We start from the raw sequence: 99,388 nt of genomic DNA on the forward strand, positions 1-99,388 counted from the left end.
CCCAGGCTTTTGAGGAAGGTGAAGGTGGTGTTGAGTGCCAGATGGCCCAATACCGCCGGTTGCTGCACGAAAGCGGCCCCGGTGCGCAAGGGCTTCAGCTGCAATCCGCCCCGGATGCCGAGTACCGCCAGGCCCGCAATAGCGACCAGCTGCACGGCAATGGTAGCTGCTAGCTTATAGCGGTTAGCGGTTGGCTGCTGGAAATTGGATTGCCCATCGTTCGTTTGCAGCTTGTGGCTGGTAGCTTGTCGCTTCCCGTCAGGCATCGGGTAGAAGTACCAGAGCGCGGCCAGCAGCACGCCGAGGGGCAGCAGCAGCCACCAGTAACTGAGCAGCAGCTGGCCCGCCTGCCGCTGCACATCGGCCCCGATGGTACTCAGCTCGTTGCTCGTGCGCCGGCCGATGAAGCGGAAATATTCCCAGTCCACCAGGTTCAGCACCAGCCCGAAGCTGTTAAGCAGCAGGTACACCGCCCATACCAGCCGCTGCCAGCCCCGGCCCCGGCTGGGTACCAGGCCCAGCAGCAGCCATGGAATATTGAGCAGCAGCAGGGCCGACAAATCGAACCGGAAGCCGTGCCAGAAGGCCAGCGCCACCTGTCCCGCCGAAGCCTCCCGGAACACGGCGTAGTTCAGCCCGAAAAAGCCCAGCCGCAGCAGCACATAGGCCCCCAGCAGCAGCGCAAAACGACGAATCAGCAGACGAAGAAACTCGGTGGGCATGGGCAGGTTAGGGAGCTGTTAGCTATTGGCTATTAGCTATTGGCTGTTAGCTTTCGTTTTAGATAACGGCTTTTTATAGTAACAGAAACTTCGCGCTCCGACCCTACAGCGGCGCCAGCGTCACGGCTTGGCCGTCGGGCAAATTCTTGATTTGCTCGTAGAAGCCCGCCAGCCAGTCGAGGCGCTTAGCCACTGGCACGGCCTTGGAGGCCGGGGCCGTGCGGCCGTTGGTGGCCAAGCACAGCGGCGGGTACAAATTCAGCAGTTGCCCCGGCTGCAGCACGCCGCCGGCCTGCTGAAAAGTGCGCAGTGGCTCCAGGCCCAGCGCATCCATCGGGAACTTCTCGGCTCCGAACAGGAAGTGCTTGAAATCTACATCGAGGTCAGCCAGCTCGCCGGTTTCCGTGTCGAGCAGCAACACGGCATCACCGCGCAGCAGAAACTGGTTGCCCACGCAGTCCTGCCCGAACGGGATGTCGGACTTGCGCAGCTCGCCATACGTGCGCCACAGCGCCCGCTCGCCCTGCCAAACCTGGGCTAGCGCGTGCCAGCTGGGAGCCGCCACGCAGCCCCGGATGTGCAGCCCGCCGAAGTAGGCCACCACGCCATTCTGGGCCCTTAGAAACGCCTGCAAATACGTTGGCAGCCGCGCCAGTGTCACCAAGTCCGTCAGCTCGCTACCGGTATAAATAATTCCTTTCATGTTGATTGCAGATGCTGTTCTTATTTCCCAAGGCTAAAGCCCTGGGCTACGCAGCGTTTTTGTTCAGCGGCCGCGCTAACTAGCCCAAGGCTTCAGCCTTGGGAAACCGGGCCTACAGAAAAGCCTTTCCCGCGCGGGGCGGGAAAGGCTTTTCAAGGCAACAGGCAGTGAAATTATACCGACAGGAACGTGCTTTCCTCGAACAGTACATTCTCGTTGAGTACCTGGTTGACGTCGGTCAGTTCCAGGCCCCAGGCGTCGGCTACGCCCTTGTACACCACCTTGCCATTCACCACGTTCAGACCCATACGCAGGTCTTCGTTGAGCAGGCAGGCCATACGCCAGCCCTGGCTGGCCAGCTTGAGGGCGTAGGGCAGCGTGGCATTGGTGAGGGCCAGCGTAGACGTGTAAGGCACGGCACCCGGCATGTTGGCCACGCAGTAGTGCACGATGTCGTCGATGATGAAGGTCGGGTCTTCGTGGGTGGTGGGCTTGCAGGTTTCGATGCAGCCACCCTGGTCCACGGCCACGTCCACGAGCACAGTGCCCGGCTTCATGGTCTTCAGCATGTCGCGCGTGATGAGGTGCGGGGCCTTAGCACCCGGAATCAGCACGGCCCCGATGATGAGGTCGGCCGTTTTCACGGCGGCGCGGATGTTGTACTCGTTGGAGTACTGCGTCGTCACGTTCTTGGGCATGAAATCATCCAGCTCCCGCAGGCGGTTGAGGTTGATATCCATGATGGTTACTTGGGCGCCGAGGCCGGCCGCAATTTTGGCCGCCTGGGTGCCCACGATACCAGCGCCGAGCACCAGCACTTCGGCCGGCTTCACGCCGGGTACGCCGCCGAGCAGAATGCCACGGCCTTTCAGGGGTTTCTCCAGGTACTTGGCGCCTTCCTGCGGGGCCATGCGGCCGGCCACCTCGCTCATCGGAATGAGCAGGGGCAGCGCGCGGTTCGACGATTCCACGGTTTCGTAAGCCAGGCACACCGCCTTGCGCTCAATCATGGCGTGGGTCAGGGCCTCGCCCGAGGCGAAGTGGAAGTAGGTGAACAGCAGCTGGTTCTCCTTGATGAGGGGGTACTCCGAGGCAATCGGCTCCTTCACCTTGATAATCATCTCGGCCTTCGCGTACACATCCTCAATGGTGGGCAGCATGTTGGCGCCGGCCTGCTCATACTCCTCATCCGAGAAGCCGCTGCCTTCGCCGGCCGTAGCCTGCACGTACACCTCGTGGCCGTACTTCACAAATTCGGTCGCACCGGCGGGCGTCAGGCCCACCCGGTTTTCGTTGTTTTTGATTTCTTTTGGAACACCAATCAGCATGGCTTGCAGCAGGAAAAAGCGGGTGGGTAAAATGGGTGGGTTAACGGGGGGCAAAGATAGACAAGGAAGGAGTTAGAAGCTAGAAGTTAGAAGTGAGAGGTGAGAAATGAGAGATAAGAAAAAGAACGTCATTCTGAGCGAAGCCGGCGGCGAAGCCAAAGAATCTCGCGTGTCACAGTAATCCTACTATCAGGAGTTAGTACTGCACGCGAGATTCTTCGACTTCGCCTCCGGCTTCGCTCAGAATGACGTTCATTCACTATTCACTTAAACGGTACCGACGTACCGCTTTCCTTCAGCATGCTGCCGACGTTGAGGTCCTTCACGATGTCGGCCGTGAGCGTAAGCTTGGCGTCGCCGTTCAGGTCGTTGCTGGTGATGACGACGGACTCCTGCTGCTGGCCCAGGCGGCGCTGGTTGTACACCAGCTCCACCACGGCCGTCTCGCCGGGCTTAATGGGCGAGGGCACGTTCTTGTAGCCCACGCAGTAGCACTGCGACGTAATGGCGCTCAGCACCAGATCCTGCTTGCCGGTATTGGTGACCTGAAAGCGGGCCGTGAGCGTCTGGCCGGCCTCCATTTTGCCGAAATCGTGGCGGGTGCGGTCCAGCTTCAGGCGCGGCGACTGGGCCAGTTGGGCCGGCGTTAGTTTCGAGCGCATCTGCTCCTTGTTCAGTACGTTGCCTTTAATGGTGAGCACCTCGCTGGGCGTGCTGGCATTGCTGACCACCGTAACGGTTTTGTTGAACACGCCGGGTCGGCCGGCGCTGCTGTACACGGCCTTCACCATGCCGCTTTTGCCGGGCATGATGGGCGTTTTGGTCCAGTCGGGCGTGGTGCAGCCGCAGCTGGCCTGCACGTTGGCAATAACGATGGGCTGGTTGCCCGTGTTCTTAAACCGGAACTCGTGGGCGGCCATTACGCCCTCCGGAATGGAGCCAAAATCGTGCTGCTCCCCCTCGAAGGTGAGCACGCCCTGGGCGCGAACGGCCGCAACGGTAGTGAAAAGCGCAAGGAGCAGGAAAACGAGCTGTTTCATGGCGGAGAAGCGTTAGAAGCCGGCAGTAACAGGGCTAGTTAGTATTCTCGGTGAAGACAAAATGCCCTGCTTGCAGCTTATCCCAAAGATACTCAACGAAACCCGGCCGCCGGCGCATCGGCAGCAAATCCGTACTTTTGTAGGCCTGTTTTCCGGTAAGCAGGTCCCCACCCCGTTCGCCACTACCGGTTTTCATCCCACTCGCCACCCGTCTATGCCTACTACCGACACCGCCCCCGCTATGCCCGCCCGCGTTGATTCGCTTACCAAGGAAGATTTTCTGCACGATTACCGCCTGGGCTGGGAAAGCCGCCACGCCTCGCTGGCCGGCCGCAAGGAGGTGTTCATGGGCAAGGCCAAATTCGGCATCTTCGGCGACGGCAAGGAATTGCCCCAGCTGGCCATGGCCCGCGCCTTCCGGGCCGGCGACTGGCGCGCCGGCTACTACCGCGACCAGACCTTTATGCTGGCCATTGGCGAGCTGACGCTGCAGCAGTATTTCGCCCAGCTGTACGCCCACCCCGATGTGGAGGCCGAGCCCGCCACCGCCGGCCGCGCCATGAACGGCCACTTCGGCACCCGCTTTCTGGATGAGGACGGCAACTTCCGTCCCTCGGCCGAAATGAAAAACTCCTCGGCCGACATCTCGCCCACCGGCGGCCAGATGCCGCGCCTGGTGGGCCTGGCCTACGCCTCCAAGCTCTACCGCCAGAACCCCGAGCTGCACCAGTTTTCAGACTTCTCAGTGAATGGCGACGAGGTGGCGTTCGGCACCATCGGCAACGCCAGCACCTCGGAGGGCATGTTCTTCGAGGCCATCAACGCGGCGGGCGTACTCCAAATTCCGATGCTCATCAGCGTCTGGGACGACCACTACGGCATTTCGGTGCCCGCCGAGTACCAGACGACCAAGCAGAATATTTCGGAAATCCTGAAAGGTTTCCAGCGCGAAGGCGAGGGCCAGGAAGGCTTCGAGATTTACCGCGTAAACGGCTGGGACTACCTGGCCCTGCTGAAAACCTACGAGCAGGCCGCCGAAGTCTGCCGCGAGCAGCACGTGCCCACCCTGGTACACGTGCAGGAAGTCACGCAGCCCCAGGGCCACAGCACCTCCGGCTCGCACGAGCGCTACAAGAATGCCGAGCGCCTGAGCTGGGAGCAGGAGCACGACTGCCTGCGCAAAATGCGCGAGTGGCTGCTGGCCGACGGCCACGCTTCGGCCGAGGAACTGGACGCCATCGAAAAAGCGGCTCAGCAGCTTGTGAAGGAGGCCCGCACCGCTGCCTGGCAGGAATTTTTCAACCCCATCAAGCAGGAGCGCGACGAGGTGGTGGAGCTTCTGAACAAGCTGGTGGCCGAAACCGGCACCGAAAACCAACTCCACGAACTGGTGGAAACCCTGCAGCACAACACCACGCCCATCCGCGCCGATTTGGTGCGCACGGTGCGCCGGGCTTTGCGCCAAGTGCGCGGCCAGCGTAGCGCCGGCCGCCGCGAGCTGCAGAACTGGCTGGAGCAGGCGCTGGCCGAAAATGCCGACCGCTACAACTCCTACCTGTTCAGCCAGAGTGAGGAAGCCGTGGGCAACATTACGGAGGTAGCCGTGGAGTACGCCGCCGACGCTGCCTCGGTGGACGGCCGCGAGGTGCTGCAGGCCTGCTTCACGGCCAACTTCGAGCGCGATGCGCGCATTTTCGCCATCGGCGAGGATGTAGGCCGCATCGGCGACGTGAACCAGGCGTTTGCGGGTTTGCAGGACAAGTTTGGCGAGCTGCGCGTGACCGACACCGGTATCCGCGAGTGTACCATTATCGGGCAGGGCGTGGGGGCGGCCATGCGCGGGCTCAAGCCCATCACCGAAATTCAGTACCTCGACTACCTGCTTTATGGTATTCAGCCGCTCTCTGATGACGTGGCCTGCCTGCAGTACCGCACCAAAGGCGGCCAGAAGGCCCCGCTGATTGTGCGCACCCGCGGCCACCGCCTCGAAGGCATCTGGCACTCGGGCTCGCCCATCCAGATGATTCTGGGCGCCATCCGCGGCATCCACCTCTGCGTGCCCCGCGACATGACCCAGGCTGCTGGCTTCTACAACACATTGCTGCGGAGCGATGAGCCGGCCATCGTGATTGAGTGCCTCAACGGTTACCGTCTCAAGGAGAAAATGCCCCAGAACCCCGGCGACTTCACCCTGCCGCTGGGCCGCCCCGAAACCCTGCTGCGCGGCGCCGACCTCACCATCGTCACCTACGGCTCGATGTGCCGCATCGTGCTCGACGCCGCCCAGCAGCTGGCCGAAGTGGGCATTGCGGTGGAAGTAATCGACGTGCAGACGCTGCTGCCCTTCGACACCGACCACCTGATTGTGGACAGCATCCAGCGCACCAACCGCGTGCTGTTTGCCGACGAAGACGTGCCCGGTGGCGGCACCGCCTACATGCTGCAGCAGGTACTCGACGACCAGCAGGCCTACCGCTTCCTCGACTCGCAGCCCCGCTGCCTCGCTGCCCAGGCCCACCGCCCACCCTACGGCTCCGATGGCGACTACTTCAGCAAGCCCAACGCCGAAGACGTGTTCGACACCGTGTACGAGATCATGCAGGAGGCCGACCCCAAGCGATTCCCGGCCATCTACTAAGCGGCAACTCGCAAAAAAGCGCCCGCCCCATGCAACAGCTGGTGCGGGCGCTCTGCGAACAGCCAGTAGAGCAACGAAGCTGGTTATCGTGGAATGGTTATGGGGGTAGTAAGCACTTCGTTGCTGCGGTGCAGAGCCCGGTCCTGAATGCTGATTTTAAAGCGGAGGACTGTTCCGGGAGGCGGCGAACCAATCGGGGAAAAAGGGATGAAGTAATATATTTCGCCCCGCAACGGAGCCGCCCGGTCGCCTTGGGTGGCAGGCGTTAGGATCGGATAACGGCCATTAAAGCCGTTTACCACGTCGCCCGGTGGGGTGTAGTCCAAATAGGTGCCATCGGTCTGGCGGATCTGGGCCTGGCAGAAGTAGTTCAGGGTATTGGGATTAGGCGTTTTATCGGGCAGGCGCGGGTTGTAGGGGGGGAGCGTATCGTTCAGTCCCAGGCCCAAATCCCCATCCCCATCACGGTAGCTAATCGTTATATTGATGCTGTCGATGGGACTGCCTTTCTGAATGATTGATTGTATGCTGATGCGCTCAAACTCAATTTCCGGCGTGTCGGAATAGTTGGGGGGGGTGATGCAGCCCGGCACCGACAGGCCCAGCAGGCCCAGCAGCACTATAAATCCCAGCGTCTGGAAAAGTGGCGTACGAGATGAGAGCATAGGAAAACGAGCTTAAAGAGAAGGGCCGAAACTGCCGGCCGCCGACAATGGAAAGGTAGCTTAAAGATACCGTATCTGAACGAATGAGCAGTTGCCTGCATTGTTCAACATCTGGCTAACCGCTGGCTATAAAAATGAGTTTCCGCACCCAGTACCTGCATGCCCTGCCCAGCCTGACGGCCGCCACTGTTCCGGCTGCTGCCCTGACCCTTTTTCGCTACCAGGCCACCCATTGCCCCCCTTACGCCGCCTATCTGGCGGCCCTGGGCCGCAACCCAGCCACTGTGGAAAGTCTGGAGCAGATTCCGTTTCTGCCCATCGAATTCTTCAAAACCCACGAGGTGCGCACGGACACTGCCAACTGGCAGCCAGCCGAAACTTTTTTGAGCAGCGGCACTACGCTGCAACAGCGCAGCCAGCACCACGTGCGCGAGCCCGAACTGTACCGCCAGCATGCCCAGCGTATTTTTGAGCACTATTATGGCCCGCTGACGGGCTGGACAATACTGGCGCTGTTGCCCTCGTACCTAGAGCAGGGCGGCTCGTCGCTGGTGGCTATGGTCGAGCATTTCGCGCAGGCGTCGGGGCAGCCACAGCCCGCCTTCTTCCTGCACAACCACGCCGCGCTATTGGCTGCACTGGCTGAAGCCAAAGAGCAGCCAAACCGCAAAGTGCTCTTAATCGGCGTCAGTTACGCGCTGCTCGATTTCGTGGAGGCACACGCCGGTCGTCCCGAACTGCTAAACCTGACGGTGCTGGAAACCGGGGGCATGAAGGGCCGCCGCCGCGAGATGATTCGGGAGGAGCTGCACGCCGAGTTACAGCGCGGTTTTGGCTCGGCCGGTATCCACTCCGAATACGGTATGACCGAAATGCTGGGCCAGGCCTACAGCTTCGGCGACGGCCGGTTCTGGGCCCCGCCGCAGCTGCAAATCCTGCTCCGCGACCCCTCCGACCCGTTTTCCGTGTCGGCCACCCGGGCCAGCGGCGCGCTCAACGTCATCGACCTGGCCAACATCGACAGCTGCGCTTTCATCGAAACCAAAGACCTGGCCCGCCGCCACCCCGACGGCTCGTTCGAAGTCCTCGGCCGGCTGGATAATTCCGATATCCGGGGCTGCAATCAACTGGTGTAGTCTGAGGGGTTAGGAGAGAGGCATAGTAAAAAAAAGGCGGTCATTCTGAGCGAAGGCGCAGCCGTAGTCGAAGAATGACCGCCTTTTTTACCCCATCATCTCATCACCTACTTCCCTGCAAACGCTTTAGCGTCGGCCTCCGTAATCGTGGCGTCGCTCATAATCACGAGGCGCTCGACCACGTTGCGCAGCTCACGGATATTGCCGCGCCAGTCGAGGCCTTGCAGGTAGGTGAGGGCCGCGTCGTCGATTTTCTTGGGCTTGTTGCCGTAGTCCTGGGCAATGTCTTTGAGAAACTTATCGATGAGCAGGGGTACATCGTCGCGGCGTTCGTTGAGCGAGGGCACCGGGATGAGGATAACCGAGAGGCGGTGGTAGAGGTCTTCGCGGAAACTGCGCTCGGCAATTTCCTGCAGTAAATCTTTGTTGGTAGCCGCCAGCACGCGCACATTCACCGAAATTTCCTTCTCGCCGCCCACGCGGGTAATTTTGTTCTCCTGCAGCGCCCGCAACACTTTGGCCTGGGCCGAGAGGCTCATGTCGCCGATTTCGTCCAGAAAGAGGGTGCCGCCGTCGGCCTGCTCGAACTTGCCGATGCGCTGCTTGATGGCCGACGTGAACGAGCCCTTCTCGTGGCCGAATAGCTCCGACTCAATTAGCTCCGATGGAATGGCGGCGCAGTTTACCTCTACCATGGGGCCGCCGCTGCGCTGGCTCAGCTCGTGTAGCTGTCGGGCCACCATCTCCTTGCCCGCACCATTGGGGCCGGTTATCAGCACCCGCGCATCGGTGGGGGCCACCTTCTCGATGGCCTTGCGCACGGCCTGCAACCCGGCCGATTCGCCAATCATTTCCGAGCTTTTGGCCAGCTTCTTCTTGAGCGTTTTGTTCTCGGAGGATAGCTTGGTGGTTTCGGTGGCCAGCTGCACGTGGTCGAGGGCGTTGCGCACCGTTACGAGCAGGCGGTTGAGGTCTGGTGGCTTCTGAATGAAGTCATAGGCGCCCTTTTTCGTGGCCTCCACGGCCATTTCGACGTTGCCGTGGGCCGATACCATGATGAAGGTGGAATGCGGCGCCAGCACCCGGGCGCGCTCCAGCACTTCGAGGCCGTCCATCTTGGGCATTTTCACGTCGCAGAGCACTACATCGTACTTCTCCTGAATGAGCATGTCGAGGCCCGTGGGGCCGTCGGCGGCTTCATCCACCTTGTAGCTTTCGTATTCGAGGATTTCCTTGAGCGTGTGCCGGATGGCTTTTTCGTCGTCGATTATCAGCAGGCGGGGCATATTGCGTAGCTTTTAGCTGACAGCTGTTAGCTGTTAGCTTTCGTTGGGTGGAGTAGGAAAGATAGGGTCTTTGAACGGAAGCTGTCAGCTAACAGCTAAAAGCTAGCAGCCAAATCGAAAAACAAAGAGGCCGCCGCAACAACAGTTGCGGCGGCCCTTCGAGGTGGCGTGATGAGTCTGTAAGCCGGGTTTTGTCCGCCTACCCGAGGGCAAGCGGCCCCACCATTTATCTAGGCCAGTCGTTGCCGAAAGGCTCCATCAACCTACCCGCCAGCGCCGGACGAGCCGCCCGGTGCCAGCCCCTGGAAGCGGGGCCGACGTGCTGGCTTATTTGGTCTTTCAACCCCTGAGGTTTACCCAGCCGACTTGGTCACCCAGCCGCTGGTGCGCTCTTACCGCACCTTTTCACCCTTACCGGCTGCCCGAAGGCAACGTAGGCGGTATTTTCTGTGGCACTGGCTGTCCGACGCGGCTTTACGCTACGCCGTCCTTCCCGTTAGGAAGCAGGGTGCTCTGCGTTGCCCGGACTTTCCTCGTCGCGGTTCTTGCGTTCCGCGCCGCGGTGGGGCGACCCATCACGGGAGCAAAGGTAGGAATTAAACTATTGGTATAATAACGCCATCTACTTCTTCTACTTGTATATGTTGTTGTCTTATTATGATATTAAACTCTCTAGCAGTTCTTGTCTCCATATTCTCAATTAAAAAAGAAATAGATGAATCAATATATTTATTTACTAATTCAATATTCTGAATTGTTAATTGACTGATATTCTTAGGTAGATCACCATTGTATTTTTTATTGAGAATAAAAGAAAATTCGTTTTTTCTCACAATCGCATGCTGCATGGATTCTGTAATATTTGCATGTATGAAATCGTTTCTGAGATTTACTAATTTGAGAAGATTTTTAAAGCTTTCATTTGAAGAGTCTAAAGTTTTTACTTTAAAACCGTCACAATAAAAAGGAGCTAATCTAAATTTTATATCTATTTGTTCTCTACTCAGTCTGTCGTTTATTCTTGACTCTCTTAACGCTTTGTTTAAATAAATTTCATACAATAAGTTTAAGAGCCCCTCAAAAGATGACATGAAGGAGCTAAAACTAGCTTTGCATAAAGTAGAGATTAGGCTTAATGTATCATTTTTCTCTTGTATATTATCTATTTCTGCGTATAGTTTGAACGGGTTCTCTATAAATCTCTCTTTTTTTAATTTTAAATTTTCTTCCTCATCTTTCTTGTACTTAACAACTTGCTTGTTTATGAGATTGATTAGGTCATTGGTGGCCTTTTTGGCGTTTGATACATCTGCACCTTGTCTTGTAGAGCAATTTGCCATCCAAGTAGAAGATTCCCAGTCAGATATTAGAAATATGAAATTATCAAATATTATCTCAAATGTCCACTGGATTCTCTCGGCATCTAATGGCTTGTATTTGGGTGATCCAAAAAGATCATATAGCAAACAAAATACAATATAGCTACTTGTTTCTTCGATGGCAATAAAAAAGTCTCCCTCTAAGTTACCATCTTTATCAAGTCTTCTTTCGAAATTGGGTTCAGATTCTGAATTCTTTAGATCTGTTATTTTCATGATTTCATATATATAAAGAGTTTACTTCACCGCCACCCACACGTTGTCCTTCGGAAAACTATCCGGCACGAGCGTGGCGCCGAGCTTCATCTGCTGCGCGGCTTTGGTGGTGGGCACGGGTACGGTAACGGTTTTGGCGCCCGATTCCCAGACGGCTATGGTGCGGTGGACTTTGGCGGTGGAGTTGTCGGCGAAGGTAATGGTGAGGTCGACGGGGACGGGCTTGGTGCCTTTGGATTCCACCACTACATCGTAGCCGGTGGCCGTTTTGGTGACCTGCTGGATGGCTAGGTCGGGGTAGCCGCCGTCGAAAAACCAGCGCTGCCAGAACCAGTCGAGGTTGCGGCCCGCTCCGGCGTTCATAGCGTTGAAGAAGTCGTGGGGCATGGGGTGCTTACCCTGCCAGTTGCGGATGTAAGTATGCAGGGCCTTCGTGAACAACTCGTCGCCGAGCAAATCCTGCACATAGAGGTAGCCCAGGCCGGGTTTGGGGTAGGAGTTGAGGTAGAACGCCGTGCCCGTCTGCTGGGTGCTGAGCGTCATGATGGGTAGGTCGGCCTCGGTGTCGGCGCCGGCGGCATAGGGGGCAATGCCGTAGTTATCGTCGAGTTTGGGGTCAATCATGCCCGAGATAATCCACTCGCCCATGGTGGCCCAGCCCTCATCCATCCAGCCGTATTTGGTTTCGTTGGTTCCCAGATAGAAGGGGAACATCGTGTGGAAGATTTCGTGGACTGTGAGCGTGATGCCGTCCTCGCGGGTTTCGGTGGGGTTGTCGTTCACCATCATCGGGTACTCCATCTGGTCGAGGCCGTCGAAAATGGTTTCGTGGGAGTAGGGGTAGGGCCACTTCGGGAAGGTGTAGCTCATGGCCTCCACCGTTTTGCGGGCGAAGTCGATTACCTCGGCGTAGTCCTTGTGCTGGGGGTTGTACACGGCATCCACCCGCGTGCGGCGCTTAGTGGCCGGGTCCACTACCAGGCTGCTACTCTGCCACACGTAATGGTCGGTAGTGGCAAACACGAAATCCGTTACGTTTTTAGCCTCGAAGTGCCAGGTGTTTTCGGGCTTTTGAGTGGCCGTGATGTTGCCGGCTTTCAGATCGGCCTCGGTGATGATGCTCGTGATGCGGTCCTGGGTTTCGGCCTGGCGCAGACGCTGGGCGTACTTTTTGGTGAGCACCTGGTCGGCGTTGGTCAGGTCGCCGGTGGCCCACACTACGAAATTCTTGGGCACAGTAATGTCTACCGAGAAATTGGCGAAGTCGTTGTAGAACTCCTGGGAGCCGAGGTAGGGGTTGCGGTTCCAGCCGTCGATGTCGTCGTAGACAGCCACGCGGGGGAAGAAGTAAGCCACGAAATCGGCGTTGGGCTCGACCTGGCCGGTGCGCATGTGCGAGCCGGCATTCAGCGTGTAGGCAAAGTCCACCGTCATTTGGGCCGTATGGCCGGGGGCAATGGCCTTGCGGGCCGGCACTACCAAGTTAGTGAAGCTGGGCCGCAGGTCGGCGGCCGGCACGGCCTGGCCGTTGAGCGTGAAGTTGGTGAGTTGCATGCCTTCGCCCACGTCCTCGGGGCTCATGCCGCTGGCCCGGGGCGCGCCCTTCTGGTACAGATTGGGGTAGAGCTTGAACCACACCTGCCGCAGCGAATCGGGGCTAGCATTGCGGTAGGCAATAGCGGCCGTGCCGCTCACCCGCCGCGTGGCCGGATCAAAACGAACCTTGATTTTGTAGTCGGCCGAGTTCTGCCAGTACTTGGGTCCCGGCAGCCCGTTTTCGGCCCGGGTACCCTTGTCGTAGGTAGCCCGAATGGTACGCGACACTGGCAGCTGCTGGGCCGGCAGCGTGAGGGGTAGTAGTAGGAGGGAAGCGGCGAGGAGCGCGGGGAATTTCATGCGGGGAAGTAAGTTGTGGCCGCAAGGTAGAGAGTTGCCGGGAGAGCAGGGAACAAAAAAACCTGTCATCCTGAGCACAGCGAAGGACCTTATCACGTTAAAACGAACCGCTGTTGCAGTTGCTTTGGCGTGATAAGGTCCTTCGCTGCGCTCAGCATGACAGGCAGGTTTCCCTTTACGCTTACTTCAACCGCACCAGCGTGGCGCCGTAGCCAAACTTCTCCTTCATCGAATCCTCGAAAAACTTAATGTCGCGGTTGCGGCTCAGCAGCTTGTGCAGCTCCTTGCGCAGCGTGCCGTTGCCCGAGCCGTGGATGTAGATGATTTCGTGCATGTTGGTGGCCAGCGCCCGGCTCAGCGTGTCCTCAAAAGCTTCGAGCTGAAGCTTGAGGATAGCCGAGTTGCTCAAGCCCTCGGTGCCGCCCTCAGGCTGCAGGGCCTCCAAGTGCAGGTCTACCTCGTGCGACGGCGCTACCAGGGCTTTGGCGGGCTCAGGTGCGGGGGCCACGGCGGCGGGCTTGGCGGGCGCGTTGCCGGTCAGCTGGGCCTTTAGCTTGTCGGCCAGCTGCTGCTTGTCGGTGGCGGGTTGGGGCTTGGCGGCCGGCGCGTTGGCTGGTTGCTCGGTTTCGGCGGCGGGCAGGGCTACCGGGGCGGCGGACTTCTCGTCGAGCTGGAACAGGTAGGCCTCGCGCTGGAGCACCGGCACGTTGGGCTGGCGGCTGGTATAAAAGCTGGCCGCCCGGAACTGCAGGCGCTTGTTCAGCAGCTCAAACGCATCGGGGCTGTTGAACTGGAACGGCAGCAGCTGCACCAGCAGCGCCGGCCATTGGTCGAAATCCTTGAGGTGCCAGTGGCCCAGCGCCTCGCTGGCCGACTTGGCCTCCAGCTTCTCGGCCTTCAGGGCCCGGTACTGCCCGCTGGCCTTCTCCTCGCCCAGCGTAAAGAGCACGGTGCGGTCGGTGTGGTTGACCAGGTGCAGGGCCAGCAACTCGGGCGACTGGTGGGTGAGGGCCAGGTAGATGCCCTTCTTAACCACCGGTGCCTGGTTTTTGTCGGCTTTGATGGGGGTCGGGCTTTCGCCTGTAGTAGCTGGCTTGGTGGCTGGCGCTTCCGTGGCTACGCCGGCCTTCTTGGCGGCCTGGGCGGCCATAGCAGCACCGCTGCTGGCGGCTTTCTTCTCCGATTCTACGGCGGCAGCGCTCTTGCCGAAGGCCTTGGTTTCCTCGGCCGCTACTACCACAATCTCGCGGCGCAGCACCGGAATGGTGAAATCGTTATCGATGGCTACTTCCACCAGCTCGTCGCTGAGCACGCGGGTAATGATGCCTTCTTCACGCCCGGTCAGCAGGCGTACTCGGTCTCCAATATTCATAAATCACAGCTGTTGCAGATGGTGCAGATGGCGCAGATTCGTTCTGGCATCTCTCCCGGGGGAGGCGTAAAGGTCGCCATTTGCTTACGCAAATTGCGCTGAAACGATGGATGAACGAAAACGCCTGTCATCCGGCGCATGTTGCGTTAAGCACGACACGCACCGGATGACAGGTGGAAGTTAGCCAGGTTCTTTACCAGTACAGCCCGTGCGCTCGAAAGCCGTGGCGCGGGTTCCACTCCAGGGCGGGGGCAGGCAGGTGGAAGATGCTGAGGGCGTAGAATACCTTTTTGAGCACCTTGCTGCGGGTTGGGATGCGGCGCAGGTCTACGTCGAGGCTGAAGTAGAACTGGCGGTAGGAGCGCAGGCCCAGCGCGGCATTGGCTTCCGGGTCGTTGAACACCATTTGCTGGGCGCCGTAGCCCAGGGCTGGCTGCAGCCAGCGCGGCCAGCGGCTGCTGGCGGGCATAAACGCGCCCACGTCGGCAGCCAGCCAGTAGGTCTGGCCGTTGTAGTCTTTGAGAAACTGCTCGCCCAGACCGCGGCCCAGCACGTTAGGGCGCAGGTCGGCGTAGCGGGTAGTCCGGAACGAGAGCTTGGGCATGATGCGCACCTCGTTCCAGACCAGCTGCTGGCCAATCAGGCCGGCCGAGCCAAGGAAGTTGGCCGCCAAGTCGGTGGCTGAAGCGCCGTAGGCCGGGTCGCGGCCATCGAACAACTCGATGGGGCTTTGCAGCAAAAAGCCCACGAAGCCGCCGTACCAGATGGACCGGCGGTCGGGTACGCCGGCCCAGCGCAGCATATCCACCGCGCCCCGGCTCTCGTGGAAGGCCCCCCAGAAGTGCCCGGCCTTGTCGAGCTGCTGCCACTCGGGCAGGTCGTTGAACCAGTGAAAGCGGCTTTTCTCGCCCGTATACCAACCCTCACTCAGCAAATACATCAACGACGAGTACGACACCACCAGCCCGCCGGCCAGTAGTGGCAGCCGCTGGTTGAGCCGCGACGGTGCGGTCGGCGGTAGGCTGTCGGTGGGAGCCGGGAAGCCAGCGGCAACCACTGGCTCCGGCACGGCTGCTTCGGAAGGGGCCCGCGGCACCTGGGCGCGTACCGGCCCGGCGAGTAGCGCACCCAGCAGGCCCACGAACAAAGAGGCGCGACGAGTGAAGGAGGGAGAGGGCAAGTGCAGTAAAAAAAATCTGGTTAAATCTACGCTAAATGCGGCTATTGACTTGGTGAACACCCTTAGGCGGATGTATATTTAATGCCCCTTTGCAGCAGACAGTGACTGTGTATTACCTATTAAGGTTAATGTGGCACCGGGGATCGCAACCGATTTTCAAAAATTCCCACCCCGTTTACTTATGCGAATACTTCAACTCTTTCTGTTTTTTCTGGCTTTCGGAGCTACCGGGCCAGATTGCTGGGCTCAGGTAGTTACTGCGCAGCCCACCTCATTCACGGCCGAGCAAGCCGTTACGCTCACCTTTGATGCCACAAAAGGCAATGGAGCACTAGCCAATTTAAGCGGCGACGTATATGTGCATACCGGCGTTATCACCAACTTAAGTAGCAGCCCCTCCGATTGGAAGTACGTGAAGTTTACCAACTTCAACGCCCCCGATCCGTCGGTAAAGCTCACGCGTAGTGCCACTAACCCCAACATCTACACTATTGCCATCACGCCCAGCGTGCGGGCCTGGTACAACGTGCCGGCCTCCGAGCAGGTTCAGCGCCTGGCCATGGTGTTCCGCAACGCCAACGGCTCCATTGTGGGCCGTGCTACTGGTGGGGGCGACATTTTCGTGGATGTGGCCCAGAACGGGTTCGACCTGCGTTTCACCCAGCCCAGCGGCCCCGGGCCGTTCGTGTTCCCGCTGAATTCGCCCACGCTTGTGAAAGGCACCTCGGCCGTACCCGCCAACCTGGCCCTGCTGCTCAACGGCACCCAGATAGCCACTGCCGCCAATGCCACCGCCATCGAAGCCAACATAACGCTCACGCAGGCCGGTGCCAACACGCTGCGCCTAACCGCTACCCTGGGCAACGCCTCGGCGGCGGCCGAGCTGACACTCCAAACCCGCGAGGCCGTAGTAATAGCCCCGCTGCCCGCCGGCGCCAACCGCAATGGCGTTACGTATATCAACGGTGGTACTTCGGCCATCTTCAGCCTGACGGCGCCCAACAAGAATTTTGTGCACGCCATCGGTGAGTTCAACAACTGGACGGCCAACGCCGCCGGCTATATGAAACGCACCCCCGATGCTACCGGCCAGCCCGACAACTCGGTGAACGGCCGCTGGTGGGTGCAGGTAGATGGCCTGACTGCCGGCCAGGAGTATGCCTACCAGTACCTCGTAGATGGCCAGTTGAAAGTAGCCGACCCCTACACCGAAAAGGTGCTCGACCCCCAGAATGACCGGTTTATTTCGGCCGCTACGTACCCTGGCCTGAAGGCCTACCCAGCCGGCCAGAGCGGCATTGTGTCGGTGCTGCAAAGCAACATGCCAGCCTACGCTTTCCAGAGTACCAACTTCCAGGGTCCTAAGAAAGAAGACATGGTGGTGTACGAGTTGCTGGTGCGCGACTTTCTGGCCAGCCACGACTACAAAACCCTCACCGACACGCTGGCTTATTTGCAGCGCCTGGGCGTGAACGTGATTGAGCTGATGCCCGCCAACGAGTTCGAGGGCAACGAAAGCTGGGGTTACAACTCGTCCTTCTACTTCGCGCCCGACAAGTACTACGGCCCCAAAAACGACCTGAAACGCTTTATCGACGAGTGCCACAAGCGTGGTATTGCCGTGGTGTTCGATATGGTGCTCAACCAGTCGTTTGGCCAGAGCCCGATGGTGCAGCTGTATTTCCAGGACGGCAACCCGGCCCCCGATAACCCTTGGTTCAACCGCACCGCCACCCACCCCTTCAATGTGGGCTACGATTTCAACCACGAAAGCGCTTTCACCCGCTACTTCAGCAAGCAGGTTATCGAGTTCTGGCTGAAAAACTACAACATCGATGGCTACCGCTTCGACCTCAGCAAGGGCTTCACCCAAAAAGTAAGCACCGATGTGAACGGCTGGAACCAGTACGACCAGTCGCGGGTGGACATCTGGAAGGACTACCACAATTTCCAGGTGAGCGTAGCGCCGGCTTCGTATGCTATTCTGGAGCATTTGGGCAGTAATGAAGAGGAGAAAGTACTGTCGGATATGGGCCTGCTGCTGTGGGGCAAAATGACCGATGCCTACAACGAGGCCACGATGGGGTACCACGAGGGTGGCAAGTCCAACTTCAGCGGCGGCTATTACAAGCAGCGTGGCTGGAACCAGCCCAACCTGGTAACCTATATGGAAAGCCACGATGAGGAGCGGCTGATGTACAAGAACCTGACCTTTGGCAATGCTTCGGGTTCGTACTCGGTGAAGAACCTGCCCACCGCCCTCAAGCGCCAGGAAATGGCCGCCGCGTTCTTCTTCACGGTGCCCGGCCCGAAAATGATCTGGCAGTTTGGTGAACTCGGCTACGACAAGTCCATCTTCAGCTGCCCCGATGGTACCGTGCCCATCCCCTACGCCGAAAATGACCAATGCAAGCTGGGCAACAAGCCCGCCCTCTGGACCTACTACCAAGAGGCCGACCGTCGCCACCTCTACGACGTGTACCGCAGCCTGATTGCCTTGAAAGTGCAGGAGCCCGCCTTCAAGAACCCCGCCAGCTTCACCCAGAACCTGAACGGCGCGGTGAAGACCCTGCAGCTCACCGACCCGCGCCTCAACGTGACTATCGTGGGCAACTTCGATGTGACGACGGCCACCGTGATGCCCAACTTTCAGAGCGCCGGCACCTGGTACAACTACCTGACGGGCGAAACCCTGGTCGTAACCGATCCTTCGGCTTCAATTCCGCTGGCACCCGGCCAGTTTGCAGTGTACACCTCGCGCAAGATTGCGGTGCCCACCGGCACGGTGCTCAGCACCCGCCGCGCTAGCACGGCCGCATTCCAGCTCATGGCCCAGCCCAACCCGGCCGGCGTTGCGGCCCAGCTTCGCTACGAACTGCCCCAAGCCGCCACAGTGCAGGTTACGGTGACCAACCTGCTCGGGGCTACGGTACAAACCCTGCCCGCTACCCGCCAACCAGCCGGCTCGCGGAGCTTGGAGCTGCCCCTGCAGAACCTAGCCAACGGTGTGTATCTGGTTCGCCTGCAAGCCGGCACCCAGCAGCAGTCCATCCGGCTGGTGGTAAATCATTGATTTTGAATTGCTGAAGCTGTTTGCAAAGTCGGCAATGGTTACGAAACGGTCATGCTGAGCTTGTCGAAGCATCTCTACCGCTTCGTTGGATGACTGCGACGAAGTGGTAGAGATGCTTCGACAAGCTCAGCATGACCGCCTTTTGACCTTGCAAACAGCTTTGCTAGCTGAGAGCCTTTAGCTATTAGCTTTCGTTCAGAAGAGTCCGTTTTATTACACAAACGCAGGCCCCGCACTCAATAGAGTGCGGGGCCTGCGTTTATTCAGCTAACAGCTAACAGCTAACAGCTAACAGCTAACAGCTAACAGCTTAGGCACCAAGCTCTGCTTCGTGGAAAGCCACCAAATCGTCGATGGGGGAGCGGATGATTTTGCCGACTTCCATGTCGTACTGCTTAGCTACCTGCGTCAGGGCATCGCGGAAGTTGTAGCCCACCGAACCAATGCAGTTGAAGGTGTAGTCCTGAAAGTTGGGGTAGTGCCGGACGATATTCTCGAAGAACGTTTCAAAACCCTGCACCACGATTTCGCGGCAGTAGCTGATGTTGTTGTGGTCGTAGGTGAACTTGGCGAAGCTGGCTAGGAAGCGGTTGGGCAGTGGCTGGTTATAGAGCCGGTCCAGAATATCGTCGCGGGTGAGGTTAAACTCGTCCTGGAAAATTTCCTGCAGCCCCTCGGGCAGCAGCCCGCGCAGATAGTCGCGCAGCAGACGCTTGCCAATGAACGAGCCTGAGCCCTCATCGCCCAAAAAGTAGCCCAGCGAATCGACGTTGTGAATAATCTTCTGTCCGTCATAGAGGCAGGAGTTGGTACCGGTGCCTAAAATGGCGCCGAAACCCGGCTTGCGGCCCAGCAGGGCGCGGGCGGCGGCCAGTAAATCGTGGTCGACGGTAACGGTGGCGTTCGGAAACGTCTGGCGCATGGCGGCGGCCAGCACCTCGGCCTTGGCGCCCGACGATACGCCGGCTCCGTAATAGTGCACCTCGGTTACTTCGGCGCGGGGTAGGTTGTCGGGCAGGTTATGATCGAGCGAGTCGGCCACGGCGGCCGTTTTCATAAAATCGGGGTTGTAGCCCTCGGTATTAAAGTACACGCGGTTACCGGCCTCGTCGAGCTGGCACCAGCTGCTTTTGGTCGAGCCGCCATCGGCAATTAGAATCATGTAGGAGACTGAAAAAATGTGAAAGAATGCGGCAATTGGCAGGTTATCGGCCCCACTGCTTAAAGGCGAAGCACGGAAAACTTTCCGGGAGAAAAAAACGCAAATAGCGCTGATAAACTCAATTCTGCCGGGCTTTCCGGGAGCTGGCTGATAACATAAGACGAATGATGGGCAAATAAGTGGTTATATGTTTGATTGTCAAGGGGTAAAAGTTTAAAATATTTACACCAGTATAATGCTATAATATAATATAAAATGGTAAATTCATGACAAGAAGATTGGTAAGCAACCACTTACTCGCCTCCTTCTTGTATGTTCCATTTCATTCCACTTTTCTCTCTTTCTTATGAAAAAACAATTTACTCTCGCCGCCCTCGGGTTGCTCACGGCCGGCGCTTTTTCGGCCCAGGCTCAGGTTACAGTTGATGGACAGTTGACCGCCGCTGAGCTTACAGCCGGTAATTATATCTTACTGGGAAAAAGCAATTCTTTCACTGGCAACCAGAACGACGGTCGGCCATTTGGTAAGGCCGGGCTGTTAAGCCTGTACGTGGCCAACACGCCCACGAAAGTGTACATGTTTCTGGGTGGTACTGTCGAGGCCGGTGGCAACTCGTTTCAGATTTATCTTGACCTGCCTGGAGCAACGGGAGTGCCTGCCGCCACGTTTTTGCCTGCTGGCGCTGCCGGAACCTCGTTCGAAAAAGTAACGCGCATCAAGCTGGACCAGGCGGCTGATTTAGCGCTGGCGCTGCGAAGCGACGGAGCCGCAGTTGGTGGGGTGCAGAATTACAAAGTTGAGGCGGCCGTATATTCTTCTGCTACGGCCGTGCAGAGCAAGCAGCTTACGGACGCAACCACACTCATTAAGGGAGATGGCACCGCGCTAACTATTCCGGCCACTCTCGCTGCGGCCCCATACGCTGGTCTGGCAGGTTCGCGTATGGCCTACCGGAATACCTCGAATGGCGAAATCGGAACTAACCCCGGCAATACGAATCCTATTACCGGTGCTACCTATGGTGCAGCAGGCTCTTTTGGTTGGGAAATTGAAATAGACCGGGCTGCCTTAGGGGCTACTACCGGCACCCCGACGTTCCGGATTTTCGCCATCCAAAACAATGGTAGCGGCGGATTTGCTTCCGGCGAATTCATTCCTCAGGCAACGGGGGCATTACCCACTGGACTGCAAAATCCGAATCTGGGAGGAGCAGACGCCAATAGCGGTGCAGGCAATGACGTAGATTTTGCTGCCATCCCCGGTACTCAAAGTGCCGGTTTCATCTTAGGAACAAGTGGTACTGTTCTCGGTAACCGTTCGGCCATTGCCAGCGCCCTTAAGTTCGGCGTGTATCCTAACCCCGCTCCGGGCGCGGCCAAGATTTCGTACGTGGTGCCCGGCCAGCAGGAAGTAAGCGTCGATGTATTCAATTCCTTGGGCCAGCGGGTCCGCTCGGTGGCCTCTGGCCGTCAGACTGGCTCCCAGGAATTTCCGCTCAGCGACCTCGCTTCCGGCGCTTACTTCGTGAAGTTGCAGGTAGGCGGGCAGAGCACCAGCCAGAAGCTCATCGTGCAGTAAGCAGGTATCAGCAACTGAAAAAAAGGGCCCGGCAATTGCCGGGCCCTTTTTTTCAGCTATTTTCAGCTAGTACCGTAAGCTGTTGGGTTTGCTTAATCTGAATCTCAAGCACTTCATCAAAAAAAGAGGGCCCGGCAAACTGCCGGGCCCTCTTTTTTTGATGAAGTTAAGAAGTATAATTACTGCTTAACTGCGGTGTAGGTAGCAGGTTTCACGCTGTAGTTTAGCGTTACGGTATACGTACCGGCCTCCGAAATTTTGATGTTGGAACCGCCTTCCTTAAGCGGACCCGCCGTTTTGGTAGCGTCTCCGTCGCTCAATGCGCCTAGGTTGAGGCCCCAGTCGTTGTTAGCGCGGAACTTATAGTACGCTGCGGTCAGGGGCAGCGTAATCGTCCAAACTCTGCGGTCGAAGTCGTAAGTCATGGGCGTTTCGGTACCCCAACCGTTGGTTGTAGCGTCGCCGATGATGGCCCATACATCCTGAGGCAACTCACGGCTTTCGTAAGGCGTAGCTTTAATGCCCGTCAGGTTCGACATCATCAGGCCCGCGTTGTTGAGCAGCATCGACTGCAACCGCACCTCCAGCTCCGAAACCTCACCGGCTGGCCGCTTCAGGTCCGAGTAGATGCTGTTCAGTTCTGATACCGTCAGGGTGCGCGTAGTAGCCGTACCCACCGAAATGGTGCGCGCCGACTTGAAGTTATTGCCCTTGGTATCGAACTCCAGTGTGTAGTTGGGACCGGCCGCGAAACCGTAGTTGGTGGGTGTCCAGGTATAGGTTACGGCGTCCTTATCGGCATTAGCGCGGCTCAACACCGGCGTAGTAGTAGAGGCCTGCAACTGAGGGGCTGCCGTTTGGGTGAGCATTATTTTGTCGCCTTCTTTCTCACAGGAAGTGAGGAACAAAGCGGCAACGAGGCTCAGGCCAGTCAACTTTGTAAATAAATTTTTCATGGGGTAAGCTGAAAAGAGTGAGGAATAGCCATTGGGGCCAACCAGCCGGAACCGAACGAATCGTGCGGGCTCCGGCCAGTTGGACCGGCAAGGTTAGTAGCCTGGATTCTGCTTTAGGTTAGGGTTGGCCGTCAGGTCACTAGTAGGCAGCGGGAACAGCGTCCGAGTCAGCTCAACATCAGTTCCGGCTTGAACACCGCCCTTGAAGGGCCAGTTGTAGCCGCGAGCGTATTTACCGAAGCGGATCAGGTCAGTGCGTCGGTGACCTTCCCAGTACAACTCCCGGCCACGCTCGTTGAGCACCAAGTCGAGGCCGCCCTGGCCCGTCAGATCAGCCGCCGTAATATTGCCCGAGTCGTTGCCGTAGGCCCGCTGGCGCAATGCATTGAAGTAGGTAACGGCCTGGGCCGTGGTGCCTCCCGAACCCCCGCGTACTACCGCTTCTACGTACATCAGGTACGCATCGGCCAGCCGGAACAGTGGGAAATCGGTGTCAGGGAAAACCTTGTCGTTGCCCGCTACGCCCTGCGACGACACGTTCTTGAACTTGGTTACCGCGTATCCGTCGGTGAAAGTAGCCACCTTGTTGATTTCGAGCGACTGGCCATCGGAGAAGAACATAGCGCGCTTATCGGCCTGCGACTCGGGAAATAGATTGACCAGGTTTTTCTTGGTGCGGGTACCGCCCCAGCCGTTGTCAATGCCAAAATCGGTGACCGACATCTTACCACCTACGGAGGCGTGGATGATGAACGTCATGCCACCGTACGTCTTGGTGCGTACACCGTCGAAGCGAACCGGAAGGATGATTTCGGAACGCGCTATGCTGCTGTTATCCGTACGGAACAGGTTCGCGTAGCTGCCGGAAAGCTGGTAGCCGGATTCAATAATCTTGTTCGTGTACGTGATAACCTCGGCGCTGCGGTTGGTGCCGGTGGTGCCGCCGGGAGTGGTGCTCAGGTAAACGGGGGCGTTCTGGTACAGCTTGGCCAGTACCATCCAGGCGGCGGCCTGGTCGGCGCGGCCAAACTCGTTGGTGCGGGCCGGGGCCAAATCGGCTACCGTGGCTTTCAACTCGGATTCAACATAGGCAAACAGCTCGGCCCGCTCGATGCGCCGGGGCTTCTCTGTACCAACCGTCGACGTTTCATCAGCAAACGGTACGTTGCCGAACATGTCCAGCGCATGGTAGTAGCTCATGGCGCGCAGGAAGCGGGCCTCGGCGCGGTACTGCTTGAAGTTGGTCTGCTCGGCCGCCGAAATACCGTACTCGCTGAGCTTGGCATCCGAGGTCTGACGGATGAACTCGTTGCAGAGCGAAATCTGGTAGAAAATCCGGTCATACATCGCCCGCACAAAGCTGTGGGAGGGCGACCATGTGAGGCGGTTGTATTCGGGTACGCCCGGATCACCTTCCCAAGCCAGAATGGCTTCGTCGGTGGTCAGTTCCTGGGCCATCCAGTACTGGCGCAGGTAATTGGAAAAGCCTTCGTCGATGCCGGCAATATCAGGCTGGCCAGCCGGGCCCTGCTGGCCGCTTACGGCCATTGTGGCGTAGAGGCGGGCCAGTACTTCTTTTACCCGGGCCGGGTCGCGGTAAACCGACTCAACGGTTGGCTCATACGACGGCTCTTGGTTCAGCTCGTTGATGCATGAAGAGAACGGAGCCAGACCAAGTACAACCAGCGCAAGGGCAACTGAACGTGAGAACTTGTTTTTCATGGGATCGGGGAATTAAAAGCCGAGGTTCAGGCCGAGCGTGATGGTGCGCGGACGCGGGTAAATGGTGTTGTCGATGCCAAGGGCAGTCTTACCGGTACCAGTCGTGATTTCCGGGTCCAGGCCTTTGTAGTTGGTGGTTACGAACAAGTTCTGAACCGCCAGAGATACCCTTAGGTTCGCCTTATCCTTGTAAATATTGCCGAAATCGTAACCAGCCGTCAGGTTTTCCAACCGCATGAAAGAGGCATTCTCTACGTAGTAGTCCGATTGCAGCCGCTCCGTTGTATTGGTTACGAAACCCGAGGTCAGGAATTCGCGGTTCAAGTTGTTGAGCACCCCATCGGAGCCGGCCTGCGGGAAAGCCGCCTGGGCCCGTACGTTGTTGTACACATAGTTGCCAAGGTTGGCGCGCATAGTGAAAGCCAGGCTGGCTTTGCCGTACGAGAAGTTGGAACCGAAGCCCAGAATGGCTTTCGGAGCCGGCGACTGGTACTGGTACCGGTCGTCGGAGTCGATAGTGCCATTGCCGTTGCGGTCCACGTACACGCCCTCCAGGGGCTTGCCATCGGCGCCGTATACCTGCTGATACACGTAGAAAGCATTGGGCTGATAGCCCACCGAGTTAATCTGAATGGTACCGTTATTACCGCCTTCAATGCCGCCCACATTGTCGCCTAGGTAAGAAGGGTCGGTGGCATTGGTCAGTTTGGTGATTTCCAGTTTGTACAGGTTGGCGTTGGCATTTACCGTCCAGTTGAACTGCGTGCCCCGGACAACATCCACATTGAGTGCCGCCTCCAGGCCGCGGGATTCCAGTGAGCCCACGTTGGTTGTCAGCTTGTTCGACAGGTTCGAGAGAGCTGGTACAAATACGTTGTTGAGCAGGTCATCGGTTTTCCGGTAGTACACATCGAACGTACCGTTGAAGCGGTTGTCGAGGAAACCGTAGTCGATACCCGCGTTGTAGGTCGTCGACGTTTCCCACTTGATGTTGCGGTCGTAAGGCGCCGCGCGCAGCGTATTCGAGAACTCGTCGCCGAACTGGTACTGCGACGTGCTTTCGCTGAACGTATAGCGGGCCAAGTAGGGGTAAATGTCGCCGATGTCCTGCTGGCCGGTCTGGCCGTAGCCCAGGCGCAGCTTCAGCTCCGACACAGCGGTCGAGTTGAGCAGGAAGTCTTCGCCCTTCAGGCGCCAGGCAGCGGCGGCCGAAGGGAAGTAGCCCCACTGCTGGCCTTCGCGGAAGCGCGACGAGCCGTCGGCCCGCATAGTAGCCGTCAGCAGGTACTTATCGCTCAGGTTGTAATTGGCCCGGCCATAGAACGAGAGCAGCACGTACTTTGGGTCGCGGTAGTCGAGGCCGCTGAACAGCGTGGGCGCTGCCGCATACACAGCCTCGTTGGCCAACCGGTCGGCAAATACGTAGTTTTTATCAGCGAAACGCTGGTACGAATGACCAGCCAGCAGATCGAGGCGGCCGGGGCCTACCTCCTTGTTGTAGTTGAGGTAGAATTCGAGCAGTCGGTTGTTCTTATCCTGGCCCGAGAAGTTGTTTAAGCCACCCTGACCGGCCGCTACACCGGCAATGGCTACCCGGTTGAAATCGGAAGCAGCGGTAGAAGGCACCAGAACGCTACCCCGGCCCTGCTGCACATCGTAGCCCAGGTTGAGGTTGGCGCGCAGGCCCGTGAGGAAGGGCAGGGCGTAATCGAGCTGAATGTTGCCGATGCTGCGCTTTACCGTGCTCCGGTCGCGGCGCTGGTTGATGAGACCCAGCGGGTTGCGCGTGGCCAGCGTGTTGAGGTTACCATCTTTCAGCACCTCATTAAAGCCGCCGTACGGGTTGCCCGGCGCGTATATTGGCAGCGTTGGGTTGGCAAATACGGCTGCTCCCACGGCTCCCTGGTTGGAGAAGTTGTTGTCAACCCAGCTGCCCTTCACGTTCACGTTTACCCGCAGGTTGCCATCGAGCAGCACCGGCGAAAGGCCCACCGAGCCAGTGTAGCGCTTCAGGTCGTTTTTGAGAAGCAGGCCCTCCTGATCGAGGTAGCCGCCCGAAACGCGGAAGGGCACGGCGCCCACCGCCCCGGTCAGGCTCACGTTGTTATCCGTAGTAAGCGCTGTCCGGTAGATTTCGCGCTGCCAATCCGTATTTACGGTCTGGTCCTGGCCTAGCAAAGCAATCTGCTGGGCGTTGCCCTGCGCCAGTACCACTTTCCGGAATTCGTCGCCACTCAGTACGTCTACGTACTTCTTGGCCTGCGACACCGAGTTCTGCGACGATACATTCACGCGCAGTTCCTGGCCCTGCACGCCTTTTTTGGTAGTAACGATAATAACACCGTTCGAAGCGCGCGAGCCATAAATGGCCGTCGAAGACGCGTCCTTCAGCACCGAAATGCTTTCGATGTCGTTGGGGTTAATCAGCGACAGCGGATTAGCCGCTCCCGACAGGCCCCGGTTATCAACTGGCACTCCATCGATAACGATGAGCGGGTCGTTGGAGGCCGTCAGCGACGAGCCACCCCGGATGCGGATGGTAGAGCCCGCGCCGGGGGCACCGCCGCTGGTAGTTACCTGCAAACCGGCCACTTTACCCTGAATCAGCTGCTCGGGGTTGGTTACTTGGCCCTTCACGAACTCCTTCTCCGATATCTGCGAAACGGCTCCCGTCAGGTCCTGCCGACGCTGTACGCCGTAGCCTACTACTACAGCCTCATTAAGCAGGGTAGTGTTTTCCGAGAGTGTCAGCGCGCGCACGGTCGTGTTCTGGCCGGCCACAACACTAATGGTCTGGCGCTGGGTAGAGTAGCCTATGAACGAAATAACCAGCGTTTGTGAGCCGGTGGGGGCATTCTGAATCAGGTATGTGCCATCACCATTGGTAGAGCCGCCTACGGAAGAGCCCTCAATCAGGACTGTTACGCCGGGCAGTCCTTCGCCCTTCTCATCGACTACCCGGCCGCTGACCGTGCCAATTCCTTGTGCGTGAACACTGCTGATGCCCGCGCCCGCGCAAAGGAGCGGTAGCACCATTTTCGCCAGATAAGGGTTTTTCATGGAAAAAAAATTAGGGGTTGAAATGGATTTTCCGCCCTCGGGCGGAGTGGGAATTTGCGAATGGTTACTCCTGCATAAACTGGTAGCCGAAGTGGTGGCATTTACGCACCACTAAGCTGAAACAGGCCGTGCATGGGGTCGCCGGAAGGCGTAGAAACAACGCAAGGTAAGCCTCACTTTATCATAAAACTATGCCCCATAGTGGTCAAAACGGTTTAGTTATAATTGCATTTTAAGGCTTCTTGCTGGCCTGTCACTATACTGGGCCCATATGTGGCCCTTAGCTCTAGCAACCTGACCGGGCTGCCAGGTGGTCCTGCTGACTGCGAAAGTGCCAAGTATCAGTTCGTTCACAAGGATGGGGTCAGCAGTATTACAGCCGTCGGTAGCTGTAACAGCAGGTGCTGTATTGCTTGCCAATGGTTAAAAGAAGGCGAATGCAAGCAGGTAAGGGTAATTGCAGCACAAAAAATGCATGCAGGCGTATTATTCAATGTCAATAATGGGTTGTATTAGTGCTGTATTGATAGATAAAGGGTTGGTAGCGCAGGATAAAGGAAAACTGATTGCTCCAAAACTAGCAGAGGTGGCTAATGCAGGAAAAGTTTAGATCAATAGGGTGGTGGTATAGTGAGGGGAATATGGCTGGATTTTATCCGCCTTATTTGCACATAAACCAGTCTTTCATCTGCGACATGCTAATGTAGGGCTCGGCCATAAGCCAGCCCCAAAGTCACTTGGGCCAGTTGTGCTAGGTGAGAACTTACTCACCTAGCACAACTGGCCCGCATCAGCCCTGTGCAAATGGATTTTCCCGGAAAAATGCAGCTTGCCAAAATGTACTAAAACAGGGAATCGGGCCTATACCATCGGGCATAGGTGTGTCCGCTTCTTCACCGGTAGTTTCGGGCGTAGCTTGCGGCCCCAACTGTTCCCGTCCGAATATCGTGTCTGTGCTTCGCTTATTACTTTCTGCGGCAATGCTGTCGTCTGCTTTCCGCGTAGGCGCTCAAACGACCATCCGGGTAGCTGCCGTACCCACCGCCACGCCCACTACTGACCAGCTGTATTTGGCCGGCTCGCTCAACAATTGGGCGCCCGGTAGTCCGGCCCATGCGCTGGCCCGCCAGCCCGACGGCTCCTATGAACTCACGCTGCCTGCCTCCGTTACCGGGCCCGTCGAATTCAAGTTCACCCGCGGCTCCTGGGCCACCGTCGAAACTGATGCGAAGGGCCAGGACGTAGCCAACCGCCGCCAGACGCTAACCGGCGCGCCGGCTACGCTGAAGCTGACCGTAGCGGGCTGGAAGGACCTAAGCGGCTCGGCTCCGGTGCCCTGCCAGAGTACTGCGCTGCAGCCCAACGTGCGCATCATCAGCGAAAGCTTTGCTATGCCTCAGCTGGGCCGCACCCGTCGCGTCTGGGTGTACCTGCCCAACGACTACGCCACGGCGACGGCCCGGCGGTACCCCGTACTCTATATGCACGACGGCCAGAACGTGTTCGATGCCTGCACTAGCTTTTCGGGCGAGTGGAGCGTAGATGAAACCCTGAGCCAACTGCAGGCCCAGGGCCTCGACGCCACCGGCAGCATTGTGGTGGCCATCGATAATGGCGGATCCGAGCGGCTGAACGAGCTGTCGCCCTGGAATAACCCACCATACGGTGGGGGTCAGGGCGACCAGTACGTGGACTTTATGGTCCAGACGCTTAAACCCTACATCGACGCCAACTACCGCACCCTTACGGGCCGCGAGTTTACGGGCGTGGCCGGCAGCAGTATGGGGGGGCTGATTTCGACGTACGCCGCCCTGAAGTACCCGCTGGTATATGGCCGGGTGGGCGTTTTTTCGCCGGCTTTCTGGTTTGCCGAGCAACCCTTGTTTGCCTACTTGCGCCTGCACCCACCGCGGCCCGATACGCGCTTTTACTTCGTGGCCGGCGCCACCGAAAGCGCCACCATGGCCCCACTGATGCGGGCCATGCACGATTCGCTGGCCAAAACGGGCATGCCGGCCGCCAACCTGAGTTACCACTCGGTGCCCGATGGTCAGCACGCCGAATGGTTTTGGAAACGGGAGTTTGCGGCGGCCTACCAATGGCTGATCCAACCGGCTGTGGTAACCAGCAATACTAAACCGATGGCCGGGCTGGCGTTCAGCGCCTATCCTAACCCAACCCGCAACTGCCTCACGCTGCTGCTGCCCGCCGAAGTGCGGGGTAGTGCCCGGCTGGAAATTGTGGATGCCCGTGGCCGGCAGGTGCGGCGCGAAAAGATTCAGTCGGGGGCGGTGCTCGATGTGAGCAGCCTGCCGGCCGGGGTGTATCAGCTGCGCGTAACGGCTGGCGCGCTTGAGGGGCGGCAGGCGCTGGTGAAGGAGTAGCAGGATAGTTGCCAATGGGCAGTAAAAACAGCGTGCGGAGTGCAGCGAAAAGTCTTACGTGCAACGATAACGCCTGAAGCCAGGGCTACATTGGCACGCGAGATTCTTCGGTGCGCTCCGCATGACTGATTTGCTTGACGACTAAAAAAAACGAACTTTTTCTTGCGCAGAAGCTAACCGTGCGTAGCTTTGCGCCGTTCAACGCCCAACTTAACCCTTGGTGATGACCTGTCCGATGATGATGCAAGCTTGGTGGTGGCCCTACGGAAATTCCGGACGGGACAACCTGTGCGTGCGTTAGAATCGACCACTATTCTTCGTAACTGCTCCAGATGTAACCCGGCCGCCCGCCGGGTTTTTTTGTGCCCGGCGCTGGCCTTTCTCCTGCTCACCGCAACCAGCCCGCCCATGCAATCCTACGCCCTCACCACCCGTTTCCAGCGCGTTCTGGCCGATACCGTAACGCCGGTGGGCCTGTATCTGCGCCTGCGCGACCGGTACGACAACTGTCTGCTGCTCGAAAGCTCCGACTACCACGGCCAGCAGAACGCCTTCAGCTACCTCGCTTTCGACCCGCTGGCCCGCTTCGAGCTGCGGGGTACCGAGCTGACGCTACGCCTGCCCGGCGACGTGGTGGAAACCGAAACGCTGGCTTCGCCCCGCCAGGCGCTGGGGCGGCTTCAGGAGTTTGCTGCCGCTTTCCAGACCGAGGACACGGGCCACGACTTCATTACCGGGGGGCTGTTCGGTTACCTGGGCTACGAGGCGGTGCAGGCTTTCGAAGACCTCACGCTCAACCCCGAAAAGCAGCCCGCCGGCCCATTGCCCGACATGCTCTACGGCACTTACCGCCATGTTATTGCCATCAACCACTTCCGCAACGAGCTGTACGTGTTTGAACACACGCTGGCGGGCGAGGAAGTGGATGAGGCCAGCCTTACGCGGCTCATCAACCTGATTCGTAACCCGTCGCTGCCCGATTTCAAGTTTGCCATGGAAGGGCAGGAGCAGAGCAACCAGACCGACGAGCAGTTTCTGGCAGTGCTGGAACAGGGCCAGCAGCATTGCAAGCTGGGCGACGTGTTTCAGATTGTGCTGTCGCGGCGCTTCGAGCAGGGATTTTCGGGCGACGAGTTCAACGTATACCGGGCGTTGCGCTCCATCAACCCTTCGCCCTACCTGTTTTACTTTGACTACGGGGCGTTCAAGATTTTCGGCTCTTCGCCCGAGGCCCAGGTACGTATCCAGGGCCGCGATGCCAGCCTGTTCCCGATTGCCGGCACCTTCCGGCGCACCGGCAACGACATCCAAGACGCCGAACTGGCCCAGCAGCTGGCCGACGACCCCAAGGAAAACGCCGAGCATGTGATGCTGGTAGACCTAGCCCGCAACGACCTGGCCCGCCACGGCGACGCGGTAGAAGTGAAAACGTTCCGCGAAATCCAATTCTACTCGCACGTCATCCACCTGGTAAGCGAGGTGCGGGCCACGCTGACCAAGGGTACTAACTCCCTGCAAGTGGTGGCCGACACGTTTCCGGCGGGCACGCTTTCGGGGGCACCCAAGCACCGCGCCATGCAGCTGATTGATGCGCTCGAACCTACCGCCCGCGGCTACTACGGCGGCGCCATCGGCCATTTGGGCTTCAATGGCGACTTCAACCACGCCATCATGATTCGCTCGTTCCTGAGCACGGGCGGCCGCCTCTACTTCCAGGCCGGGGCCGGTGTAGTAGCGGCCTCCGACATCCACTCCGAGCTCCAGGAAGTGCACCATAAGCTCGCCGCCCTCCGCAAGGCGCTGCAGGAAGCGGAGCGCGTATAGCCCCGGCGGCGGCCCAGGGCTGAAGCCCTGGGCTACGGAGCCACTCCTTATAGACGTAACTCACTAGCCCAGGGCTTCAGCCCTGGGACCATCAGGCCAAACGGCCGAACCCAATGAACATCCTCGTTCTCGACAATTACGACTCCTTTACCTACAACTTGGTGCAGGTACTGCGCGAACTGGGCCACCGCGACAACGTGGCCGTGATTCGCAACGATAAGCTGACCCTCGACGACGTAGCGGCCTACGACGCGGTGCTGTTGTCGCCGGGGCCCGGCCTACCTTCCGAAGCGGGCCTGATGCCGGCAATTATCCGCCGCTACGCGCCTACCAAGCGTATTTTGGGGGTGTGCCTGGGCCATCAGGGGCTGGCTGAGAGCTTCGGCGGCGAGCTGTACAACCTGCCCCAGGTGCTGCACGGCCTCGCCACCGACGCCCACCTGACGGCCCCAGACCGGCTGTTTGACGAGCTGCCCGAAACCTTTAAAGTGGGCCGCTACCACTCCTGGAGCGTCCGGCCCGAAACCATGCCGTCCGAGCTGGAGGTGACGGCCGTGGACGAGAACGGGCAAGTGCTGGCCTTCCGTCACCGCCAGTACGACGTGCGCGGCGTGCAGTTCCACCCCGAATCCATCCTCACCGAGCACGGCCACCAGATGCTACGCAACTGGCTGAAGTGAAAACCCACTTGTCATCCTGCGCAGGTTGCTCGAAGCGCAACCTGCGCAGGATGACAGAGAAAAATATCTGCAAAATCCCATCATCAGCAACATCTGTGCTTCTGTGAAACAACTTCTCACCCAACTCTTCGACCAGCAGCTCCTCACGCACGCCGAGGCCCACGAGGCCATGCTGCGCATCGGGCAGGGCGAAGCCAATGCCGCCGAAATGGCGGCCTTTATGAGCGTGTACCGGATGCGGCCGATTTCGGTGCCCGAGCTGGCCGGCTTCCGCGACGCGCTACTAAGCTTGAGCCGCGACCCCGAGCTTGGAACCCGCGACACAATTGATATCGTGGGTACCGGCGGCGATGGGAAGGACACGCTCAACATCAGTACGCTGGCCTGTTTTGTGGTGGCTGGCGCGGGCTACCACGTCACCAAGCACGGTAATATCGGCGTATCGTCGGTGTGCGGCTCGTCGGATGTGTTGCGCGAGTTGGGGGTTGATCTGGCGGCTGATAACGACGGGCTGAAGCGGCAGTTGGAGCGGGCCGGCATCTGCTTTCTGCACGCGCCCTCGTTTCATCCGGCCATGCGCCACGCCGGGCCGGTGCGCCGCGAGTTGGGCGTGCGCACATTCTTCAATATTTTGGGGCCGCTCGTGAATCCGGCCCGGCCGAAGTTCCAGGTGGCCGGCACTTTCAGCCTGGAGTTGCTGCGCCTTTACCACTACCTGCTTCAGCAAACCGACACCCGCTACGCCGTGGTACACGCCCTCGACGGCTACGACGAGCTCTCGCTGACGGCGGCGGCCAAGCTGGCCACGCCCGAAGGCGAGCGGGTAGTATCGGCTGCCGACTTGGGCCTGAGTGCTACGCGCCCCGAGGAGCTGGCCGGCGGGAGCACCGCCGCCGAATCGGCCCGCCTGTTCGTAGAGGTGCTCGAAGGCCGCGCCACCCGCGCCCAGCGCGACGTGGTAACGGCCAACGCCGCGCTGGCCATCAGCTGCCGCGAACCAAACTTTGGCTTTGCCGAAGCCCTGGCGGCGGCCCGCGAATCCCTGGATTCGGGTAGGGCGAGACGGGCACTTAAGCTATTAGCGGAGAGCTGTTAGCTTTTTCGTTCTCGCTGCCCATAAAACAACTTCTTCCCAATCCACCTTTCTTCTGCTTTCTACTAACTGAAACAGAACGTTAAGCTAACGGCCAACGGCTGTCAGCTAATAACTCAAAAACCATGACCATTCTTGATAACATAATTGCCCATAAGCGCCGCGAAGTAGCCGACCGTCAGAGCTTGGTGCCGGTGAAGCTGCTGGAGCAGAGCCTGTATATGGAGGCCAAGCCGCTGAGTTTGCGCCGCTACCTGCTGCGCGACGATTTGAGCGGCATCATTGCCGAGTTCAAGCGGAAGTCGCCGAGCAAGGGCATCATCAACGCCCACGCGCCGGTCGAGCGCACCACGCTGGGCTATATGCAGGCCGGCGCATCGGCGCTGTCGGTGCTCACGGATACCGAGTTTTTCGGCGGCCGCAACGAGGACCTGACCACGGCCCGGCGCTATAATTTCTGCCCCATTCTGCGCAAAGATTTCGTGGTGGGCGAGTACCAGATTATTGAGGCTAAAAGCCTGGGGGCTGATGCTGTGTTGCTGATTGCGGCCGTGCTCAGCGGCGAGGAAGTGCTGCGCCTGGGCCGGCTGGCCCGTAGCCTGGGAATGGAGGTGCTGCTCGAAATCCATAGCGAGCAGGAGCTCACCGACACGCTACACCCCGACGCCGTGAGCCTGGTAGGCGTGAACAACCGCAACCTGCACGATTTCGCCGTGAGCCTCGACACCTCGGGCGAGCTGGCCCGCCAGATTCCGGACGAGTACGTGAAGGTGACCGAAAGCGGCCTGAACTCGGCTGCCGACATCCGGGCATTGCGCGAGGTCGGCTACCGGGGCTTTCTGATGGGGGAGGCCTTCATGCGCCACGCCCGTCCCGAGCAGGCCTGCGCTGCACTGGTGCAGCAGCTGTAACGATATGGTATCGTCGTCGGAACCTGGAGTTGTGAACTTCGCGGCTGCTACGGCGTTTGGCTTTCCAAACTCCCTCCGTATGTCAATTGCCCCTAATCTTCGCCTGAAAGTCTGCGGTCTGCGGCAGGCCGAAAATATTCAGGAAGTAGCGGGCCTGGAGCCCGATTTCCTGGGCTTTATTTTCTCCCCAAAATCGAAGCGTTTTGTGGGTGAGGAATTGCGGCCGGAGTTGGTACGGAGCTTACCAGCCGGCCTGCGCAAAGTAGGCGTGTTTGTCGATCAAAGCTCGGCCGAGATTATGCAGCAGGTGCGGCGCTACGGCCTCGATTTGGTACAGCTGCACGGCTCCGAACCGCCCACCCAGTGCGCCGCGCTCCGCGCCAACGACGTGGGCGTTATCAAGGCGTTTGCGGTGGCCGACGCCGTGGATTTCGCGGCCCTGGAGCCTTACGCACTGTTTTGTGACTATTTCTTGTTTGATGCGGCCGGGCCCCAGCCGGGCGGCAACGGCACTCGCTTCAACTGGGAACTGCTGCGTCGCTACCACTTGCCGGTACCCTACCTGCTGGCCGGCGGCATTGGCCCGGGCATGGCCGCCGAACTGGCCCAGCTACGGCTGCCGGGCCTCTACGGACTCGATGTGAATAGCGGCTTTGAAACCGCGCCCGGCCTGAAGGACGCCGCCAGGCTGCAGGTTTTTTTTGCCGAACTACAGGCCTGATTTCTGCCGGCCCGGCAGTTACGTAACAATCCACTGCCGCTCCTTACTTCTCCAACCAAAAACGCATGGATAAGCTAACCATTGCTCTCGACTGGACCGTTAACCCCAACCACTCGGGCTTTATTGTGGCCCAGGAGCAGGGCCTGTATGAGGCGGCCGGGCTGGCCGTTACAATCGGCACGCCCGATACGGACAACTATGCGCTGACCCCGGCCAAAAAAGTGGAGCTGGGTCAGGCCGATTTTGCCCTCTGCCCGCTGGAAAGCATCATCAGCTACCGCACCAAAGCCAAGCCCTTCGACGCGCTGGCCGTTGCGGCCTTGCTGACCGAAGACTTAAGTAGCATTGTGACGCTGCGCCGGGATGATATTCGTTCGCCCCGAGACCTCGCAGGCCGGACGTACGCCTCGTACCATGCCCGCTACGAAGACCAGATTGCGCAGCAGATGGTGCGTAACGACGGTGGTCAGGGCGAACTGGTCATCACATACCCGGAAAAGCTCAGTATCTGGAACACGCTGCTGACCGGCCAGGCCGATGCTACCTGGATTTTTGATAACTGGGAAGGCGTAGAAGCAGCACTGAGCGGTGTGGCCCTAAGCAGCTTCCGCTTGGCCGATTACGGTATTCCCTACGGCTACTCGCCGGTTATTATGGTTTCGGAAAAGCGGCTGCGCGAGCGTACCGAGGCCTACCGGAAGTTTCTGGAAGCCACTAAGCAAGGCTTCCTGTATGCCCAAGCCAACCCCGCCGAAACGGCGGCTTTGCTGGAAAAATGGGTGCCGCCGGCCAACCGCCAGCCCGAACTGCTATTACAAAGCCAGCGCTATACCAGCCCGTACTACGGCGCTGCGGCCACCTGGGGCAGAATGGCGCCTGCCAAGGTGCAGACCTACCTGAACTGGCTCTACGAACAGCAGCTGGAAACGCAGCAAGTTTCTTTAGCCGAAATCATATCCAACGAGTTATTGTAGCGACCGACTTGCCAAAGCAACGCCCGGCACCACCCCGATAGCGACTCCACCGCATGACTGCTTTCCATATGAAACCCACCTACCAGCAACCCACCGAGCGCGGCTACTACGGCCAGTTTGGCGGTGCCTTCATCCCCGAAATGCTCTACCCCAACGTGGAGGAGCTGCGCCAGCAATACCTGTCTATCATGGCCGAACCGGCTTTTCAGCAGGAGTACCAGCAGCTGCTGCGCGACTACGTGGGCCGGCCCACGCCGCTGTTTGAGGCCAAGCGGCTGTCGGCGCGCTACAACACCCGCGTGTTTCTCAAGCGTGAAGACCTCTGCCACACCGGCGCCCACAAGGTCAACAACACGGTGGGGCAGATTCTGCTGGCCCGGCGGTTGGGCAAAACCCGCATCATTGCCGAAACCGGCGCCGGCCAGCACGGCGTGGCCACGGCCACCGTATGCGCCCTGATGGGCATGGAGTGCATCGTATACATGGGCGAAGTGGATATGGAGCGCCAGAAGCCCAACGTATACCGCATGCGCCTATTGGGCGCTGAGGTGCGACCCGCCAGCAGCGGCAGCAAAACCCTGAAAGACGCCACCAACGAGGCCATCCGCGACTGGATTTCCAACCCCGTTGACACCCACTACATCATCGGTTCGGTAGTCGGTCCGCACCCGTACCCCGATTTGGTGGCGCGGCTGCAGGCGGTTATCAGCGAGGAAATGCGCAAGCAGTTGCTGGAAAAAACAGGCTCTGAGTTGCCGCAATACGTGGTAGCCTGCGTGGGCGGCGGCTCGAATGCGGCCGGCGCGTTTTACCATTTCCTGGAAGATGCGGAGGTGAAGCTGGTGGCCGTGGAAGCGGCCGGACACGGCGTAAATTCGGGCCATTCGGCGGCTACCTCGGTGCTGGGCAAGCCGGGCATCATTCACGGCGCGCGCACGCTGCTCATGCAGGATGAGGACGGCCAGATTACCGAGCCGTACTCGCTGAGCGCGGGCCTCGACTACCCCGGTATCGGGCCACTGCACGCCTTTCTGGCCGATGCCGGCCGGGCGCAGTTTATCAGCGTTACGGATGACGATGCGCTGAAAGCCGTGGTGGAGTGCAGCCGGCTCGAAGGCATTATTCCGGCCCTCGAAACGGCGCACGCGCTGTATGCCCTGGGCCAGCTCGGCGCCGGCCCCGACGATGTGGTGGTTGTGAACCTCTCGGGCCGCGGGGATAAGGACCTCGAAACGTACATTCAGCAGGACCTGATGTAATATTCTGTCATTCTGAGCATGTCGCTTGATGCGCGACATACTCGGGATGACAGCTCATATCCAACCCATGAACCGAATCCAACAAGCTTTCCAGCAGGATAAAAAACTGCTCAATATCTACTTTACGGCCGGCTACCCGCGCCTCGATGATACGGTGCCTATTCTCCGGGCGCTTGCCGAGGCGGGAGCCGACCTTATCGAAATCGGGATGCCGTTTTCCGATCCGCTGGCCGACGGCCCCGTCATTCAGGCCAGTAGCACGGTGGCCCTGCACAACGGCATGAATATGCGTGTGCTGTTCGGGCAGCTGACCGATATCCGCGCCACAGTGCCCGACACGCCGATTCTGCTCATGGGCTACCTCAACCCGGTAATGCAGTTCGGAGTCGAGAACTTCTGCCGTGAGGCCGCCGCCGCCGGCGTCGATGGCGTCATCCTGCCCGATCTGCCGCTCGACGACTACGTGGCCGAGTACCAGGACATCTTCCGTCGCCACAACCTGCGGCCGGTATTCCTCATCACGCCCCAAACCGCCCCCGAGCGCATCCGCCGCATCGACGAGCTGACCGAATCATTTCTCTACCTCGTGTCGGGCCCCGGCACCACGGGCAGCGGCGCGGTGCAGGCCGAAGGAGTACAGGATGCCTATTTCCAGCGAATTGAGGCCATGAAGCTGCGCAATCCGCGCCTAGTGGGTTTCGGTATTTCAGACAAAAAATCTTTCGACAATGCCTGCCAATACGCCGAAGGAGCCATTATCGGCTCGGCCCTGATTCGGACCCTGGAGGGTGCTGAGGACGCTCCGGCGGCGGCGGCTTCTTTCGTTTCTTCCGTTATCAAGTAGCTGTCATTGTTGCTTAAATCGCAGCACGCTCCGGATAACAGGTGTTTTTTCTTTCCCATCCAATGATTCTTCAACTCGACCCGCAGATTTCCGAGCAAAACCAGCAGGAAATTGAAGCCAAAATAAAGGCCCTCAACTACAAGGCCACGGAGGTAAAAACCCAGCGGGCCCACTACCTCGTGGCTATTGGCAAAGCTGAAATTGACCTCCGAAGCCTCGGCCAGCTGCCCGGTGTGCAGGACATCCACCGCGTATCCGACGACTACAAGCTGGTGAGCCGCAAGTGGCGCGTGCGCCCCACCGTGCTCGACCTCGGCGACGGGGTGCGCATCGGGGAGGGCACGCTCACGCTGGCCGCCGGCCCGTGCAGCATCGAGAGCGAGGCGCAGATGGAAAGCATTCTTCAGCACCTCGTGGACAACGGCGTGCGCATTATGCGCGGTGGCGTGTACAAGCCGCGTTCCTCGCCGTACTCGTTCCGGGGCCTGGGCATGGAGGGGCTGCGGCTGTTCCACCAGATGGCCCGCGCCCGCGGCATCAAAATCATCACCGAAGTAATGCAGGTGTCGCAGGTGGAAGAAATGCACGACTACGTGGACGTGTTTCAGGTGGGCGCCCGCAACACCCAGAACTTCAACCTACTCGATGCGCTGGGCGGGGTTGATAAGCCGGTGATGATCAAGCGCGGCATTTCGGGCACGCTGGAAGAGCTGCTCTCGTCGGCCGAGTACGTGTTTTCGGGCGGCAACGAGAAGCTGATTCTGTGCGAGCGGGGCATCCGGACCTTTGAAACGGCCTCGCGCAATACGCTGGATTTGAACGCGGTGCCGATTCTCAAGGAGAAAACCCATCTGCCCGTCATCGTCGACCCCTCGCACGGCATCGGCCTGCGCGAACATGTGGCCGCCATGGCCCTGGCCGGCGTCATGGCCGGGGCCGATGGTATCATCTACGAAACCCACGAAACGCCCGAAAAAGCCGCTTCCGACGGCGCCCAGACGCTCAACTTCGACGAGTCGGCCCGCCTGATCCGCAACCTGCGCCGCGTGTACGCCTTGCGGCAGGAGCTGGAGTAGAGCACTTGCACTGCCTAAATCCACAAAAAAAATATAAAGTAGCATCAGAAAAATATAGTTCTATATTTGCTGCACCATGTTCAACCTGACCGCCACGCGCTTTATGTCGATTACCGTCTGCAATCTGCAGTATGGTAGTGGGTGGCGTGGCCGGTGTAACAGGTAGGAAAAGTGAACATTCTCCTCCTCTGAACCTCAGTAAGGCCCGCTTCCGACAGGAAACGGGCCTTTTTTATGCTCACTGCCATGCTTCAGCAACACTACGACCAGTACTCGGCCCAGGACCATTTGGTGTGGAAAGTATTGTTTGACCGCCAGACTGCCCTGCTGCACAAGCGGGCCTGCGGGGCGTTCTGGCAGGGCCTGCGCGCGGCCGGCCTGCACCGCAATGCCCTGCCCGATTTTGGCCAGGTAAGCCAGCGCCTGCAGCACGCCACCGGCTGGCAGCTGGTACCGGTTGCCGGAATGCTGAACGATGCCGATTTCTACGGCATGCTGGCCCGGCGCCAATTCCCGGCCACGGTCTGGATCCGGAGCATGGCGCAGTTCGATTTCATCGAAGAGCCCGACCTGTTCCACGGCGTGTTCGGCCACGTACCGCTGCTGATGGACGCGGCCTTTGCCGACTTCCTGCAGTTCCTCGGCCACGTGGCTACGCTGCATTTGCCCGACGCGGCAGCCATGATGCGGCTGGAGCGGCTCTATGGCTTCGCGGTACAATTTGGGTTGGTGCACGAAAGTGGCGAAACCCGCCTGTTCGGGGCCGGACTGCTCTCGTCGTCGGGCGAAATCCACCATTATCTATCTGAGGCCGCCCCGCGCCAGCCCTTTGAGCTGGCCGCCGTGCTCGATACGCCCTACAGCGAGGCGCACCTGCAGGATGGCTACTTCGAGCTCAGCAGCTGGGAGCAGCTCACCGAAAGCGTAGCCGATTTGGCCGCCGTTCTGGCTGCTGCCCCTCAGCCGATGCTGGTGACGGAGTAGGTGGGCAGGATAAAATTCCGGCTTTTCGGCCGGCCCGTTTGCTGTTTAATTCTGGCGTGCTACATTTGCTCCCGATGACCCGCTTCACTTCCCGCTATTATGCTTATGCCTATTACGCCCCGCAAGGGAGCGGAGCGGCGGCGGCGTGCCGGAATCAGGAGTAGCAAATCCTCTTCCAACGTCTTGTCAGGCCTGCTTCCGCTTCGTGCGGGGGCAGGCCTTTTCTTTTTCCCTCTTTTTGTTTGCCAACGATGAACACGCTCCTCGAAACCGCCGCCGCCCAGCCCCTGCTCCGCCAGGAATACGCCAGCTACACAGCCGCCGACCAGCACGTGTGGCAGTTGCTTTTTGATAGGCAGATGGAACTGCTGCCCGGCCGCGCAGCCGATACGTTTCTGGAAGGCGTGCACCGCGTGGGCTTCACCCGCGAGGCCATCCCCGACTTCCGGGAGGTAAACCCGCGCCTATTGGCAATAACGGGCTGGGAACTGGTCGTGGTACCCGGCATCGTAGACGACACCGTGTTTTTTGGGCTGCTGGCCGAGCGCAGGTTTCCGGCCACTACCTGGCTCCGCACCCTGGCCCAGCTCGATTACCTGGAGGAGCCCGACATGTTCCACGACGTGTTCGGCCACGTGCCGTTGCTAACAAACCCCGGTTTCGCGGCGTTCCTGCAGGAGTTGGGCGCGGCGGCCGTGCGGCACAGCCAGGAGCCCGGCGCACTGGAAATGTTCACGCGGCTCTACTGGTTTACCGCCGAGTTCGGCCTGATTCAGCAGCCCGAGGGTTTGCGCATCTACGGGGCCGGCCTGCTCTCGTCGCACGGCGAGGTAAAGTTCAGCCTGGGTGAGCAGCCCACCCGCCTGCCGTTCAGCCTGCAAGGGGTGCTCGATACGCCTTTCGAGAAGGACAAATTCCAGGACCTCTACTTCGGGCTCGACAACATGCAGCAGTTGCCGGAAAGCCTGACGGCGTTAGGTGAGATGATTGAGATGAAATAGCGAGGTAGCGGGCTGACGTTCAATTGGCCCAATTGCGCCATTTACGCCGACAGGCTAAGTGAACGTCAACTCACTACCTCACTACCCACCACTCACCTAATAGCGCCAGCCCAGCCGGCGGTACACGAAGTGCAGGAGCCAGAGCGGGCCGATGAGCAGGAACTGCAGGTCTTTGAGGAATGATGGCTTTTTGCCCTCGACCTTGTGGCCCCAGAACTGCCCGATCCAGGCCAGTATGAACACAATAAGGCATACGGCCCAGAGCGGTAGCGCGGCCTGGGCCTGCACCAGCCGCAAGGCCAGCGCCATGGCCAGCCACACCAGCACCATGCCCATGGCCAGCCGCCCCGACAGCCGCACGTAGTAGCCCACGGCCAGCACCATTACCAGCGTAGCCCAGTTGATCCAGGGGCTAACGGCGCGCAAGCCCGCCGGCACCGGCACCGACCAAAGCAGCCCCAGGATGGCGAACATAATCAGCGGCACGCACACCCAATGCACCAGTTTGTTGGTCGGGTTCTGGTGGCTCTCGGCGTACTCGTCGAGTAGCCGTTGCACGGGCGAAGCGGTGGTATTCATCGGTTGCGGTGAAGGGTGAAAGTAGCAGGTAAAAGGTAACTATTCGTGCGCTTTCACGCTGATAAAGTATTGGTTTGTCTTCACGAAGCCCAAAGAAAAAGGCTGCCCCACCGGGGCAGCCTTTTTCTGGTAAATAAGGGTTGGGTGAAAGCTCGGCTTAACCGAAAAAACCGTGCTATTCCGCAGGCTACTTCAGCTTGAGGTGCGCCTTCAGGTAGGCGACGGAAGCGGCGTGGGCATCTTCGGCCATTGCCTTGCTGTACTTGGGGTTGGAAGGGTTGGCGAAGGCGTGGTCGGCGTCGTAGGCTTTTACGGTGAGGCCCTTTTTGGCCGCCTTCATGTTCTTTTCGAACTCGGTTACCACCTCCTGATTGATCCATTTGTCCTGCTTGGCGAAAACCATCAGCACGTCGGTATTCAGGGTTTTGAGCTTGGCCACATCCTTTTCGGGCATGCCGTAGTACATCACCGCGCCCACCGCCTGCTTGCCGGCCAGCAGGGCCGTTTGCAGGCTCCAGCCGCCGCCGAAGCACCAGCCGATGCTGGCTACCTGAGCGCGGGGCCCGGCGTGCAACAGCGCGCCTTTGATGATGGCCTCAGCCCGGGCGGTTTTCACGGCCTGCATGAGCTTGCCGGCTTCGTCGGCCGTGGCGGCTACTTGCCCGTCGTAGAGGTCGAGGGCAATGACGTTGGTGCCGGGCAGCTCCTTCGCGAAACGGGCGGCTTCCTGCTTGATGTAGTCGTTCAGGCCCCACCACTCGTGAATGACAAACAGGTACTTATCCGAACGGGTGTTACTCTTGATTTCGAAAGCCTTGCTCTTGCCGCCGTCGGTGGTCGTGAACTCAATCATCTCGCCGCCACCGGCGTAGCGGAAAGGAAGGGGTGCGTCGTGGCCGCCCGAGAAATCCTCGTTGGATGCCAGCATGGCGAAGGTTTCGGTGGCGTTAGGGCCGGCGGCCGGCTTGGCGCAGCAGCTCATCGAGGTTTGGGCCGAGGCCACGGAAACCACGCTTAGCAGCGCGGCGCACAGCGTCCAGAACTTTTTCATGGGAGAAATATGGGGGAGGAAAGATACCCCGGTCTTTTCCGTGTAGCTACACGAATAAGCCGGGGCTGCTTTAACCGAAAGCGCGGAAATTAGTTTCAGCCAATTGCTATTCAGCGCCGGTGTGGATGCTGGCTTTTAGCTCGGTAAGCAAAGCATAAAGCCCCACGTAGGTGCGGTTGAGGTAGATGAAGTGCTCGGAACCGCGCGGCTCGCGCTGCTCTCGCAGTTCGGGATCCTGCATCAGACCGTCGCCGAGGGCGTAGAGGGCCTGCATGTAGGTAGGGTCGCCGAAATCGAAAGTAGCTTGGCGGAAAGGGCGGCCCACCAGCTCCAGCGAGGCCTGCATGGTACGCACGTAGAACTCGCGGCGGGCAGGTGCGTCGCCGGTGTGCAGCACACCGCCCTCGGTGAGCAGCGCCGCTAATTTGGCCGGATCAGCCAGGGTTTCGGGGGCGAGCAGGGCTACGAACAGACGGTGCACGTCTTCGGGAATCTCTTTCACGCAGCCAAAATCGAGCACGCCCACGGTGCCACCGTCGTCGGGACGGAGCAGGAAGTTACCGGGGTGCGGATCGGCGTGCACGCGGCGCAGCTCGTTGAGCTGGAACATGTAGAAGTCCCAGAGCGCCTGGCCCAGCTGGTTGCGTACGGCCTGGCTGGGGTTGGTGAGCAGAAACTCGCGCAGGTGCTGGCCGGGCAGCCAGTCCATCGTCAGGATGCGGGCCGACGACAGCTCGGGGTAGTAGCGCGGGAACTGCAGGTGGGCCAGCCCGGCGCAGGCGGCGGCAATTTCCTGGCCCCGGCGTAGCTCCAGGGCGTAGTCGGTTTCCTCAATCAGGCGGGTTTCTACTTCCTGCATGTAGGGCCGTACAGTGGCTTCGTCGAGGCCGAGCACGCGCAACGCCACCGGCTTCACGAGCCGGATATCCGAGCGGATACTGTCGGCCACGCCGGGGTACTGCACCTTCACGGCCAGCTCCAAACCGTCCTTACGGGCGAAATGCACCTGCCCGATGCTGGCGGCCTGCCGGGCCTCCCGGTCGAACTCATCAAACACCTCGAAAGGCGACTTCCCGAAAGCGTCGCGGAAGGCCTTGACCACCAGTGGGCCCGAGAGGGGCGGGGTCTGGTACTGGGCCTGGGCAAACTGGTCGGCGTAGGCGGTGGGCAGCAGATTTTTCTCCATCGCCAGCATCTGGGCCACTTTCAGCACGGAGCCTTTCATCTCGCTGAGCGTGCCGTAGAGCTCGGCCGCGTTGGCGGCGTGCAAGTCGGCCATCGGGCTGTCGGCCCCTACGGCCCGCTTGGCGTAGTGCTTCACGTAGTTGGCCCCCACATGGAGGCCGGTTTTGGCAAACCGTGCCGCCCGCGCCACTTTAGTTGTCGGCAGCGAGGTAAGGGATTTAGGAGGGTTTTCGGGCATCAGGAAGGGCTATAAGGAATAAGGCAGTAGGGGCGGGGCTTGTCCCCGCCCGCCGTTAAACGGTCCGGATTTGAACCGTTCAACGGCGGGCGGGGACAAGCCCCGCCCCTACAGGCACCAGCTAAGCTTACCGCCGCCGACTGTGTAACAGGAAGCGCACGAAATCCACGGCCGAATCGAGGGTGTTGCGGCCCACGAGGTCGAAGCTGAGGGTAACGGCCTTCTCGATGGCGGCGTCGGTGCGCTCAAAGTCCACGGTGTCATCTTTGGCAAAGAAGCCGAGCACGAACAGCAGCTGCTGCCAGAAGAAGCGCGGGTAACCATCCTGAATAAGTTTGCGGCTGGCTACCTCGTCGGTGCGGCGACCTTCGCGCATGATATCGGTCACAAACTCCTCGAAATCCTGACGAAAATCGTCGAGCACGCGGGGCGTGAGGCCGGGCATGCGGTGCAGCGAGCGGCGCAGGCTTTGCAAAGCGTAGCTCCGGTTGCGCTTCAGAATCTCAATCAGGGTATAGTAGAACCCCAGCAGCTTCTCGCGGGCGCCATACTGCTCCCAAACGGGCTCCTTAGCGGCCGTAGCGCGGGCTTCCCGACCGAAATCGGCCCATATTTCGCGGTCGATGGCGTCGAAGTTGGCGTACACCCGGTAGAACTCCTGCTCGGGTAAACCCAGCTTCTGGGTGAGCTTGTACACCGATTGTGGTGGGGAGCCTTTCTTGAGTACGTAATCGAAGTATGCCTGCTTGATGCGGGCCTTGGGCGTGGCCGCTTCGGGCGCGGCAGTAATGGGCTGTTTCATATCGGGGGTATAACAAGGAGCAATACGGTAGGGTTTCGCACATTAACTCTCCGCCCGGTATGCGGTGCGCAAGGTGTCGATGGCCCGCTGCCGGGCGAATTTGTGGTCAACAATAGGAGCGGGGTAGGCGGCGGTGCCGTATTCGGGCACCCACTGCTTCACGTAGGCCAGGTCGGGGTCGTAGCTTTCGAGCTGGCTTTGGGGGCTGTAGACCCGGAACCAGGGTGCGGCCACCACGCCGGTGCCGGCCATCCATTGCCAGTTGCCCACGTTCTGGCTCATATCGTAGTCGAGTAGCTTATCGGCAAAGTACCCGTCGCCCCAGCGCCAGTCGATGAGCAGGTGTTTTACCAGGAAGCCGGCCGCCGTAATGCGGGCGCGGTTGGGCATGTAGCCAGTGGCGTTCAGCTCCCGCATGCCGGCATCGACGAGCGGGTAGCCGGTCTGGCCTGCGCACCAGGCCGCAAACTCGTCTTCGTTGTTGCGGTAGGGCACTTGGCGCAGGCGCGGGTCGAAGCTCTCGGTGGCCGTGCCGGGGTAATGCCAAAGCAGCATCATAAAATAGTCGCGCCACACCAACTCGGCCAGCAGCTTGGGGTTGAGCTCCCGGGCCTGGCGCATCAGCGCGCGCACACTCAGCGTACCGAAGCGCAGGTGCACCGAGCGGCGCGTGCTGCTGTTGACGAGTCCCGGCCGGTCGCGGGTTTTGTGGTAGTCGCGCACCAGGGCCTCGGTGGGTAGCTCGTTGGCCGGCACGAACTGCTCGCACCGCTCAAACCCCATATCGGCCAGCGTAGGTCGGGCCGGCGCATCGGGTAGGGCGCGCAGGTTTTCGGCCCTGAATAATTGGGCCGAAGGGTGCGGCTGCAAGTCCACATCCTGTACCTTTTCCAGCCAGGCTTTGCGGTAAGAACCGAATGTGCGCGCCGGCTTACCCGACTTACCCAGCAACTCGTTTTTGGCAAAAATTACCTGGTCCTTGAAAGCGTGAAACTCCGCTCCATGCTGCCGGGCCAGTGCCGTTATGGCTCCGTCGCGCTCGGCAGCGTAGGGCTCGTAGTCCTCGTTGGTGTAAATGGCAGCTACCTCATGCTGGCTCAGCAGCTGCTCAAAAACCTCCAGCGGCCGTCCGTAAAAGGCCAAAAAGCTACCCCCGGCGGCCTGGGTTTCCTGGCCCAGGCGCTCCACCTGGTCGTAAATGAACGTGACGCGGGCATCCCGCCGGGAGGGCAGCAAATCCAGGATTTCGCGGTCGTAGATAAACAGTGGCACCACCGGGTAGCCGCTTTGCAGGGCCGCTGTCAGGCCCGCGTTGTCGTGCACCCGCAGGTCGCGCCGGTGCCAGAAGAGAACGAATTTCATTGGGAGCTTAAAGGAAGTTCAACCAGCCAATCCGTTATTTCAGATTTCCCATTCCACCATCCACATTCATCACTTGGCCGGTAATGAAGGAGCTGTGGTCGGAAAGCAGAAAGGAAGACATATAAGCCAAATCCTGGGGCTGGCCGATGCGCTGGAGCGGGTGGCGCTTGGCCCCGGCTTCCTGCTTTTCGGGGGTGTTGAGCAACGCGGCGGCCAGCGGCGTGTCGGTAAGCGAGGGCGCCACGCAGTTCACGCGGATATTGCTGGCAGCATACTCGGCGGCCAAAGCGCGCGTCAGGCCTTCTACGGCCGCTTTAGCCGTGGCAATGCTGGCATGGAACGACATCCCCGTATCGGCTGCCACCGTGCTAAACAGCACCACGGAGGCACCGTTGGCCTTCTTCAGGCGCTTCATGCAGGCTTGCAACACCTGCACTGCGCCAAGCACGTTGAGCTGGAAATCGGCCTGGAAATCGGCCAGCGGAATCCGCTCGAAAGGTCGCAACTTGATGGAGCCGGGGCAGTAGACCACGCCATGGAGTACCTCGGGCAAGCCATCGAGAGCCGCGCCCAGCGGCTGCGTTACGTCGAGTTCTATAAAGGTGGTGTTAAGCTCGGCCAGTTCGGGCGACTCGTGGCGGGAGGCGGTGTAGAGGTGGGCGTTGAGCTTGCTTAGCAGCCGGGCCGTGGCCAGGCCAATGCCCGAGGAGGCTCCAATGAGGAGAATATTCTTGTCCGCGAATTCCATGCGTGGGAGGTTAGATGAAGTGTCCGGCCAGAGAACTAGGCCGCGCAGGGAAGGTTTTTGGCTGTAGCCCCTGAAGATGCGGCGAGACTATATGGTGGGTTATCTATATTATATAATTAAAAAGAGAAATAATTTTGTATTTTGATGCCACTCATGCGGAATAGTGGTTAAATCAAAATGCTGACTTGCATGTCACGGCCCTTATACCATTCATATGAAACGTTTTTCCGCTTCCCTGCTGCTACTACTAGTACTTCTGCTCAACCTGGCGGTGCCCAGCATGGCCCAGGAGTTGGTGGGCATCGTGGGCAACGTGATGACGCCCAACAACCAGGCTCTCGAAAAGGCGTCGGTGCTGGTGGTGTACGGGCCGACTCAGACTCGTACCACTACCGCCACCGACGAAGCCGGCAACTTCGCGTTCAAGGGTTTGGTGGTGGGCGGCCCGTACTCGGTACAGGTCAGCCAGACGGGTTTTCAGCCCCAGAAGATTGACAATATCTTTCTGCTGGCGGGCAAAACGGCTAACGGTACGTTTGTGCTCTTCCCCGAGGAAAAAGGCCCGAACCAAAGTCCGAACCGGGACTACCTGACTTATATCCAGCAGTGCCGCATCATTCCACCCGGCGAAGCGGCTACTGCCGCATTGCCGCCAACGGCCCCCACTGTACCAGCCGCCCGCTCGGGGGCCAAGCCCCTGCCCGTGGCTCCCCCGGTTGCCGCCCCGGTTGCCGCCCCGGCCGCTGCTCCGGCGGCCAACTATCCAGCTGCTACGCCACCGGCCGCGGCAGACCGCAATGTAGTGGCGGCCGGTGGGCGGACGCGTTACCAGCCGGGTAGTCGGCGGGCAAGCAGCATTGCGCCACCCCTCGTAGATGGGCACTACGACTTTAAGTCGGGCTACTATATCTACCACACGGGCGCGCCCACTACGCTGCGCCTGTCCAATGGGCAGCAGTTGCGCGGGGTAGGCAGCCAATCCACCGAAAGCCAGCTCCACCAGTTCCTCAACAACCCCCGCCAGCAGGTAGACACCGTAGACCGCACCCGCGGCTGGATCAGTTTCGATCGGGTGTTTTTTATGACTGGCCAGGCCACGCTCACGTCCGAATCGAGGAATCAGTTGAAAAATATTGCGCTGATGATGCAAAGCTATCCGCAGACCCGCCTCAGAATCGGGGGCTATACCGACAGCGTGGGCACCTATCAGATGAACCGCGAACTGAGCGAGGCCCGCGCCCGCACCGCCTGGACTGCGCTGGTAGAAATGGGCGTGAGCCCGTCGCGCCTCGAAGCCCGCGGCTATGGCCCCAATTATCCCATGGCCTCTAACCTGACGCCCGCGGGCCGCGCCATGAACCGCCGGCTGAGCTTGCGGGTAGTTAAGAAGTAGGGTCGGGAGGCGAAAAGCGTTGCCAGTCAATGAGGCAGGGAGTAATTGGTTGGCGGAAGCATCCCGGAAGCTGCACCAATATTTCGCTATTAGCAAAAATTCGCTGGCGTTATCGGCGTCGTTCCGTAGCTTGCGGCATCTTCTTCCGTCAACTTCTCCTGCCGAATGAATATCCGTCGATTACTGGTCGCCAACCGCGGCGAAATTGCCATCCGCGTGCTGCGGGCCGCCACCGAACTGGGCATCCGTACCGTGGCCATCTACACCTATGAAGACCGCTACTCGCTGCACCGCTACAAGGCCGACGAAGCCTACCAGGTAGGCCGCGACGACGACCCGCTCAAGCCCTACCTCGACATTGAGGGCATCATCCGCACAGCCAAGGAAAACCAGGTCGACGCCATTCACCCCGGCTACGGCTTCCTGAGCGAAAACGCCACGCTGGCCCGCCGCTGCCGCGAGGAGGGCATCATCTTCGTTGGGCCCCGGCCCGAGGTGATGGAGGCGCTGGGCGACAAAGTAGCCGCCAAACGCGTGGCTGTGCAGTGCGGCGTGCCCATCATCGAGAGCAGTGAAGCCGACCTGACCGACCTGGAAGTGGCGCTGGTGGAGGCCCACCGCATCGGCTATCCGGTTATGCTGAAAGCGGCCAGCGGCGGCGGTGGCCGCGGTATGCGCGTCATCCGCGACGATGAGGCGCTGGAGCGCGGCTTCTTTGAGGCCCGTAATGAGGCCCTGAAGGCGTTTGGTGACGATACCGTGTTTCTGGAGCGATTCGTGGAGAACCCCAAGCACATTGAGGTGCAGCTGGTAGCCGACAACTACGGCGGCCTCACGCACCTTTACGAGCGCGACTGCTCGGTGCAGCGCCGCTACCAGAAAGTGGTGGAAGTAGCCCCGTCGCTGCACCTGACGCCCGAAATGCGCGAGCAGCTCTATGAGTACGCCCTGCGCCTCGGCCGGGCCGTGAGCTACAACAACGTGGGTACCGTCGAGTTTCTGGTCAACCCCGAGCTCAACCGCATCTACTTCATCGAGGTGAACCCGCGCATCCAGGTCGAGCATACCGTCACGGAGATGATTACGGGCATCGACCTGATTAAAACCCAACTCCACGTGGCGGCCGGCTACCGGCTCACCGACCCCGAAATCAACCTCGGGCCCGATGTGGTGCCGATGAAAAACGGCTATGCCATTCAGTGCCGCATCACCACCGAAAACCCCGAGCAGGATTTCAAGCCCGATTACGGCACCATCACGGCCTACCGCTCGGCGGGTGGCTTCGGCATCCGCCTCGATCAGGGCTCGGTGTACAGCGGCGTGCGGGTGTCGCCGTTCTTCGATTCGCTGCTCGTCAAGGTGTCGACCCAGGCGCCCACCTTGGCCGATGCGGCCCAGAAGATGGCCCGCACGCTCGACGAGTTCCGGATTCGCGGGGTGAGCACCAACATCCAGTTTCTGCAGAACATCATTGCCCACCCGGTTTTCATGGCCGGCGAGGCCACGGTGGACTTTATCAAGGACCACCCCGAACTGTTCCGCTTTCAGCAGCGCCGCGACCGGGCCACCCGCATGCTACGCTTTCTGGGCGACGTAATTGTGAACGGCCACCCCGACGTGGCCGGTAACCTCGACCCCAAAAAGGAGCTGCGCAAGCCCCGCCTGCCCGAATCGGACCTCACGGGCCCGCCACCGGCCGGCACCAAGCAGAAACTGACGGAGCTGGGGCCCGAGGGTTTCTCCAAGTGGCTGCGCGCCGACCCGCAAATCCACTACACCGACACCACGCTGCGCGACGCCCACCAGAGTTTGCTGGCCACCCGCATGCGCACCTTCGACATGCTGAAGGTGGCCGGCCGCTACGCCCACGAGCACCCGCAAACCTTCTCGCTGGAATGCTGGGGCGGGGCCACGTTTGACGTGGCGCTGCGCTTTCTGCACGAAGACCCCTGGGAGCGGCTGGCTAAACTACGGGCTGCCGTGCCCAATATTCTGCTGCAGATGCTGATTCGCGGGGCCAACGGCGTGGGCTACAAGGCCTACCCCGACAACCTGACCGGGCGGTTTGTGCAGCAGGCCGCCGAAACAGGTATCGATGTGTTCCGCATTTTCGACTCGCTGAACTGGATGCCGGGCATGGAAGCCTGCATTGGCTTCGTGCGCACCAAAACCGACCGGCTCGCTGAGGCCAGCATCTGCTACACCGGCGACCTGCTCGACGTGAGCCGCCATCAGAAATACAACCTGGATTACTACCTGCGGCTGGCCCGTCAGATTGAGGATGCCGGGGCGCACATCCTCTGCATCAAGGACATGGCCGGCTTGCTGAAGCCCTACGCGGCCCAGGAGCTGATTACGGCCCTACGAGAAACGGTCAGCCTGCCCATTCACCTGCACACCCACGACACGAGCAGCCTGCAGCCCGCCACCTACCTGAAGGCGGTAGAGGCCGGCGTGAACGTGATTGACGTAGCCCTGGGCTCGTTGTCGGGCCTCACGTCGCAACCCAACTTCAACTCGGTGGTGGAGATGCTGCGCGGCCAGCCCCGGCACCGCGAGTTCAACCAGAAGTCGCTCAACGAGTTTTCGACTTACTGGGAAACCGTGCGCGAGTACTACTACCCGTTCGAGTCGGGCCTGAAGGCGGGCACGTCGGAGGTGTTCCAGCACGAAATTCCGGGCGGGCAGTACTCCAACCTGCGCCCCCAGGCGGCGGCCCTGGGCTTGCTCGACAAGTTCGAAACCGTGAAAACGACCTTCGCCGACGTTAACCAATTGTTCGGCGACATCGTGAAAGTGACGCCCTCCTCGAAAGTAGTGGGCGACATGGCGCTGTTCCTGGTGTCGAATGACCTGACCACCGCCGACGTGCTGGAGAAGGGTGACACGCTCAACTTCCCCGAATCGGTGCGCCAACTGTTTAGGGGCGACATCGGCCAGCCCGAGGGCGGCTGGCCCCAGGATGTGCAGGCCGTAGTGCTGAAAGGGGAGGAGCCCTTCACCGACCGGCCCAACGAGCACCTGGCCCCGATTGATTTCGAGCAGGAGCAGGCCAATTTCAAGGAAAAGTTCGAGGCCGAAGGTAAGTTCACCGATGTGCTCTCGTGGCTGCTATACCCCAAGGTGTTCGAGCAGTACTGGGACTTCCGCCAGCAGTACGGCGACGTGTCGGTGGTGCCGACGCCGGTGTTCTACTACGGCCTGCAGCCGGGCGCCGAAACGCTCATCGAAATTGCCCGTGGCAAGAGCATTATCGTGGGCCTGCAGAGCATCGGGCCGGTGGATGAGGATGGTAACCGCACGCTGTTCTTCACCCTCAACGGCCAGACCCGCAACCTCAAAATCCGCGACCACTCGGTGGAGGTGAAGCGCATTATGAACACTAAAGCCGACAAGATGAACCCCCGCCAGTTGGGTGCGCCCTTGCAGGGTTTGCTGAGCCGGGTGCTGGTGAAAAGCGGCGAGCAGGTGCGCAAAAACACGCCCCTGTTCATCATCGAAGCCATGAAGATGGAAACCACCATTACCGCCCCCGACGATACCACCGTGCAGGCCGTGAACCTGGCCGAAGGCACGTTGGTAAACGCTGACGACCTGGTGCTGACGCTGGGCTAGCCTGGCCCTACCGGAATAAGTGCCGCCACCCGGTTGCCAACTGATTGTTTCGCCACGGCGAAACAATCAGTTGGCAACCGGGTGGCGGCAGTATCTGAATGCGCGGGTAAGCAGGCTGGAAAGGCGGGCAAACTGCGCTAAATCCGCCACAGACTTCTATTTTGCATCATGTATAAAGCTATTGCCCTCGTTCTGCTGCTCGGCTTTTCCGGCGGCGCAGCTGTCGCTCAAAAAAAGCCGGCTAAACGGCCCGTTGCACCCGGCGTGGCGGTCGCTACCGTGGAGCGGGTAGTTCGTACGCTGGCCGCTGACGAGATGCTAGGCCGCGGCTCGGGCCAGCCTGGTGGCGAGAAAGCCGCCGATTTTCTGGTGGCCGAATTTCAGCGGATTGGTCTGAAGCCGCTGCCGGGCCTGTCGGGCTTCTCGCAGTCGTTTCCGGTGTATGAGGCCCGCACAAAGGCCAGGTTGGTTTCGGTGGGCGGAGTGGAGGTGCCGCCCGCGCGGTTCGTGCTCATCTCAGGCCAGCCCCAGCTCCACTGGATGCCCTCCGATGAGCCGGCTATCCGCGTAGTAACCGTTGGCCCCAAAGACAACCTGCTGAAGGAAATCCGGCCGCTGCTTAACCCGCAGGCCAACACCATTGTATTCGTCGATACGGCACAGACGGCGGCGTTTAAGCGCGTGGCCGGCTTTGCGGGGCGCGGCGGACTACGGGCCGATAAGCCGGCGCCATTCTCTACGCTGCTCGTGTTGGGAAGCGCCCCAGCCAGTCCGCTACAGGTTAGCGTGACGGCTACCACCGACATCCGGACCGTAACACTGCGCAACGTGGTGGGTATGCTGCCGGGGCTGGATAAAAACCGGACGAAGGAGCAGGTCGTGTTCGGTGCGCACTACGACCACATCGGCTCGCTTGCTGCCGTAGCCGGCGACTCTATTGCCAACGGGGCCGACGATGACGCCAGCGGCACGGCAGCGGTGGTAGCGCTGGCCGAGTACTTTAAGAAGCAGCGTAGCAACGCCCGCCCGTTGGTGTTCGTGGCCTTTGTGGCCGAAGAAATCGGGGGCTTCGGTGCGCGTTACTTTGCCAGCCAGCTCGACCCCGCGCAGGTAATGGCCATGTTCAACATCGAAATGATTGGCAAGCAGGCCAAGTTCGGCCCCAACTCCGCCTTCATCACAGGATTCGATAAGTCGGATTTTGGCCGGCTGCTTCAGCAGAATGCCCAGGGCATGGACTTCCGGTTCGAGCCCGACCCGTACCCCGAGCAGAACCTGTTCTACCGTTCCGACAACGCCACGCTGGCCCGCCTGGGCGTGCCGGCCCACACCATCAGCACCGACCAGATTCCGACCGACAAGCTCTATCACTCGGTTGATGACGAGCTTGAAAGCCTCAACCTGCCCAACATGACGGGCGTTATCACGGCCATTGCCCGCGCCGCCGCGCCCATCATCAGCGGCCAGCAAACCCCCACCCGCATTGCCGGTGAATAGCTGGCCGCTTCACACAGCACAAAGCCATAACCAACCGCAAGCCCCTGACTCCAGCACGGATGTCAGGGGCTTACTGCTGTAAAAGGCTCGTCCTTCAAACGAGTAGCTTACCTCGTGCTAGCCGCAACGACTGGCCACTTCACCCACTCATTTGCCCAGCCGTGCGCTCAGGCCGGCCCCAACAGTAAAGCCGCCAGCCGCTGGCGTGAGGCCGTGGCCGGCCGTTACATCAAAGCGTAGGCCAGGCAGGGGGCGGTAGTAAAGGCCCGAGGTAAGGCCCGGCAGCCAGCCCTGCTGGCGCTGCCAGGTGGCATACGTTTCGGCCAGAAAGCCGAAGTGCGTGCCCGCGCCAAGCGGGCCATTAAGAGCCAGCGTCGTCAGGTACTCGCCCTGCTTGGTGCCCTCGGCTTTAAAGCCCTGCTGCCGGAACCCGAAGTTGCCTTCGAGCCCGAAACGCTGCCCCAACTGCTGCGACACCAGCAGCCGGCCGCCGGGCTCCAGCTGTTTGCCGGTAAAGCTGGCGTCGCCATTGCGAAGGTTCATATCAAGCAGCACCACTACCTGGGAACGGGCATTCTGCACGCTCGAAGCCAGGAATTTGGCCCCCACATTCAGCGGCGCGAAGCCTACCGGGCCGGCAAAAGGCGTAGCCGGTCCCTCGGTCAGCCGCCGGTTGTTGGCGGGCGGGCGCAGGTAGTTCTGCGTGGCGCGCAACTCAATGTGGTTGAAAAAGCCCACCCGAAGCGTGCTGCCCCATACCTGGCGGCCGGCGAAACGGGTGCTACCACCCGCATCGTAGCGCGTCAGGCCGGTTTCTAACTGAAACTGGCCGGGGTACAGCATGTTGGTGGTAATGGTCTGCCCGGGTCGGTCGGGGCGGATGAGACGCACGAAGGGCGACTCGCCGTTGGGGTTGAATTCAGCATCGGCGGCGGCCGATTGGGCCAGGGTGCGGGCCGGAGCAGCCAATAACAGCAGTGCTCCGGAAGTCAGCAAAGTGGTTTTGCGCATGGCAGCCAAGACGCCCAGTAGCCGGGAATGGTTCCTTGGGATTAACGCTTCGTTACCAATGATTTGTGTTTATTTTATAGAGATTTGTGCTCAGTTGATAAAGTCTGGAGTCAACCGGCCAAATAAAAAAAAGCCCCCACCGCAACCACGGTGGGGACTTCCACATACGCGTCTAAGCTCTAAGCTCTAAGCTCTAAGCTCTAAGCTCTAAGCATCTACTTCTCAGCCTTTATGGCCTCTTCGGCGGCCTGCACGATGGCCTGCTGGTCGGCTGGCTTGCCCTGTTTTACCTTTTCGAGCATGGCTAGGATGGGCTCAGCAACGCCGTACTGCTTGTACTGGATAGCCATTTTCTGGAGCCGCGCCACACCTTCCTGCAGCACCGTCTGGTCGGGGAGGCGGGCCATGAACCCCACGAGGCTTTCCATCATCTGAAACTGGCTTTGGGGGCCGGCCGCATCGAACTGGTCGCGTACGTAGGGCCAGGTGCCGGCGTCGCCGACTTCGGCGTACACGCTGGCAATGGCGGCTGCCACATCGGCTTTAGCACCGGGCTCCAGGGCGTTTGCGCGGGCCAAGGCCTGCTTGGGCTGCACGGCGGCCAAGCCCTCTAGTGCGGCGCCCTGCACGGCATACGACTGGCTGCTGAGCGACTTGGTGAACAGCTTCTCGTCCTTCTTATCGTCAACCATTGCCAGCGCCCGCAGCATGGCCGCCTGGTTATTGGTGTTTTTCTCCTGCGCCAACTGCTTGCGAATAAGCGGCGCGGCGGCTTTGGCTACGCCCTTTTCGTCAAGCTTAAGCGACCCCAGGGCGGCGCGGCGAATAAACTCGTTCTTATCGCTCAGCGCCGCAGATAGCAGCTGCCGGGCGGCCGCATCGGTGGGGGGCAGGGCTGCGGCGGCGGCTACGGCCTCGCGCCGGTCTACGTAGCGGGGAGCCGTGCGGTACTGATAGGCAAACTGGCCGAAGGGCTTGTTATCCTTCTTCTGCCACAGCGTCACCTTGTCGGCATCCACGTTCACGAGTTCGGGCTGGCTGGCGGCGGGCAGGCGGATAATTTCGGTGGCCTTCCGGAGCACCACGTTGTGGCGCGTGGGCTTGCCGTTCTGGTACACATCAATAGCCATCGGCAGTTCAAACACCTGTCCGGGCTGGGTCTGCTTGATGGTGACAACCTGTTCCTTATTGAGCTGGTCGTAGTTGTAGTCGATGGTAACCACCGGGTGGCCCGCGCCGAAGTACCACTGGTTGAAGAACCAGTTCAGGTCGCGGCCCGATACGGCTTCCATGGCCAGGCGCAATTGGTGGGCTTCGCCGTTGCTGAATTTGTTGTCGGTGAGGTATTTCTGCAGGCCCTTGAAAAATACTTCCTCGCCGAGGTGGTTACGCAGCATGTTCAATATCTGGCCGCCCTTCTGGTAGCTCACCAGGTCGAACATGTCCTCCTTGTCGGCATAGTGGAAGCGCACCAGGTTCTTCTGGGCGTCGCGGGGGCTGCGCAGGTAGTTGCGCATGTTCTGGTAGGCGTGGGCATCTCCCGCCTCCTGGCCGTATTTATGCTCGGCCCAGAGCGCCTCCGAGAAGTCGGCAAACGACTCGTTCACCGTCAGATTGCTCCAGCTTTCGGCCGTCACGTAGTCGCCGAACCACTGGTGAAACAGCTCGTGGGCAATAACCGACTCGCCCCGGTCGTACTCGGCATCGAGTGCCTCGCGGGCGTCCTTGTGCAGAAAGTCGCCGTGCAGCGTGGCCGAGGTGTTTTCCATGGCTCCGCTCACGTAGTCGCGCACCACAATCTGCGAGTACTTGTTCCACGGATAAGCCACGCCGAGCTTCTTGGAGAAGAACTCCAGCATTTCGGGCGTGTTGCCGAAAATCTGCTTGGCGAAGGGCGCGTACTTGGGTTCGAGGTAGTAGTTCACCTCTTTGCCCGCCCAGGTGTCCTTCGTAATTTTAAAGTCGCCCACGGCCATCATAAACAGATAAGGCGAGTGGGGCAGGTCCATTTTCCAGGTGTCGGTGCGGGTGCCGTCGGTGTTGCTTTTCTGGCTGGCCAGCGCCCCGTTGCTCAGCGTCACGTACTTTGCGGGCACGGTCATGGCAATTTCCTGGGTCGTTTTCTGGTTGGGCGAGTCGATGGTCGGGAACCACACCGACGAGGCTTCCGTCTCGCCCTGGGTCCAGATCTGCACCGGCTTACCGGCCACGGCGCTGTCGGGGTTGATAAAGTACAAACCCTTGGCATCGGTAATGGCGGCGCTACCCTTCACCTTCAGCTCGTCGGGCTTGGCCACGTACTCGATGTACACGGTGTACTGCTGGTCGACGAGGTAGGTTTTGTCGAGCTTGATGTTGAGTTGGTCGCCGTTGTATTTGAATGTAAGGGCTTTAGCGTTGCCCTGGCTCACCATCGTCACCGAGCCAATATCCATGCCCTTGGCATCCAGGCGCAGCGAGTCGGTGGGGTAGGCGTGGGGCCGCAGCGTAAGCCACTCCTTACCGATAAGCTGGCGCTTGGCGTAATCGAAGCGTACATCAAGCTTGGTGTGTACCAGGTCGTTGATTTTCGGGCGTGAGGCACGATAAGTTGCCAGAGCCACCGTGTCGGGGCTGGCGGGGCCTTGCTGGGCCAGGGCCGGCGTGGCAAATAGTAGCCCGAGAGCCAGCAGGAAGGGTTTGTTCATTGAGGTAAGAAGGAAGGGAAATGAGGCTGCTAGTTGCGAATTTTTTGGCACAGATGCACCACAAATGCCCGGCTGGGCCGGCAGTTTGCATAGATGCCAAAACCGGGTCTGGGGTTGCGTTTGGCCAGTAGCCGGATTGGGGCTTGTGGGGTGAGCGGGTGACTATGGGGTGTGCCAGTGCGGAGCAATTATGTGGTTGTCGCCGGCAAGGGGCAAATAGGCCGCGGGGTAAACTGTGGGTGAATTCCAGCAGAGCATAAAACCGCAACTCAGATTGGCAGGCGCACCACAAACTCGGTGTGGTGCCCTTCCCGCGACTCCACGGTTAGGGTGCCGCCGTGGCCCTGCGTGATGATGTCGTAGCTCAGCGAAAGGCCCAAACCCGTGCCTTCGCCGGTGGGCTTGGTGGTGAAAAAGGGCTGAAACACTTTCCGGCGCACCGCGTCGCTCATGCCCGTGCCGTTATCCCACACGCAGATTTCGGCGTACTGGCCCGTCTGCTGGGTGCTAACGCGCACAACGGGCTGATAGGTTGCTCCGTTAAGCTGCCAGCGCTGCCGCACGGCGTAGAAGGCGTTGGTAAACAGGTTCAGCAGCACCCGGCTCAGGTCGGCGCCCACTGCTTCCACCAGCGGCAGGTCGGGGGCGAAGTCGGTTTGCAGGTCGGCGGTGAAGGCCGGGGCCTTGGCGCGCAGGCCGTGGTACGCCAGGTGCAGGTACTCGTCGCAGAGCGCGTTTAGGTTTACAGCGGCCCGCTCGCCGGTGCTGGTATGGCTGTGCTCCAGCATACCGCGCACGATGCCCGCCGCCCGCTGCCCATGCTGGCTGATTTTGGTTTGATTCTGGCGCAGGTTGGCTAGCACGTCGGTCAGGTCCAGCGTGTCGTTGGGGGGCAGCGCCAGGGCCGCGAGCATCTCCTGGGCCTCGGTGCATAGCTCCGTGCTTACGTCGGAGAAATTGGTGACGAAGTTGAGCGGGTTCTGGATTTCGTGGGCGATACCGGCCGTCAGCTCGCCCAGCGAGGCCATCTTCTCGCGCTGTATCAGCTGGTTTTGGGTGATGCGCAGGGTGGCCAAAGCGGCTTCGGCGCGGTTGCGCTGGCCTACTACCTCACTCGTGCGGGCTGCTACCTGCCGCTCCAGCTGGTCGTTCTGGGAAGCCAGCAGCTGCTGCCGCTCCTGCTCCTGCCGCCGCGTGCGGGCCGATAGCTCCTTCACCTCCCGCAACTTCTGGGCGAGTTGGGTGCCGGTAAGGGCGTAGCGCTGCCCCAGTAGCACCGACAAAATCAGGGGGTTGGTGAGGTAGGAGGCGTTCAGCAGGGCATTGCCCAGCACGTAGTGGGGGGTAAAAACCGGCAGCAGCACGCCCGCCGCGTACAGCGTGCCTCCCGTGAGCATGGCGGTCAGCACGGCCGCCGACCCCAGCTCGTGCCGCCGCCAACCCAGCAGGCTAACCCGGATGGCGTCGGCGTAAATGCACATGGCAAAGGTATAGGTGGTGAAAAACGGGGCCCACCACCCCAAAAAATTCACTGCCATGGCCAGCACAAACATGACCGACAGCAGCCCAAACAAGCGCCCCCGCGGCTCGTTGACCATGGCGTAGATGGTGGCGAGGCCAAAAATAGCCGCTACGGTCGCACAGCAGATTTCGACCACGCTCGCCCGGAAGAGCACGGCCGTGTGGTCGGAGTGAAGCCAGGCCAGCCCGGCCACTATGGCCCCCAGGGCCGCGGGTAGGGCGTAGCCGGCGTAGTACAGGTTGCCCCGCTCCCGGCGCGACCACAGAAACAGCATCAGGTGTACAAAGCCGGCGAAAAACAGCATTCCCGCCCGCCCCGCAAACTGCAGCATATCGAGGCGGCGGTCGGTGAGGTAGCGGGCGGTGGCCAGCGTGGGCGTATGCACCTCCAGGCGCACGGCCGGGGTGCCCTGAAACAGCATGCTCGTGGAGTAGAGAAAGTACAGATTATCGGCCCCGAACGACCAGCGCACCAGCACCGACGTGGGGCCGGCATGGGTGAAGCGCACCGGCACCGGCTCGTGGTTGAGGTAGAGCGTCTGCTCGCCGCCCGGCGCCCCCGGTAGCCGTCCGCGGCGGCTCACCAGCCGGCCATCCAGGTAGATTTCGGTGGCTCCCGTTTGCGAAAGGGCGAAGGCCATCGGGCGCCCGACCCACGCGGCAGGTACCACCAGGCGGTAGCGCCACCAGCCCTGGCCTGCCCGCCGGGCTGCCGGCAATAGAAACAGGCTCCGGGTGGGGTCGAGGGGCTGCCAGGCCGGGCCGCGGGCCGAGTCAGGGCCGGCGCGAAACGACCAGCCCGCCGGCTCCAGCAGCTGTCCGCCCGCCGGTAGCGGCAGCGCCTGCGCGGGCCGGAGCACAAGCAGGTAGCAGAGTAGGCAGAAACAGATGAGAGAGAAGTGCATAGGGCAGTGGCGGGAGCAAGTAGGACGTCATTTCGACCAGCAACAGTCAACAGGCAGGGTGCCAACAACCGCTAATCAGAGAGGTCATCAGTCACCTTACACGGGTGCTTTCGGGCGGTGGTGCTCCCACCAGTAGCCCACTTGGTGCAGCAGCCGGTCGGGCATTTGCTGCAGCGCGTCGGTCCAGGGTAGGCCCCGGCCAAACCGCTCCCGGTCGCGGGCGCGCAGCAGGGCCAGCGCAGCGGGTTCGTGCAGCGGCCAGATGTGGCAGAGCGGGGCCCCGCTGCCGCTGGCGATAATAATGCCGTTGACGGCCCGGCGGGCAGCCTCATTGGCCCCTTCCATTGTGGCCAGGTCGGTGTTGGTGCGCACGTAGTCGGCGGCCAGAAATAGGTTTTCGATGTTGCAGAAGCTCTCCGGCCGCAGGCTCCACGAGTTGGCCGTGTTCACGAGCAGCGGCTCGGTGTTGTGCACCGACACAAACGGGCTGATAATGGGCGGCGGTGTAGGTTGGTGGGTATTGGGCTCGATGTCGGAATCTACGTAGTGGCCCAGCACCATGTCATCGGTCAGCAGGCCGGTGCCATCGGCCCGCACCAAGCTTTTTTTCAGTTGGGTCCATACTTCTGCCACTATTTCGGGCAGAGTACAGTCGGCGGCCGTTTTGCCGTTCAGGCCCGGCTCAAACCAGTTACTCACGTCCACCGAAATCAGGCCCCGCACCTGGCCGTCGCCGTAGCCCGCCAGCGGGTGCCGGGGCCAGAACTGGGGCTGCGAGATACCCGTGATGGCCCAGGGCGAGTCGAGGCAGATGACGTGGCCGGGGGCCAGGGGCACGTCCTGGTTCAGATAAAACTGAATGCCGTTCATCCAATTCAGCGCGCAGGTAGCGGGGTCGGCCAGGGTCTGGATAAAGCCCAGCGTGGCGTCCACGGCCAGCATGTCGGGGCTGATGAGTTGGGCCATGCGCTCGACGGGCACGGCTGCCACGTAGTAATCGGCCTCAATGCGCTCCTCGGCATCTCGTTCCTCGGGGCGCACGTAGGCGGCCGTAATGCGGCGCGTAAGCGGGTCGCACTCGAAGCGGGTAACGTAGCGGTGGTGGTGGTAGCGCACGCCCAGCGTGGTAGTCAGGTGCGCAAGCCAGGGGTTGAGCCACACCTCGTTGGTCGGGCCGTTGAGGATGCGGTCGGCGTGGGCGGTAGGGTCGGCCATGAGCAGCAGCAACTGCAGCAGAATGTCGCCGCCGGTTTTCACGCTCATCAGCTTGGGCTGGGCCGCCACCAGCGAGCGGGTGAGGCCGCCCACGCAGTACAGTTCGTAGGGAAACGGTGCCCCATCCGGCACATTGTCGCGGTGCCGCTGCTGGGTGGTCTGCATGAAATCCCACCAGCTCTGGCGCTCATACACCTGCTGCCGCCGCTCATAGCTGGAAGTCAGAATCTGCCACAGGCTGTGCGCAAACAGCTTCACGTCGCTGTGCGTGAGGCCGGTGTCAGCCTCGCGCAGGTCCAGCAGGATGGTTTCGAGGTCGGCGCGGGTTTTGGGGAAGTTGACGAGCGTAGGTAGCGGTGGCCGGCCAAACCGCGCCAGCAGCACCCGCTCCGAAGCCACTAGGTTGTCGAACACCCCCTGCCGGTTGTGGCCGTACGGAATCCGCTTCATCGTGTCGGTAATGTGGCGGTAGAAACCGGGGAAAAACCGGAAGCCATGCTCGCCGGGCAGGTCGGGGCGGCCGTCGCGGCCGGTGTTGGGCACGTCTACCGAGCGGGCCTTGCCACCCACGTAGCGCGGCTGCCGCTCGTATACATCCACCGAAAAACCGCGCTCGGCCAGTTCGTGGGCAGCACTCATGCCGGCAACGCCCCCGCCCAGCACAGCAACTCTGACGGCGGTAGTAGGAGAGGTAGACATAAAAGAAAGTAAAAGGAAGGTGTAATCTATCAATATAGCTATATTTATTAGTTTTATAATACAATGTATAGATAGTAGCCCGTATCTGCTACCTGAATAGATAAGGGCAAATGGATTCGGCGGTCCAAACGAGGCATCTCGGCCATCACCGGCGAGTGGAAAGAAGCAGGTTCCGTGTTTCTGTTAGCTACTTAGGCGCAATCGGCTCATAAAGAAGAACGCCTTCCACATCTGGCAAGGCTTGCCTGTTTGCGCAGTGAATTAAGCAGGGAAACCGGGTGTAGGGCGGGGTATGGCTCAAGCAGTCGGACCCCGCCCTACAGGTAGCGCGGCAGGTTGCCGAACCGGCTGACGAGCGGCGTTCAGGGACGCCGGATTTTGCCCGCTACCTGAGTCTCCATGTATAAGGTAGGCCACACCGCAGTGATAGGCCTGGGTAGATTGGATCAGGAAAGAATCTGTATTTTCCGGAAGAAAGCCCCCCCGTTTCTGAAAGCATGAGAATCCCGCACCTCCTATTATTCCTGCTGCTGCTGCTGACATCCTTCGGGACTCACGCGGCCCGCGTCGATACGCTGGCCATTCCAAGCGCCGCTATGCAGCGCCCCTACCGGGCGGCCGTGGTAGTGCCGGCCAGCTACGCCAAAAATAAGCAGGCCCGCTACCCAGTACTCTACCTGTTGCACGGCGCCTATGGTCACTTCGCCGACTGGACCAGCAAAACGCCCGACAAAACCCTGCTCCACCGCCTCGCCGACCAGTACAATCTGCTCATTGTGACGCCCGAGGGCGAAACATTCAGCTTCTACCTCAACTCACCGGTGAACCCCGCCAGCCAGTTCGAAACGTACATCACCAAGGAAGTCATCGGCCAAATCGACCGGAGTTACCGCACTGTGGCCCGCAAGGAAGGCCGCGTCATTACGGGCCTCTCCATGGGCGGGCACGGAGCTCTTTACCTCTCGGCGCGGCACCCCGAGCTGTTCGCGGCGGCCGGCAGCATGAGCGGCGCCCTGGATCTGAGCATCACCAACCGCAAGCTCAACCCCCAGGAAGCCCAGCAGCGCCAGAGCCTGTTCAACCCCATCCTCGGCCCCGAAGGCCCCGCGCCCAATGCGTACAGCACGAACTCGGTAGTCAACATGACCGATGCGCTCTACCGCAACGGGTTACCCCTGATCATCGACTGCGGCGTGGACGATTTTCTCATCGACATCAACCGCGAAGTGCACCGCCGCCTCGTCTACAACCACACGCCCCACGACTACACCGAGCGCCCCGGCGCCCACACCTGGGACTACTGGCAGAACGCGCTGCCGTATCACCTGGTATTCTTTCAGAAAGTGCTGGAAGCTGGGGGCGTTGCGGTGAAGTAACTGGTAAACAAGCAATTATTAACCAGGAGGCTGGTTAAAAATACTCCTGCGAAGCCGTTTAGAAAGTCTAAGAAACGTCATGCTTCGACTGCGCGGACGCCAGAAGAGGCATGACGTTCTAGTCATACTTGTCTGTTTTTCAATACGGCTCCTGCCTCAAATACGACCCCCTTCGGTTTCCGCCAGAGAAAAGCAGATACTTCCGGTTCGTTTTCAATCAGCGGCATTTGCACGAATGGTAAGGATATCCTTACTCGTCCTCGTAATCCAGGCCCAGCAGTTGGTTAAGGGCTTGCTGAATTTCGCTGGCGGCATGCATCTGACCGTCTTTGCGGGCTACGCGCAGGCCCTTCTGGTAAACTTTTTCGGCCTCATCGGGCTTTTGCAGGTGCTGCAGCATCTTGCCGGCGTGGTAGTACGTACCTACGTAATCGGGGTGCTGATCAAGCAGCAGCCGGTAGTAGCGCATGGCCGTTTCGGGCTCCGTTTCGCGGTATTCGGTGGCCAGCGCATAGATGGTAAACGCGTCGGAGGGGTCGTCTTCGTAGAAGGCCAGGAGCTGTTGCAAACGGCTGGGCGCGGTTTCCATAGGGCAGGAGTTTTGAGTATCTTCGCCCAAATTTGACACTTTCTTTAGTTTCTTCCATATAAGCAGCCGTAGATGAAGTTTCTCGTTTGCATCAGCAACGTACCCGACACGACCACCAAAATCACCTTCACGCCCGATAACAAGGAGTTCAACAAGGCCGGGGTGCAGTTCGTGATTAATCCCTGGGATGAATATGCCCTCACCCGCGCCATTGAGCTGAAAGAGGCCCAGGGCGGTGGCACCGTTACGGTGCTCAACGTCGGCGAAGCCGATACCGAGCCCAACATCCGCAAGGCCCTGGCCATTGGCGCCGACGACGCTATCCGCGTGAATGCGCACCCGAAGGATGCCTTCTTCGTGGCTAAGCAGATTGCCGCCGTTGCCAAAGAAGGCGGCTACGATGCTATCCTGATGGGTAAGGAAAGCATTGACTACAATGGTTTCCAGGTGCATGGTATGGTGGGCGAGCTGCTCGGCATCCCGACGGTGGCCCCGGCCATGAAGCTCGACATGAGCGGCAACACGGCCACGCTGGAGCGCGAAATTGAGGGTGGTAAGGAGATTGTGGAGGTGAATACGCCTTTCGTAGCTTCGTGCCAGCAGCCCATGTGCGAGCCCCGCATCCCCAACATGCGCGGCATTATGACGGCCCGCACCAAGCCGCTGAAAGTAGTAGAGCCCACCACTGATGCGGCCCGCACCGAGGTGGAAACGTTCGCGCTACCCCCCGCCAAACAGGGCGTCAAGCTTATTGCGGCCGAAAATGCCGGTGAGCTGATCAAGCTGCTTCGTAACGAAGCGAAAGTAATCTAGCTTGAAGAGCTTAGATGTTGGCGCTTGCAGCTTAGCCCATTACGGCGCTTTGCACTGAGTTGTCAACGTAAAAATCTAAGCTCCAGGCACTAACATCTAAGCTTTAACAACAATGTCAGTATTAGTAGTAGTTGAATGTGACGGCGGCGAGGTAAAGAAGTCCTCGCTGGAAGTAGCTTCCTACGCCAGCCAGGTGGCCCAGATGCTGGGTAGCACCGCGACGGCCGTGGCCGTGGGCGAGGCGACCGAAGCCAACCTCGCCAAGCTTGGCGAGCAGGGTATCAGCAAGGTATTGTACGATTCCGAGCCCCGTCTGAAGGATTTCGTGAACGGCGCCTACACCAAGCTTATCGCCGTCGCTGCTTCGAAAGAGGAAGCCAAGGTGATTGTGCTGGCTAACTCCAATATCGGCGCCGCCGTGGGCTCGCGCCTGTCCATCCGTCTCGAAGCCAGCCTCGCTACCAACGTGGTGGAGCTGCCCAAGACTGATGGTGGCAAGTTTGTGGTAAAGCGCGGTGCCTTTTCGGGCAAAGCCTTCGCCGACGTAGAGCTGGCCAGCGACCGGAAAATTATTGCGGTTAAGAAGAACTCGATTGAGGCCCTGCACGAAGCCGGCAAAACGGCTCCGGTAGAGTCGTTCTCGGCCCAGCTGACCGACGCTGATTTCGCCGACGCGCCCAAAGAAGTTATCATGCAGGACCAGGCCGGCGGCGTATTGCTGCCCGAGGCTGATCTGGTGGTATCGGGTGGCCGGGGCATGAAAGGCCCCGAGAACTGGAACCTCATCGAGGACCTGGCGAAGGCGCTCGGCGCTGCCACGGCCTGTTCCAAGCCCGTTTCGGACGTTGACTGGCGCCCTCACCACGAGCACGTGGGCCAGACCGGCATCACGGTGTCGCCGAACCTGTACATTGCCTGCGGTATTTCGGGTGCCATCCAGCATTTGGCCGGCGTTAACTCCAGCAAAGTTATCGTAGTCATCAATAAAGACCCCGAAGCCCCGTTCTTTAAAGCCGCCGATTACGGCATTGTGGGCGACGTTTTCGACGTACTGCCCAAGCTTACCGCGGCTGTTAAGGAATTAAACTAGTGTGCCGAATGTGCTGATGCGCGGAACGCGGGGAATGATTTTACTTTCTCCCATGCCGCCCATCAGCACATTTCCACATTGGGTCTGTTAGCACATTTACCAAGATTCTGCCAGTGAAAAAAATACCGCTCGAAATTCTGGGCCTCTCGTCCAGCCAGTCGCAGTCGGGCTCGTTCGCGCTTATTCTGGGCGAGAAGACCGGCAACCGCCGCCTGCCCATTATCATCGGCATGTTCGAGGCGCAGAGTATTGCCATTCAGATTGAGAAAATCAGCCCCAACCGGCCACTGACGCACGATTTGTTCCGCTCGTTTGCTGAACAGGTGCATGTGGCCGTATTGGAAGTGGTGATTTCCGACCTGAAGGAAGGCGTGTTCTACTCCAAAATTGTGTGCTCCGATGGGGCCAGCACCTTCGAGCTGGATTCGCGGCCTTCCGATGCCATTGCCATTGGCCTGCGCTTCGGAGTGCCCATTTTCACGGTAGAAAGCGTGCTCAGTGAAGCCGGCATCATCCTCTCCGACCTCGACGAAAATGAGGCTGAAGATTCGGACGATGAAGACGACGACGATACTGATACCGATACTGATACCGACGAGCCCCGGGCTACGCCACCGCCCCGCGAGCCCAGCGGGCAGGTGTCGCTCGATGAGCTGACCAAGATGCTGGCTCAGGCCCTGGAGCGTGAGGACTACGAGAAGGCTGCCAAAATCCGCGACGAGTTGAACAAGCGCAACGATTAGCTTTTTTTGAGCTGGTGGCTACCACTCGCTGGTCCTCAGGTTCGATCAGCTGCAATAAATGCCAGAACCCCGCCCGGACTCCGTGTCTGGGTGGGGTTTTGCTTTGCTGCCTACCTTCCCCATCCTAACTGTCCTTTCTTCTCCGGCTCTCATGCAAGATTCCGCCCCCAACTCCCCCGATTTGCGCTACCCCATTGGCCACCCTGTACTGCCCGACGCCTCACTTGAGCAGGGTGCCCGCACGGCCTATATAGCCCATCTGGCCACGCTGCCCGACCTAGTGCGGGCTACCGTGGCCGGCCGCACGCCTGCCCAGCTCGACCAGCCTTACCGCCCCGGCGGCTGGACAATGCGCCAGTTGCTGCACCATCTGCCCGACTCGCACCTGAACGCCTACACCCGCTTCAAACTGGCTCTCACCGAAGACAACCCCACCATCAAATCCTATGATGAGGCTGCCTGGGCCGAGCTACCCGATAGCACGGCCACCCCCCCGGCCGTGTCGCTGGCTCTGCTTGAGGCACTGCACATCCGCTGGGTACGGCTGCTGCGCAACCTCACCGACGAGCAGTGGCAGCGCACGTACTACCATCCCGATTCCGACCGCACCTTCACCCTCGATCAGGCACTGGTGCTCTATTCGTGGCACGGCCGGCATCATTTGGCGCACTTGCGGGGTAATGAGCCGCTGACTTAGTAAACTGCTGTTGCCAGGCGGAGCTGGAGTAATCGGTATGTGCAACCCGTGAAGCCTCTATAAACACAAATCCCCTGACGTGTGAACGGCAGGGGATTTGTGTTTATCGGGGGGGGGGCCTCGCTACATTGTGCTCCCGCTAGCGGCCTGACGTATGTTTCTACAGGCTCGCAACGCCGCTGTGGGTTTCATCGTCGATGCGCTTGGCGGCGCGCACCAAGCTGCTGCTGAAGATGAATTCCTTCAGCTCGGGGACCTGCGCATTGAGGATTTCGTCCTTGGTACCATCCCAGAGCTTGAGGCCCTTGTATAGGAAGATGATATGGTCACCGATTTCAATCACCGAGTTCATATCGTGGGTGATGATGACGGTGGTGATGTTGTATTCGTAGGTGATTTCCTGGATGAGCTCGTCAATTTTGAGGCTCGTAAGCGGGTCGAGGCCGGAGTTGGGCTCGTCGCAGAACAGGTAGGTGCAGTTGGGGGCAATGGCGCGGGCAATGCCGACACGCTTCTTCATACCGCCCGAAATTTCGGAGGGCATCTTGTCGCCCGCGTTTTCGAGGCCCACGCGCTTGAGACAGAACTCCACCCGGTCGCGGCGCTCTTCGCGGCTCATCTCGGGCGTCAGCATTTCGAGCGGAAATTCCACGTTCTTGGCCACCGTCATCGAGTCGAACAGCGCCGAGCCCTGGAATAGCATTCCGATTTTGCGCCGGATTTCCTGCCGAACCTGCACCTTGTTGTTGGAGAAAACGGTGCCGTCGAAGGTGATGCTGCCCAAATCGGGCTGCATCAGGCCCACCACGCACTGCAGCAGCACCGATTTGCCGGTGCCCGAGCCACCAAGCAGCAAGTTGCACTTACCCGTTTCGAACGTGCAGCTGATGCCTTTCAGCACCGGATTGCCGTCGAAGCTCTTCTCAATGTTGTGAATCTCAATCATACTAATTAGGGTCTGGGGCAGGAGGGGGTGGGGCTTGTGGTACCAGACGTCTGGAAAGGGTTTAAACAGCACTAGGCCGAACCTCGACCAAATCCCCGGCAGCCCGCCTCCGCATCCCTCTTACAGCAATATGGCCGCCAGCGCGAAGTCGGCGATGAGGATGGCAATGATGGAATTGTTTACGGCCGTGGTGCTGGCCGTTCCTACTTCGAGGGCGCCGCCATCGGTGTAGTAACCTTTGAAGGCCGAAATAGCCGATACTAGAAAGGCAAATACCACCGACTTTACGAGCGCGAAGAAGATGTTGTAAGGAATAAAATCGGTCCGGATACCTTCGATGTATTCCTGAGCTGAGATGGAACCGGTGAGTGAGCCCGCCAAATAACCGCCGATGATAGACAGGGCCATGGCCAGAACCACGAGTAGCGGAAACATAAGGATTGCGCCCAGAATGCGCGGCAATACCAGGTAAGAGGCCGAGTTGATGCCCATCACTTCCAGAGCCGATACCTGCTCGGTGATGCGCATAGTGCCCAGGCTACCCGCAATGCTGGAACCTACCTTACCGGCCAGCACGATGCTGGTGATAGTAGGCGCCAGCTCCAGAATCGTCATCTCGCGCACCATGTAGCCAATGGTACTTTTGGGGATGAGCGGGTTGGTAAGGTTGTACGCAATCTGCACGCAGGTTACGGCCCCGATGAAGGCCGATACGATGGCGACAATAAAGATGGAGTTTACCCCAATCGTAACACACTCGTCGATGGTGCGCCGCCACAGCACGGTAAACCGTTCTTTGCGCACGAGCATGCTCTGCATGAAAAGCAGAAACTGACCAAATGATTTGACCATAAAACTGAAAAACAGAAAGGAAAAGCGGATACTTGCGTCGGGAAACCGGGGTTGAAAACTCGGCCGTCGGCCCGTGCTGGTTTCCCTACGTAAAAAACGGTTATGTCAAACAAAGGAATGCAAAAAAATATCGTCGTAACGGGCGGCACCAAAGGAATTGGGCGGGCGCTGGTGTTTCGATTTCTGCGGGCCGGCTATCCGGTGGTCACCTGCGCCCGGTCGGCCCCCGACCTGGCCGAGCTGCAAGCTGCCGCCACCGCCCTGGTGCCCGGGGCCGTGCTGCACACCCAGGCCGCCGATTTAAGCCAGCAGGAACAGGCGCGGAGCTTCACTGATTTCGTGCGGGAGTTGGGGCCGGTAGCGGTGCTCATCAACAATACGGGCGCTTTCATCCCCGGAAGGTTGCAGGACGAGCCCGCCGACGGCTCGCAGCTGCGCCAGATGCTGGCCGTTAATCTGCTGAGTGCCTACGACGTGACGCTGGCGCTGCTGCCGGGGCTGCTGGCCCAGCAGGGAGGTCATATCTTCAACATCTGCTCCACGGCCAGCACCACGGCCTATCCAAACGGCGGCTCCTATGGCATTGCCAAGCACGCGCTGTTGGGGTTCAGCAAAAACCTGCGCGAAGAATTGAAGCAAAGCGGCGTGCGGGTAACCGCCGTGCTGCCCGGACCCACCCTCACGGCCAGCTGGGAAGGCGTAGACCTGCCCGCCGAGCGGTTTATTAAGGCCGAAGACGTGGCCGATGCTATTTTCGGAGTCTTCAGTCTCTCGGCTCAGGCTGTGGTAGAAGAACTACTGATTCGGCCCCAACTGGGAGACTTGTAGGCTTCGAATTGCGCCGGCCGATTACTCAGGCACGTATTCGGTTACCGGGCAGCCGGCCGGCGTAGGTAGCGCACATACCCAAAGTCGAGCAGCACGGCCCAAAGGCTCATCAGCTGCCAGCTACTCAGCCACGGTAGCAGGGGCCGCCAGCCCAGCCCCAGTGCTGCTGCCCACAGGCCCAGGCTGAGAGCGTAACTCAGCTTGAGAACAGCAAGGCGGGTTTTGGGGGTTTTGCGGGCGAACCACGTGCCATAGAGTCCGGCCAGGGCCACGCCGCTGCCCACGAGTAGCTCCGTGCTGCCCTCCCAGTGCTGCACTTTAAACAGCAGGCCCACAAGCAGGCTCACTACCGCGCCGGCCACGGGGGCGGCAAACCGGCTGCGCCGCAGTTGCCCGTTCCAGATAACCCACAACAGCAGGCCGTAGGCGGCACCCGTTAATAGAAGCTGCCAGGAAGGATAGGAGGTGAGCATAGCGTATTGCCAACCGTTATTCGGGCCTTACCTGGCCGCGACCAGTAACGGGCAACACCAGCTTTTCGGGCGCGGGTGGGGCGTAGAATATGGTGCCGGTGCCGGCGTGAGTGCCTACCAGCAGCCGCGAAGCCCGGAACCGGGCGTCACCGTCGCTGCCGGAATTGGTTTGCAGGTATACGTCGCGGAGTGGGAAATCCTGAGCGTAGAGGCTGCCACTGCCACCCAGCGTGTGGTGCAGCTCGTCGGCCGAGCCGGTCAGGTAAATGTCGCCCAACTCGTATTGGTCCATGTTTACGTAGCGGCTGATGAGGTGCAGGCGCATATCGCCGGCCCCGATGAGATGGGGCGAAATAGTGTCCTGCCGGAATGCGCCTTCGGTACGGATATCGGCCTGACCGCGCAGAAACAGGTCGGTGAGGTGGGGCAGGTGCAGCGTGACTTCGCGGGGCGTGTTGTAGCGGCGTACCCAGTTGCAGCGGCTGGTGTTGCGCACCGTCAGCATGCCGTCCATCACTTCGAGGCGGATATCGTCCTGCAGATTTTTACCGGCCCGCACTTCGGCGAAAGTGGCCGTGTCCTGCACCAGAATAACGCTGATGTTATCGTAGGTAGTGAGCCGCTGGAACGGGGGTAGCGTGCGGCGCTCGGTGGTGATGTTGCCGGTGCTGGTGAAGCAGCCGGCCTCGCTGTCGGGGTGGCAGCCGGCCAGCGCGGCGGCCAGCGCCCCGAAGGCGGCGGCGCGCAAAACCCGGCCGGGGGCGTTACCTTGCATCTTTAAACAGAATCCCCACATTTTAGCACTTCGCGCGATGGATTTGAGCGGTAAGGTAGCCATTATCACAGGTGTCAGCAAAGGGATAGGGCTGGCCACCGTCGAAGCCCTGCTGGCCAAAGGTATGCACGTAGCCGGTTGGGGCCGCACTGCACCCACCGATTTCCAGCACCCGCGCTTCCATTTTATCGAGTGCGACGTGCGCGACGAGAAAGCAGTGCAGCAGGCTTTCAAAGCTACTCAGAAGCAGCTGGGGGAGCAGGTACACGTATTGGTAAACAACGCCGGCCTGGGTATTTCGGGGGCGGTTGATGGGTTTTCGGCCGACGACTGGCGCCTGATGTTCGATACCAACGTGCACGGCACCTTCTACTGCACCCAGGCCGTGCTGCCCGCCATGAAGCAGCAGCAGCTGGGCCATATTTTCAACATCAGCTCCATCGCCGGCACTACCGGCATCGAGAATATGGCCGGCTACTGCGCCAGCAAGTTCGCGGTGCGTGGCTTCTCGCAGTCGTTGTTCAAGGAAGTGCGCAAGGATGGCATCAAGGTCACCTGCATCTACCCCGGCTCCACCCAAACCAACTTCTTCGACGACATCCCCGGTGTGGAAGCCAACGAAGGCATGATGCAGCCAAAGGACATTGCCGATACGATGGTGTACGCGCTGGATGCGCCGTTCAACTTCCACTTGGTAGATATTGAAATGCGGCCGCTTCAGCCCAAGAAGTAAGCGAACGACCCGATTGTCATCCTGAGCGGAGCGAAGGACCTTATACAAGTCCGCACTATTTGTTTGCTCTCGTTTGCTCTAGATGAGGTCCTTTGCTCCGCTCAGGATGACATTTATGGGCGGCATCTGTACAACGCGTAACGCAACTATGGTAGAAATCCAGCACCTGACTAAAACCTTCGGCTCGCAGGTGGCCGTGGATGACATTAGCTTTTCGGTGGGCAAGGGGGAAATCCTGGGCTTTTTGGGGCCGAACGGGGCGGGTAAGTCCACGACCATGAAGATGGCGCTGGGCTACCTGCCTCCCTCGGCCGGTACGGTGGTCGTGGAGGGGTTCGATGTGCGCACGGCGCCGCTGGAAGTGCGCCGTCGGGTGGGCTACCTGCCCGAGCACAACCCGCTCTACCTCGACATGTACGTGCACGAGTACCTCGAATTCATTGGTTTGGTACACGGGCTGGGCGGTAGCGGCCTGCGCCAGCGGGTGCGGCAGCTGGTGGAGCGGGTAGGGCTGGGGCGCGAGCAGAACAAGCTTATCGGGGCCCTCAGTAAGGGCTACCGGCAGCGCGTGGGGCTGGCCCAGGCGCTCATCCACGATCCGGGCGTGCTTATTCTCGACGAGCCCACTACCGGCCTCGACCCTAACCAGATCGGCGAAATCCGCCAGCTTATCCGCGAGTTGGGCCAGGACAAAACCGTCATCTTCAGCACCCACATTCTGCCCGAAGTGGCCGCTTTATGTAGCCGGGCCGTTATCATCAGCCACGGCCGCCTCGTAACCGACTCGCCGGTGGCGGAGTTGGGTGCCCGCGGGGCCCGCGCGGCGGGCGAAACGGTCATCCGCGCCGAGTTTGAGCAGCCTATCGATGCGGCTCCGTTGCTGGCGCTGGCCGGCATTCTGGCCGTTGAGGCGGAGGCTGTGGGTGCTGCCTACCGCATCCGCGCCCGCGCCGGCTCCGACCAGCGCGGGGCCATTTCGCGCCTCGCCGCCGCCCAAGGCTGGGTGCTGCTGGGCCTGCGCCAGGAAGAGCAGAGCCTGGAGCAGGTGTTCCAGCAGCTGACAGAGGGAAAGAAGAAAGCGTAAAAAAGAACGTCATGCTGAGCCAGGTCGAAGCATCGCTACCGCTTCGTTGCATATATCAGCCCATCACAAAATCAGCCTATCAACCATGTTTGCCATTCTGCGCAAAGAATTCAACAGCTTCCTGAACTCGCCCGTGGCCTACGTGGTGCTGGGCGTGTTTCTGGTGGCTACCGGGCTGTTCGTGTGGGTGTTCCCCGACAGCTCGGTGCTCGATTACGGATTCGCCGACTTGCAGACGCTGTTCAACATCGCGCCCTGGATTTTCCTGTTCCTGATTCCGGCCCTCACCATGCGTACGTTTGCCGAGGAGAAGAAAGCCGGTACCATGGAGCTGCTGCTGACCCGCCCGCTCACCGACACGCAGCTTATCGGGGGCAAGTACCTGGCCTGCCTGCTGCTGGCCCTGCTGGCCCTGCTGCCCACGCTGCTCTATTACTACTCGGTGTACCAGCTCGGCAACCCGGTGGGCAACATCGACTCAGCCGCCACGGTGGGCTCCTATCTGGGCCTGATGCTGCTGGCGGCAGTGTTTGCGGCTATCGGCGTGTTTGCCTCGGCCCTCACCCGCGACCAGATTGTGGCCTTTCTGGCGGCTGTAGTAGGCTGCTTTCTGGTGTACACCGGCTTCGATTCGCTGGCTTCGGTTTTTGATGGCGCCCCGGCCTACTACATCGGTCAGCTCGGCATTGCCGCCCACTACCGCGACCTGAGCAAAGGCCTCATCGACTCCCGCGACCTGCTTTACTTCCTGACGTTAAGCGCCGCTATGCTGGTAGCCACCCGGCTGGCTTTGCAGAGCCGCAACTGGTGATTTTTCTCAGCTGTTGGCCAGTAGCTATTAGCTGTTGGCTTTCTGTGCTGATGGCTTTGAATGGGGGCCTTTAGCTATCAGAAATGATTTTGAACGACTTTTTAGCGTGAATCTGTGAGTACTGAATTAGAACAAGAGCTAACAGCTAACAACTCTCCGCTAACGGCTCAAATAAAGAAGCGCGACCTGACCCGGTTTGCGGTGCTGCTGGGGGCGCTGCTGCTGCTCAACTTCCTGGGCGGGCTGTTCTTTTTCCGGCTCGATCTGACGGAGGACAAGCGCTATACCATGTCGGGGGCCACTAAGGAGTTGCTGGAAACGTTGCCGCAGCCCGTGACCGTAACGGTGTATCTCGACGGAGACTTCCCGCCGGCTTTCCGGCGCCTGCAGCAGGGCGTGCGCGAAACGCTTACGGAAATGCGCGTGTATGGTGGGGCCAACCTGCATTTCGTGTTCGTCGACCCCTCGGCCGCCGCCACCGAGCAGGCCCGCAACGAGTTCTACCAGACGCTCTTCAAAAAGGGCCTGAACCCCACCAACCTCGGCGCCAACGACAACGGCCAGCGCACCGAGAAGATCATCTTCCCCTGGGCCGTAGTTTCGGCCGGGGGCAAGGAGCAGAACGTGCTGCTGCTGCGCGGCAATCAGGCCGAATCGCCCGAAGTGCGCCTCAACCAGAGCATTGAGGGGCTGGAGTACGAGCTGGCCAGTGCCATCCGCCGGCTTAGTCCTGGCAGGCGCCAGCGCATCGGCGTGGTGGAGGGCCACGGCGAGCTGACCAATATCGAAGCTGGTGACCTGATTGGCTCCCTCAGCCGCGACTACGACGTGTTCCGGGTAAGCCTAGACAAGTCGAGCCCCAAAGATTTGGCTACGCTCAGTGCCCTCGTTGTGGCCAAGCCGGCCCAGGCCTATACCGAGCCCGAGAAGTTCAAGCTCGACCAGTTCATCACCCACGGCGGCAACGCGCTGTTTTTCGTGGATGCCATGCGCGTCAACCTCGACAGTGCCAGCCGCGGCGGCATGCTGGCCTTCCCGCTCAGCCTGAATCTGGAGGATATGCTGTTCAGATACGGCCTGCGTATCAATCCCGATTTGCTGCTCGACCTTAACTCGGGCGTCATTCCGCTCGTCACGGGCATGAACGGCGACAAGCCCAAGGTCGAGCCCATGCCCTGGCAGTTTTACCCGCTTATCAACCAGTTCAGCCCGCACCCCATCACCCGCAACCTCGATGCGGTGTACACCAAGTTCGTGAGCAGCATCGATACGGTGAAGGCCGTGGGCATCCGCAAAACGCCCCTACTGCTCACCTCGCGCTACACCCGCGTGCTGCCCTCGCCCGTGCCCGTTAACCTCAACGACGCCCGGATGCCGCCCGACCCTAAGCTGTACACGGCCCAGAACAAGCCGGTGGGCTACCTGCTCGAAGGCCAGTTCCGCTCGCTGTTCGCCAACCGCGCTGCGCCCGGCACCAACCGCTTCCAGCCCGCCAGCAGCCCCGAAAACCGCCCCGCCAAAGTGCTCGTCATCTCCGACGGCGACTTCGTGCGCAACGACATCGACCCCAAAACCGGCCGCCCTATGCGCCTGGGCTTCGACCGCCTCGCGCCCACCGAATTCGCCAACCGCGAGCTGGTGCTCAATGCCGTCGATTACATGCTCGACCAGTCGGGCCTGATTGCCGTGCGCGGCAAGCAAATCACGCTCCGTCCCCTCGATAAAGTGCGCGTGCAGGCCGAGCGCCGCGGCTGGCAACTCCTGAACCTGGCCGCCCCGCTGGTCCTGCTGGGGCTGTTCGGGCTGGTGCGCGCCTGGCGTCGCAAGCGGCGGTATGCGCGGTTTTAATATTTCCCCAAACTCATCGTTCGCGAAGCAGCTGTATACTAATGACTTTGTTTGTATTTCTTTGCAGTGTCAAGAATATTTTGAGTGTTCTTGCTTGATTTAACTTGTTGTTTGTCATTAAGATCAAAGTCGGAATTATCTATTATATCAGCAGATGCTTTGTAATATTTAATGCATTTATCATCATCGTTTAATATGGATAGCAATGGCTTGCAATATCTTTCCATTTGTTTTTGGCTTGATAAAAATATAGTCTCGTTATTATTAACAAGCTCTTTAAATACCATTAACAAATGAAATCTCGCTTTTTTGTATTTTGTATCTATTATTTTTCTCTTAAACAAACCTTCTAATCTATAAAAGGCTAACGCGCTTGTGTAGTATGATTCATATGCGTGGTCATTTTGAAATATAGGGGAAGATCCAGAGTTAAGTTTGTTAACTATAGAACCGAAAAAGCTAGTCACTAAATGTGGGTTTTGTAAAAACATTGCTGAAAAAGATTTTATTTGTATGGGTATTGTTATAATTCTAGCCTTTATTACGCTTGTGTCTGTATTATATTGCTTTGATCTTCTTTCGTAGTGTAATCTTTCGTCACCATTAAAAGAATTATAATATCTTTCTAAATTTCTTTGAAACTCAGTTAAGGCGGCTAATTGCTCTTTCTTAATAGGTGTTTGGTTATTAGTGGCTAAAGTTATTTGGTTCTTGATTTCCTCATTGGTTGTTGCTACAACTTTTAGAGGTACAAACACATTATTTATGCCTTCGCTTAGTCTATTGCTATATAGCATGTTGCTCGTTTGACATCCATTTACGATTTGATAATCACGAATAACGAATGTGTCTCCTGTTGAAGAAACATTGCTAGCCACTATGGTTACTCCATTATTTAATACGCTGAATAAGGATGAGGAATCACCATTTATTGTTCTGCTTATACCGTTATTAACATCATTGTCTTTGCCTTGGAAGTCGCGGACGTTGTCTTCGAAAACATTTTTTAAATTGTCGTTATCATCGACAATTATTTTCCTAAATTCTGAAAATGGTAGTAATCCAACGTATGATTCAGATACCCCATCAATTTGAGGGATAGTTACTCTCTTGCTGAAATTCACAGTGGCAATATTATTTTCTTTTGTCTTCCTGTAAGCGGATGTTAATTCCTTAGCTCCATATATATGGAATACGACTCTATCAAATAGGTTCTTGGTTTCAAGGTCTAGCTTGCCTGATTCTATTATTCCACTAAGATTTAAATCGCTAAGCCACTTTCCGGTTGTAACATAGTAAAGCTTTATATCGGGGCTTTTTTTAAGAAATGATGCTTGGTCATATATATAATTAGCTAACTCAGCGAATTTCACTATATCATCATTACGCAGTAGTTTGGGTTTTTCGGAGAAGAAATCTTTTACACCGAAAATGAATGAATTAATGTCGCTTCCACTGAACGATGAAGACGTTTTTGCCTGAATAAAAATGAAAGTTGTATCAAGTCTATCGTTTTTTTCTATAAGCTCATCAATTTCGTCAATAGTCTCTACTAATAGCCCATTTACAATTATCGCAATTCCATCGATTCCTGTGTCGTTTCCATCACCTACTGTGACTAGATCAAGCTCAAAAGTTTTATTGTATTCATTTGATATCACGGTGTAATTTACCAACTTTTCAAAGTCCTTGGATTCTCCTTCTGAACTAATTTCCTCTACTCTCAAAAGCTCATCAATAAGGCTTCTCGTGATCTTGTCCATACTTTCTCTGTAAATGGTATGATAATGACTTTGACTTGTCCACGACAAGGTAATGAATACTATACCTTTTACTTATGCTTTTAAGCTTAGTTTTTTTGCTATTAGATTGTTGATAGAGTAATTAATGATAGAGTAATGATTTATACATGTATTTGACAATAAGCACTATACGTGCATTGGTTGCGATTTGCAATAGGCTGAGCTATTGAATTACTGAGACGACACAAGAGTAGACTTGACACTGTTAGAAAACCCCGCTCGCGTTGCCTATCTTTGTTCATTGTAAAAACTGCACCCAACCCAACTCCTCCTATGAAGTTCATCGTCTCGTCTTCCGCCCTGCTCAAGCAGCTCCAGAGCATCAACGGCGTGGTTACGAACAACCCCGTGGTGCCCATTCTGGAGAACTTTCTCTTCGAAATTGAGGACGGTAAGCTGACGATTACGGCCTCCGACCTGGAGACGAGCATGATGACCGAGCTGCCCGTGGAAGCCCGCGAAAGCGGCCGCATTGCCGCCCCGGCCCGCATCCTGCTCGATACACTCAAAAACCTGCCCGACCAGCCCGTCACCTTCACGCTGGACGAGGAAACTTACAGCATCGAAATTGCCAGCAGCAACGGCCGCTACAAGCTGGCCGGCGAAAATGCCACCGATTTCCCCCGCGTACCGGTGGTAAAGGGCACGGCTCCGGTCGAAATGCCTTCCTCGTCGCTGAGCCGGGCCATCAACAAAACCATCTTCGCCGTCAGCACCGATGAGCTGCGCCCGGCCATGACCGGCATTCTGGTGCAACTGGCCGACAATCAGGTAACCTTCGTAGCTACCGACGGCCACCGCCTGCTGCGCTACCGCCGCTCCGACGTGGGTGCGGGCCAGACCAGCAACATCATCGTTCCGCGCAAAGCCTTCAACCTGCTCAAGGGCGCGCTGCCCTCCGAGGCTACGCCGGTGCGCATGGAGTTCAACGCCTCCAACGCCTACTTCAGCTTCAACCAGATGCGCCTCGTGTGCCGCCTGATTGATGAGCGCTACCCCGACTACGAGAACGTGATTCCGGTCAGCAACCCCAACAAGCTCATCATCAGCCGCCAGGAGTTGCTCAATTCGGTGAAGCGCATCAGCATCTACTCGAACAAAACTACTCACCAAGTGCGCCTGCGTCTCGCGGGCTCCGAGCTCACGGTGTCGGCCGAAGACCTCGATTTCAGCAACGAAGCCAACGAAAAGCTGGCCTGCCAGTACGACGGCGAAGACATGGAAATCGGCTTCAACGCCAAGTTCCTGCAGGAAATGCTGAGCAACATTGACTCCGAGGAAATCACGCTGGAGCTGAGCACGCCCAACCGCGCCGGCCTGCTCATGCCCACCACCCCCGACGACCACGAGAGCATCCTGATGCTGGTGATGCCGGTAATGCTCAACAACTACGTTTAAGGCCGGTTTCTCTAAATAATCAACTCAGAACGTCATGCCTCATCTGGCGTCCGCTTGCCGAAGCATCTCTACCGCAGTGCTAATTAGTGGCATACAAAGCGGTAGCGATGCTTCGGCAAGCGGACGCCAGATGAGGCATGACGTTCTTTCTTTACCTTTTCTCATGAAGAAGTCTGAAATCCGTTTTAGCATTGCCCTCGACGACCAGAAAGTGCCCGAGGCCATCAGCTGGTCGGCCACCGATGCGGGGCCCGATATCCACTTTGCCAAGGCCATCAACATCTCACTCTGGGACCGGGATGAGGCCGGCACGATGAAAATCGACCTCTGGACCAAGGATATGCCCGTCGATGAGATGAAGCACTTCTATGTGGATACCATTGGGGCGATGGCCGAGAGCGTGCTCACGGCCACCAACGATTCGTTTATGGCCACCAAAATGCGTGAGTTGTGCCGCCAGCTGATGGACCATATCGAGGAAGAGCAGCGCCAGCAGAAATAGCCTGTTATTCCTTTCCTGGCACCACAACGGCGCGAGAGCAGATAACTTCGGTAAGCGCAGCACCAAAAAGCCCCACCAGCATAGTGCTGGCGGGGCTTTTTGGTGCTGCGCTTACCGGTGCTACTTAGCTTTGATAGCCGTGGCGGGGCCGATGGTGGCTCCTTTGCTGCTGACCGGAGCCGGATCTTTCACCGACTTCACGAAGGCGTCGTTGGTGGTCTGGCTATTGTAGCTCGTGCTGAAGGCATTGTACTCGCGGCGCGAGCCGTAATAGTTGCTATACTGGTCGGTGCTGAGTACGGTTTGCAGTTCTTTGTCCCGCTCGCGACATACCACATCGCACTGTTCCTTGATGAGTTTATCGTTGCCTTCGTTCTTCAGAATAATGGCCACGATGCGGGACTGCTTCTCCTCGTTAATGGCCTGAACACGGCTCTTCTGGTAGCCGTTGAGGCGCAGGTCGCGGGTCATCTGGTACGACAGATCCTGGGCGTGTTGCTGCACGGGGTTGAGGCGGGGCGAGGGCTTGGTTTTATCCTGCTTGGTAACCAGTAAAGTTCGCTGCTGGGCAAAAGCACCGAATGAAGTCAGGAGTAGAGCGGAGGCGAGGGCAAGTATCTTTTTCATCGGTAAAGAATAGCGTGAACAAAATGAGCGGAGCCAAATCCTTGGTTGCCAGCCAGCGGTTAGGCTGGGGCTTGCCATGTGCTAACGAAAAATAATGCCAGGTAGTTTAATTGTGGCGCTATAGCGACACCGGGCCCGTTAAAAAGCTATGCAGCCCGTGAAGCGGCCGGGGCCGCCCCACGGGCTGCATAGGTATTAGGTCGCCGAGCCTCCTAGAAGGCGTTCTTCCACATCATCGACTCGACGGGCTTTATCGTGCGCTGGTTGTACTTGGCGTTGGGCTTGCTATTGTAGAGGTTTTCCACCTCACCCTCCACCGTGAAGTAGATGAGCTGGCCCACCGGCATGCCGTGGTAAATGCGCACGGGCATCGATACGCTGATTTCCAGCGTCCAGGTATTGCAGAAGCCAATATCGCCCTTGCCGGCGGTGGCGTGGATGTCGATGCCGAGACGGCCGACGCTGCTCTTGCCCTCCAGAAAAGGCACGTGGGCGTGGGTTTCGGTGTACTCCTCCGTTACGCCCAAGTACAGCGTGCCAGGCTGCAGCACAAAGCCCTCGGCCGGGATTTCGAACACGTCGATTTCGTTGTGCTTGCGGGCATCGAGTACCGCGTCGCGGTAGGTAGCCAGGTAGCGACCCAGGTGCACGTCGTAGGAGTTGGTGCCAAGGCAGTTGCGCTCGTAGGGCTCAATCACGATGGTGCCTCGCTCTATTTCGGCGAGAATCTGCTGGTCAGAAAGAATCATCTTTTTGGGTTACTAATTAGTTATCCTCTTCCTCGTAGCGGTCTTCGGGCAGGGCGCGGGAGGTGGTGCGGCGCGGCCGTTGGGGCAGAGGTTCAGTTTCGTCGTCGGAATCGGGGTAGGATGGAGGCGCAACCGCGTCGAGACGCTGCTGCAGGGCGGGTACTACGCTGAGAACCAAGTAAAGCAGTAGCAAAAACGAGCCGCTGAGCAGCATCAGGTTCAGGTAGTCCATCCAGTCGTGGCGGGCGGGCACGTCGAGGGAGCGGGGGCCGGCGTAGGCAGGGGAGGAGGCCAGGTCGGCTTCGGGTTGGGGCTGCGGGTCTTCGGCTACGGTGGCCGGGCCGCTTAGCGTGGCGGGGGCCACGCCATCGGCGGCCGGGGGCACGGCGGCTCCGTCGGCGGCTACCTCGTCGGGGGCGGGGTCCTGGGAGGCGTTGAACTGGGCCGCACTCTGCTTGATGACGCGCTGCAGGGTCCGCACAAGGGCCACCCGCTCATCACGCGGGAGCACCCGGATAAAGAACTCGAAGTTGCGGTCGACCAGCGTACTATTAAGCTGCTTTTCGAACTCCAGTAAATCGGTGCGGCCCTTGCCAAACTGGCCCTTAAACCGCTCCGACACCCCATTGTAGTTGCGAAACAGCTGCTGCAGGTCGGCCCGGCCAAAGTAATTGCTGAACTCGGCCCGGGCCTTGGGCGAGCGTAGGCTTACCGGGTACTTGGCACGGGTGAACGACTTATCGTACACCGTTTCCATGGTCCGGAAGTTGAGCTCATCAACGGTGCGGTCGAACAGACGCTTGTTGGCCGCGGCCGGCCCGGTAGTAGTCTGGGCCGCTACGAGCAGCGGCAGCACGAGCCCCAGCAACAATAAAAGCAGCGGCAGCGGGCGAAATCGGGGCATGAGTAGGCGGTTGGTCCGCGCAAAGGTCGGGGTTTAATGATTAACGGTTAGTGATTAATAATTAATTGTGAATGTCATTAAGCATTAATCACTAACCGTTAATCAGTAAAGATTACAGTCCATGCGCCTCCACCATCGATTCGCGGCAGGCAGTCAGGTAGCGGTCTACTAGTTCATCGGTTATGGAGATGCTCACGAACAGGGCTTCGTAGAGGGCTGGGGCCAGGTAGATGCCGCGGTTCAGCATGGCCCGGAAGTAACGGCCGAATGCTTCGGTGTCGGACGTCTTAGCGTCGTCGAGATTGGTTACGGGCTGGTCGGTGAAGAAGACACTGAACATCGAGCCCACGCGGTTGACGGTGTAATTCAGGCCTAAATCGGCGCAAATCTGGCGGGTGCCGTCGGCGAGGCGGGCCGTGATGCGGTCCAGCTCGGTGTATAGTTCGGGGTGCTCGTGCAGGTAGGTGAGTTGGGCAATGCCGGCGGCGGTGGCAATGGGGTTGCCCGAGAGCGTGCCCGCCTGGTACACCTTGCCGGCTGGGGCCACGTTGTCCATAATATCCTGGCGGCCACCGTAGGCGCCTACGGGCATGCCACCCCCAATGATTTTGCCCAGCGTGGTCAGGTCGGGCGTGACGCCAAACAGCTCCTGGGCGCCGCCGCGGGCGAGGCGGAAGCCGGTCATCACCTCATCAAAAATGAGCACGATGCCGTGGCGGGTGCATAGCTCGCGCAGGCCCTGCAGGTAGCCCTCGGCCGGTATTACCAGGCCCATATTGCCCACTACCGGCTCCAGAATCAGGGCGGCTACCTGGCCCTCGTTGGCCAGAATCAGCCGCTCGGTGGCTTCCAGGTCGTTGTAGGGGGCCGTGAGCGTATCCAGGGCCACGCCCTGGGTAACGCCGGGCGAGTCGGGCGCGCCCAGCGTGAGGGCCCCCGAGCCGGCGGCAATCAGAAACGAGTCGCCGTGGCCGTGGTAGCAGCCCTCGAACTTGATAATTTTGTCGCGCCCCGTGTGGCCCCGTGCCACCCGGATGGCCGACATCGTGGCCTCGGTGCCCGAGTTCACCAGCCGCACCTTCTCGATGCTGGGCACCATTTTTTTGATCAGCTCGGCCATTTCCACCTCGCGGCGGGTAGGCGCGCCAAACGAGAGCGAGTCGCCGGCCGCGGCCCGCACGGCGTCTACCACGAGGTCGGGGGCGTGGCCCAGAATCATCGGGCCCCAGGAGTTGATGAAGTCGAGGTACTTATTACCATCCACGTCCGTCAGCCAGGCGCCCTTGGCCGACTGCATAAACACAGGGTGCCCGCCCACGGCCCGGAAGGCCCGTACCGGCGAGTTTACGCCCCCCGGAATGTGGTGCTGGGCGCGGGTGAAAAGGGTATCGGAAGTAGCGAGGTTGAGCGTAGGCGTAGGATGGAGGACGGAGTCGGGAGAAGACATGAGAAGCAGGGTAAGAAAACGAATAAAAGCCAGGCTGTTCCGGCTGAAACTGGAGTGGCGGGTAGCGAACCAATCAACACCCGCCGCTAAACAACCTACCGGAAGCCCACCGGGTTTAGCACTTCTACTTCGAGGCGTTCGAGCTTGGTAATGGGTACGTACTGGTTGTCGTGGGCGCCGTCGGGGTAGCCGATGCCCTGGAACACGGCGCCCGACACCGGCCCGCTGCCGGCCAACGACTGCTGAAACGCGGGGCCGTACTGATGCAGCTGGCTGCCGAAGTAGTAGAGCAGCTCGAAGCCCGTGTAAGCAAATACCGAGGGCGGTAGGTTAAGCTGCTGGGTGTAGAGCTGGCGCACCCGTCGCATCCCGGCATTGTTGCGGTCGAGGAACTTAGGGTGGATGAAGTAGATGTCGCGCGAATCGAGTTGGTCGAGGGAAAGCCGGTTGTTATCGAGCCAGGAAGCGTAGGTGATGAGCGGCGGCCTGGCGCTCTGCACCCGCAACGCCGAGAGCGTAAACACGCCGGCCTTGGGGTTATCCGAAGCCACCACGAGGTGGCCGATGGTCTTCAGATCAATGCCTCCGAAGCCAGCGGCCAGCGAAGTTTCATCGTCGGACTTGATGCGGCGCAACTGGAGCACTTTGCCGCCCAGCGCCTCGTAGGCCTGCTTGTAAGCCAGGCCGAAGGCAGTTTCGTCGTTGGTGTCTTCGTAGAGAACTACGGCCGTGCGCGGGCCGCCAAGGCGGGTGTAGGCGAACTGGGCCGCCTGCCGGGCCTGGGTGGCGGTGCCGGGCTCAAACAGGTAGTGCCAGGCGTTGTCGGTCACCAGGCTGCCATCCTGCGAAAGCGGATTTACCACTGCAATCTGGTGCTGTTGCGCGTACTGGGCCAGTAGCTTGGAGCCCGACTTATAAACGGGGCCGATGAGCAGGTCCATCCCCGCCAGCTCGGGCAGCGTCAGCACTTGCTTAAGCTGCACGGTGTCGGCGCCGGTATCGTAGGCAAATAACTGCACCGGGCGGCCGGCCCGCTGCAGCGAATCCTGGGCCAGGCGCAGGCCGGCGTATAGGTCGGTTACGAACTGGTTGCGGCGGCGCTTCTCCCAGCTCATATCGTTGAACTCGAAGGGCAGCAGCACCCCGATGTTGTAGCTATTCTTTTTCGTGCCACCGAGGCGGGGCGCGTAGGCGTTGCGGTCGAGCTTAAAGCGGCTGATGAGCTGGTCGAGCTGGGGCTGGTCGGCGGGCGTGTACCAGCCGCCGCTTATCAGCTTGTCGGCGTAGGCCCGGCCCAGGGGCGCATCCTGCGGAAAGTCTTTCACCAAGCCCTGGAATACGGCCTTTTCGCTGATGCGCGGCAGGTAGGCGGCCTCCATGTTGGCCCGCTCGATGGTTAGGGCGTCGGCTGGCAGGCTATTGAGCACGGCCAGGGCATTGGCGTAATCCCGTTGCTCGAACGAGATTTGGCCCTGCAGAAAAAAGGCTTCGGGCAGGCCGGGCCAGGTAGGATAACGGTTGCGCAACAGGTTGAGCATCTGCTCGGCCTCGGCCCACTTTTTGGCCCGACTGGCCGCCACGGCGTAGAGGTAGGCTGCCTCGGGAGCCCGCGCAAACTTAGCGGCCGGTACCGTTAGCGGCTCCAGCTCCTGCATGGCCAGCGCGTAGCGCCCCTGCTCCACCAGAATCTTCCCGTTTTTGTAGCGTAAATCCTGATCGGGCGAGCCCAGGCCGGCGGGCGGTGGTGGCAGGGTAGCCGATGCGGCTACCGGCTTGGCCCGCGCCGACGATGGGGCGGAGGCAGCCGGGCCAGCCGGTTTGGCCGCCGGCCGCGGCGACTGGGCCCGCAACGCCGGGGCAGCCGCCAGACCGGCGCAAAGTAGCACCGTGGGCAGGAAGGCAGATAACCTCATAGACCGAAAAGCCAGGGGAAAAGCAGAAAAACTACAGAACCGCCACCAGCGCGGTCTGCCCGGCAAAGGTACGCAACCAGCGCCGGGTTGCATGCCTTTGCCGGGCAGACCGCGCTGGTGGCGGCGGGCAGCTCTACGCTTTGTGCAGCTGCCGTATCCGCTCGGCCTCGGTTTCGTTGACCTGCGTAACGAGGGTGGCGTACACGCGGAAGTCGTTAGCCGGAAAATGCTGCTCCAGCAGTTCCTCGATGCGGCGGTAGAGCAAGGCTTTCGTAATGAAAATCACCCGGTAAAGCGGCTCTTCGGCCACTGTGCCCTCGGGCGTGAGGTAGTGGTTAGCAATGGCTTCGTCCACAAAAACATCGGTGGCCAGATGCTCGGTAAGCATCAGATGGGTTACGCGCTTCGCACGGTCTGGGCTGAGGGTGAGCAGGTTAAGAACGATCATGGGTGGGAGTGGGATAAATGAGACATGCCATGGTGCGAAACGGCTCTTCGCACTGGGATTTAAATCAGCCGCGGCAGCAAACCATTGCGGCAAACGGTTCACCGCTGTTCTGCCAGAAGCCTGTTAGCGCCGACGCTTTTTTAGTTCCGGGAAGGGGGCCAAGCTGTGCAGAATTTCCTGAATCAACGGCTCATGGGTGAGGAAGGCGTCGGGTGTGGCCAGCAGGTAGATAAGCACCACATGCCCCCGGTGGTGGGCGGCCAGCGCATCGTAGCGCAGTATGCGGCCGTCCATCTGGCCCGTGCCGGTGGTTTCCAGGAAATTAAGGCCGTTGTAGGCTGTTGCGTACTGCTTGTTAACGGGCACGCCGAACTGCTCGGTGAGCTGGTACAGCGCCTGGCCGGGCGTAAGGTCGTCGGCCCCACCGCGCAGCTTGCCGATGTAGAGCACCATATTTTGGTCGGGGCTGACGTAGGCTGTTATCAAGGTCGAATCGAGGTTATGCTGGGTGATTTTCCAAGTGGAGGGCACCTGGTATTCCAGCTCGTATTTGGGCAGAACTACCCGCTCGAACGACATGCCCGCCGAGGCGCCCACTACCGGCGGCGCGGATGATTGGGCGGCCAGCGGCCCGACCACAAGGCCCGCCAACATTAACAGCAGAAGTAACAGACGCGAAAAGGATGTCATTGGGAAAGGGGAAAGTAGTGGAAAAATACCCCGGTAAGGCCCTTAGTGCCGATTATCGCACTTTAGCTGACAAATAGATTACGAAAACCGGCCAGTCTCCGGTCCTAAAGGCAAGCTGAAAAGGTAGTTGGCTTTACGGTAGGTGGCTTATCTGGTAGTTAGCGGGGCAAGGGCGCTAGGCTGTTGAGTACCTGGTCGAGCAGCGGGGCCCGAGCCCCGAAGTCTTTGGGCGTAGCATAGAGGTACACCAGCAGTAGGTGGCCCTGGTTGTCGGCCACGCGGGCCACATAACGCTGCTGGCGGCCCCGCAGGCGGGCCGTACCGGTGCTTTCCAGAAAGGTGAGGCCACCGGCCGATGTGGCCGGGTGCTCTTCATGCTCGGTGGCTCCGAGGTGATTGAGCAGCCGTTGCAGGGCCTTGGACGGGGGCAGCGTGGCATGGATCCCGCGCAGTTCCCCCACCCAGAACTGCACCTGCTGGTCGGGGCTGGTATAGTGCATCACGTAGAGCGAATCGGTGCGCAGGCGCTCCACCCGCCAGTCGGCCGGCACCCGGAACTTGAGCTGGAGCTTGCGGCTCTGAATGGTTTCCAGTTCCTGGGCCTGGGCCGGCCGCTGGCCGCCCAGGCCCGTCATCAGCAGTAAGAAAAGCAGGAAGCAGCGCATGGCCAGAGGAAAAAAAGAAGAAAGGGAAGGAGCGGCCGAATCAAGGAAAGGGGGCCATCTTAATGTTGTTTTAATAGTATTACTGATATCATAGTTAGTTTTACTACTATACAATAAACTCAGAATATAGTTGCTTCATTACAGCTGATAAAAAGGAGTAAGAGGTAAAATGGCGCCATATTTCTTATTCATAGTGTTGATATACAGAATATTGATAATTAAAATTATGCTTTTATATTTGATAGTAAAGCTATTATAAGAAAAAGTATGGTTAGATTTGCGAAGCGGTTGGGTAAGAACCTAGCCGGCGTTCCCTCTCCCAACTTACTTACTATGTCTACCAAAGCACCTGTTACAGTAGCCGTCGGCGACGGTATCGGCCCCGAAATCATGACCCAGACGCTGCGGATACTCGAAGCGGCGGGTGCGGCCATAGCGCCCAAGTTTATCGAGGTGGGCGAGCAGGTGTACCTGGCGGGCCATGCCTCGGGCATCGGGCCGGAAGCCTGGGACTCGCTACGGCGCACCGGCGTGCTACTGAAGGCACCCATCACCACGCCACTCGGCGGCGGCTACAAGAGCCTGAACGTTACGCTGCGCAAAACCCTGGGGCTGTACGCCAACGTGCGGCCCACCCGCTCGCTCTACCCGGCCGTGTTCACCCGCCACCCCGACCTCGACATCGTGATTGTGCGCGAGAATGAGGAGGACCTGTACGCCGGCATCGAGCACCAGCAAACGCCCGAAGTGGTGCAGTGCCTGAAGCTGGTGAGCCGGCCGGGCTGCGAGAAAATCGTGCGCTACGCCTTCGAGTATGCCCGCCGCCACGGCCGCAAGCACGTTACGTGCATGACCAAGGACAACATCATGAAGCTCACTGACGGGCTGTTTCACCGGGTGTTCATGGAGATAGGGCAGGAGTACCATGACCTGGGGCAGGACCACCAGATTATTGACATTGGTACGGCCCGGCTGGCCGACACGCCCGAGCGCTACGATGTGATAGTGACGCTGAACCTGTACGGTGACATTATTTCCGACGTAGTGGCCCAGCTGGCTGGCTCGGTGGGTCTGGCCGGCTCGTCGAACATCGGCGACCATGGGGCGCTGTTCGAAGCCATCCATGGCTCGGCCCCTGATATTGCCGGGCGGGGTATTGCCAACCCCTCGGGGTTGCTGCAGGCGGCCGTGCTCATGCTCGTGCACTTGGGCCAGAACGAGGTGGCCGCCCGCGTACACAACGCCTGGCTCTGCGCCCTCGAAGACGGCATTCATACGGCCGATATTTATCGCGCTGAAACCAGTACTACCAAAGCGGGTACCCAAGACTTTGCCGATGCCGTGATTGAGCGTTTGGGCCGGGCGCCAAAGCAGCTGGTGCCCTTTAAAACCGGAGAGGCGGTGCTAGCCGCGACGCCTGCCAAGCCCGTAGCAGACTACAAGCGCCCCGTGGTGGAGCAGCAATTGGTGGGCTCCGATTTGTTTGTGTGCTGGAGCGGCTTCAAGCCCAACGAGCTGGGCGAACAGCTGGCCCAATTGGCGGGACCCGAGATGAAACTGAAAATCATCACCAACCGCGGCGTGAAGGTGTACCCCGACGGTCACGACGAAACGTTCTGCACCGACCACTGGCGCTGCCGTTTCGTGGCCGCCAACGCCACGGTGGCCACGGCCACGCAGGTGGGCTACACGCCGGTGCAGTTCGGGCAGGTACTCGATTTGCAGCGCCGCCTGACCGAAGCCGGTATCATGGTTATCAAAACCGAAAACCTCTACCTCATGGATGGCCAGCGCGCCTTCTCGCTGGGCCAGGGAGAATAACCCCTTGGCTTTTTAATGTGCTGCTGAATATGTGCTGCTGAATGCGAGGTTCGACCTGGCAGTGCGCCTCGCCCCTCGGTCTCTCTGCTTTTTTGGCGAGGAACCGGGGGGCGAGGCGCGCATGTATAAGGGAAGCCATGAGGATGAATCCGCCAGCGTGTTTTAATCGAAATTTAAGCTCCATTTAATGCCGTCTTAAGCCTGCGGCGGTCCGACCGGGGTACCTTTGCAGCAGGTGTCAGCGAAGAGACAAACCGCTGGATGGAGCCCAGGCAAGACAATACGGCCCCCAACCGGTTAGTAATACTATCGATAAGTATAGTGCTACCTTTCTGTCTCCATTGACGCTACCTATGAACCCACTACTGCGCATCGACCTAAACGAGCGACTATACTTACGCGACCCCCAGGACACGGTGCTGGGCCGCCGGCTTGTGGCCGAGAGCGTGAAGCTGATTGATGAAATCGGGCTGGAGCAGTTCACCTTTAAGAAGTTGGCTCTGCGCATGGAATCGACCGAGGCCTCGCTCTATCGCTACTTCGAAAACAAGCACCGGCTGCTGGTGTACCTGGTGTCGTGGTACTGGGCCTGGCTGCGCTACCAGATCCGCTTCCATACCCACAACGTGCCCGATGCCGCCCAACGCCTGCGCCTGATTCTGGGCATCTTCACCCGCGCCCACCACGACGACCCCAGCACTACCCCGCTCGACGAGGCGGCCCTCTACCGCATCGTAGTCAACGAAGCCTCCAAAGTCTACCTCACCCACGATGTGGATGAGGACAACCAGGCCGGCCTGTTCCGCGAATACAAGCGCCTGGTAGCCGAGGTGGCCGCCGTGGTAACGGAGCTGGCCCCGGCTTACCCCTTCCCGCGGGCGCTGGTAAGCACCCTGGTGGAGGCCGCCCGCAAGCAGCACTTTTTCGCCCGGCATTTGCCCGGGCTCACCGATGCCCAAAACCCCGACAGCCAGGAACAGGATCTGTACCGTTTCCTCGAAAGCCTGGCCTTTGGGGCGTTGCGCTAAGCCGGCCCGCGCGTGCCGACCTGCCTTTCCACTGCGTTAATCCGATTTTCTGCCCCATGCCTGAACCTGCCGCTTCTTCGCTCACCCCTGTGCAGCGCCTCTTCAACCTGCTGCACGCCGAGCGGCGCGACATCACCTACCTCTATATTTACGCCGGCCTGGCCGGCCTCATCAGCCTGACGCTGCCGCTGGGCGTGCAGTCGGTTATCGGCTTCGTGAGCAGCGGCGACGTGAGCACCTCGCTGGTGGTGCTTATCAGCTTTATTGTGCTGGGCACGCTTGGGGTAGGGGCGCTGCAGGTAATGCAGCTTTATTTGGTCGAGTTTGTGCAGCGGCGGCTGTTTGCGCGCATCAGCTTCGATTTTGCCGTGCGCCTGCCTCGGGTCCGCACTGAAGCCCTCGACGGCCAGTATCTGCCCGAGCTGATGAACCGGCTGCTCGACGTGCCCACCCTGCAAAAAGGCCTTTCGACGCTGCTGGTTGAATTTTCAGCGGCGGCGCTGCAAATCCTGTTCGGCCTAATTCTGCTCTCCTTTTACCACCCCATCTTCATCGTGTTCGGCCTGCTGCTGCTGGGGCTGCTGGCCTTGCTCATTCGCTTCACTGCCCCCGGCGGGCTCGACAGCAGTTTGGTTGAGTCGAAGTACAAGTACCGGGTGGTGGCCTGGCTCGAAGATGTGGCCCGCACGGTGAACACCTTCCGGCCCGTTCCGCGCCAGCAGCTTTCGCTGGGCCGCACCGACGAACTGGTGGGCGGCTACCTCTCGGCCCGCGAAAGCCACTTCCGGGTGCTCGTCACCCAGTTCTGGGGCTTTGTGGCCTTTAAAAGCCTTATCACGGCCGCCCTGCTCATTATCGGGTGCTGGCTGCTGATCAGTAAGCAGCTTAATATCGGGCAGTTTGTGGCCGCCGAAATCGTGATTATCCTCATTATTACGGCCATGGAGAAAGTGGTGCTCAAGCTGGATGTGGTGTACGACGCGCTGACTTCGCTCGACAAAATCGGCCACGTGCTCGACTTGCCGATGCTGCCCGTATCCACCGGTACGCTCACGCTGCCCCAGGCCAGTTCGGCGCTGGGCCTGGGCGTAGAGTTGCGCGAACTGAGCTACCGCTACCCGGCCAACCCAACCCCCACTCTCGAAGACGTGTCGCTGACCATCGCTCCCGGCCAGCGCCTGGGCCTGAGCGGCCACGATGGCTCGGGCAAAAGCACGCTGCTAAGCGTGCTGGCCGGCCTGCTGGCCGACTACTCCGGCGTGGTAGCCTACGACGGCCTGCCGTTGCGCGACATCTCGCCGGCTTGCCTGAGCGGCGAGCTGGCCGACAATATGTCGCACCAGGGCCTGTTCGAGGGTAGTCTGCTGCAAAACCTGACCCTCGAACAGCCCGGCATTGGTCCCGAAGACGTGGCCTGGGCCCTGGAGCTGGTGGGCATGCGCGACGAGCTGTACGCCCGCCCGCAGGGGCTGAACACGCTTATCGGCGTGGGGACGCCCTTTTCCGACAGTGCCCGCCAAAAGCTGCTGCTGGCCCGGGCGCTGGTTAGCCGGCCCCGCCTGCTGCTGCTCGATAACCCGTTGCTGAGCGTGGAGCAGGCCGAGCGCCACCGCATTCTGAGCCGCCTGCTGGCCCCCAACCAACCCTGGACCGTGCTGCTGGCCAGCCACGAGCCCGACTCGCTCCGCCTCTGCCACCGCCTGGCTCTGTTAAACGAGGGCCGCCTGGTAGCCGAGGGCGACTACGAAACGGTATCGAAGCTGATGGGGTGATGAGAGTTAAGGACGGTAAGCAGGCCGCGTCAGGCGTATCTGGCGTCCGCGAAGGCGCAGCCGCAGTTGAAACCTGACACGGCCGCTCCAACCGCTCACCACCACCAACCGCTCCCATTCCGCACGTTCAACCACCTTCTTCACATCAGAAAAAAATGCCCTTCGCCGAACATCCCCTGGAAGAAACCAACCCGCTGACGGCCAGTTTCCGCTCGTTTCGGCGCGTGCAGACGCCACGCACGGGGCGGGTGCTGGCCCGCTGGCTGGCCGCCCTGGGCGTGCTGGCTATCGGGGCCGGCTTTCTGCCCTGGACCCAGAACATCCGCTCGACGGGCCGCCTGACCACGTTGCGCCCCCAGGACCGGCCCCAGGACGTACCCAGCACCATTGCCGGGCGCATTGCCGGCTGGCGCATCCGCGAGGGCCAGCGGGTGAAGAAGGGCGATACGCTGGTCGAAATCAGTGAAATCAAGGATAAGTACTTCGACCCTCAGCTGCTGGAGCGTACCCGTGAGCAGCTGGCGGCTAAAATTTCGGCCCTGGAGCAGAACGAGGGCAAAACCGTGGCCCTCGGCGACCAACAGGACGCCCTGCGGTCGGGGCTGGCCGTCAGCCTCGATAAGGCCCGCAACAAGGTGGCCCAGACCCGCCTGAAGGTGAGCTCGGAGGAGGCCGGACTGCGGGCCGCTGAAAACGACTTTGCTATTGCCCAGCGCCAGCTCGACCGTCAGGAGGAGCTCTACCGCCAGGGCCTCAAGAGCCTGACCGAGGTGGAGCAGCGCCGCCTCAAGTTCCAGGAGTCGCGCGCCAAGCTGCAGGAGTCGCAGAACAAGCTCGGGGCCTCGCGCCAGGAGCTCACCAACTCGCAGCTGGAGCTCTCGTCGCTGCAGGCCGAATACCAGGACAAGCTGGCCAAGTCGGAGTCGGACCGCCGCTCGGCCGTGGCCTATCAGTTCGACTCGGAGGGCCAGATTTCCAAGCTGCGCAACGAGCTGGCCAACCTCAGCATCCGGGCGGGCTATTACGCCATCCGGGCTCCGCAGGACGGCTACGTGGTGCGGGCGCTCAAACAGGGCATCGGCGAAATAGTAAAGGAGGGCGAGGCGGTGCTTACCGTAATGCCCATCGCGCCCGAGCTGGCCGCCGAGCTGTACGTGCAGCCCATGGACATTCCGCTGCTGAGCGTGGGCCGCAAGGTGCGCCTGCAGTTCGATGGTTGGCCGGCGCTGGTGTTCAGCGGCTGGCCCGGCACGAGCTTCGGCACCTTCGGCGGCCGGGTGGCCGTCATCGACAACATCGACTCGCAGGGCCAGTACCGGGTGCTGGTAACGCCCGACCCCGAGCTGGAGGCCTGGCCCCAGCTGCTGCGCGTGGGCTCCGGCGTCTACGGCTGGGCCCTGCTCGATAACGTGCCCATCTGGTACGAGCTCTGGCGGCAGCTCAACGGCTTCCCGCCCGATTTCGTCGGCTCGCCTACTGATCAGTCGGGCAAGGGTAAGTCTGAAAAGAAAGCGGATAAGTCGGCGGCCGAAGAAGACGCGTATTAATAGAGCGGCCAGCTACCAGCGGCCAGCTCCAAGTACGTTCAACTACTGGTCGCTGGCGGCTTGCAGCGCTAACCAAACATCCATGATTTTCCGAGCACTTCTTTTCTTTTTGCTGGCGTTGCTGCCCGCCTTACCGGCCCGGGCGCAGGTGCCACTAGCTGCGCCGGGGCTGGCCCCTGATTCGGGGCGGGTGTTTGGGCTGGCCGACCTGCTGGGCTACGTGGCCCTGCGCCACCCCGTGGCCCGGCAGGCGGGGCTGCTGCCCGAGCGCGCGCGCCAGGAAGTGCGCTACGCCCGCGGCCTGTTCGACCCCACCGCCACCAGCAAATACTACGGCAAAACGCTCAAGGGTCAGGAGTATTTCCACGACTGGGACAGCCAGCTGCGGGTGCCGGTCTGGTACGGTTTCGAGGTGAAGGCCGGCTACGAGCGGGGCACCGGCCAGTACATCAACCCCGAAAACTTTACCGCTCCGGGTGGCCTGAGCTATCTGGGCCTGTCGGTGCCGCTGGCCCAGGGCCTGCTGATAGATGAGCGCCGCGCCGCCGTGCGCCAGGCCCAGGCGCTGCAGGGCCTGGCCGAAGCCGAGCGCCGCGGGGCCCTCAACAAGCTGCTGCTGCAGGCCGCCAAAGACTACTGGGACTGGACGCTGCGCTACCGCCAGCTGGAGCTGAACCGCCGGAACCTGGTGCTGGGCGACGTGCGCTTCCGGGCCGTGCGCCAGCGCGTGATTTTTGGCGACCTAGCCGCCATCGATTCGGTGGAGGCGCTGGGCGAGCTGCAGAAGCGCCAGGCCGAGCTGAGCCAGGCCCAGATGGAGTTCCGGAACGCCACGCTGCTGCTGAGCAACTACCTCTGGAACGAGCAGCAGCAGCCCCTGAACCTGCCGCCTACCGCCCGCCCCCAGCTGCTGCCCGGCCCCGCCGACTGGCGCACGCTGCCCCCCGATTCGGTGGCCGCTCTCACGGCCCTGGCCCAGCAGATTCATCCGGAGCTGCAGAAGAGCCGCGCCAAGCTGCTGCAGCTTTCCGTCGAGAACCGGCTGCTACGCAACAAGCTGCTGCCCAAGCTCAACCTCGATTACAACCTGCTACAAGCTGGCCAGCCTTTCGCCCCCGAAAAGGCCGCCAGCCTGAGCGGCAGCTACCTGCAGAATAACTACAAGCTGGGCGTGAGCTTCGCCTACCCGCTGCTGCTGCGCCAGGAGCGGGCCAAGCTGCAGCTCAACCGCCTCAAGCAGCAGGACACCGAGCTGGCGCTGCAGCAGGACACCCGCGAAATCGAAACCGGGGTGCTGACCGTGGCCAACAGCTGGGCCGCCCTGCGCGAGCAGCTGGCCCTGCAGCAGCAAGTCGTAGCCAACGCCCAGCGCCTGCGCGATGGGGAGCAAATTCGCTTCGAAAACGGCGAAAGCTCGGTGTTCCTGCTCAACTCGCGCGATGCCAAGCTGCTGGAAGCCAGCCAGAAGCTGGCCGAGCTGCAGGCCAAGTACGCCCAGACCCAGGCCACGTTGCGCTGGGCCGCCGGCGGCATCGTGGAGGAGCAGTAGCCTGACCTAACTATCTTATTGCCTAGGCGTCTTTTTACTCCGTCACGGTTCGCCCAAGGGTAGTTTATCTTGCGGGACAGCTGAATTTGGCTGCTGAATTTTGGGCACTTGTCTGACTTTGCTCACGAATTAGCGTATTCATGCCAGTCCAATCTTTCTACCCCATTCTGTCCTATGAAATCAGCATTCCTCTTATCCTTGTGTATAAGCTTAGCCGTTCCGACAGCAGCGTTGGCCCAGACAACCGATTGCGAGTTTATGAAATCAGAAGTTTCTCGTCTGAAAGCTGAAAATTCTTTTTTGCGTAAGAAGTTGGCGGTGGCTACGGCAGGTAGTACGCTTGCTCCAGGTAGGGCCACTCCCGCAGTCTCAACGGGAGTAAGTTTAGCCACTATTGGTAAGGAGACGGTGGAGAGAGTGGAATTTAGCCTGGTGAAGTGCGAGGGGAACCGCAAAGCCCAAACCGTGACTGTTGAATTACTGTTACGTAATATGGCGCCCACTCGGGACTTGCAGTTTGCCTCTGCGAAGGGTATTGATGCGAGCGGGGAAGAATATAAAACCTACGACATACACATTGGCTCTGGTAACGACCGGAACGCGCTGCCGACCAACGTGCCGGTGAAAACCCGCATAACCATTCCCAAAGTATTGCCGACTACACAGAGCTTAGTGCTGTTTGCCTGTCCGGTATATTCAGATAGTCAACCCGGACGGGAGGTAATGGTACAGTTTGAAAACGTGCCCATTGCCTGGAAATAAACAATTATGAATAGGCCGCAACAGTTGACTTCTCAGGCGGCAGTATGAAACGGAAGATTCGCACGGCCGCCTGAGAAGTCGTTGCTTTCGTAATCGTACTGCCCGCCAAAATTTCCGTATTTGCGGGCATGTCGATGTCGGTTAGCACGTTTTCACAGGCCCAGCTGCGGCAGCGCCTGAATCTGCTGCTGGTGCTGGGCCTGTCGCTGGCCCTGAGCGTGGCTCTGATTACCGGCCGGGTGCTGCTCACGCGCCAGCTTACCTTCGTGTTTCTGCTCTGGAACCTGTTTCTGGCCCTGGTGCCGTTTGGGCTGAGCACCATGCTGGGGCTGGCCGCCGGACGGCTGCGGGCCCGGGTGCTGTTGCCGGTGGGCGCCGCCTGGCTGCTGTTCTTCCCCAACGCACCCTACATCCTCACCGACCTGTTTCACCTGCACCCGCGCCCCGGCGTGCCCTACTGGTACGATCTGGCCCTCATTCTGAGCTGCGCCTGGAACGGCCTGATGCTGGCCTACGCCTCGCTGCTGGACATGCAGCAGCTCGTAACGCGGCGGCTGGGCACGCTGACCGGCTGGGGCTTTGCCGCGCTGGCGCTGCTGCTGAGCAGCTTCGGCATTTACCTGGGCCGCTATCTGCGCTTCAACAGCTGGGACGTGCTCAGCAACCCCGTCAGCCTGTTCTACGACATCCTCACCCGCCTGCTGCACCCGCGCGCCTACCCCGGCACCTGGGGCGTTACGCTGCTCTACGGCCTGTTTCTGCTGCTCGGCTACGCCACCGTGCGGCTGCTGGGCAGGGTGGAAGAGAAGGGGGAAGAGTGAGCTACAAGCCGCAAGCGGCAAGCTGATGTTCTACCTTCAGCTTGCCGCTTAAAAGTCTTGGCTGATGTTTGAACGTCAGCTTGTAGCTTGCGGCTTGTAGCTTAAAGCTCCTGCCATGCTCCACCTTACGCCTCCCGACGAAAACGCCCCCTCTATGCGCTGGGGCCAGCTGCTGAGCCGCCGCCGCTACCCCGAGCAGCCGCAGCTGCACGTCGTTACGGAGGCCGCGCCGGTGCGCGGGGCCTTCGTGGCCGACTACGACCGGGTGGTGTTCAGTTCGGCGTTCCGGCGGCTGCAGCGCAAAACCCAGGTCATGCCCCTGCCCGAAACCGATTTCGTGCATACCCGCCTCACGCACTCGCTCGAAACGGCCTGCGTGGGCCGCTCGCTCGGCCGCCTCGGGGGCCGGCTGCTGCTCGAAGAAACCGAGGGCCTGGCCGACGAGCTACCCCATCTCGATTCCGATTTCGGCGACATTGTGGCCGCCGCCTGCCTGGCTCACGACATCGGCAACCCGCCCTTCGGCCACTCGGGCGAAGACGCCATTTCGGCCTACTTTCGCAGCAGCGCCGCCGAGCCGTTTGTGCGCATGCTCAGCGAAGCCCAGCGCGCCGATTTGCAGCATTTCGAGGGCAACGCGGCCGGCTTCCGGGTGCTCACCCATACCTACGCCGCCCACAGCAGCGGCTCGGCCGGGCTGGGCCTCACGTATGCCACGCTGGGCGCGTTCAGCAAATACCCGCGCCCCTCGGTAGTGCCCGAGCAGGCCCTCACGCAGAGCACCAGCGAGAAGAAATACGGTTACTTCCAGACCGAATCCGTGCGGTTTGAGGAGGTGGCCCGCGAGCTGGGGCTGCTGCCCAAGCCGGCCGGTTCGGAAGCCGCCGGCTTCTACCACCGCCACCCGCTGGCTTTCCTGGTCGAAGCCGCCGACGACATCTGTTACCGCATCATCGACTTCGAAGACGGCCTGAAACTGGGCCTGATTCCGTGCGATAAAGGGCTGGCGCTGCTGCGTGATATGCTGGGCGACGCGCCTACCCGCCGCGGCTCGGTGGAGTGGCGCGACTGGCGCGAGGAGCTGGGCTACCTGCGCGCCCGCCTCATCAACCAGCTCGTGCAGCAAACCGCCCGCCGCTTCGCCGACCGCGCCCCCGAGCTGCTGCGCGGCCACCTCGACGAGCCGTTGGTGCGCCAGCTGGCCTGCTGGGAACAGTTGCAGGAGGTGCACCGCCTCACCGTGGAGCATCTCTACCAGAGCCGGCCGGTGCTCGAAATTGAGGCGGCCGGCTTCGAGGTGTTGGGCGGGCTGCTCGATGCCTTCCTGGCCGCCACCTTCGACCCCCACGACAGTGCCCGCTCGCGCAAGCTGCGCCAGCTGTTGCCCGAGCAGTTCCGGGCCACCGGCTTCCAGCAGGATGCTGGGGCCTACGAGCAGATTATCCTGCTCACCGACTACATTGGCGGCCTCACCGACCAGAACGCGCTGGGCCTGTTTCGCACCATCCGCGGCATCGACCTGCCCAAAGGTTTCTAGCGGCCCAAAACTGCTCCGGCGCCCACCCAAACGAACTTCCGGCCCCGGCCCGGCCGGCTGCCGGAGCCGGGGGGCGGGGCCTTAACCCGCCAGCCAATATCTTAGGGGCCTTATATGGTCGATATGGTATTGATTCTGCGAAAACCGGGGCTGGGGCGGCCGCTGCTGCTACTGCTGCTCACGTTGCTGGGGCTGCTGCTGCCGTTGGCGCCGCTGCGGGCTTCTATCCCTCAGGCCCCGGCCGCCGCCGCCGATACTATCCGCGTGCAGCAGCTTAATCAGCTGGCCTTCGAGCTGCGCTCCTCCAACCCGCGCCTGTCGCGGGCCCGCTTCGAGGAGGCCGCCGCGCTGGCCACCCGCTTGGGCTACGCTTCGGGCCAGGCCCAGGCCTGGCTGGGCCTGGGCTTTTACTACCGCAAGCGCAACGAGTACGCGCCGGCGCTGGCCTTCACCCAGCAGGCCGCCCGCGTTTTCCGCCAGCAGCACGACGCGCTTAACCTGATTGGCGTCGGCTACAACCTGGGCTACATCTATTTCGGGCAGGGCAACTACGCCCGCGCCCTGGCCAGCGCTCAGCAGGGCCTCACCCAGGCCGAAAAGCTGCGCAACAACAAGTGGCTGGTGCTGATGAACGCGCAGCTGGGCTTCATCAGCACCCAGCTGGGCGAGTACGGGCAGGCCCTGGCCTACCTGGAGCAGAGCCGCACGCTGGCCAGCCAAACCCACGACGAAGGCGGCGTGGCCCAGAGCCTGCGCGGCCTCGGCGACCTGTACCAGGCCCAGGCCCAGTGGACCCAGGCCCGCCGCTACTACACCGAGGGCGCCGCGCTGGCCCGCCGCCTCGGCGACAACCCCGGCCGCATGGTGCTCGAAGTGTACATTGCCGATATGGCCGAGCGCCAGGGCCGGCCGGCCGAGGCCCTGCGCTACGCCCGCCAGGCCCGCGCCGAGCTGCGCCGCCTCGATGTGGTGGGCTACCTGCCGCTGGTTGATTTGGTGATGGCCCGCGCCTAGCTGCGCCTGCGCCGCCCCGACAGCGCCATTTATTACGGCCGGCCCGGCCTGCGGGCCAGCCAGCAGCGGGGCGTGAAAGAGGACATCCGCGACGGCAGCCGGGTGCTGGCCGAGGCCAGCGCCCGGCTGGGCCGCTTCGCCGACGCCTACCGCTACCACCGCCTGTATGCCGCCTACGACGACAGCCTCAGCAGCCGCGCCCTGATTCGGCGCACGGCCGCCCTGCAGTACGGCTTCGAGCTGCGGCAGCAACAGGGTCGAATCCGGGAGCTGACGCGCGCGACGGTCATGGTGCGCCAGCAAAACCAGCAGCAACAGTGGCTGCTGGGCGTATCGGGACTGGGGCTGGTGCTGATAACGGGCCTGAGCGTGGTGCTGGGCCGCAACTACGGCCAGAAAAAGCGCGCCTACGAGCAGCTAAGCCGTCAGCAGGCCGAGCTGGTGGCCACGCAGCGCCAGCTGGTGGCCGCCGAGAAGTGGGCCTTCGTGGGCGAGCTGTCGGCCGGTATTGCCCACGAGCTGCAGAACCCGCTCAACTTCATGAACCGGCTGGCCCTGGTCAGCAACGAGCTGCTGGAGCAGGAAACGGCCGGGGCAGTAGGAGCAGCCGCACCCATGGTTGAATCCGACGAGCTGGGGCAGGAAATTATGAGCGGGCTGCGGCGCAACCTGCACGAAATCAGCCAGCACGGGCAGCGAGCCTCATCCATTATCAGCAGCATGCTGGCCCACGCCCGTACCGGCGCCGCCGCCCCGCAACCCACCGACCTCAATGCCCTAGTAGCCCGGCAGCTGCGCCTGGCCTACGAAGGCCGCCCTGATTCCGCCCTGCTGCTGCCGGCCGGCGTGTTGCACCCCGTGCTGGGAGAGGGCCTGCCTTCGGTGCCCCTGCTGGTGCCCGAAATGGAGCGGGTGCTGCTGAATCTGTTCACCAATGCCCTCTACGCGCTGGCCGGCCAAGTGGCGCTGGCGGGACCCGGCTACGTGCCCGAGCTGCGTGTGAGCACCACGCTGCTGGCTGGCCAGGTGCGGGTGCAGGTGCGCGACAACGGCACCGGCATGAGTCCCGCCGTGCAGCAGCGCATCTTTCAGCCCTTCTTCACCACCAAACCCGTAGGCGAAGGCACCGGCCTGGGCCTCTCGCTGGCCCACGACATCATTACCAAAGGCCACGGCGGCACGCTCACCGTGGCATCGGAAGAAGGCCAGTTCACCGAATTCACCCTCACGCTACCGCTGGGGGAGGGGTAAACGGACTGTCAATCGCTGAAGCTGTTTAGGAAGTCGGTTTAGGGTTGATTTTTCGCAACAACAGGACGACGAAGGCCAACCAATGCCACGCCAGCCAGTTGTCGATGCTGG

At 60.0% G+C, this 99,388-nt stretch carries 79 protein-coding genes and 1 other RNA gene (1 of these 80 only partly in view); 41 read left to right on the forward strand and 39 right to left on the reverse strand.

What is annotated here, in order from left to right; all coding sequences use genetic code 11:
* From BLW21_RS01405 to BLW21_RS01420, 4 genes are all read right to left on the reverse strand, one after another.
* Positions 1–722: the 5' end (the start) of an LTA synthase family protein gene (locus BLW21_RS01405; protein WP_092737117.1), read on the reverse strand. Its footprint begins 1,228 nt before the window's first position; 722 of the gene's 1,950 nt are visible here — the first part of the coding sequence; its start codon is at positions 720–722; its stop codon lies beyond the left edge, outside the window.
* A 103-nt stretch (positions 723–825) separates the two neighbouring features.
* A complete protein-coding gene (locus tag BLW21_RS01410; protein ID WP_092737119.1) occupies positions 826–1,425 on the reverse strand; it encodes an SMI1/KNR4 family protein in 600 nt (199 codons plus the stop codon).
* Positions 1,426–1,598: 173 nt separating this feature from the next.
* Positions 1,599–2,753, reverse strand: coding sequence for an alanine dehydrogenase (gene ald / locus BLW21_RS01415; protein WP_092737565.1), 1,155 nt, complete (start codon positions 2,751–2,753; stop codon positions 1,599–1,601).
* 263 nt (positions 2,754–3,016) lie between these two features.
* Positions 3,017–3,793 carry a DUF1573 domain-containing protein gene (locus BLW21_RS01420; RefSeq protein ID WP_092737121.1) on the reverse strand — a complete coding sequence of 259 codons (777 nt, stop codon included), beginning with the start codon at positions 3,791–3,793 and terminating at the stop codon, positions 3,017–3,019.
* A gap of 214 nt (positions 3,794–4,007) precedes the next feature.
* Between BLW21_RS01420 and BLW21_RS01425 the strand changes: the two genes are divergently transcribed.
* A complete protein-coding gene (locus tag BLW21_RS01425) occupies positions 4,008–6,431 on the forward strand; it encodes an alpha-ketoacid dehydrogenase subunit alpha/beta (RefSeq protein ID WP_092737123.1) in 2,424 nt (807 codons plus the stop codon).
* A gap of 83 nt (positions 6,432–6,514) precedes the next feature.
* Here the strand turns inward: BLW21_RS01425 and BLW21_RS01430 are convergent, their stop codons facing one another.
* The gene (locus BLW21_RS01430) at positions 6,515–7,096 is read right to left on the reverse strand and encodes a hypothetical protein (RefSeq protein WP_139255044.1); all 582 of its coding nucleotides are present in this window, start codon (positions 7,094–7,096) and stop codon (positions 6,515–6,517) included.
* A gap of 134 nt (positions 7,097–7,230) precedes the next feature.
* Between BLW21_RS01430 and BLW21_RS01435 the strand changes: the two genes are divergently transcribed.
* The gene (locus BLW21_RS01435; protein WP_092737127.1) at positions 7,231–8,232 is read left to right on the forward strand and encodes an acyl-CoA synthetase family protein; all 1,002 of its coding nucleotides are present in this window, start codon (positions 7,231–7,233) and stop codon (positions 8,230–8,232) included.
* A 107-nt stretch (positions 8,233–8,339) separates the two neighbouring features.
* Here the strand turns inward: BLW21_RS01435 and BLW21_RS01440 are convergent, their stop codons facing one another.
* The 6 genes from BLW21_RS01440 to BLW21_RS01460 form a co-directional block, all read right to left on the reverse strand.
* Positions 8,340–9,518 (reverse strand): sigma-54-dependent transcriptional regulator, encoded by a 1,179-nt coding sequence (locus tag BLW21_RS01440; RefSeq protein ID WP_092737129.1) that lies wholly within the window; start codon positions 9,516–9,518, stop codon positions 8,340–8,342.
* 164 nt (positions 9,519–9,682) lie between these two features.
* Positions 9,683–10,097: RNase P RNA component class A (gene rnpB / locus BLW21_RS01445), an RNA gene on the reverse strand.
* A gap of 17 nt (positions 10,098–10,114) precedes the next feature.
* On the reverse strand, positions 10,115–11,113 hold the full coding sequence (locus tag BLW21_RS21010) for a hypothetical protein (RefSeq protein WP_139255045.1): 999 nt from the start codon (positions 11,111–11,113) through the stop codon (positions 10,115–10,117).
* A 21-nt stretch (positions 11,114–11,134) separates the two neighbouring features.
* A complete protein-coding gene (locus BLW21_RS01450) occupies positions 11,135–13,009 on the reverse strand; it encodes a M1 family metallopeptidase (protein ID WP_092737131.1) in 1,875 nt (624 codons plus the stop codon).
* 181 nt (positions 13,010–13,190) lie between these two features.
* The gene (locus BLW21_RS01455) at positions 13,191–14,381 is read right to left on the reverse strand and encodes a Smr/MutS family protein (RefSeq protein WP_092737133.1); all 1,191 of its coding nucleotides are present in this window, start codon (positions 14,379–14,381) and stop codon (positions 13,191–13,193) included.
* A 193-nt stretch (positions 14,382–14,574) separates the two neighbouring features.
* A complete protein-coding gene (locus BLW21_RS01460) occupies positions 14,575–15,561 on the reverse strand; it encodes a YfiM family protein (RefSeq protein ID WP_245711775.1) in 987 nt (328 codons plus the stop codon).
* A gap of 181 nt (positions 15,562–15,742) precedes the next feature.
* Between BLW21_RS01460 and BLW21_RS01465 the strand changes: the two genes are divergently transcribed.
* Positions 15,743–18,634, forward strand: a complete 2,892-nt coding sequence (locus BLW21_RS01465; protein WP_245711776.1) for a DUF4961 domain-containing protein — start codon at positions 15,743–15,745, stop codon at positions 18,632–18,634.
* 310 nt (positions 18,635–18,944) lie between these two features.
* On the opposite strand, the gene BLW21_RS01470 is transcribed toward BLW21_RS01465, so the two are convergent.
* Positions 18,945–19,796: an N-acetylglucosamine kinase gene (locus tag BLW21_RS01470; RefSeq protein WP_092737135.1), complete on the reverse strand. Its 852-nt coding sequence runs from the start codon at positions 19,794–19,796 to the stop codon at positions 18,945–18,947.
* Positions 19,797–20,142: 346 nt separating this feature from the next.
* Here BLW21_RS01470 and BLW21_RS01475 point away from each other — a divergent pair, with 346 nt between their 5' ends.
* Entirely contained in the window at positions 20,143–21,375 is a 1,233-nt protein-coding gene (locus BLW21_RS01475) for a T9SS type A sorting domain-containing protein (RefSeq protein ID WP_092737137.1), read from the forward strand.
* 179 nt (positions 21,376–21,554) lie between these two features.
* Here BLW21_RS01475 and BLW21_RS01480 read toward each other — a convergent pair whose 3' ends face one another.
* The 3 genes from BLW21_RS01480 to BLW21_RS01490 form a co-directional block, all read right to left on the reverse strand.
* The gene (locus BLW21_RS01480) at positions 21,555–22,331 is read right to left on the reverse strand and encodes a SusE domain-containing protein (RefSeq protein ID WP_092737139.1); all 777 of its coding nucleotides are present in this window, start codon (positions 22,329–22,331) and stop codon (positions 21,555–21,557) included.
* A gap of 93 nt (positions 22,332–22,424) precedes the next feature.
* Positions 22,425–24,053 (reverse strand): RagB/SusD family nutrient uptake outer membrane protein, encoded by a 1,629-nt coding sequence (locus tag BLW21_RS01485; protein ID WP_092737141.1) that lies wholly within the window; start codon positions 24,051–24,053, stop codon positions 22,425–22,427.
* A 12-nt stretch (positions 24,054–24,065) separates the two neighbouring features.
* Entirely contained in the window at positions 24,066–27,113 is a 3,048-nt protein-coding gene (locus tag BLW21_RS01490) for a SusC/RagA family TonB-linked outer membrane protein (protein ID WP_092737143.1), read from the reverse strand.
* A gap of 980 nt (positions 27,114–28,093) precedes the next feature.
* On the opposite strand from BLW21_RS01490, the gene BLW21_RS01495 reads away from it, so the two are divergent.
* The 12 genes from BLW21_RS01495 to phhA all read left to right on the forward strand — a co-directional run bounded on the left by BLW21_RS01495 (position 28,094) and on the right by phhA (position 40,864).
* Positions 28,094–29,497: an alpha/beta hydrolase-fold protein gene (locus tag BLW21_RS01495; RefSeq protein WP_092737145.1), complete on the forward strand. Its 1,404-nt coding sequence runs from the start codon at positions 28,094–28,096 to the stop codon at positions 29,495–29,497.
* 408 nt (positions 29,498–29,905) lie between these two features.
* On the forward strand, positions 29,906–31,321 hold the full coding sequence (locus tag BLW21_RS01500) for an anthranilate synthase component I family protein (protein WP_092737572.1): 1,416 nt from the start codon (positions 29,906–29,908) through the stop codon (positions 31,319–31,321).
* Positions 31,322–31,434: 113 nt separating this feature from the next.
* Positions 31,435–32,001 (forward strand): anthranilate synthase component II, encoded by a 567-nt coding sequence (locus BLW21_RS01505; protein WP_092737147.1) that lies wholly within the window; start codon positions 31,435–31,437, stop codon positions 31,999–32,001.
* A 103-nt stretch (positions 32,002–32,104) separates the two neighbouring features.
* Positions 32,105–33,097 carry an anthranilate phosphoribosyltransferase gene (gene trpD / locus BLW21_RS01510; RefSeq protein ID WP_092737149.1) on the forward strand — a complete coding sequence of 331 codons (993 nt, stop codon included), beginning with the start codon at positions 32,105–32,107 and terminating at the stop codon, positions 33,095–33,097.
* A gap of 122 nt (positions 33,098–33,219) precedes the next feature.
* On the forward strand, positions 33,220–34,005 hold the full coding sequence (gene trpC / locus BLW21_RS01515; protein WP_092737151.1) for an indole-3-glycerol phosphate synthase TrpC: 786 nt from the start codon (positions 33,220–33,222) through the stop codon (positions 34,003–34,005).
* 79 nt (positions 34,006–34,084) lie between these two features.
* On the forward strand, positions 34,085–34,726 hold the full coding sequence (locus BLW21_RS01520; protein WP_092737153.1) for a phosphoribosylanthranilate isomerase: 642 nt from the start codon (positions 34,085–34,087) through the stop codon (positions 34,724–34,726).
* A 65-nt stretch (positions 34,727–34,791) separates the two neighbouring features.
* A complete protein-coding gene (locus BLW21_RS01525) occupies positions 34,792–35,700 on the forward strand; it encodes an ABC transporter substrate-binding protein (RefSeq protein WP_092737155.1) in 909 nt (302 codons plus the stop codon).
* 68 nt (positions 35,701–35,768) lie between these two features.
* Positions 35,769–36,959: a tryptophan synthase subunit beta gene (gene trpB / locus BLW21_RS01530; RefSeq protein ID WP_092737157.1), complete on the forward strand. Its 1,191-nt coding sequence runs from the start codon at positions 35,769–35,771 to the stop codon at positions 36,957–36,959.
* 67 nt (positions 36,960–37,026) lie between these two features.
* Positions 37,027–37,803, forward strand: coding sequence for a tryptophan synthase subunit alpha (trpA, locus tag BLW21_RS01535; protein WP_092737160.1), 777 nt, complete (start codon positions 37,027–37,029; stop codon positions 37,801–37,803).
* Positions 37,804–37,865: 62 nt separating this feature from the next.
* Positions 37,866–38,879, forward strand: a complete 1,014-nt coding sequence (gene aroF, locus BLW21_RS01540) for a 3-deoxy-7-phosphoheptulonate synthase (RefSeq protein ID WP_092737162.1) — start codon at positions 37,866–37,868, stop codon at positions 38,877–38,879.
* A 246-nt stretch (positions 38,880–39,125) separates the two neighbouring features.
* Positions 39,126–39,863: a phenylalanine-4-hydroxylase gene (locus BLW21_RS01545; RefSeq protein WP_245711777.1), complete on the forward strand. Its 738-nt coding sequence runs from the start codon at positions 39,126–39,128 to the stop codon at positions 39,861–39,863.
* Positions 39,864–40,114: 251 nt separating this feature from the next.
* Entirely contained in the window at positions 40,115–40,864 is a 750-nt protein-coding gene (gene phhA / locus BLW21_RS01550; protein WP_092737166.1) for a phenylalanine 4-monooxygenase, read from the forward strand.
* Positions 40,865–40,960: 96 nt separating this feature from the next.
* Here the strand turns inward: phhA and BLW21_RS01555 are convergent, their stop codons facing one another.
* From BLW21_RS01555 to BLW21_RS01580, 6 genes are all read right to left on the reverse strand, one after another.
* On the reverse strand, positions 40,961–41,443 hold the full coding sequence (locus tag BLW21_RS01555; protein WP_092737168.1) for an Mpo1 family 2-hydroxy fatty acid dioxygenase: 483 nt from the start codon (positions 41,441–41,443) through the stop codon (positions 40,961–40,963).
* 187 nt (positions 41,444–41,630) lie between these two features.
* On the reverse strand, positions 41,631–42,494 hold the full coding sequence (locus tag BLW21_RS01560) for a dienelactone hydrolase family protein (RefSeq protein ID WP_092737170.1): 864 nt from the start codon (positions 42,492–42,494) through the stop codon (positions 41,631–41,633).
* A gap of 106 nt (positions 42,495–42,600) precedes the next feature.
* On the reverse strand, positions 42,601–43,917 hold the full coding sequence (locus BLW21_RS01565) for an ABC1 kinase family protein (RefSeq protein WP_092737172.1): 1,317 nt from the start codon (positions 43,915–43,917) through the stop codon (positions 42,601–42,603).
* Between the two features lie 127 nt (positions 43,918–44,044).
* Positions 44,045–44,719, reverse strand: a complete 675-nt coding sequence (locus BLW21_RS01570) for a TetR family transcriptional regulator C-terminal domain-containing protein (protein WP_092737174.1) — start codon at positions 44,717–44,719, stop codon at positions 44,045–44,047.
* A 42-nt stretch (positions 44,720–44,761) separates the two neighbouring features.
* Positions 44,762–46,081, reverse strand: coding sequence for a cryptochrome/photolyase family protein (locus BLW21_RS01575; protein WP_092737176.1), 1,320 nt, complete (start codon positions 46,079–46,081; stop codon positions 44,762–44,764).
* Positions 46,082–46,115: 34 nt separating this feature from the next.
* On the reverse strand, positions 46,116–46,829 hold the full coding sequence (locus tag BLW21_RS01580; RefSeq protein WP_092737178.1) for an SDR family NAD(P)-dependent oxidoreductase: 714 nt from the start codon (positions 46,827–46,829) through the stop codon (positions 46,116–46,118).
* 214 nt (positions 46,830–47,043) lie between these two features.
* Here BLW21_RS01580 and BLW21_RS01585 point away from each other — a divergent pair, with 214 nt between their 5' ends.
* From BLW21_RS01585 to BLW21_RS01595, 3 genes are all read left to right on the forward strand, one after another.
* A complete protein-coding gene (locus BLW21_RS01585) occupies positions 47,044–48,222 on the forward strand; it encodes an OmpA family protein (RefSeq protein ID WP_092737180.1) in 1,179 nt (392 codons plus the stop codon).
* 165 nt (positions 48,223–48,387) lie between these two features.
* Complete coding sequence (locus tag BLW21_RS01590; protein WP_092737182.1) at positions 48,388–51,837, forward strand: pyruvate carboxylase; 3,450 nt, start codon at positions 48,388–48,390, stop codon at positions 51,835–51,837.
* Positions 51,838–52,005: 168 nt separating this feature from the next.
* Positions 52,006–53,334 (forward strand): M20/M25/M40 family metallo-hydrolase, encoded by a 1,329-nt coding sequence (locus BLW21_RS01595; protein WP_092737184.1) that lies wholly within the window; start codon positions 52,006–52,008, stop codon positions 53,332–53,334.
* Between the two features lie 147 nt (positions 53,335–53,481).
* Here BLW21_RS01595 and BLW21_RS01600 read toward each other — a convergent pair whose 3' ends face one another.
* From BLW21_RS01600 to BLW21_RS01615, 4 genes are all read right to left on the reverse strand, one after another.
* Complete coding sequence (locus tag BLW21_RS01600; RefSeq protein ID WP_092737186.1) at positions 53,482–54,345, reverse strand: transporter; 864 nt, start codon at positions 54,343–54,345, stop codon at positions 53,482–53,484.
* A gap of 215 nt (positions 54,346–54,560) precedes the next feature.
* Complete coding sequence (locus tag BLW21_RS01605; RefSeq protein ID WP_092737188.1) at positions 54,561–57,032, reverse strand: M1 family metallopeptidase; 2,472 nt, start codon at positions 57,030–57,032, stop codon at positions 54,561–54,563.
* A 269-nt stretch (positions 57,033–57,301) separates the two neighbouring features.
* Positions 57,302–59,458, reverse strand: coding sequence for an ATP-binding protein (locus tag BLW21_RS01610; RefSeq protein ID WP_092737190.1), 2,157 nt, complete (start codon positions 59,456–59,458; stop codon positions 57,302–57,304).
* A 96-nt stretch (positions 59,459–59,554) separates the two neighbouring features.
* Entirely contained in the window at positions 59,555–61,372 is a 1,818-nt protein-coding gene (locus BLW21_RS01615; RefSeq protein ID WP_092737192.1) for a hydroxysqualene dehydroxylase, read from the reverse strand.
* A 497-nt stretch (positions 61,373–61,869) separates the two neighbouring features.
* On the opposite strand from BLW21_RS01615, the gene BLW21_RS01620 reads away from it, so the two are divergent.
* A complete protein-coding gene (locus BLW21_RS01620; RefSeq protein ID WP_092737194.1) occupies positions 61,870–62,748 on the forward strand; it encodes an alpha/beta hydrolase in 879 nt (292 codons plus the stop codon).
* Positions 62,749–62,998: 250 nt separating this feature from the next.
* Here the strand turns inward: BLW21_RS01620 and BLW21_RS01625 are convergent, their stop codons facing one another.
* Entirely contained in the window at positions 62,999–63,337 is a 339-nt protein-coding gene (locus BLW21_RS01625; protein WP_092737196.1) for a tetratricopeptide repeat protein, read from the reverse strand.
* 72 nt (positions 63,338–63,409) lie between these two features.
* Between BLW21_RS01625 and BLW21_RS01630 the strand changes: the two genes are divergently transcribed.
* From BLW21_RS01630 to BLW21_RS01645, 4 genes are all read left to right on the forward strand, one after another.
* Positions 63,410–64,150 (forward strand): electron transfer flavoprotein subunit beta/FixA family protein, encoded by a 741-nt coding sequence (locus BLW21_RS01630; protein WP_092737198.1) that lies wholly within the window; start codon positions 63,410–63,412, stop codon positions 64,148–64,150.
* A 112-nt stretch (positions 64,151–64,262) separates the two neighbouring features.
* Positions 64,263–65,240, forward strand: coding sequence for an electron transfer flavoprotein subunit alpha/FixB family protein (locus tag BLW21_RS01635; RefSeq protein WP_092737200.1), 978 nt, complete (start codon positions 64,263–64,265; stop codon positions 65,238–65,240).
* A gap of 113 nt (positions 65,241–65,353) precedes the next feature.
* A complete protein-coding gene (locus tag BLW21_RS01640) occupies positions 65,354–65,983 on the forward strand; it encodes a bifunctional nuclease family protein (RefSeq protein ID WP_092737202.1) in 630 nt (209 codons plus the stop codon).
* 151 nt (positions 65,984–66,134) lie between these two features.
* Complete coding sequence (locus BLW21_RS01645; protein WP_092737204.1) at positions 66,135–66,680, forward strand: YfiT family bacillithiol transferase; 546 nt, start codon at positions 66,135–66,137, stop codon at positions 66,678–66,680.
* A 160-nt stretch (positions 66,681–66,840) separates the two neighbouring features.
* Here the strand turns inward: BLW21_RS01645 and BLW21_RS01650 are convergent, their stop codons facing one another.
* Positions 66,841–67,626: an ABC transporter ATP-binding protein gene (locus BLW21_RS01650; protein ID WP_092737206.1), complete on the reverse strand. Its 786-nt coding sequence runs from the start codon at positions 67,624–67,626 to the stop codon at positions 66,841–66,843.
* A 120-nt stretch (positions 67,627–67,746) separates the two neighbouring features.
* Positions 67,747–68,478, reverse strand: coding sequence for an MlaE family ABC transporter permease (locus BLW21_RS01655; protein WP_092737209.1), 732 nt, complete (start codon positions 68,476–68,478; stop codon positions 67,747–67,749).
* Positions 68,479–68,595: 117 nt separating this feature from the next.
* Here BLW21_RS01655 and BLW21_RS01660 point away from each other — a divergent pair, with 117 nt between their 5' ends.
* Complete coding sequence (locus BLW21_RS01660) at positions 68,596–69,306, forward strand: SDR family oxidoreductase (RefSeq protein WP_092737211.1); 711 nt, start codon at positions 68,596–68,598, stop codon at positions 69,304–69,306.
* Between the two features lie 41 nt (positions 69,307–69,347).
* Here BLW21_RS01660 and BLW21_RS01665 read toward each other — a convergent pair whose 3' ends face one another.
* Together BLW21_RS01665 and BLW21_RS01670 are read right to left on the reverse strand one after the other, a co-directional pair.
* Entirely contained in the window at positions 69,348–69,779 is a 432-nt protein-coding gene (locus BLW21_RS01665; protein WP_092737213.1) for a hypothetical protein, read from the reverse strand.
* Positions 69,780–69,795: 16 nt separating this feature from the next.
* Positions 69,796–70,554, reverse strand: coding sequence for a head GIN domain-containing protein (locus BLW21_RS01670; protein ID WP_139255046.1), 759 nt, complete (start codon positions 70,552–70,554; stop codon positions 69,796–69,798).
* 37 nt (positions 70,555–70,591) lie between these two features.
* On the opposite strand from BLW21_RS01670, the gene BLW21_RS01675 reads away from it, so the two are divergent.
* The 4 genes from BLW21_RS01675 (at position 70,592) to gldG (ending at position 75,030) form a co-directional block, all read left to right on the forward strand.
* Positions 70,592–71,287 (forward strand): SDR family oxidoreductase, encoded by a 696-nt coding sequence (locus BLW21_RS01675; RefSeq protein WP_092737217.1) that lies wholly within the window; start codon positions 70,592–70,594, stop codon positions 71,285–71,287.
* 148 nt (positions 71,288–71,435) lie between these two features.
* Positions 71,436–72,371 carry an ATP-binding cassette domain-containing protein gene (locus tag BLW21_RS01680; protein ID WP_092737220.1) on the forward strand — a complete coding sequence of 312 codons (936 nt, stop codon included), beginning with the start codon at positions 71,436–71,438 and terminating at the stop codon, positions 72,369–72,371.
* Positions 72,372–72,456: 85 nt separating this feature from the next.
* Positions 72,457–73,182 (forward strand): gliding motility-associated ABC transporter permease subunit GldF, encoded by a 726-nt coding sequence (gldF, locus tag BLW21_RS01685; RefSeq protein ID WP_092737222.1) that lies wholly within the window; start codon positions 72,457–72,459, stop codon positions 73,180–73,182.
* Between the two features lie 114 nt (positions 73,183–73,296).
* The gene (gene gldG / locus BLW21_RS01690) at positions 73,297–75,030 is read left to right on the forward strand and encodes a gliding motility-associated ABC transporter substrate-binding protein GldG (protein ID WP_245711778.1); all 1,734 of its coding nucleotides are present in this window, start codon (positions 73,297–73,299) and stop codon (positions 75,028–75,030) included.
* A 38-nt stretch (positions 75,031–75,068) separates the two neighbouring features.
* On the opposite strand, the gene BLW21_RS01695 is transcribed toward gldG, so the two are convergent.
* Positions 75,069–76,793, reverse strand: coding sequence for an AIPR family protein (locus BLW21_RS01695; protein ID WP_092737224.1), 1,725 nt, complete (start codon positions 76,791–76,793; stop codon positions 75,069–75,071).
* A gap of 312 nt (positions 76,794–77,105) precedes the next feature.
* Between BLW21_RS01695 and dnaN the strand changes: the two genes are divergently transcribed.
* Both dnaN and gldC read left to right on the forward strand, forming a co-directional pair.
* Positions 77,106–78,230 (forward strand): DNA polymerase III subunit beta, encoded by a 1,125-nt coding sequence (gene dnaN / locus BLW21_RS01700; RefSeq protein ID WP_092737226.1) that lies wholly within the window; start codon positions 77,106–77,108, stop codon positions 78,228–78,230.
* Positions 78,231–78,393: 163 nt separating this feature from the next.
* A complete protein-coding gene (gene gldC / locus BLW21_RS01705) occupies positions 78,394–78,732 on the forward strand; it encodes a gliding motility protein GldC (protein ID WP_092737228.1) in 339 nt (112 codons plus the stop codon).
* A 120-nt stretch (positions 78,733–78,852) separates the two neighbouring features.
* Here the strand turns inward: gldC and BLW21_RS01710 are convergent, their stop codons facing one another.
* The 8 genes from BLW21_RS01710 to BLW21_RS01745 all read right to left on the reverse strand — a co-directional run bounded on the left by BLW21_RS01710 (position 78,853) and on the right by BLW21_RS01745 (position 86,175).
* A complete protein-coding gene (locus BLW21_RS01710; protein WP_092737230.1) occupies positions 78,853–79,359 on the reverse strand; it encodes a hypothetical protein in 507 nt (168 codons plus the stop codon).
* A gap of 212 nt (positions 79,360–79,571) precedes the next feature.
* On the reverse strand, positions 79,572–80,108 hold the full coding sequence (dcd, locus tag BLW21_RS01715) for a dCTP deaminase (RefSeq protein WP_092737232.1): 537 nt from the start codon (positions 80,106–80,108) through the stop codon (positions 79,572–79,574).
* A gap of 16 nt (positions 80,109–80,124) precedes the next feature.
* Positions 80,125–81,012 (reverse strand): hypothetical protein, encoded by an 888-nt coding sequence (locus BLW21_RS01720; protein ID WP_092737234.1) that lies wholly within the window; start codon positions 81,010–81,012, stop codon positions 80,125–80,127.
* A 112-nt stretch (positions 81,013–81,124) separates the two neighbouring features.
* Positions 81,125–82,459, reverse strand: a complete 1,335-nt coding sequence (hemL, locus tag BLW21_RS01725) for a glutamate-1-semialdehyde 2,1-aminomutase (RefSeq protein WP_092737236.1) — start codon at positions 82,457–82,459, stop codon at positions 81,125–81,127.
* Positions 82,460–82,554: 95 nt separating this feature from the next.
* Complete coding sequence (locus BLW21_RS01730) at positions 82,555–84,372, reverse strand: ABC transporter substrate-binding protein (protein WP_175470814.1); 1,818 nt, start codon at positions 84,370–84,372, stop codon at positions 82,555–82,557.
* A gap of 133 nt (positions 84,373–84,505) precedes the next feature.
* Positions 84,506–84,820 (reverse strand): hypothetical protein, encoded by a 315-nt coding sequence (locus BLW21_RS01735; RefSeq protein ID WP_092737240.1) that lies wholly within the window; start codon positions 84,818–84,820, stop codon positions 84,506–84,508.
* Positions 84,821–84,943: 123 nt separating this feature from the next.
* Positions 84,944–85,474, reverse strand: a complete 531-nt coding sequence (locus BLW21_RS01740) for a hypothetical protein (protein WP_092737242.1) — start codon at positions 85,472–85,474, stop codon at positions 84,944–84,946.
* 194 nt (positions 85,475–85,668) lie between these two features.
* On the reverse strand, positions 85,669–86,175 hold the full coding sequence (locus BLW21_RS01745; RefSeq protein ID WP_092737244.1) for a hypothetical protein: 507 nt from the start codon (positions 86,173–86,175) through the stop codon (positions 85,669–85,671).
* Positions 86,176–86,508: 333 nt separating this feature from the next.
* On the opposite strand from BLW21_RS01745, the gene BLW21_RS01750 reads away from it, so the two are divergent.
* The 10 genes from BLW21_RS01750 to BLW21_RS01795 all read left to right on the forward strand — a co-directional run bounded on the left by BLW21_RS01750 (position 86,509) and on the right by BLW21_RS01795 (position 99,277).
* Positions 86,509–87,996: an NADP-dependent isocitrate dehydrogenase gene (locus BLW21_RS01750; RefSeq protein WP_092737246.1), complete on the forward strand. Its 1,488-nt coding sequence runs from the start codon at positions 86,509–86,511 to the stop codon at positions 87,994–87,996.
* 353 nt (positions 87,997–88,349) lie between these two features.
* Positions 88,350–89,024 (forward strand): TetR/AcrR family transcriptional regulator, encoded by a 675-nt coding sequence (locus BLW21_RS01755; protein ID WP_092737248.1) that lies wholly within the window; start codon positions 88,350–88,352, stop codon positions 89,022–89,024.
* Positions 89,025–89,080: 56 nt separating this feature from the next.
* The gene (locus tag BLW21_RS01760) at positions 89,081–90,796 is read left to right on the forward strand and encodes a peptidase domain-containing ABC transporter (protein WP_092737250.1); all 1,716 of its coding nucleotides are present in this window, start codon (positions 89,081–89,083) and stop codon (positions 90,794–90,796) included.
* 155 nt (positions 90,797–90,951) lie between these two features.
* Positions 90,952–92,343 (forward strand): HlyD family secretion protein, encoded by a 1,392-nt coding sequence (locus BLW21_RS01765; RefSeq protein WP_092737252.1) that lies wholly within the window; start codon positions 90,952–90,954, stop codon positions 92,341–92,343.
* Between the two features lie 82 nt (positions 92,344–92,425).
* The gene (locus BLW21_RS01770; protein ID WP_092737254.1) at positions 92,426–93,892 is read left to right on the forward strand and encodes a TolC family protein; all 1,467 of its coding nucleotides are present in this window, start codon (positions 92,426–92,428) and stop codon (positions 93,890–93,892) included.
* Between the two features lie 258 nt (positions 93,893–94,150).
* A complete protein-coding gene (locus tag BLW21_RS21015) occupies positions 94,151–94,654 on the forward strand; it encodes a hypothetical protein (RefSeq protein WP_139255047.1) in 504 nt (167 codons plus the stop codon).
* Between the two features lie 128 nt (positions 94,655–94,782).
* Positions 94,783–95,475 (forward strand): DUF1361 domain-containing protein, encoded by a 693-nt coding sequence (locus tag BLW21_RS01780; RefSeq protein ID WP_092737258.1) that lies wholly within the window; start codon positions 94,783–94,785, stop codon positions 95,473–95,475.
* A 115-nt stretch (positions 95,476–95,590) separates the two neighbouring features.
* Entirely contained in the window at positions 95,591–97,012 is a 1,422-nt protein-coding gene (gene dgt, locus BLW21_RS01785; protein WP_092737260.1) for a dGTP triphosphohydrolase, read from the forward strand.
* 123 nt (positions 97,013–97,135) lie between these two features.
* The gene (locus tag BLW21_RS01790; RefSeq protein ID WP_175470815.1) at positions 97,136–98,026 is read left to right on the forward strand and encodes a tetratricopeptide repeat protein; all 891 of its coding nucleotides are present in this window, start codon (positions 97,136–97,138) and stop codon (positions 98,024–98,026) included.
* A gap of 72 nt (positions 98,027–98,098) precedes the next feature.
* Positions 98,099–99,277 (forward strand): sensor histidine kinase, encoded by a 1,179-nt coding sequence (locus BLW21_RS01795; protein ID WP_092737264.1) that lies wholly within the window; start codon positions 98,099–98,101, stop codon positions 99,275–99,277.
* The last annotated feature ends 111 nt before the right edge of the window (positions 99,278–99,388 follow it).

It is taken from the genome of Hymenobacter psychrophilus, assembly GCF_900107135.1.
In the GTDB taxonomy this organism is placed as follows: Bacteria; Bacteroidota; Bacteroidia; order Cytophagales; family Hymenobacteraceae; genus Hymenobacter; species Hymenobacter psychrophilus.

What these genes read in the sequence shown, in the direction of transcription:
- BLW21_RS01450 (WP_092737131.1), bottom strand. Translation starts at nt 13,009, where the DNA reads ATGAAATTCCCCGCGCTCCTCGCCGCTTCCCTCCTACTACTACCCCTC.
- trpA (WP_092737160.1), top strand. Translation starts at nt 37,027, where the DNA reads ATGAACCGAATCCAACAAGCTTTCCAGCAGGATAAAAAACTGCTCAAT.
- BLW21_RS01615 (WP_092737192.1), bottom strand. Translation starts at nt 61,372, where the DNA reads ATGTCTACCTCTCCTACTACCGCCGTCAGAGTTGCTGTGCTGGGCGGG.
- BLW21_RS01525 (WP_092737155.1), top strand. Translation starts at nt 34,792, where the DNA reads ATGGATAAGCTAACCATTGCTCTCGACTGGACCGTTAACCCCAACCAC.
- BLW21_RS01675 (WP_092737217.1), top strand. Translation starts at nt 70,592, where the DNA reads ATGGATTTGAGCGGTAAGGTAGCCATTATCACAGGTGTCAGCAAAGGG.
- BLW21_RS01770 (WP_092737254.1), top strand. Translation starts at nt 92,426, where the DNA reads ATGATTTTCCGAGCACTTCTTTTCTTTTTGCTGGCGTTGCTGCCCGCC.
- BLW21_RS01490 (WP_092737143.1), bottom strand. Translation starts at nt 27,113, where the DNA reads ATGAAAAACCCTTATCTGGCGAAAATGGTGCTACCGCTCCTTTGCGCG.
- BLW21_RS01580 (WP_092737178.1), bottom strand. Translation starts at nt 46,829, where the DNA reads ATGGAATTCGCGGACAAGAATATTCTCCTCATTGGAGCCTCCTCGGGC.
- trpC (WP_092737151.1), top strand. Translation starts at nt 33,220, where the DNA reads ATGACCATTCTTGATAACATAATTGCCCATAAGCGCCGCGAAGTAGCC.
- BLW21_RS01600 (WP_092737186.1), bottom strand. Translation starts at nt 54,345, where the DNA reads ATGCGCAAAACCACTTTGCTGACTTCCGGAGCACTGCTGTTATTGGCT.
- BLW21_RS01455 (WP_092737133.1), bottom strand. Translation starts at nt 14,381, where the DNA reads ATGAATATTGGAGACCGAGTACGCCTGCTGACCGGGCGTGAAGAAGGC.
- BLW21_RS01605 (WP_092737188.1), bottom strand. Translation starts at nt 57,032, where the DNA reads ATGAACAAACCCTTCCTGCTGGCTCTCGGGCTACTATTTGCCACGCCG.
- BLW21_RS01735 (WP_092737240.1), bottom strand. Translation starts at nt 84,820, where the DNA reads ATGATCGTTCTTAACCTGCTCACCCTCAGCCCAGACCGTGCGAAGCGC.
- BLW21_RS01745 (WP_092737244.1), bottom strand. Translation starts at nt 86,175, where the DNA reads ATGCGCTGCTTCCTGCTTTTCTTACTGCTGATGACGGGCCTGGGCGGC.
- BLW21_RS01560 (WP_092737170.1), bottom strand. Translation starts at nt 42,494, where the DNA reads ATGAAAAAGTTCTGGACGCTGTGCGCCGCGCTGCTAAGCGTGGTTTCC.
- BLW21_RS01635 (WP_092737200.1), top strand. Translation starts at nt 64,263, where the DNA reads ATGTCAGTATTAGTAGTAGTTGAATGTGACGGCGGCGAGGTAAAGAAG.
- aroF (WP_092737162.1), top strand. Translation starts at nt 37,866, where the DNA reads ATGATTCTTCAACTCGACCCGCAGATTTCCGAGCAAAACCAGCAGGAA.
- BLW21_RS01575 (WP_092737176.1), bottom strand. Translation starts at nt 46,081, where the DNA reads ATGAAATTCGTTCTCTTCTGGCACCGGCGCGACCTGCGGGTGCACGAC.
- BLW21_RS01620 (WP_092737194.1), top strand. Translation starts at nt 61,870, where the DNA reads ATGAGAATCCCGCACCTCCTATTATTCCTGCTGCTGCTGCTGACATCC.
- BLW21_RS01590 (WP_092737182.1), top strand. Translation starts at nt 48,388, where the DNA reads ATGAATATCCGTCGATTACTGGTCGCCAACCGCGGCGAAATTGCCATC.
- BLW21_RS01730 (WP_175470814.1), bottom strand. Translation starts at nt 84,372, where the DNA reads ATGAGGTTATCTGCCTTCCTGCCCACGGTGCTACTTTGCGCCGGTCTG.
- gldF (WP_092737222.1), top strand. Translation starts at nt 72,457, where the DNA reads ATGTTTGCCATTCTGCGCAAAGAATTCAACAGCTTCCTGAACTCGCCC.
- trpB (WP_092737157.1), top strand. Translation starts at nt 35,769, where the DNA reads ATGAAACCCACCTACCAGCAACCCACCGAGCGCGGCTACTACGGCCAG.
- BLW21_RS01755 (WP_092737248.1), top strand. Translation starts at nt 88,350, where the DNA reads ATGAACCCACTACTGCGCATCGACCTAAACGAGCGACTATACTTACGC.
- BLW21_RS01710 (WP_092737230.1), bottom strand. Translation starts at nt 79,359, where the DNA reads ATGAAAAAGATACTTGCCCTCGCCTCCGCTCTACTCCTGACTTCATTC.
- BLW21_RS01670 (WP_139255046.1), bottom strand. Translation starts at nt 70,554, where the DNA reads ATGCAAGGTAACGCCCCCGGCCGGGTTTTGCGCGCCGCCGCCTTCGGG.
- BLW21_RS01485 (WP_092737141.1), bottom strand. Translation starts at nt 24,053, where the DNA reads ATGAAAAACAAGTTCTCACGTTCAGTTGCCCTTGCGCTGGTTGTACTT.
- BLW21_RS01430 (WP_139255044.1), bottom strand. Translation starts at nt 7,096, where the DNA reads ATGCTCTCATCTCGTACGCCACTTTTCCAGACGCTGGGATTTATAGTG.
- BLW21_RS01665 (WP_092737213.1), bottom strand. Translation starts at nt 69,779, where the DNA reads ATGCTCACCTCCTATCCTTCCTGGCAGCTTCTATTAACGGGTGCCGCC.
- BLW21_RS01475 (WP_092737137.1), top strand. Translation starts at nt 20,143, where the DNA reads ATGAAAAAACAATTTACTCTCGCCGCCCTCGGGTTGCTCACGGCCGGC.
- BLW21_RS01500 (WP_092737572.1), top strand. Translation starts at nt 29,906, where the DNA reads ATGCAATCCTACGCCCTCACCACCCGTTTCCAGCGCGTTCTGGCCGAT.
- BLW21_RS01420 (WP_092737121.1), bottom strand. Translation starts at nt 3,793, where the DNA reads ATGAAACAGCTCGTTTTCCTGCTCCTTGCGCTTTTCACTACCGTTGCG.
- BLW21_RS01570 (WP_092737174.1), bottom strand. Translation starts at nt 44,719, where the DNA reads ATGAAACAGCCCATTACTGCCGCGCCCGAAGCGGCCACGCCCAAGGCC.
- BLW21_RS01610 (WP_092737190.1), bottom strand. Translation starts at nt 59,458, where the DNA reads ATGCACTTCTCTCTCATCTGTTTCTGCCTACTCTGCTACCTGCTTGTG.
- BLW21_RS01520 (WP_092737153.1), top strand. Translation starts at nt 34,085, where the DNA reads ATGTCAATTGCCCCTAATCTTCGCCTGAAAGTCTGCGGTCTGCGGCAG.
- BLW21_RS01480 (WP_092737139.1), bottom strand. Translation starts at nt 22,331, where the DNA reads ATGAAAAATTTATTTACAAAGTTGACTGGCCTGAGCCTCGTTGCCGCT.
- gldC (WP_092737228.1), top strand. Translation starts at nt 78,394, where the DNA reads ATGAAGAAGTCTGAAATCCGTTTTAGCATTGCCCTCGACGACCAGAAA.
- BLW21_RS01695 (WP_092737224.1), bottom strand. Translation starts at nt 76,793, where the DNA reads ATGGACAAGATCACGAGAAGCCTTATTGATGAGCTTTTGAGAGTAGAG.
- BLW21_RS01790 (WP_175470815.1), top strand. Translation starts at nt 97,136, where the DNA reads ATGGTATTGATTCTGCGAAAACCGGGGCTGGGGCGGCCGCTGCTGCTA.
- BLW21_RS01720 (WP_092737234.1), bottom strand. Translation starts at nt 81,012, where the DNA reads ATGCCCCGATTTCGCCCGCTGCCGCTGCTTTTATTGTTGCTGGGGCTC.
- BLW21_RS01470 (WP_092737135.1), bottom strand. Translation starts at nt 19,796, where the DNA reads ATGATTCTAATTGCCGATGGCGGCTCGACCAAAAGCAGCTGGTGCCAG.
- phhA (WP_092737166.1), top strand. Translation starts at nt 40,115, where the DNA reads ATGAACACGCTCCTCGAAACCGCCGCCGCCCAGCCCCTGCTCCGCCAG.
- BLW21_RS01555 (WP_092737168.1), bottom strand. Translation starts at nt 41,443, where the DNA reads ATGAATACCACCGCTTCGCCCGTGCAACGGCTACTCGACGAGTACGCC.
- BLW21_RS01410 (WP_092737119.1), bottom strand. Translation starts at nt 1,425, where the DNA reads ATGAAAGGAATTATTTATACCGGTAGCGAGCTGACGGACTTGGTGACA.
- BLW21_RS01595 (WP_092737184.1), top strand. Translation starts at nt 52,006, where the DNA reads ATGTATAAAGCTATTGCCCTCGTTCTGCTGCTCGGCTTTTCCGGCGGC.
- BLW21_RS01585 (WP_092737180.1), top strand. Translation starts at nt 47,044, where the DNA reads ATGAAACGTTTTTCCGCTTCCCTGCTGCTACTACTAGTACTTCTGCTC.
- BLW21_RS01505 (WP_092737147.1), top strand. Translation starts at nt 31,435, where the DNA reads ATGAACATCCTCGTTCTCGACAATTACGACTCCTTTACCTACAACTTG.
- BLW21_RS01780 (WP_092737258.1), top strand. Translation starts at nt 94,783, where the DNA reads ATGTCGATGTCGGTTAGCACGTTTTCACAGGCCCAGCTGCGGCAGCGC.
- BLW21_RS01425 (WP_092737123.1), top strand. Translation starts at nt 4,008, where the DNA reads ATGCCTACTACCGACACCGCCCCCGCTATGCCCGCCCGCGTTGATTCG.
- BLW21_RS01750 (WP_092737246.1), top strand. Translation starts at nt 86,509, where the DNA reads ATGTCTACCAAAGCACCTGTTACAGTAGCCGTCGGCGACGGTATCGGC.
- BLW21_RS01440 (WP_092737129.1), bottom strand. Translation starts at nt 9,518, where the DNA reads ATGCCCCGCCTGCTGATAATCGACGACGAAAAAGCCATCCGGCACACG.
- BLW21_RS01680 (WP_092737220.1), top strand. Translation starts at nt 71,436, where the DNA reads ATGGTAGAAATCCAGCACCTGACTAAAACCTTCGGCTCGCAGGTGGCC.
- BLW21_RS01655 (WP_092737209.1), bottom strand. Translation starts at nt 68,478, where the DNA reads ATGGTCAAATCATTTGGTCAGTTTCTGCTTTTCATGCAGAGCATGCTC.
- BLW21_RS01660 (WP_092737211.1), top strand. Translation starts at nt 68,596, where the DNA reads ATGCAAAAAAATATCGTCGTAACGGGCGGCACCAAAGGAATTGGGCGG.
- BLW21_RS01545 (WP_245711777.1), top strand. Translation starts at nt 39,126, where the DNA reads ATGCTTCAGCAACACTACGACCAGTACTCGGCCCAGGACCATTTGGTG.
- BLW21_RS01645 (WP_092737204.1), top strand. Translation starts at nt 66,135, where the DNA reads ATGCAAGATTCCGCCCCCAACTCCCCCGATTTGCGCTACCCCATTGGC.
- dnaN (WP_092737226.1), top strand. Translation starts at nt 77,106, where the DNA reads ATGAAGTTCATCGTCTCGTCTTCCGCCCTGCTCAAGCAGCTCCAGAGC.
- BLW21_RS01435 (WP_092737127.1), top strand. Translation starts at nt 7,231, where the DNA reads ATGAGTTTCCGCACCCAGTACCTGCATGCCCTGCCCAGCCTGACGGCC.
- BLW21_RS01625 (WP_092737196.1), bottom strand. Translation starts at nt 63,337, where the DNA reads ATGGAAACCGCGCCCAGCCGTTTGCAACAGCTCCTGGCCTTCTACGAA.
- ald (WP_092737565.1), bottom strand. Translation starts at nt 2,753, where the DNA reads ATGCTGATTGGTGTTCCAAAAGAAATCAAAAACAACGAAAACCGGGTG.
- BLW21_RS01765 (WP_092737252.1), top strand. Translation starts at nt 90,952, where the DNA reads ATGCCCTTCGCCGAACATCCCCTGGAAGAAACCAACCCGCTGACGGCC.
- BLW21_RS01650 (WP_092737206.1), bottom strand. Translation starts at nt 67,626, where the DNA reads ATGATTGAGATTCACAACATTGAGAAGAGCTTCGACGGCAATCCGGTG.
- BLW21_RS01495 (WP_092737145.1), top strand. Translation starts at nt 28,094, where the DNA reads ATGCTGTCGTCTGCTTTCCGCGTAGGCGCTCAAACGACCATCCGGGTA.
- BLW21_RS21010 (WP_139255045.1), bottom strand. Translation starts at nt 11,113, where the DNA reads ATGAAAATAACAGATCTAAAGAATTCAGAATCTGAACCCAATTTCGAA.
- dgt (WP_092737260.1), top strand. Translation starts at nt 95,591, where the DNA reads ATGCTCCACCTTACGCCTCCCGACGAAAACGCCCCCTCTATGCGCTGG.
- dcd (WP_092737232.1), bottom strand. Translation starts at nt 80,108, where the DNA reads ATGATTCTTTCTGACCAGCAGATTCTCGCCGAAATAGAGCGAGGCACC.
- hemL (WP_092737236.1), bottom strand. Translation starts at nt 82,459, where the DNA reads ATGTCTTCTCCCGACTCCGTCCTCCATCCTACGCCTACGCTCAACCTC.
- BLW21_RS01760 (WP_092737250.1), top strand. Translation starts at nt 89,081, where the DNA reads ATGCCTGAACCTGCCGCTTCTTCGCTCACCCCTGTGCAGCGCCTCTTC.
- BLW21_RS01630 (WP_092737198.1), top strand. Translation starts at nt 63,410, where the DNA reads ATGAAGTTTCTCGTTTGCATCAGCAACGTACCCGACACGACCACCAAA.
- BLW21_RS21015 (WP_139255047.1), top strand. Translation starts at nt 94,151, where the DNA reads ATGAAATCAGAAGTTTCTCGTCTGAAAGCTGAAAATTCTTTTTTGCGT.
- BLW21_RS01565 (WP_092737172.1), bottom strand. Translation starts at nt 43,917, where the DNA reads ATGCCCGAAAACCCTCCTAAATCCCTTACCTCGCTGCCGACAACTAAA.
- BLW21_RS01465 (WP_245711776.1), top strand. Translation starts at nt 15,743, where the DNA reads ATGCGAATACTTCAACTCTTTCTGTTTTTTCTGGCTTTCGGAGCTACC.
- BLW21_RS01740 (WP_092737242.1), bottom strand. Translation starts at nt 85,474, where the DNA reads ATGTTGGCGGGCCTTGTGGTCGGGCCGCTGGCCGCCCAATCATCCGCG.